The 115,343-nt window shown below is 32.5% G+C and carries 111 protein-coding genes and 1 tRNA gene (1 of these 112 running past the window's edge); 49 read left to right on the top strand and 63 right to left on the bottom strand.

Annotated elements, in window-relative coordinates; genetic code table 11:
* The 4 genes from Q0828_RS22930 to Q0828_RS22915 all read right to left on the bottom strand — a co-directional run.
* On the bottom strand, positions 1 to 518 hold the 5' end (the start) of the coding sequence (locus Q0828_RS22930) for a histidine kinase (protein WP_298427256.1). The gene continues 2,338 nt to the left of window position 1, outside the view; 518 of the gene's 2,856 nt are visible here — the first part of the coding sequence; the start codon lies at positions 516 to 518; its stop codon lies off the left edge, out of view.
* Positions 519 to 583: 65 nt separating this feature from the next.
* Positions 584 to 1,267, bottom strand: a complete 684-nt coding sequence (locus Q0828_RS22925) for a MopE-related protein (RefSeq protein WP_298427253.1) — start codon at positions 1,265 to 1,267, stop codon at positions 584 to 586.
* Positions 1,268 to 1,271: 4 nt separating this feature from the next.
* On the bottom strand, positions 1,272 to 2,057 hold the full coding sequence (locus tag Q0828_RS22920; protein ID WP_298427250.1) for a prolipoprotein diacylglyceryl transferase: 786 nt from the start codon (positions 2,055 to 2,057) through the stop codon (positions 1,272 to 1,274).
* Positions 2,058 to 2,063: 6 nt separating this feature from the next.
* Entirely contained in the window at positions 2,064 to 3,959 is a 1,896-nt protein-coding gene (locus Q0828_RS22915) for a T9SS type A sorting domain-containing protein (RefSeq protein WP_298427245.1), read from the bottom strand.
* Between the two features lie 271 nt (positions 3,960 to 4,230).
* On the opposite strand from Q0828_RS22915, the gene Q0828_RS22910 reads away from it, so the two are divergent.
* From Q0828_RS22910 to Q0828_RS22870, 9 genes are all read left to right on the top strand, one after another.
* The gene (locus Q0828_RS22910; protein ID WP_298427242.1) at positions 4,231 to 4,557 is read left to right on the top strand and encodes a hypothetical protein; all 327 of its coding nucleotides are present in this window, start codon (positions 4,231 to 4,233) and stop codon (positions 4,555 to 4,557) included.
* A gap of 373 nt (positions 4,558 to 4,930) precedes the next feature.
* Entirely contained in the window at positions 4,931 to 5,854 is a 924-nt protein-coding gene (locus tag Q0828_RS22905; RefSeq protein ID WP_298427238.1) for an ABC transporter permease, read from the top strand.
* Entirely contained in the window at positions 5,848 to 6,528 is a 681-nt protein-coding gene (locus Q0828_RS22900; RefSeq protein WP_298427235.1) for an ATP-binding cassette domain-containing protein, read from the top strand. The genes Q0828_RS22905 and Q0828_RS22900 overlap by 7 nt, the downstream gene beginning before the upstream one ends.
* A gap of 95 nt (positions 6,529 to 6,623) precedes the next feature.
* On the top strand, positions 6,624 to 6,815 hold the full coding sequence (locus Q0828_RS22895) for a cold shock domain-containing protein (protein WP_298427232.1): 192 nt from the start codon (positions 6,624 to 6,626) through the stop codon (positions 6,813 to 6,815).
* Between the two features lie 108 nt (positions 6,816 to 6,923).
* Positions 6,924 to 7,208 carry a DUF1456 family protein gene (locus Q0828_RS22890; protein WP_298427229.1) on the top strand — a complete coding sequence of 95 codons (285 nt, stop codon included), beginning with the start codon at positions 6,924 to 6,926 and terminating at the stop codon, positions 7,206 to 7,208.
* Between the two features lie 98 nt (positions 7,209 to 7,306).
* Positions 7,307 to 7,909: a short chain dehydrogenase gene (locus tag Q0828_RS22885; RefSeq protein WP_298427226.1), complete on the top strand. Its 603-nt coding sequence runs from the start codon at positions 7,307 to 7,309 to the stop codon at positions 7,907 to 7,909.
* A gap of 15 nt (positions 7,910 to 7,924) precedes the next feature.
* A complete protein-coding gene (locus Q0828_RS22880; protein WP_298427223.1) occupies positions 7,925 to 8,800 on the top strand; it encodes a hypothetical protein in 876 nt (291 codons plus the stop codon).
* A 64-nt stretch (positions 8,801 to 8,864) separates the two neighbouring features.
* Entirely contained in the window at positions 8,865 to 9,443 is a 579-nt protein-coding gene (locus tag Q0828_RS22875; protein WP_298427220.1) for an alkylphosphonate utilization protein, read from the top strand.
* A gap of 92 nt (positions 9,444 to 9,535) precedes the next feature.
* Positions 9,536 to 10,423, top strand: coding sequence for a radical SAM protein (locus Q0828_RS22870; RefSeq protein ID WP_298427219.1), 888 nt, complete (start codon positions 9,536 to 9,538; stop codon positions 10,421 to 10,423).
* 7 nt (positions 10,424 to 10,430) lie between these two features.
* Here Q0828_RS22870 and Q0828_RS22865 read toward each other — a convergent pair whose 3' ends face one another.
* Positions 10,431 to 11,048 carry a class I SAM-dependent methyltransferase gene (locus tag Q0828_RS22865; protein ID WP_298427309.1) on the bottom strand — a complete coding sequence of 206 codons (618 nt, stop codon included), beginning with the start codon at positions 11,046 to 11,048 and terminating at the stop codon, positions 10,431 to 10,433.
* A gap of 338 nt (positions 11,049 to 11,386) precedes the next feature.
* Positions 11,387 to 11,821: an Hsp20/alpha crystallin family protein gene (locus Q0828_RS22860; protein ID WP_298427216.1), complete on the bottom strand. Its 435-nt coding sequence runs from the start codon at positions 11,819 to 11,821 to the stop codon at positions 11,387 to 11,389.
* A gap of 279 nt (positions 11,822 to 12,100) precedes the next feature.
* Between Q0828_RS22860 and Q0828_RS22855 the strand changes: the two genes are divergently transcribed.
* From Q0828_RS22855 to Q0828_RS22845, 3 genes are all read left to right on the top strand, one after another.
* The gene (locus tag Q0828_RS22855) at positions 12,101 to 12,478 is read left to right on the top strand and encodes a hypothetical protein (protein WP_298427213.1); all 378 of its coding nucleotides are present in this window, start codon (positions 12,101 to 12,103) and stop codon (positions 12,476 to 12,478) included.
* A 125-nt stretch (positions 12,479 to 12,603) separates the two neighbouring features.
* Positions 12,604 to 13,251 (top strand): hypothetical protein, encoded by a 648-nt coding sequence (locus tag Q0828_RS22850; RefSeq protein ID WP_298427210.1) that lies wholly within the window; start codon positions 12,604 to 12,606, stop codon positions 13,249 to 13,251.
* A gap of 80 nt (positions 13,252 to 13,331) precedes the next feature.
* Positions 13,332 to 14,138 carry a GH25 family lysozyme gene (locus Q0828_RS22845; RefSeq protein WP_298427206.1) on the top strand — a complete coding sequence of 269 codons (807 nt, stop codon included), beginning with the start codon at positions 13,332 to 13,334 and terminating at the stop codon, positions 14,136 to 14,138.
* Positions 14,139 to 14,230: 92 nt separating this feature from the next.
* Here the strand turns inward: Q0828_RS22845 and sucC are convergent, their stop codons facing one another.
* The 3 genes from sucC to Q0828_RS22830 all read right to left on the bottom strand — a co-directional run bounded on the left by sucC (position 14,231) and on the right by Q0828_RS22830 (position 16,476).
* On the bottom strand, positions 14,231 to 15,424 hold the full coding sequence (gene sucC / locus Q0828_RS22840) for an ADP-forming succinate--CoA ligase subunit beta (protein WP_298427204.1): 1,194 nt from the start codon (positions 15,422 to 15,424) through the stop codon (positions 14,231 to 14,233).
* A 200-nt stretch (positions 15,425 to 15,624) separates the two neighbouring features.
* Positions 15,625 to 15,882 (bottom strand): hypothetical protein, encoded by a 258-nt coding sequence (locus tag Q0828_RS22835; protein ID WP_298427201.1) that lies wholly within the window; start codon positions 15,880 to 15,882, stop codon positions 15,625 to 15,627.
* Between the two features lie 417 nt (positions 15,883 to 16,299).
* A complete protein-coding gene (locus Q0828_RS22830) occupies positions 16,300 to 16,476 on the bottom strand; it encodes a hypothetical protein (RefSeq protein WP_298427199.1) in 177 nt (58 codons plus the stop codon).
* Between the two features lie 221 nt (positions 16,477 to 16,697).
* On the opposite strand from Q0828_RS22830, the gene lysA reads away from it, so the two are divergent.
* The 4 genes from lysA (at position 16,698) to Q0828_RS22810 (ending at position 20,991) form a co-directional block, all read left to right on the top strand.
* The gene (lysA, locus tag Q0828_RS22825) at positions 16,698 to 17,942 is read left to right on the top strand and encodes a diaminopimelate decarboxylase (RefSeq protein WP_298427196.1); all 1,245 of its coding nucleotides are present in this window, start codon (positions 16,698 to 16,700) and stop codon (positions 17,940 to 17,942) included.
* Positions 17,943 to 18,206: 264 nt separating this feature from the next.
* Positions 18,207 to 19,322, top strand: a complete 1,116-nt coding sequence (locus Q0828_RS22820) for a serine hydrolase (protein WP_298427192.1) — start codon at positions 18,207 to 18,209, stop codon at positions 19,320 to 19,322.
* A gap of 4 nt (positions 19,323 to 19,326) precedes the next feature.
* Positions 19,327 to 20,157, top strand: coding sequence for a M23 family metallopeptidase (locus tag Q0828_RS22815; RefSeq protein ID WP_298427189.1), 831 nt, complete (start codon positions 19,327 to 19,329; stop codon positions 20,155 to 20,157).
* Positions 20,158 to 20,160: 3 nt separating this feature from the next.
* Positions 20,161 to 20,991, top strand: coding sequence for a M23 family metallopeptidase (locus Q0828_RS22810; protein ID WP_298427186.1), 831 nt, complete (start codon positions 20,161 to 20,163; stop codon positions 20,989 to 20,991).
* Between the two features lie 481 nt (positions 20,992 to 21,472).
* On the opposite strand, the gene Q0828_RS22805 is transcribed toward Q0828_RS22810, so the two are convergent.
* The gene (locus tag Q0828_RS22805; RefSeq protein ID WP_298427183.1) at positions 21,473 to 21,643 is read right to left on the bottom strand and encodes a hypothetical protein; all 171 of its coding nucleotides are present in this window, start codon (positions 21,641 to 21,643) and stop codon (positions 21,473 to 21,475) included.
* A 174-nt stretch (positions 21,644 to 21,817) separates the two neighbouring features.
* Positions 21,818 to 22,198, bottom strand: a complete 381-nt coding sequence (locus Q0828_RS22800) for a glyoxalase superfamily protein (RefSeq protein ID WP_298427180.1) — start codon at positions 22,196 to 22,198, stop codon at positions 21,818 to 21,820.
* Between the two features lie 170 nt (positions 22,199 to 22,368).
* On the opposite strand from Q0828_RS22800, the gene Q0828_RS22795 reads away from it, so the two are divergent.
* Positions 22,369 to 23,610 (top strand): DUF2314 domain-containing protein, encoded by a 1,242-nt coding sequence (locus Q0828_RS22795; RefSeq protein WP_298427178.1) that lies wholly within the window; start codon positions 22,369 to 22,371, stop codon positions 23,608 to 23,610.
* Between the two features lie 85 nt (positions 23,611 to 23,695).
* Here the strand turns inward: Q0828_RS22795 and Q0828_RS22790 are convergent, their stop codons facing one another.
* The 3 genes from Q0828_RS22790 to mnmA all read right to left on the bottom strand — a co-directional run bounded on the left by Q0828_RS22790 (position 23,696) and on the right by mnmA (position 27,542).
* Positions 23,696 to 24,655 carry a nitronate monooxygenase gene (locus tag Q0828_RS22790; protein WP_298427176.1) on the bottom strand — a complete coding sequence of 320 codons (960 nt, stop codon included), beginning with the start codon at positions 24,653 to 24,655 and terminating at the stop codon, positions 23,696 to 23,698.
* Between the two features lie 5 nt (positions 24,656 to 24,660).
* The gene (locus tag Q0828_RS22785) at positions 24,661 to 26,280 is read right to left on the bottom strand and encodes a S8 family serine peptidase (RefSeq protein WP_298427173.1); all 1,620 of its coding nucleotides are present in this window, start codon (positions 26,278 to 26,280) and stop codon (positions 24,661 to 24,663) included.
* Between the two features lie 74 nt (positions 26,281 to 26,354).
* Positions 26,355 to 27,542, bottom strand: coding sequence for a tRNA 2-thiouridine(34) synthase MnmA (gene mnmA / locus Q0828_RS22780; RefSeq protein ID WP_298427170.1), 1,188 nt, complete (start codon positions 27,540 to 27,542; stop codon positions 26,355 to 26,357).
* A gap of 714 nt (positions 27,543 to 28,256) precedes the next feature.
* On the opposite strand from mnmA, the gene Q0828_RS22775 reads away from it, so the two are divergent.
* The gene (locus Q0828_RS22775) at positions 28,257 to 29,357 is read left to right on the top strand and encodes a glycoside hydrolase family 3 N-terminal domain-containing protein (RefSeq protein WP_298427167.1); all 1,101 of its coding nucleotides are present in this window, start codon (positions 28,257 to 28,259) and stop codon (positions 29,355 to 29,357) included.
* Positions 29,358 to 29,733: 376 nt separating this feature from the next.
* Here Q0828_RS22775 and yidC read toward each other — a convergent pair whose 3' ends face one another.
* The 12 genes from yidC to bshC all read right to left on the bottom strand — a co-directional run bounded on the left by yidC (position 29,734) and on the right by bshC (position 42,807).
* Entirely contained in the window at positions 29,734 to 31,653 is a 1,920-nt protein-coding gene (yidC, locus tag Q0828_RS22770; RefSeq protein ID WP_298427163.1) for a membrane protein insertase YidC, read from the bottom strand.
* A gap of 101 nt (positions 31,654 to 31,754) precedes the next feature.
* Positions 31,755 to 33,389 (bottom strand): CTP synthase, encoded by a 1,635-nt coding sequence (locus tag Q0828_RS22765; protein WP_298427161.1) that lies wholly within the window; start codon positions 33,387 to 33,389, stop codon positions 31,755 to 31,757.
* A 157-nt stretch (positions 33,390 to 33,546) separates the two neighbouring features.
* The gene (locus Q0828_RS22760; RefSeq protein WP_298427159.1) at positions 33,547 to 33,903 is read right to left on the bottom strand and encodes a hypothetical protein; all 357 of its coding nucleotides are present in this window, start codon (positions 33,901 to 33,903) and stop codon (positions 33,547 to 33,549) included.
* Positions 33,904 to 33,921: 18 nt separating this feature from the next.
* Positions 33,922 to 34,386, bottom strand: coding sequence for a hypothetical protein (locus Q0828_RS22755; RefSeq protein WP_298427154.1), 465 nt, complete (start codon positions 34,384 to 34,386; stop codon positions 33,922 to 33,924).
* A 126-nt stretch (positions 34,387 to 34,512) separates the two neighbouring features.
* Positions 34,513 to 35,109: an N-acetylmuramoyl-L-alanine amidase gene (locus tag Q0828_RS22750; RefSeq protein WP_298427152.1), complete on the bottom strand. Its 597-nt coding sequence runs from the start codon at positions 35,107 to 35,109 to the stop codon at positions 34,513 to 34,515.
* Positions 35,110 to 35,378: 269 nt separating this feature from the next.
* A complete protein-coding gene (locus tag Q0828_RS22745; protein WP_298427149.1) occupies positions 35,379 to 35,534 on the bottom strand; it encodes a hypothetical protein in 156 nt (51 codons plus the stop codon).
* A gap of 96 nt (positions 35,535 to 35,630) precedes the next feature.
* Positions 35,631 to 35,885, bottom strand: a complete 255-nt coding sequence (locus Q0828_RS22740; protein WP_298427146.1) for a DUF3820 family protein — start codon at positions 35,883 to 35,885, stop codon at positions 35,631 to 35,633.
* A 2-nt stretch (positions 35,886 to 35,887) separates the two neighbouring features.
* Positions 35,888 to 36,433, bottom strand: coding sequence for a DUF922 domain-containing protein (locus Q0828_RS22735; RefSeq protein ID WP_298427142.1), 546 nt, complete (start codon positions 36,431 to 36,433; stop codon positions 35,888 to 35,890).
* Entirely contained in the window at positions 36,434 to 36,835 is a 402-nt protein-coding gene (locus Q0828_RS22730; RefSeq protein WP_298427136.1) for an OsmC family protein, read from the bottom strand.
* 21 nt (positions 36,836 to 36,856) lie between these two features.
* Entirely contained in the window at positions 36,857 to 38,773 is a 1,917-nt protein-coding gene (locus Q0828_RS22725; RefSeq protein WP_298427133.1) for a LysM peptidoglycan-binding domain-containing protein, read from the bottom strand.
* A gap of 23 nt (positions 38,774 to 38,796) precedes the next feature.
* Positions 38,797 to 40,332: a glutamine-hydrolyzing GMP synthase gene (guaA, locus tag Q0828_RS22720; protein WP_298427130.1), complete on the bottom strand. Its 1,536-nt coding sequence runs from the start codon at positions 40,330 to 40,332 to the stop codon at positions 38,797 to 38,799.
* 867 nt (positions 40,333 to 41,199) lie between these two features.
* On the bottom strand, positions 41,200 to 42,807 hold the full coding sequence (bshC, locus tag Q0828_RS22715) for a bacillithiol biosynthesis cysteine-adding enzyme BshC (RefSeq protein WP_298427127.1): 1,608 nt from the start codon (positions 42,805 to 42,807) through the stop codon (positions 41,200 to 41,202).
* Between the two features lie 134 nt (positions 42,808 to 42,941).
* Here bshC and Q0828_RS22710 point away from each other — a divergent pair, with 134 nt between their 5' ends.
* Positions 42,942 to 45,422, top strand: a complete 2,481-nt coding sequence (locus Q0828_RS22710) for a M14 metallopeptidase family protein (RefSeq protein WP_298427125.1) — start codon at positions 42,942 to 42,944, stop codon at positions 45,420 to 45,422.
* Positions 45,423 to 45,665: 243 nt separating this feature from the next.
* On the opposite strand, the gene rimO is transcribed toward Q0828_RS22710, so the two are convergent.
* A complete protein-coding gene (rimO, locus tag Q0828_RS22705; protein WP_298427122.1) occupies positions 45,666 to 46,967 on the bottom strand; it encodes a 30S ribosomal protein S12 methylthiotransferase RimO in 1,302 nt (433 codons plus the stop codon).
* Between the two features lie 81 nt (positions 46,968 to 47,048).
* Here rimO and Q0828_RS22700 point away from each other — a divergent pair, with 81 nt between their 5' ends.
* The 8 genes from Q0828_RS22700 (at position 47,049) to Q0828_RS22665 (ending at position 56,224) form a co-directional block, all read left to right on the top strand.
* Positions 47,049 to 48,146, top strand: a complete 1,098-nt coding sequence (locus Q0828_RS22700) for a serine hydrolase (RefSeq protein ID WP_298427119.1) — start codon at positions 47,049 to 47,051, stop codon at positions 48,144 to 48,146.
* Positions 48,147 to 48,313: 167 nt separating this feature from the next.
* Positions 48,314 to 50,026, top strand: coding sequence for a hypothetical protein (locus tag Q0828_RS22695; protein ID WP_298427115.1), 1,713 nt, complete (start codon positions 48,314 to 48,316; stop codon positions 50,024 to 50,026).
* Between the two features lie 7 nt (positions 50,027 to 50,033).
* Positions 50,034 to 52,724: a hypothetical protein gene (locus Q0828_RS22690; RefSeq protein ID WP_298427112.1), complete on the top strand. Its 2,691-nt coding sequence runs from the start codon at positions 50,034 to 50,036 to the stop codon at positions 52,722 to 52,724.
* Between the two features lie 6 nt (positions 52,725 to 52,730).
* On the top strand, positions 52,731 to 53,363 hold the full coding sequence (locus Q0828_RS22685; protein ID WP_298427109.1) for a hypothetical protein: 633 nt from the start codon (positions 52,731 to 52,733) through the stop codon (positions 53,361 to 53,363).
* 223 nt (positions 53,364 to 53,586) lie between these two features.
* Positions 53,587 to 55,266: a helix-turn-helix domain-containing protein gene (locus tag Q0828_RS22680; RefSeq protein ID WP_298427107.1), complete on the top strand. Its 1,680-nt coding sequence runs from the start codon at positions 53,587 to 53,589 to the stop codon at positions 55,264 to 55,266.
* Between the two features lie 96 nt (positions 55,267 to 55,362).
* The gene (locus Q0828_RS22675) at positions 55,363 to 55,665 is read left to right on the top strand and encodes a hypothetical protein (RefSeq protein ID WP_298427104.1); all 303 of its coding nucleotides are present in this window, start codon (positions 55,363 to 55,365) and stop codon (positions 55,663 to 55,665) included.
* Between the two features lie 90 nt (positions 55,666 to 55,755).
* Positions 55,756 to 55,962, top strand: coding sequence for a hypothetical protein (locus Q0828_RS22670; RefSeq protein ID WP_298427101.1), 207 nt, complete (start codon positions 55,756 to 55,758; stop codon positions 55,960 to 55,962).
* Between the two features lie 43 nt (positions 55,963 to 56,005).
* The gene (locus Q0828_RS22665; RefSeq protein ID WP_298427098.1) at positions 56,006 to 56,224 is read left to right on the top strand and encodes a hypothetical protein; all 219 of its coding nucleotides are present in this window, start codon (positions 56,006 to 56,008) and stop codon (positions 56,222 to 56,224) included.
* A 100-nt stretch (positions 56,225 to 56,324) separates the two neighbouring features.
* On the opposite strand, the gene Q0828_RS22660 is transcribed toward Q0828_RS22665, so the two are convergent.
* A complete protein-coding gene (locus tag Q0828_RS22660) occupies positions 56,325 to 57,968 on the bottom strand; it encodes an amidase family protein (protein ID WP_298427095.1) in 1,644 nt (547 codons plus the stop codon).
* Positions 57,969 to 58,098: 130 nt separating this feature from the next.
* Here Q0828_RS22660 and Q0828_RS22655 point away from each other — a divergent pair, with 130 nt between their 5' ends.
* A complete protein-coding gene (locus Q0828_RS22655; protein WP_298427092.1) occupies positions 58,099 to 59,436 on the top strand; it encodes a fibronectin type III domain-containing protein in 1,338 nt (445 codons plus the stop codon).
* 104 nt (positions 59,437 to 59,540) lie between these two features.
* Here Q0828_RS22655 and ftsY read toward each other — a convergent pair whose 3' ends face one another.
* From ftsY to Q0828_RS22610, 9 genes are all read right to left on the bottom strand, one after another.
* Positions 59,541 to 60,497 carry a signal recognition particle-docking protein FtsY gene (ftsY, locus tag Q0828_RS22650; RefSeq protein ID WP_298427089.1) on the bottom strand — a complete coding sequence of 319 codons (957 nt, stop codon included), beginning with the start codon at positions 60,495 to 60,497 and terminating at the stop codon, positions 59,541 to 59,543.
* Positions 60,498 to 60,729: 232 nt separating this feature from the next.
* Positions 60,730 to 60,879 carry a DUF4295 domain-containing protein gene (locus Q0828_RS22645; RefSeq protein ID WP_298427086.1) on the bottom strand — a complete coding sequence of 50 codons (150 nt, stop codon included), beginning with the start codon at positions 60,877 to 60,879 and terminating at the stop codon, positions 60,730 to 60,732.
* 6 nt (positions 60,880 to 60,885) lie between these two features.
* Complete coding sequence (rpmG, locus tag Q0828_RS22640; RefSeq protein WP_010134999.1) at positions 60,886 to 61,068, bottom strand: 50S ribosomal protein L33; 183 nt, start codon at positions 61,066 to 61,068, stop codon at positions 60,886 to 60,888.
* A 30-nt stretch (positions 61,069 to 61,098) separates the two neighbouring features.
* Positions 61,099 to 61,335, bottom strand: a complete 237-nt coding sequence (gene rpmB, locus Q0828_RS22635) for a 50S ribosomal protein L28 (protein WP_007094745.1) — start codon at positions 61,333 to 61,335, stop codon at positions 61,099 to 61,101.
* 70 nt (positions 61,336 to 61,405) lie between these two features.
* Entirely contained in the window at positions 61,406 to 62,662 is a 1,257-nt protein-coding gene (locus Q0828_RS22630; protein WP_298427064.1) for a competence/damage-inducible protein A, read from the bottom strand.
* Between the two features lie 7 nt (positions 62,663 to 62,669).
* Positions 62,670 to 63,008 carry an Hpt domain-containing protein gene (locus Q0828_RS22625; protein ID WP_298427061.1) on the bottom strand — a complete coding sequence of 113 codons (339 nt, stop codon included), beginning with the start codon at positions 63,006 to 63,008 and terminating at the stop codon, positions 62,670 to 62,672.
* Position 63,009: 1 nt separating this feature from the next.
* Positions 63,010 to 63,621 (bottom strand): fumarylacetoacetate hydrolase family protein, encoded by a 612-nt coding sequence (locus Q0828_RS22620; RefSeq protein ID WP_298427058.1) that lies wholly within the window; start codon positions 63,619 to 63,621, stop codon positions 63,010 to 63,012.
* A gap of 22 nt (positions 63,622 to 63,643) precedes the next feature.
* Entirely contained in the window at positions 63,644 to 64,579 is a 936-nt protein-coding gene (locus Q0828_RS22615; protein ID WP_298427056.1) for a carboxypeptidase-like regulatory domain-containing protein, read from the bottom strand.
* 15 nt (positions 64,580 to 64,594) lie between these two features.
* Positions 64,595 to 65,368, bottom strand: a complete 774-nt coding sequence (locus tag Q0828_RS22610) for a 3'-5' exonuclease (protein WP_298427053.1) — start codon at positions 65,366 to 65,368, stop codon at positions 64,595 to 64,597.
* A gap of 149 nt (positions 65,369 to 65,517) precedes the next feature.
* Here Q0828_RS22610 and Q0828_RS22605 point away from each other — a divergent pair, with 149 nt between their 5' ends.
* On the top strand, positions 65,518 to 66,102 hold the full coding sequence (locus Q0828_RS22605; RefSeq protein ID WP_298427050.1) for a hypothetical protein: 585 nt from the start codon (positions 65,518 to 65,520) through the stop codon (positions 66,100 to 66,102).
* Between the two features lie 222 nt (positions 66,103 to 66,324).
* Entirely contained in the window at positions 66,325 to 66,693 is a 369-nt protein-coding gene (locus Q0828_RS22600) for a hypothetical protein (protein ID WP_298427047.1), read from the top strand.
* 60 nt (positions 66,694 to 66,753) lie between these two features.
* On the opposite strand, the gene Q0828_RS22595 is transcribed toward Q0828_RS22600, so the two are convergent.
* The 3 genes from Q0828_RS22595 to recR form a co-directional block, all read right to left on the bottom strand.
* On the bottom strand, positions 66,754 to 68,061 hold the full coding sequence (locus Q0828_RS22595; protein ID WP_298427045.1) for a dihydrolipoamide acetyltransferase family protein: 1,308 nt from the start codon (positions 68,059 to 68,061) through the stop codon (positions 66,754 to 66,756).
* A 158-nt stretch (positions 68,062 to 68,219) separates the two neighbouring features.
* Entirely contained in the window at positions 68,220 to 69,344 is a 1,125-nt protein-coding gene (locus Q0828_RS22590) for a glycosyltransferase family 2 protein (RefSeq protein WP_298427043.1), read from the bottom strand.
* Positions 69,345 to 69,357: 13 nt separating this feature from the next.
* Positions 69,358 to 69,978 carry a recombination mediator RecR gene (gene recR / locus Q0828_RS22585; protein ID WP_298427042.1) on the bottom strand — a complete coding sequence of 207 codons (621 nt, stop codon included), beginning with the start codon at positions 69,976 to 69,978 and terminating at the stop codon, positions 69,358 to 69,360.
* A 269-nt stretch (positions 69,979 to 70,247) separates the two neighbouring features.
* On the opposite strand from recR, the gene Q0828_RS22580 reads away from it, so the two are divergent.
* A complete protein-coding gene (locus Q0828_RS22580) occupies positions 70,248 to 71,759 on the top strand; it encodes a sodium:solute symporter (protein WP_298427039.1) in 1,512 nt (503 codons plus the stop codon).
* Here Q0828_RS22580 and Q0828_RS22575 read toward each other — a convergent pair.
* Entirely contained in the window at positions 71,703 to 72,092 is a 390-nt protein-coding gene (locus Q0828_RS22575) for a CoA-binding protein (RefSeq protein WP_298427036.1), read from the bottom strand. The two genes, Q0828_RS22580 and Q0828_RS22575, sit on opposite strands and share 57 nt — an antisense overlap.
* Positions 72,093 to 72,298: 206 nt before the next feature.
* On the opposite strand from Q0828_RS22575, the gene Q0828_RS22570 reads away from it, so the two are divergent.
* Complete coding sequence (locus Q0828_RS22570) at positions 72,299 to 74,770, top strand: outer membrane beta-barrel protein (protein WP_298427033.1); 2,472 nt, start codon at positions 72,299 to 72,301, stop codon at positions 74,768 to 74,770.
* Between the two features lie 499 nt (positions 74,771 to 75,269).
* Positions 75,270 to 76,817 carry a T9SS type A sorting domain-containing protein gene (locus Q0828_RS22565; protein ID WP_298427030.1) on the top strand — a complete coding sequence of 516 codons (1,548 nt, stop codon included), beginning with the start codon at positions 75,270 to 75,272 and terminating at the stop codon, positions 76,815 to 76,817.
* 67 nt (positions 76,818 to 76,884) lie between these two features.
* On the opposite strand, the gene Q0828_RS22560 is transcribed toward Q0828_RS22565, so the two are convergent.
* Positions 76,885 to 77,901 carry a beta-ketoacyl-ACP synthase III gene (locus Q0828_RS22560; RefSeq protein WP_298427027.1) on the bottom strand — a complete coding sequence of 339 codons (1,017 nt, stop codon included), beginning with the start codon at positions 77,899 to 77,901 and terminating at the stop codon, positions 76,885 to 76,887.
* 404 nt (positions 77,902 to 78,305) lie between these two features.
* Between Q0828_RS22560 and htpG the strand changes: the two genes are divergently transcribed.
* A complete protein-coding gene (htpG, locus tag Q0828_RS22555; protein ID WP_298427025.1) occupies positions 78,306 to 80,195 on the top strand; it encodes a molecular chaperone HtpG in 1,890 nt (629 codons plus the stop codon).
* A 108-nt stretch (positions 80,196 to 80,303) separates the two neighbouring features.
* Positions 80,304 to 81,665, top strand: a complete 1,362-nt coding sequence (locus Q0828_RS22550) for a serine hydrolase domain-containing protein (protein ID WP_298427022.1) — start codon at positions 80,304 to 80,306, stop codon at positions 81,663 to 81,665.
* A 68-nt stretch (positions 81,666 to 81,733) separates the two neighbouring features.
* Here Q0828_RS22550 and Q0828_RS22545 read toward each other — a convergent pair whose 3' ends face one another.
* A complete protein-coding gene (locus tag Q0828_RS22545; RefSeq protein ID WP_298427019.1) occupies positions 81,734 to 82,153 on the bottom strand; it encodes a hypothetical protein in 420 nt (139 codons plus the stop codon).
* Between the two features lie 186 nt (positions 82,154 to 82,339).
* Here Q0828_RS22545 and Q0828_RS22540 point away from each other — a divergent pair, with 186 nt between their 5' ends.
* The gene (locus Q0828_RS22540) at positions 82,340 to 83,227 is read left to right on the top strand and encodes an RluA family pseudouridine synthase (protein WP_298427016.1); all 888 of its coding nucleotides are present in this window, start codon (positions 82,340 to 82,342) and stop codon (positions 83,225 to 83,227) included.
* A 32-nt stretch (positions 83,228 to 83,259) separates the two neighbouring features.
* On the opposite strand, the gene Q0828_RS22535 is transcribed toward Q0828_RS22540, so the two are convergent.
* The 6 genes from Q0828_RS22535 to Q0828_RS22510 form a co-directional block, all read right to left on the bottom strand.
* Positions 83,260 to 83,436: a hypothetical protein gene (locus Q0828_RS22535; protein ID WP_298427014.1), complete on the bottom strand. Its 177-nt coding sequence runs from the start codon at positions 83,434 to 83,436 to the stop codon at positions 83,260 to 83,262.
* A gap of 145 nt (positions 83,437 to 83,581) precedes the next feature.
* Positions 83,582 to 83,764, bottom strand: coding sequence for a hypothetical protein (locus Q0828_RS22530; RefSeq protein ID WP_298427011.1), 183 nt, complete (start codon positions 83,762 to 83,764; stop codon positions 83,582 to 83,584).
* Positions 83,765 to 83,814: 50 nt separating this feature from the next.
* The gene (locus Q0828_RS22525; RefSeq protein WP_298427006.1) at positions 83,815 to 83,961 is read right to left on the bottom strand and encodes a hypothetical protein; all 147 of its coding nucleotides are present in this window, start codon (positions 83,959 to 83,961) and stop codon (positions 83,815 to 83,817) included.
* Between the two features lie 611 nt (positions 83,962 to 84,572).
* A complete protein-coding gene (locus Q0828_RS22520) occupies positions 84,573 to 84,812 on the bottom strand; it encodes a hypothetical protein (RefSeq protein ID WP_298427003.1) in 240 nt (79 codons plus the stop codon).
* 128 nt (positions 84,813 to 84,940) lie between these two features.
* The gene (locus Q0828_RS22515; protein ID WP_298427001.1) at positions 84,941 to 85,138 is read right to left on the bottom strand and encodes a hypothetical protein; all 198 of its coding nucleotides are present in this window, start codon (positions 85,136 to 85,138) and stop codon (positions 84,941 to 84,943) included.
* A 134-nt stretch (positions 85,139 to 85,272) separates the two neighbouring features.
* A complete protein-coding gene (locus Q0828_RS22510) occupies positions 85,273 to 85,947 on the bottom strand; it encodes a M15 family metallopeptidase (RefSeq protein WP_298426998.1) in 675 nt (224 codons plus the stop codon).
* Between the two features lie 44 nt (positions 85,948 to 85,991).
* Here Q0828_RS22510 and Q0828_RS22505 point away from each other — a divergent pair, with 44 nt between their 5' ends.
* From Q0828_RS22505 to Q0828_RS22460, 9 genes are all read left to right on the top strand, one after another.
* On the top strand, positions 85,992 to 87,179 hold the full coding sequence (locus Q0828_RS22505) for a hypothetical protein (RefSeq protein ID WP_298426995.1): 1,188 nt from the start codon (positions 85,992 to 85,994) through the stop codon (positions 87,177 to 87,179).
* An 832-nt stretch (positions 87,180 to 88,011) separates the two neighbouring features.
* Positions 88,012 to 88,872 (top strand): SPFH domain-containing protein, encoded by an 861-nt coding sequence (locus Q0828_RS22495; protein WP_298426993.1) that lies wholly within the window; start codon positions 88,012 to 88,014, stop codon positions 88,870 to 88,872.
* A 3-nt stretch (positions 88,873 to 88,875) separates the two neighbouring features.
* Positions 88,876 to 89,061 (top strand): hypothetical protein, encoded by a 186-nt coding sequence (locus Q0828_RS22490; RefSeq protein ID WP_298426990.1) that lies wholly within the window; start codon positions 88,876 to 88,878, stop codon positions 89,059 to 89,061.
* The gene (locus Q0828_RS22485; protein ID WP_298426987.1) at positions 89,058 to 89,522 is read left to right on the top strand and encodes a hypothetical protein; all 465 of its coding nucleotides are present in this window, start codon (positions 89,058 to 89,060) and stop codon (positions 89,520 to 89,522) included. Before Q0828_RS22490 ends, Q0828_RS22485 begins: the two co-directional genes overlap by 4 nt.
* A gap of 31 nt (positions 89,523 to 89,553) precedes the next feature.
* On the top strand, positions 89,554 to 89,718 hold the full coding sequence (locus tag Q0828_RS22480) for a DUF4177 domain-containing protein (RefSeq protein ID WP_298426984.1): 165 nt from the start codon (positions 89,554 to 89,556) through the stop codon (positions 89,716 to 89,718).
* Positions 89,719 to 89,726: 8 nt separating this feature from the next.
* Positions 89,727 to 90,248, top strand: a complete 522-nt coding sequence (locus Q0828_RS22475; RefSeq protein ID WP_298426981.1) for a DUF1648 domain-containing protein — start codon at positions 89,727 to 89,729, stop codon at positions 90,246 to 90,248.
* A gap of 2 nt (positions 90,249 to 90,250) precedes the next feature.
* The gene (locus tag Q0828_RS22470) at positions 90,251 to 90,421 is read left to right on the top strand and encodes an Arc family DNA-binding protein (RefSeq protein WP_298426979.1); all 171 of its coding nucleotides are present in this window, start codon (positions 90,251 to 90,253) and stop codon (positions 90,419 to 90,421) included.
* 721 nt (positions 90,422 to 91,142) lie between these two features.
* On the top strand, positions 91,143 to 92,357 hold the full coding sequence (locus Q0828_RS22465) for a DUF819 family protein (RefSeq protein WP_298427307.1): 1,215 nt from the start codon (positions 91,143 to 91,145) through the stop codon (positions 92,355 to 92,357).
* 39 nt (positions 92,358 to 92,396) lie between these two features.
* On the top strand, positions 92,397 to 93,119 hold the full coding sequence (locus Q0828_RS22460) for a DUF4369 domain-containing protein (RefSeq protein WP_298426976.1): 723 nt from the start codon (positions 92,397 to 92,399) through the stop codon (positions 93,117 to 93,119).
* Between the two features lie 120 nt (positions 93,120 to 93,239).
* Here Q0828_RS22460 and Q0828_RS22455 read toward each other — a convergent pair whose 3' ends face one another.
* Both Q0828_RS22455 and Q0828_RS22450 read right to left on the bottom strand, forming a co-directional pair.
* Entirely contained in the window at positions 93,240 to 93,659 is a 420-nt protein-coding gene (locus Q0828_RS22455) for a hypothetical protein (RefSeq protein ID WP_298426973.1), read from the bottom strand.
* A gap of 116 nt (positions 93,660 to 93,775) precedes the next feature.
* Positions 93,776 to 94,687: a hypothetical protein gene (locus Q0828_RS22450; protein ID WP_298426970.1), complete on the bottom strand. Its 912-nt coding sequence runs from the start codon at positions 94,685 to 94,687 to the stop codon at positions 93,776 to 93,778.
* Positions 94,688 to 94,803: 116 nt separating this feature from the next.
* On the opposite strand from Q0828_RS22450, the gene Q0828_RS22445 reads away from it, so the two are divergent.
* A complete protein-coding gene (locus Q0828_RS22445; RefSeq protein WP_298426968.1) occupies positions 94,804 to 95,829 on the top strand; it encodes a hypothetical protein in 1,026 nt (341 codons plus the stop codon).
* A gap of 67 nt (positions 95,830 to 95,896) precedes the next feature.
* Here Q0828_RS22445 and Q0828_RS22440 read toward each other — a convergent pair whose 3' ends face one another.
* The 4 genes from Q0828_RS22440 to Q0828_RS22425 form a co-directional block, all read right to left on the bottom strand.
* Positions 95,897 to 96,250 (bottom strand): hypothetical protein, encoded by a 354-nt coding sequence (locus Q0828_RS22440; RefSeq protein ID WP_298426963.1) that lies wholly within the window; start codon positions 96,248 to 96,250, stop codon positions 95,897 to 95,899.
* 69 nt (positions 96,251 to 96,319) lie between these two features.
* Complete coding sequence (locus Q0828_RS22435; RefSeq protein ID WP_298426960.1) at positions 96,320 to 96,892, bottom strand: hypothetical protein; 573 nt, start codon at positions 96,890 to 96,892, stop codon at positions 96,320 to 96,322.
* Between the two features lie 11 nt (positions 96,893 to 96,903).
* Complete coding sequence (locus Q0828_RS22430; RefSeq protein ID WP_298426957.1) at positions 96,904 to 97,647, bottom strand: phosphodiester glycosidase family protein; 744 nt, start codon at positions 97,645 to 97,647, stop codon at positions 96,904 to 96,906.
* 75 nt (positions 97,648 to 97,722) lie between these two features.
* Positions 97,723 to 98,958 carry a DEAD/DEAH box helicase gene (locus tag Q0828_RS22425; RefSeq protein ID WP_298426954.1) on the bottom strand — a complete coding sequence of 412 codons (1,236 nt, stop codon included), beginning with the start codon at positions 98,956 to 98,958 and terminating at the stop codon, positions 97,723 to 97,725.
* Positions 98,959 to 99,161: 203 nt separating this feature from the next.
* Between Q0828_RS22425 and Q0828_RS22420 the strand changes: the two genes are divergently transcribed.
* Positions 99,162 to 99,533, top strand: coding sequence for a BlaI/MecI/CopY family transcriptional regulator (locus Q0828_RS22420; RefSeq protein ID WP_298426951.1), 372 nt, complete (start codon positions 99,162 to 99,164; stop codon positions 99,531 to 99,533).
* Positions 99,530 to 101,368: a M56 family metallopeptidase gene (locus tag Q0828_RS22415; RefSeq protein ID WP_366523624.1), complete on the top strand. Its 1,839-nt coding sequence runs from the start codon at positions 99,530 to 99,532 to the stop codon at positions 101,366 to 101,368. The genes Q0828_RS22420 and Q0828_RS22415 overlap by 4 nt, the downstream gene beginning before the upstream one ends.
* 413 nt (positions 101,369 to 101,781) lie before the next feature.
* Here the strand turns inward: Q0828_RS22415 and Q0828_RS22410 are convergent.
* Positions 101,782 to 101,855 (bottom strand) — tRNA-Thr (locus tag Q0828_RS22410).
* Positions 101,856 to 101,912: 57 nt separating this feature from the next.
* Positions 101,913 to 102,179: a hypothetical protein gene (locus Q0828_RS22405; protein WP_298426948.1), complete on the bottom strand. Its 267-nt coding sequence runs from the start codon at positions 102,177 to 102,179 to the stop codon at positions 101,913 to 101,915.
* 456 nt (positions 102,180 to 102,635) lie between these two features.
* Here Q0828_RS22405 and Q0828_RS22400 point away from each other — a divergent pair, with 456 nt between their 5' ends.
* Positions 102,636 to 103,010 (top strand): hypothetical protein, encoded by a 375-nt coding sequence (locus Q0828_RS22400; protein ID WP_298426945.1) that lies wholly within the window; start codon positions 102,636 to 102,638, stop codon positions 103,008 to 103,010.
* Between the two features lie 186 nt (positions 103,011 to 103,196).
* Here Q0828_RS22400 and Q0828_RS22395 read toward each other — a convergent pair whose 3' ends face one another.
* From Q0828_RS22395 to Q0828_RS22370, 6 genes are all read right to left on the bottom strand, one after another.
* Positions 103,197 to 104,171 (bottom strand): type I phosphomannose isomerase catalytic subunit, encoded by a 975-nt coding sequence (locus Q0828_RS22395; protein WP_298426942.1) that lies wholly within the window; start codon positions 104,169 to 104,171, stop codon positions 103,197 to 103,199.
* 1 nt (position 104,172) lies between these two features.
* The gene (locus Q0828_RS22390; protein WP_298426939.1) at positions 104,173 to 104,583 is read right to left on the bottom strand and encodes a 6-carboxytetrahydropterin synthase; all 411 of its coding nucleotides are present in this window, start codon (positions 104,581 to 104,583) and stop codon (positions 104,173 to 104,175) included.
* An 86-nt stretch (positions 104,584 to 104,669) separates the two neighbouring features.
* A complete protein-coding gene (gene idi, locus Q0828_RS22385; protein WP_298426936.1) occupies positions 104,670 to 105,194 on the bottom strand; it encodes an isopentenyl-diphosphate Delta-isomerase in 525 nt (174 codons plus the stop codon).
* A 651-nt stretch (positions 105,195 to 105,845) separates the two neighbouring features.
* A complete protein-coding gene (locus Q0828_RS22380) occupies positions 105,846 to 107,789 on the bottom strand; it encodes an OmpA family protein (protein ID WP_298426934.1) in 1,944 nt (647 codons plus the stop codon).
* A 12-nt stretch (positions 107,790 to 107,801) separates the two neighbouring features.
* The gene (locus Q0828_RS22375) at positions 107,802 to 108,737 is read right to left on the bottom strand and encodes a type IX secretion system membrane protein PorP/SprF (protein WP_298426932.1); all 936 of its coding nucleotides are present in this window, start codon (positions 108,735 to 108,737) and stop codon (positions 107,802 to 107,804) included.
* Positions 108,738 to 108,809: 72 nt separating this feature from the next.
* On the bottom strand, positions 108,810 to 115,343 hold a 6,534-nt coding region (locus tag Q0828_RS22370), incomplete at its 5' end, for a Calx-beta domain-containing protein (RefSeq protein ID WP_298426929.1).

Below are 115,343 nucleotides of genomic sequence, written 5' to 3'. Positions count from 1 at the left end.
AATGAGCTTACATTTTCATGGAATACTTTAGTGAAATCATATTCGTGTATTTCTTTTTTAACATTATGTATATTCTTCCATTCATTATCTTTTAATTGATACTTTTTATTAGGTCCGGAAGGATATACTTCATTGCCAATTTGAGATGGAAATATTGGGTTTATAATCTCCGTTTTATTCTCATTAGGAAAAGATATGATACTATCATTTTTTATGTATCCAAGTGAAGAAGCTTTAGAAAAGTACCACACTTTTCCATCTGGCGTTGTAAAAGCATCCCAAACATCATTATTTGGCAACCCTTCCTTGGTTGTAAATACAGTAAAGTCTTTTCCATTATACTTTACCATTCCTTTATCTGTCAAGAACCACATAAAGCCTTTTACATCCTGTAAAATGGTATATACATGATTACTAGGCAACCCATCTTTGGTTGTGTAATTTGTGTATTGCTGCGCAAAGGAAAAACTCCATAACAGTATAAATAATATAGTGATATGGAGTTTTTTGTGTTTCAACGTTTTTTAGTTTTAAGTATATTGTAAAGGTAATCGTTTAGACTAAATCAAAACGACAACAGCTATTAATTTTCATCTACCATTCCATCACAATCATCATCAATACTATTATTCGGAATTTCATCTGCATACGGATGTACTTCTCCATCAGTATCATCACAATCTAAATTATTGAACACACCATCTGCAGCAGCCTGATTCTGAGAACCATACCCATCACCGTCAGCATCTATATATCTAACATCATCAATATCTGTTTCTCCATTACAATTGTCATCAATATCATTTCCTACAATTTCATCCGCTAAAGGATTTATAGTTGGATTGGCATCATCACAATCACCATCATTTCTTGAAAACCCATTAGGAGTTTCTCCTATATTTTCTATTTCAATAATGTCTTCTACATTTGGATCTCCAAAACCATCGTCATCGCCATCTTTGTAAAAAGTATAAGCAAATAAGTTATTACAGTCTTCATCTATAGCATTGTTTGGTATTTCTGTTGCATCAGGATTAATAGTTGCATCAGTGTCATCACAATCTGAAGTGTCTCTAACATATCCAATTGGAGCTTCATCTAATGTTGCAGATATACTATTGGCTGAACTACCAAAACCATCTTGGTCAACATCTGGATACCAATTATAATATGCCTGACTAGGATCTGAACAACTAGAACCTATTATGAATACTGCTACTACTAATAATAGTATTGGAAATATAGATTTAAAAAAAGATATTTTCATCGTATTAAATATTAAGTGTTAATTTATTTTGTGTGTGAAATTTATGATAGAAATATGAAGCAACTATAATCAAGCAAAGTCCTATAAACTGTGAATGTGACAATATGTTTTCAATAATAAAACCGCGTTCGTCTCCTCTATACAATTCTAGAATCCCTCTTCCAAACGCGTATAGCATTAAGTAGATTAAGAACAGTTGTCCATTGAATCGTTTGTGTTTTTTCAGAAATACCAAAACCAAAAGAATTCCTAGAAGTATTGTTATTTCATATAGTTGCGTTGGATGTACTTTTATAGGTGATGTTGTTGGAAAAATAACGCCTATTGCATTTTCAGTTGGTGCTCCAAAGCAACAACCTGCCATAAAACATCCGAAGCGCCCAATTGCATGTACTATAATTGTAGTTATTGCAAAAATATCTAGCATTGCCAATACATCTATTTTTCGCTTTTTCAAGTACCAAATGATGAAAGGAATAATTGTTACAAACGATCCATAAAATACAAATCCACCTGAAAAATTATGAAGCATTAAAGATGGATTTTCTATATATAACACAGGATCTTGCATATAATAGAAAAACTTTCCTCCAATGAACCCAGCTATAAATATGAGATAGAAAAAAGTATTTGATAAATTTGTTATTCCTACATCTCTTTTTGCGCTCCATCTTGTGTAAATAGCAGCAATCAATGTCCCTACTACTATACATACAGCATAACTATATATGGTAACTTCTTGTTGTCCTAAGAAATCTGGTAGTTGAAAATTAAATAGTTCTGGATACATTTAAAACTATTGTTTAATTATTTTCTTAGTTGAAAAACTATTCGCTGAAACAACTTTTAAAAAGTAAATTCCATTTGAAATACTCTCTAGATTGAGTGTGTTTTTTCCTTGATACAAAACTCCTTTCTGAAGTTGTTGCCCACGACTATTCAACAGAACATAAGTAGCTTCTTTCTGTATCACAACTTCTAATTGATTTTTCACAGGATTTGGATACATCGTAAAAGAAGCTTCACTATTTACAACATTACCTAAAGAAAGTGTTGGATTTATTTGTGTTGTCGCTGTGTTTGTAATAATTGGTAAATTGTAATCAAAATAGATGTCTGCCTTGCATGAAACAATATCACCAACAGCAAATCCTACGTTTGGCTTTGCTTTAAAAACTATATAACCATGACTATTTGGTTCATCACTTGTACTATCTGCTAAATTGATATTATCAAACTTAAAGTTTACTTCACCGTTATTTACAGTAGTAGTATATGCATGCGAAGCATATAGTGGTGTGAATGTTGTCCAATCTAAATCGACATCTAAAATTGTATTTACATTTATATTAATAGCTGAAGCTGTTCCTGTATTTTGAAAACGAATTCTAAAGTGTAAATCTTCCGAAGCTTGCGCTGCTGTAATTAACGAACCTTGTAAAACGATAGCGTCATTAGGATCGTACGAACCTATCGTTATTTGTTGCAAATCAAATGTGTTATTTATTGTTACTGTTTCTGCTATCGGACTTATGCTTGCTTGAAAAGACAGAACATCTCCATTATTCACAATTGGTGGTGTATTGATATTAAAAAACACATTTATCACTCTTGTTTCAAAAGGTTGCAGATTTGAATAATTCCAGCTCAGCGAATTTGCTGTTGCACTGTTTTCTGTTGGAGAAGAAGATAAATGATTAACTAGTGTAGTATCGTATGTAAAATCAATAGTTCCAGTTGCTGTTGTTCCTCCATTGTTGGTATATACAATACTATAACCACTATCAAAACCTGGTCGCGCATCCGTAGTTGGAATTATTACAACTGATACATCCGTGCCAACTATAGTTGAAGTAATGCAAAAGTCTTGATTACTTATGGTTTGTGCCGTTGTAAATGTATTTGAGTAATTTATAGGGTTTGAAGTAATTACACCATTTGGTATTTCTGTGATTACTGTTCCCGTCTCTTCAAATGAAAAACCATAATTCCCCAAAGAATTAGTGTTTGAATAATATACATTTCCTGATGTAGCAGCTGTACTTTTTATTTGAATGTTAGTTGGTGTATATGTTGATGTTACACAGTTATCGGCATTTTCATCATATGTTACTTTTCCTTGTATAACATGCGGCGAATTGTCTTTGTACAGGTTAATTGTACTAAAAATATAATTAGCTTCTGTATAACTGTTTGGATCAGTATGCCCAATAGTTCCTGTCAGTTCTAAATAATAACTATCTGTAGTATCTATAAGAAAAGGAGAAGAATCGCAGAAATCTAGTCCATTTCCAAAAACTGTACAATTTAGATTGAATGTTTGCACAACAGTTCCTGAAGAGTTTTTTAAAACTACATTACTTAATTGTCCAAATTGATTTACTCCAAACATAGGGTCAAACAAATAATACCCATATTCTGTAAAGAATACATAGTTATCATTTGCAAACAAAGGGAAAGAAGAAGATGTTAGCACGAAAGTCTCTTCATTAAAAGTTGGATTTACAATATATAATACACCTCCTGTGTAATCAACACCTGAATCTGTTAATGTGATATTATTTCCTGTTACTGACCAACCATTCAAATTTGTTGCAAAGTCATAATTTGGTATGTTAATATTTTGCGCGTTTACTACATTAAAAAATAGTATACATAAAAGCGTATGTATGCAATACAGTTTTACTTTCATTGAGAGAAGATTTATAAAAATTAATAAATGTAATTCAAATGTAAAACCTAATGTTCGTGAAGAAGTTTACCATTAAAGGAAGCTCTTGTTTCATTTATTAAAACACCTCTTTCATAGTATTAAAAGTTAAAGACCAAAACATCAAAGACCCCAAAAAGAGTTTACTCATTAGAAGCAATCGTTCACTACTAAAAATATTACAGCACACGCATTCTTCATTTTATGATTTATAAGATTACCTTAGATTTATAAAAAATTAAAACCATTACCCATGAAAAAAACACTACCCATACTTCTGTTTGTATTTTTTTGTATCACATTCACTTCTTGTGGATCTCAAAAAAAAGCAGTTTCGCAAACGACCACAACTGCTGATTCTGGCAAAAAAGATGGAAGTTCAGTTGAAAATGCAATCAAAGTAAAAAGCGTTCCTGAAGAATATGCATATGTAAAAAAAGCATGTCAAGGTTGCCAATTATTAGGGCAAGCACTCATTTTTGAGGATAAAAAGCCATATGATGTTTTAAAACTAAAAAAGCCAGATGGAACAGAAGTTTCATACTATTTTGACATTTCTTCTTTTTACGGGAAGTTCTAATCAAATCATTATAAAACAAATAGAAAGCGCGAAAAAAATGGTAGGGCAAATATCCTGCTTTTTCTGCGCTTTCTCTCTCAATTATATATACTAAACAAAATTGTAAGCTAAAAACAAAATACCTTTTACAATAAATTTAGAGTCGTTAAACAATAATCTTATTTGCTTTTATCCTACAGAATAAATGTAAGAAAACAACACTTTTTATAACCCCGTATATTTTCTAGGACTAAAAAACAGGTAGAAATACCTAGTTATTTGCTGTGATATTTTTAACAGAGTACGTTAAGAATTCGCTAAAGTTTGCTTCTAAACGGCTAAAATCATTTTTATCAGTATCTTGAATTTTTATTAATAAAATCAACCAAAACCCTTGAAATTCTATTTTATATTACAATACAAACGTATCTATCGCCATATTGATGAATTTGGTGTTATTCCATTTATTGGTTTTGCAATACTTATTGTGATTTTTATTGGTATTTCAAAAACTATATTTAGCAATTTACCGTCTGCAAATTATTTTTATATTCTAATTGGACTGAGCTTAAGCGTAAAATTAGGAACTGTACAAAGAACTGTTTTCTTAAAAAAGTGTTTTCCTAAACAAACTTTTTGGAAAGTAAGAATGCTTGAAAATACATTTTTCATACTTCCCTTTAGTATATTTTTGATATACAAACAATTATATCTAGAAGCAATAGCCATTCATGTATTAGCAATCGGGACATCATTTTTAAACAATATCGGAATACAAAGCAAAACCATTCCAACACCATTTGGGAAGAAACCATTTGAATTTATTATAGGATTCCGAAATAGTTTTTGGGTTTTCATTTTAGCGTATGCGCTTACCTACATTTCAATTGCAGTAGGTAATTATAACCTTGGCGTTTTTGGTTTAATTGTGGTTTTTGTAACCTGTATGTCTCATTATTCCAAACCTGAACCTTTATATTATATTTGGATACACTCACTCACTCCAAAAGCATTTTTATATGATAAAATAAAAACAGCAATCATCTTTACTGGATTACTAGTATTGCCTATTATTATTGCTTTATCAATCTATTTCCCTTTATTAGAATTACAGTTTACCTTACTTTTTACAGTTATTGGTTTTTGTTTTATAATGCTTACCATTTTAGGAAAATACCATAATTACCCTTCAAATATTCCATTATTTCAAACATTTGCAATGCTTGTAAGTTTAGTATTTCCGCCTTTATTATTCTTGTTCATTCCTATATTCTATAAAAAATCTATCAAAAATCTAAATTCAATTTTGACATGTTAAGCATTCATCAACTTTCAAAATCATTTGCAAAAAAACAAATTCTGGATGGTATTGAATTACAATGCAAACCAGGAGAAGTAAACGGTATTGTAGGTGAAAACGGAGCTGGAAAAACAACACTATTCAGATGTATTGCGGGTTTAGAGTCGTATACAGGAAAGGTTAAATACCAGACAAACAATATCAAAAACACTATTGGCTTTTTAGAAACTAATCCTGAATTTCTATCCAAGATCACAGGAAAAGAATACTTGCAATTAATCAGTAATGCACGAAAAATTAAATCGGTTGATTTTGCCGCTCAAAATATTTTTGAGTTGCCATTACAGCAATATGCAGAAACCTATTCTACAGGAATGAAGAAAAAATTAGCCTTAACATCAGTTTTACTTCAAAGTAATGACATTTTTATCTTAGATGAACCATTTAATGGAGTCGATATTCAAAGTAATTTAATCATTAAAGAACTCCTAAAAAAGCTAAAAGAAAAAGGCAAAATAGTATTGTTATCTTCTCACATATTCTCCACATTACAAGACACTTGCGATCATTTACATTATTTAAAAGCAGGAAAAATTCAAAAAACTGTAGAAAAGAAAAATTTTGAAATTATTGAGAACCTTATGAAAGACGCGGCCTTAGAAGAAAAAATAAAGAATTTCAATATTAAATAATTGTAACTAACTAAAAAAAAGAGGGTAAAAAGTCGAGCGCATCGTATTTGGTATTATCTTTGCAACTATTAAAACAATTATTTAAATTTATTACAATGAACAAAGGAACAGTAAAATTCTTCAATGACACTAAAGGTTTTGGTTTTATCGTAGAAGAAGGTTCAAACAAAGAACATTTTGTACACATCTCTGGATTAATTGATGAAATCCGCGAAGGAGATGAAGTTGAGTTCGAGCTTAAAGAAGGGCGTAAAGGACTTAACGCAGTAGACGTGAGAGTAATTTAATATCTATATATATATTACTTAATGAAGTAAAGCCTATCAAATTTGATAGGCTTTTTTTATGTTCATGATTTAAATTTTTTCTGATTTAAAAAAAACTATCTTTGTCACATGGCATTAACAAATAACGACGTTTTCAAAAAACTCCGCGTAGCATTGAAGCTCCGTGATGATGAAATTGTAAAAATATTAGAATTGGTAGATTTTAGAATCTCCAAAAGTGAGTTAGGTGCATTTTTTAGAAATGAAGATCATCCCAAATATAAAAATTGTGGAGATCAAATTTTACGAAACTTCTTAAATGGTTTGGTAATTCATTTGCGTGGTCCAATGCCCAAAAAAGAACAAAAGCCAAAATCTACACAGCCAACTTCCAAACGAAAAGAGCGAAAATAACCGTATTCTTCCGCATATCACTACGTTTATACTTTTGACTGATTAATCCGTTGACAAATAAATATATCCGCTATCTTTGAAAGTATAAGATTATATTTATGAAAATACTTATCGTTGGTGGAAATGGTACTATAGGAAATAAAGTATCAAGTTATTTTGCTAAAAATCATGAAGTACTCATTGCTGGAAGAAATTCGGGCGATGTTACTGTTGACATAAGTACTAGTGAAAGTATCAAAGCTATGTTTGAACAAACTGGAACAATAGACGCTATTATTTGTATAGCTGGTGAAGCCAAATGGAAAGCATTTAATGAACTCTCTGAAGAAGACTATTATATCGGTTTCAAAAGTAAATTGATGGGACAAGTCAATTTGGTACGAATTGGACAACATTACTTATCCAAAAACGGTTCGATTACTTTAACTACTGGAATTTTAGCAGACGATCCAGTTCCAATGACAGCCAGCGCTGCAATGGTAAATGGTGCAATTCATAGTTTTGTAAAAGCTGTTATTTTAGATTTAGAAGGAAAAATTCGTGTCAACGTAGTTTCATCTGGGTTGGTAGAAGATGCCGTTGATAAATATGATGCATATTTCCCAGGGCACAATCCAATTCCTATGCAAAAAGTAATCAACGGATATCGCAAAAGTGTTGAAGGAAAAGGAACTGGCGAAATTATAAGAATCTACGAATAAATTAACCTCATCAATATGAAATTTAAATACACCTATCTCCTACTCGCAAGCTGTCTTTTTATTTCTTGTGGAAAAGATACTACTCAAAACAAAAACTATCTTTCAGATATTTCGATTGATAATAATAAACTTAGTTGTGATGGTATCATCATGGAAAATCATACGGGAATCATTAATAAATCTGAGTTTACTTATGGTGAAAAAATCAATCTTTTTTATGATAATATGACTGGTTTTTCCTTACAAGACAGTTTAGCATATCCAGACATGGATATCTTTGTAATGAATAAAAAAGGAGATACAATATTCTCTCAAAAAGATTTACTAAAGAATACAACAGAAGGGTTTACGGAAGAAAAATTAAACCTAACAAGTAATCTAACATTTGCATTACCAATGCTTCCGAAAAAATCGTATCTAATGAATTTTCATATTACCGATAAACATGGTGATGGCTATTTCAATTTGAAGAAAAACTTCTCAATTATAGAGAATCCATTACTAAAAACGGAAACAAATGGTTTTACATATGACATTTTATATCTGTATTCACAATCACGAAATATTGCAGTAGTTGATAATAAAATAAAACCCGAGGAAAATATTTATATATTACTAGAAAACTTAGAAGGATACGAAATTGACGAAAACGGAAAAGTTGATTTAAACGCTTCCATAAGCCTTGTTTCTAGTAATGGGACAGTTATCAATAAGCAGGAAAATTTATTTCCAACACCCGTAAGTGCTAAAGATTTAAAAGATCAGCTATACGCTACACTTTCTATTTCAAAAGGATATGTAAAAAATCCTGTTACGTGTATTTTTGAAGTAATGGATAACAAATCAAAACATAGCATTAAAACTACTTTTGATCTTATTGTAGAAGAATAATATAAAAACTACTTTCATATATCAATTAAACCTATAATTTTGCTCAGATTTAAAGATTTTCCAAATGAGTATTGAAAGAGAAATACAGAAGCGTAGTCATAATACATGTGAATTATGTGGCGCAACAGAAAAATTATCCATTTACAATGTTCCACCAAATCATGATAACAAGTTAGAGAAATCTATTTATGTATGTGATACGTGTAATTCTCAGATAGCAGATCCTGAAACGATGGATGTAAATCATTGGCGTTGTTTAAATGACAGTATGTGGAGTGAAGTGAAAGCTGTTCAAATTGTCGCTTGGCGAATGCTACACAGATTGAAAAAAGAAGGTTGGCCACAAGATTTACTAGACATGATGTATCTAGATGAAGACGATATAATCTGGGCAGCAGCTACTGGAGAAGCGGAAGACAAAGAAAACGCTATCAAACATGTAGATGTAAATGGTGTACAATTACAAGCTGGTGACAGCGTTGTATTGATTAAAGATTTAAATGTCAAAGGAGCTGGTTTTGTTGCCAAACGTGGATCAGCAGTTAGAAACATTACACTTACACACGACAATGCAGAGCATATTGAAGGTCGCTTAAATGGGCAACACATTGTAATCATTACAAAATATGTAAAAAAGACCTAATATTCATCTCTCATAAAAACTACAAAACGACTTATTCACTAACTGAATAAGTCGTTTTTTGTATCTTCATTTTTTAATTGCAATTATATGTAATGATAAAAGAGATAAAAGTCAAATCTGTATTAAACAAAACTAAGAAAAGAGATACGTGGTTTTTGGACGATTACACTTTCAACCCATATCAAAGTTGTTCGTATAATTGTTTGTATTGCTATATTCGTGGAAGTAAATATGGAACAAATCTCGCAACAAGTTTATCTGTAAAAACGAATGCGATTGAGTTATTAGAAAAACAATTAAAAAAACATGCTGAAAAAGGTGAATATGGCTTTATAGTATTGTCTTCAGTCACAGATCCGTATATAAATATCGAAAAGGAATATCAGCTTACGCGAAAAGCCTTAGAAGTAATCCTAAAATATCGTTTCCCAGTACATATTATTACGAAATCTACTTTAGTTGAACGTGATTTTGATCTATTAAAAGAAATTCATCAACAAGCCATATTACCAGAAGATTTACAACCAAAACTTTCTGGAGGAACATTACTTACGTTCTCTTTCTCTACTATTGATGATCAAATTGGTAATATATTTGAAACTGGTGCCCCAAAACCTTCTTTACGAATTGAAACGTTGCAAAAAGCTATTCAATCCGGGTTTCATGCTGGCGTAAGTATGATGCCTTTACTACCATTCATTACAGACACTACCGAACATTTAGAAAAACTTTTTAGTACTTTCAAAAAGTGCAAAGTTAACTATCTAATGCCAGCTACATTAACAGTATTTGGAAACGGAAAAGCTGATAGTAAAACTTTGATGCTTAATGCAATTAAAAAACATTTCCCAGAATTAGAAGCTCGTTATCTTCGTTACTTTTCAAACAATCATCAATTACCCAAATTTTATAGAAATGCTTTTCACTTAAAAATGAAAGAGCTTACCAAAACATACAATTTAAAAGATCGAATTATATAATTGAAACTTAAGAAATTGTATACAGTGTCGTTACAATCACACCTTTATTATTATCTAAAATAGTAGTCAGCAATTGCTTTTCATCCTTTACTTTCAAATTAAATGGAGGAACTAATAAATCAATACCACTTTTCTTTTTTAATCGAATTCCTTGTCCAGATATGATATCTAGATTTGGTGTAAAATTTCCTTTTGGCAAATGTTCTGTAAGAATAACATATTTAAAATTTACTAGCTTTTTGACAATGTTTTGTATTTCATTATTTGAAAGATGTTGCAGCACTTGTCGTACCAATGCACAATCGCCTTTAGGTAAATCGTCTACTGAAATATCTAAACAATGAAATTCTAAATTTTCAGCTTTAAATACTTCTTTATTATGTATAATAAGATCTGAAACAATATCTACAGCAATATACTTTTTAGAGTATTCCATCAATTGCTTTCCCACATTAAAATCACCACAACCTAAATCGCAAACGACTAGTGGAGTTTGAAAAGAAGTCAAAAATGACGTCACAATTTCTATATATGGCTTTACAATTTCTGCAGTATGCGAACCTTCTCCAGAATAAAAATTGGTATCATTCGTTCCCCAAAGATGTAAGGCATACACTTGTTCCATTACGGCTTTTGTAGGCCAAGGTTTCTTTGCTTTTTTAAGTTTGATTTCTTTCTTATTCACTAATACATAAAAATTAATTCACTATAAAACTACAACAATATACTATTTCATCTCTGTCCTGATTTTGAAAAAATTTGTAATCACCTAGAAATGACTACATCGTTTAAAAAGCACTTCTCCATAGTTCAAATATAAATTCATTTCATAAAATTCACTCGAAATGACCATAGGAAAATTAACAACTAAAGCGAAGCAATCAAAACTAACATACTAAAAAAGGCTCACCAATTTCTTGACGAACCCTTTTTCCCATTAACTAACCAATTCTAAATAATGTACTATGAAATTTCTATTGTTCTTTTAGGTTTTACTTTATCTTCTTCTCGCTTTGGTAATGAAACATGTAAAATTCCATTCACGTAGCTCGCATTAATCTCCTCTTTATTAATTGTTTGTGGTAATTTAAAAGATCTCTTAAAAGATGAGAAACTAAATTCTTTTCGTGTGTAACTGTCTTCGTTTGTTACTTCTTCTTTCTTATCTTCTGTACTAATCGTTAATAAATCATGATCTAACGAAAGTTTAAAATCTTCTTTTTCTCTTCCAGGTGCAGCAACTTCTAGTGTAAAATCTTCTGCCGTTTCCTTAATATTTACGGCTGGTGTATTCGTTGTATTTGCAACTTGATTTGCAATTCCACCAAACCAATCCGCTGGAAATAATTCATCAAAAATTGAAGGAAGATCTACGTTTTTACTTTTTACTATATTCATCTTGTTTGTTTTTTAGTGATTTAATTTTGTATGTTTTGTTTATTCAAATACGAGATGTATATGGCAAAAAGGATTCCATATGAAAATACACGTCATTTTGACATATTTACATACTAAAACAATGACAAAATGACATTTTAATCAAAAGCAGATGCGACATCGTGACGGAATTACTTAATCTAGCATAAAACAGTTTGGACTATAATCATTTTCGAAAAAGGGTTTTCACAATAAATAAAATATAATTCTGTTTTAGTTTCAAACACACCAATGAATCATATGAAACTTATTATTCTATGCATGCTTACTGGATTTTTGTCCAAAGCGCAAAACACTGATATTCGTGGAAACCAATACTTCCTAAAAGGGAAAATTATTAAAAAAAGTGATGCTATAATTCAAGCTTGCGGATCTGATGCTTGGGCACTTGTTGTTGAATTAGAAATTATAAACTTCACAAACGATTCTTATAAAGGGAAAAATATTCCCGTTATCTTTACATGTCCGACATCATACAGAAAACAATATTTTAATGTTGGAAAAGTGCACACTCTAAAAGTAGCAGATCAAAAACAAACAAATTTTGCTTGGATAATTTCCAATTATGAAGCTTTAGAGAAGTATAATTTAAAAACTAAATTTTGGGTTATTAATTAAGAACGTTCTAACTATAAACCTATTTATAAGAATACATAAAATTTTGAGTTTAGCACAACAGCCTTTAATTAATCAAAGACAAAACAATCATTTACTAATATACATTCTTTTTAATTACTGCAAATATGGAGCAAAAAATTATAACTGACTTTTATCAAACTATCGTTACCATCCGACCAGAAACCAAAGCATGCTTAGATGATTACAAAAACGGAAACTGTGTCACGATTGCTCTCATCAAAGCTGCTTTAGCACAATTTCATAACGTTGCAGGTATATTTAATCATTATGAAGAAGATTTTGAGCAAATTCAAGCAACCTTTAAAGATGAGTATAAAGTTTTTATAAATGTTGAGGAGCTTGAAATTGTACGCCGTATTTCTGGTATTAAAAAAAATGAAGGTTCTCATTACTACGAAGCAGCCATCAAACTTTATACAATTATTGCCAAACGAGTTTATTTGCAAAAGGAAAATTACTCCGAAAAGTGTATTCTTAGTTTTAAGCACGCTGTAGAATATTTAAACTCAGGTTATCCTACAGAAATAGCACACGAACTTCTAGCACTAGGCAAAAGAAAAATTAAAATTAGGAAGATCAAAAATTACAAAAGTGTTATCATACGTTCTGGTGCACATGCTTCGTATTGTAGTTATGGAGTACAAGACATTATGGGTAAAGCTGTGAACATAAAAAAAATAGGCTTCTTTTGGTGGATGAAAAACCCCATAGGAGTTGGCGGAATCATAAAGGAAGCTTATATCTTACAGTAGATTCAACTATCAAATATTTTGATTTAAATTGAATTTACTTTAATTTGAAAAACAAACCAACCTCTCAAATTAGCAATTATATGAAGCAACTTTATTTCAAACTATTGATGTTAATCTGTATGATATTTTTCTATGCTTGTGCAGATTCATCAAAACAAAAAGAAGCTACTCCTACAACCAATGAAAAGACTGAAAAAATAGAAAAATCCACAAAAGAAACACAACCAAAGGAAAAAGTAGTCGAAAACACAAAACCAGCTTTCGGTATAGATATTTCGTTTTATCAAGGCAATGAAATAGATGATATAGAAAAAAGCAGAGACAGCATCGATTTTATTATTTGTAAAGCGACACAAGGAGTTAGCATGATTGATCCAATGTTTCAAAAAAATTGGGCTACTATCAAAGAAAAAGGATTCATAAGAGGCGCGTATCATTTTTATGTAAGTACTGATAATCCTTTAGAACAAGCTGAATTTTTTATCGAGAGAATTCAAGACATTCAACCTAACGACCTTCCTCCTATTGTAGATATAGAACAAGGCGGAATTGTCGGAAATTCACAAACTCCTACCGAAATCCAACAAAGTGTTCTCAAAGTTCTGAAAGCAATTGAAGAACGATTACATATAAAACCTATCATATACACAAATACAAACTTTGCTAATATGTATTTAAACAATTATGAATTAGCTAATTACCCACTTTGGATTGCGGATTATGAATCAAAAAAAGAACCTGTACTACCAATAACTTGGCAAGAAAAAGGATATGTGCTTTGGCAAAAATCAGATACTTATAAAATTCTAAATTACACCAATGACGAAGATTACTTTAATGGCAATTTAGAAGATTTAAAAGTATTCATTGAAAACAGTCGTGAATAAACATTCATAAAAGCATTACATAAAAAAGCCTTTCCAAATTGGAAAGGCTTTTTTATGTAAATTGAATATATACTATATAACTAAATATGTACTTATGCTAAAACTGCTTGTACTTTATCAGCAGCTTCTTGGAATTCAACAGCAGATTCAACCGCTAATCCAGAATTGTCAATTAATTCTTTTGCGATGTCTGCGTTTGTTCCTTGTAAACGAACAATGATTGGCACTTTAATAGCGTCTCCCATATTCTTGTATGCATCAACAACTCCTTGAGCAACACGGTCACAACGAACGATTCCACCAAAGATATTGATTAAGATTGCTTTTACATTATCGTCTTTTAAGATAATTCTGAATGCTTCTTCAACACGTTTTGCATCAGCTGTTCCACCAACATCAAGGAAGTTAGCAGGTTCTCCACCAGCCATTTTAATTAAATCCATTGTTGCCATTGCTAAACCAGCACCATTTACCATACAACCAACGTTTCCGTCAAGATCAACATAGTTAAGTCCTACTTCTTTCGCTTCAACTTCAATTGGATTTTCCTCACGCAAATCGCGCATTGCTGCATAATCTTTGTGACGGAATAATGCATTTTCGTCTAAAGTTACTTTTGCATCAACTGCCATGATTTTATCATCAGATGTTTTCAACACAGGGTTGATTTCAAATAATGAAGAGTCAGAAGCAACATATGCTTTATATAATGAAGAAACGAATTTTGTCATTTCTTTAAATGCTAATCCACTTAATCCTAAGTTAAAAGCAATTCTTCTCGCTTGAAAACCTAATAACCCTAATGTAGGATCAATTTCTTCTGTAAAAATTAAATGTGGCGTTTCTTCAGCAACAGTTTCAATATCCATTCCACCTTCTGTAGAATACATAATCATGTTACGTCCTGTAGCTCTATTTAATAATACAGACATGTAAAATTCATTTGTTTCGCTATCACCAGGATAATATACATCTTCAGTAACTAATACTTGGTGTACACGCTTACCTTCTGCTGAAGTTTGTGGTGTTACCAAATCCATTCCGATGATTTGTCCTGCAATGTCTTCAACTTCTTGAAGATTCTTGGCAAGCTTTACTCCGCCACCTTTTCCACGTCCACCAGCATGAACCTGTGCTTTAATCACATGCCATCCTGTTCCTGTTTCTTCTGTCAATTGCTTTGCAGCTTCAACAGCTTCTGCAGGTGTAGAAGCTACTTTTCCTCTTTGAACGCGTACGCCAAAACTTGCTAATATTTCTTTTCCTTGGTATTCGTGTAAGTTCATTTTACGAAATTTTTTATAGAGCACAAATGTAAAAAATCGAATGCATTAAACCCAATTAATTTTTGTTTTTGATGGATTAAAAAAAGAAAAAGAGTCATTCTTCCGAATGACTCTTTTAAAATACTTTGATAAAATGAAGCTAGGAATATGTTTTTCTTAAAAAAACAAACCTGAGTTCGCTTTATAAACTATAATTTTAATTAAGGTATTTCAAATCCTGTTGTAGGTGGCGGACACGTAATAAAAGTACAGTCTATGGTACAATCTTCTGTTGGTCGTGGTGGACAAATAAATCTACTTTGACCCGTTGGACAAAAGCCTGGCATACACGTTATACAACTACACGTGCTTGCCGTAATTTGATCCGTAGTAAATACCTGTGCTCCTCCAACACCTTCTTGTAATTGACTAATCTTTTTTTTGTTTAATGCTAAAGATCTGATATTCTTTTTTTTCATGATAATTAATATTTTGATTACATTTAAAGTTAAGCATATTAAAAATCAAACTGTTACGGTTTTTCCATAGATTTATTCCATAAAAAAAGAGAACATTACCGCTCACTTTTTTTCATATTTTTTTTAGATGTTGCTCAGTACACGCTTATGTGGAAGCTATTTGTGTGTTGCAATTGTCAGTACAACTATTACAAGCACGTCCACTCATAGTTTGTTCGTCTGTATCCTAATGATTAAATCCACCTTGTAGCTGGCTGATACTATTTTTTGTTTAATGCTATAACTTGATACTTCTTTTTTCCATCACTGTTTTGGTTCAAGTTATTCTTGAAGATACTCTAACATTTCCGACAGAATTTATTCCAAACAAAAATAGCAAGCCGAAGCTTGCCATTTGTTCTATTTTAAATCCATTTTTTAACGATCACACCCTTTGGTTACTGGTTCTATAGTACTTCCGCCACATGTTGGAACACAACTACAAGTTTGATTTGTAACTTCTGTATTGATTGCTCCGAAACCTCCATTAATTACTTGTAATTCGCTAACTTTATTCTTGTTTAACGCTAGTGTTTTTAGACTTCTTTTTTTCATAATTTAATTTTGTTAATGTTAATTTGATAGTAAGATAAAGTAACATATACGCTAAAAAAACTATTTAAACTCGTCTTTTATAAATCTCGATAACTTCGCTAAAATTCACAACTTACAAATTGTTATAAATAAAACATTTTGTGTTATTTTTATATTTTTTAATTAGTTTTCTTTATTGTAATTTCATTTTATTATAGTTTTGAACCATTAAAAAAATAATAATGAATCAAACTGATTTACTCAATATCGCACAAACGTTTGGAAGCCCAACGTACGTTTATGATGCTACAAAAATAACTTCTCAATATGAACGCCTAACGAAAGCGTTTAAAAATGTACCAAAGTTAAAATTACATTATGCAGTAAAGGCATTGTCCAATTTGAGCATTTTAAGATTGATGAAATCCCTAGGCGCAGGATTGGATACCGTTTCTATTCAAGAAGTACAATTAGGATTGGCTGCAGGGTTTAGCGCAGAAGATATTATGTACACACCTAACGGTGTTTCATTACAAGAAATTGAAGAAGCAGCGCAGCTTGGAGTCAAAATTAATATTGACAATCTCTCTATTTTAGAACAATTTGGAAGTAAACATCCAACAATTCCTGTGTGTATTCGTATCAATCCACACGTAATGGCTGGTGGAAATCATAATATTTCTGTAGGACATATTGATTCAAAGTTTGGAATTTCTATTCATCAAATTCCACATGTATTACGTATTGTAGAATTAACAGGAATGAACATCAACGGAATTCACATGCACACTGGAAGTGATATTCTAGATATTGATGTGTTTTTATATGCTTCCGAGATTTTATTTAAAACAGCGACCAACTTTAAAAATCTAGATTTTATCGACTTTGGAAGTGGTTTTAAAGTTCCGTACAAAAAAGATGATATACAGACCAATATTGAAGAATTAGGTCAAAAATTGAGTGTGCGATTCAATGATTTTTGTGTTGAATACGGAAAAGAATTGTCGCTCAATTTTGAACCCGGAAAGTTCTTGGTTAGTGAAGCTGGTTGTTTTTTAGCAGAAGTAAATGTAGTAAAACAAACAACTTCAACAGTTTTTGCTGGAATTGATAGCGGTTTTAATCATTTAATTCGTCCAATGCTATACAATTCATATCACCATATTGAAAACATTTCAAATCCTGAAGGTCGTGAACGCTATTATTCTGTGGTAGGATATATTTGCGAAACAGATACTTTTGGAAATAACCGTCGTATTCCCGAAATCCGTGAAGGTGATATTTTAAAGTTTAATAATGCTGGCGCGTATTGCTTCTCTATGGCTAGTAATTACAATTCACGTTACAGACCAGCTGAAGTTCTATGGCATAACAAACAAGCACATTTGATTCGTAAGCGTGAAACTTTTGATGATATTTTAAAAAATCAGGTAGAAATTGATCTTACACCGAAGAAGAAAAAAGAAAAGGCTCCTAAGCAAGTTTAGGGAGTTTAAATGTTGGGAAAAGTGTCTGCAAATGCAGGCACTTTTATTTTTGTTCATATTTTAAGTTTAGAACTGGACAATCAGTATCAGTCATAAGCAATTATTCTTTCCAATTAGCATCAAGCATATTTTTGCTTTCACACATCCATCAATTACATATTTTTTAAAATGCATTCAAGACTGTAACAGTGTAACATTTTTTAGAATCCCAACTCTTTAGATAAAATAGTATCTTGTAAAAACATTCAATAGTATTGCAATTTAATGAAAAAACTACTGATCTTATTTTTGCTAGTAACCTTTGGCTGCACTAAACAGACAAATCTTGATGATCCTATTCAGTTTGCACTTTCTGCAAATACTGAGAAGATACAGCGAGTAATAGATAATTTGGAAGCGCACGAAATTCAAATTATGGTGACAGATTCAGAAGGAAACGATTTTAGTTTTCAAGTTGATGCTAATAATTATTTTTATCCTGCTAGTAGTGTAAAATTTCCTGTAGCTATTTTAGCTTTAGAAAAAGCTAATCAAATCCCTGAAATTGATAGTGAAACACTTTTTCAAATTGAAGGCGACTCTATACAAACTACGATTCGGAAAGAAATTCAGAAAATTTTTGCCGTAAGTGACAATGAAGCATATAATCGTTTGTTTGAATTTTTAGGGCAAGATGAAATTGACCTTAAATTAGATGCAAAAGATTTATATTCACAACGGATTTCGCATCGGTTGAGTACTGATGATCAAGCTTATTACATCTCCAAACCTATTACGTTTATTAAAAACGATAGCATTCTATATCAGCAATCACTAAAGCGGAATTTACCTATTTTCTCAATAAACCTTGAAAAAATTCATAAAGGCAAAGGGTTTTACAGAAACGATTCTTTGATTGAAAAACCAATGGATTTTTCCAAAAAAAATTACTTACCGATTACTACATTGCATGAACTCATGAAGCGCTTGCAGTTTCCAGAAAAACACAATGCTTCTGAACAATTTCTACTTTCGAATGATGACCGTAAATTTTTATTAGAAACCATGTATCAAACTCCAAAACAACAAGGATTTCAAGATGCTGAATATTATGATAGTTATGTGAAATTTTTCATGTTTGGCGATTCAAAACAACCTATTCCTGATCATATCAAAATATATAATAAAGTTGGTTACGCTTATGGCTATTTAACCGATTGCGCACATATTGTAGATACAAAACACGCTGTTTCATTTACAATTACTGCGACTATTCACGTAAATAAGAATCAAATTTTTAATGACGACACGTATGAATATGATAGTATCGGAATTCCTTTTTTAGCCGAACTGGGACGACAAATTCATCAATTTTACATCAAAAAACAACAAAATAATTAACGCCATGAGAATCTTTACTGCATTACTCCTGTTTAGTATTTCTATTTGCCAAGCACAACAAGTTTCGTTGAAAAGAGACAGTGTTTCATCTACAAAAGAATATGTTTCTTTATATGTAAAAAACAATATGCTATCTTCTATTTTTTTCAAAGTGATTCCTAAAGACAGCATTCCTAAAACAATTGTTTTTTCAGAAAATACCGTTATTAAACCTTCGGAACGTGTTAATAATTTCATTAAAATTCCTCGTAATATTTTAAAAACTGACACTTCTAAAATAAATATATACGATTACTTTAGTTTTAAGTTTGGTTATGGCGATCCAAGTACTGTAAAACACAATGATTCGTATCGTTATTTATTACCATATAAGAAACGACGCAAATTGATTCAAGGAAACTTTGGAAGTTTTTCACACGATCATATTGCTTCAAATCATGCCTTTGATTTTGGAACAAAGATTGGCGACACAATTTATGCCGCACGCGAAGGTAAAGTAGTAATGATTAAAGAAAATTCTAAAAAGTATGGAAGGACTCGAAAGTTTATCAATGACGGAAATTATGTTATTATTCAACATAACGATGGTACTACAGCTTCTTACTTTCATTTGAATTTTAATGGTGCTTTGGTTGAAAAAGGAGCTATTGTAAAACGCGGACAAGCTATTGGGATTTCAGGAATGACAGGATTTACAACAATTCCACATTTACATTTTGTTGTACACAAAGCTACGGTAGAAAACGGAAACATTTCTGTTCCAATTGAGTTTGAAGGATATGTTGGAAAAAAGTTCAAAAAAGGGAAACGATACGCGCGTAAAACGAAAAAATAAAACATGAGATTTTTACTTTATTTTTTATTGTTCAGTTTTTCAATATCTTATGCACAGGAGATTTCCTTTAAGAGAGATTCAATTTTGTCTACAAAAGATTCTGTGTTTTTTTCAGTTCAAAATAATGTACCATCACCAATTTATTTAATTACGCAGAAAAAGAAAAATACTCCAAAAACAATTGCTTATAATAGAGGAACTTTTATAGAAGCTAATAAAAAAGTGAATGGTGTTTTTAGAGTTCCTAAAAATTTCATTCCCCATCCCGAAAGCGATTTATTTAACTTAACAAAGTATTTTTCGTTTACTGCTGGCTATGGCAACCCTAATACAGTAAAGCCTAATAAAAAGTATAAATATTTGTTCCCTTTTAAAAAGTTCAAAAAATTGATTCAAGGAAATTTTGGTCGATTTACACATAGTGATCATGTCGCACACTATTATGCGTTTGATTTTGGGACTAAAATTGGTGATACTATTTATGCTGCGCGCGAAGGTAAAGTTATTAGAACCAAAGAAGATTCAAAACAATATGGAAACACAAAAGCAGCGTTAAATATGGCAAACTATATTACTATACTACATGACGATGGAACTACTGCTTCATATGTTCATCTTCATTTTAATGGAGTTTTAGTAAAAAAAGACGATATTGTAACACGTGGACAAGCTATTGGAATTTCTGGCATGACCGGTTTTACAACAATTCCGCATTTACACTTTGTAGTACACATGCCTACAAAAAAATATGGAAATGTTTCTATTCCTATTGAGTTTGAAGGATATATTGGTAAAAAACTAAAAAAAGGATATTCATATTCACGTTTAGAATAATATAAATATTATGGAAGGTTTAAATATTGTGCTGGTAATTGCTGTGTTACTTTTTGCAAGATTAGGTATGCGCTTGTATAAAAATTTCCCAAAATCAAATGATCAAGATGATCAAAATGAGATAACTTAAAGTTGATCGTATATTGAAATTTTTCAGATCTATTCGTTAAAAAATTGTACATCAAAAGAAATTTGAAACTATCTTTTATATGCTATTGGAGAGATTTTATTAGTCATGATAGGAATTTTACTCGCTGGAACGAAAATAGAAAAGCAAAAAATAACCTAAAAGACACGTTAAAAACAATTGCTACTGATTTAAAGCTTATAAGGACAATCCAAAAATTGTACTAGAACAAATTACTGCTCACTTAGAGAAAGATTGAATTTTTATTTAAATGAATTCTGAGTATAAAAAGAAAAAACGATCTGTAGATCGTTTTTTCTTTTTAACTAGTTTTGCGCATCTTAACAACAATAGCTATTCGTCACAACCTAATAATCTCGTTGCAATATCCAATGGCGTAGGACAAACTGCCCAAGAAACCTTTATATGTACCGTCCATGGCAATCCACCTTTTGTCGAGTTCTTATGTAAATCACTTATTGATTTTTTGTTAAGGTTTAAAGATTTTAAATTTCTTTTTTTCATAATAGAATCATTTTAAAAAGTTAATAATGATTCAAATGTAATGAGTGTAAAAGAGGAATAATAACGACCTATATGACAATTCCGTGAATTGATTGCTGAAGCATCTGGGAATTCGCGGAATTGTATATTTTATAGCTAATACTATATTCAAGATGATAATTTCCTAGCTTATTTCTACAAATCTTCATAAAACGTCAAACCGTTCATATCAAGATCATAAAAAGCAAATTCTTTGGTTCCCCAAGCAGTTTCTTTCAATGAAGTTTGCGCATGAAACACATCTTTGTTTTTATATTCGTCATATAAAGCGCTTGTATTTAATATTAAAAATCGCAACATTGGACGATCAATATGGTGTTCCCACTCAGAAGCATGATGCCATTGCAAATGAATTTCTACATTTCCACGTTTTATTCCTGCATAAGTTGGCGTTGTTTTATGATCCGCAAAAGTGACTTCAAAACCGAGTTTATTTACATAAAAACCCAATGCAGCCAATACATCTTTTACCGCCAATACAGGATGGACACTCAGAAATTGTTCTTTTGCTTGCATAATTCTATTTTATCTTTATAAAGATACATTTTTTAAAGAATATTTCTTTTTATATCGTAAAAAGGTATCTTTAGGTATATATTGATTATAATTTAATTCCTATGAGACATTTATATTTTTTTGTTTTTTTATTGAGTTCGATAGCTACAATAGCACAAAATGATACTAAAATGACAAGCGCACTTTCTGAGTTTGGTTTTTACACAATGGATAAAAAACTTGATGAAATTGCAATTAAAAAAGAATTAAAAGCCATGTTTCCAGATATTATGTTTATTGATGGAGCGCCACCTAAAACCATTGACAAAACTATGGTCTATTTAGAGACAATTTCAAATGTTAATGAGGATTATCCTGCACACAACATGGAATATTTGAAATATTATGCAGAAGGCTTCAGTAAGTCGCAAAAAGAAAAATTAATCGCTTCTAAAAATGCTTTTATATGTGTTTTTTATTATCAAAATAAAGATGCTTTTTCACACACAAAAAAGCTTTTCAATTGGGTTTACAATAAAATTAAAGGCACTGATTTTGTTGTGTACGATGGAGATGTTAGAAAATATTTTTCACAAAAGACATGGCAAAGAGATCGAGTTGACGCATGGGAAAATGGAATCCCAAATGCAATGCGACAACTTACCATACATTCATACAGAGATTACGAATATTGCCGTTCCATTACGCTTGGAATGCAACGTTACGGCTTGCCCGATTTTGTAATTGAAGAATCTCCGTGTTCTAATATCACAAATGCAACACAACTCCTCACAGTGATTGCGCAATTGTTATTTGAAGGAAATCAAATTAAAAACAAAAGTTTAGCTGTTGACATTAATCAAATACAAAATACAGAGTTTAAAAATATCATGGCTTCAATGATTTATAAAAATGCCAAGAAAAAAGCAATTATTAACTTTTATCCGAATGTTCCAATGGAAGAAGGTGATCCTTTCAATACTATTTTTAAAATTAATTTTGATGTAAAAGGATATGATGACACGCAAGCCTATGAAAGTGAAATCTATGATCATATTTTTGGTTCAAAAGATGAAGTGACAAATGTAAATCATAATGAAGAAATTAAAGCTGCAAGCGAACGAGCTAAAAAGCGATTGCCCGAATTAAAACAACTTTTTAATAAAGGATTGGATACTGAAACGCTATTATTAAAAGCTCCATTCACTACAGATGATGGTGGCAATGAGTGGATGTGGATTGAAGTCACACGCTGGACAAATGAAACGATTGAAGGAATTCTACAAAACGATCCTCATTATATTAAAAACCTAAAATCTGGAGCAAAAATTACTGCGCAACAAGCTGATATCTTTGATTACATTTTATATAAAGCTGACGGTACCGTAGAAGGTAATGAAACTAGAAAATTGATTGAAAAGTATGGAAATTAGCACACCTTATTAAAGTGCATCCAAAAATCGTACTAAAACAAGTTATAAACTGTAAGCACATCCAATAATTTAAAAGCAAAGCTATCTATGAACGATAGCTATCTAACATTGCAATACTTAGTTCAAATTCGGCAATCATATCAGCAACAACTGTTCCCGCTGGTTTTATTTCATGAATCAATGCAGAAACTTGTCCTATTTCTAGTTCACCTTCCACTAAATCACCTTCAAACATTCCTCGTTTTGCACGCGCTCTTCCTAATAGTGTTTTGAGTTCTTCTACAGATGGACCTGTAGTATATAGTTTTTCTAAATCTTGATAGAATTTATTTTTCAGTAAACGTACTGGCGCTAATTCTTTCAACATTAATTTTGTACTTCCTTCCTTTGCTTCTACGACTTGTTTCTTGAATTCAAGGTGTGAAGATGCTTCATTAGTTGCTACAAATCTACTTCCTACTTGTACGCCATCAGCTCCTAAAACCATAGCTGCTAACATCGCTTTTCCACTTCCAATTCCACCAGCTGCAATTAATGGAATTTCTAATTGTTCTTTTACAGTAGGAATCAAAGTTAATGTAGTTGTTTCTTCTCTTCCATTGTGTCCTCCAGCTTCAAAACCTTCAGCAACTACTGCATGTACACCTGCTGCTTGTGATTTTAAAGCAAATTTTGAACTACTGACTACATGTGTAACTGTAATTCCGTTTTCCTTTAAAAAAGGCGTCCATGTTTTTGGGTTTCCTGCTGATGTAAATACAATCTTCACACCTTCTTCCACGATGATATCCATGATTTCTTCAATGTTCGGATATAACATTGGAACATTGACACCAAAAGGTTTATCCGTTGCTTTTTTACACTTTTGAATATGTTCGCGTAATACGTCTGGATACATGGAACCAGCGCCAATCAAACCTAATCCGCCTGCATTACTTACGGCAGAAGCTAATCGCCAACCGCTTGCCCAAATCATTCCACCTTGGATAATTGGGTATTGTATATTGTATAGTTTTGTAATTCTATTTTGTGCGAATAATGTCATTCGTATTACTGTTTTATAAGTTTTTTAGTGAATTGTGCTCCGTTTGCTTCAATATGTAACAAATACATTCCGGCTGCTAATTGACTAACATTAATATTTGTATTTGTTGTAATTGTATATGTTTCAATTGTTTTCCCTACCAACGTACTTAATGTTATTGTAGCATTTTGATACTTTTTTGGTAAATTGATATAGACATTCGCTTTCGCGGGATTTGGAAAAACCTGAATTGTATTTTGAATTGTACTTTCAGGAGTTGATAACGTTTGAAATGCTAGTTCAAAATTTGGAATTCCATATCCTAATTGAATCGTTGGATTTGCATAAATTGAAGATGATTCACGTACAATTTGCATTAACTCTACATTTGTTTTATCAGGAAAGGCTTGCACTAAACACGCCATTGCTCCTGCTATGATTGGTGAAGAAAACGAAGTTCCATTTGAAGTTGTTACATTTCCTGCTGCACTTACCACATATGCAGCTGAACCTTGTGCTACAACGTCTGGTTTTACAGGAATGTTTGGCGTTCTACCGCGTGAACTAAATGGTGCATAATTTCCACTTCCATCTACAGCTCCAATAGTAAAACCATTTCCGTCTGCTGGTGCTGTAATAATTCCCCAAGTTCCATCATTTCCAGAGTTTCCTGCTGAGTTTACAACAAGCAATCCTTTTTCAACTGCAACATTAGCGCCTTTGGTTATGAATGCTGTATTTCCATTCATATCTGCTATGGTATAATCATATCTACTGTCATCAAAACGATTGTAACCTAATGACGTATTTAACACATCTACACCTAAACTATCTGCACGTTCTGCAGCTTCCACCCAGTTTGATTCTTCCAAAGGTGTTTCACTTCCTGCGTCTTCGGTTCTGAATAAGTAATAACTTGCATCTGGTGCGGTTCCTACAAATTGACCATCTACATGAGCTGCCATATCTGACAACACTGTTGTTCCGTGTGTATTTCCTGTGTATGCGTATATATCTGCTGTACGATCTACAAAATCATATCCATTTAATAAATCACCATTATCACGTAAACGCTGAAAAGCTGCTAGCGTATTTACATTTGGGAAACCACTATCCATCACAGCTACCGTAATTCCTTCACCTGTATAATCAAGTTCGTGAAGCTTGTCAATTTTAATCATTTCAGATTGATTTGCTCCATTTCCGTAATTGTACATCACCAAGGTTTCAAACTTTTCTACAGTTCTTTCCACATTTGCAGTTGTTGCAGGTCTGTTCATTGTATTTAATGATCGATCTGCATATACAATTTCATCTACAAATGATAGACTTAACAAAGCATCAATGTCTGTTTGTGTTCCTAATACATGTATGCAATTGAACCATTTTGATTTGGCTTTGACCGTAATTCCTATTTGAGTTTTTATTTGTGATATGTATGATTCGTTTACAGGAACATCACGTTCATCAATAGTAACACCATGATTTGTTTTACGATCAATTGCTTTTTGTGTTAGAATTGTTGTTGGATTTGCTAACGAATTTACAACATCTGCTTTGTCTATAAAATATACCCAAGCATGTTGTGTTTGAGCAAAACTATAGCTTGAAGCTAGAAATAACACTAGTATGATTATTTTTTTCATAGGCTAAATTTTATATTGCTGTCGATTCGTTGCTTGTTCATTTTCAAATTGACACATTTTCAACTTCAACTTCACTAAGAAATCACTCCAGAACCAATTAACTCTTCGTTAATATACCAAGCAACAAATTGTCCTTCTGTGATAGCACTTTGAGGATTTTCAAAATCTACATATGCGCCACCATCTATTTTGTATACCAACGCTTTTTGTAATGGCTGGCGGTATCGAATACGCGCCATCACTTCTATGGATTCATCTGGCTGTAAAGCCATATCTTCTCGAATCCAATGTAGCTCATCATCTTTTACAAATAGTGTACGCCTGTATAATCCTGGATGCGCTTTTCCTTGTCCTGTATATATTACGTTTTCTTTTACGTCTGTTTCAATCACAAATAACGGTTCTACTGTGCCACCAACAGCTAAACCTTTGCGTTGTCCTTTTGTGAAATAATGTGCGCCTTGATGTTTTCCTACTACTTTCCCATCTGTGAGTTCGTAAGTATGTTTTTGCGCATAGTATGCTAGTTCTTCTACTTTATTTGCAAAAGCTGGCAATTCTTTGTGGTATTGCTCTTTATCAATTGGAACTTCAACAATAACACCTTCTTTAGGCTGTAATTGTTGTTGTAAAAAGTCTGGCAATTTCACTTTTCCAATAAAGCATAATCCTTGCGAATCTTTCTTTTCTGCTGTAATGAGATCTGCTTTTGCAGCAATTTCACGAACTTCAGGTTTTGTCAATTCACCAATTGGGAATAGTGATTTTTCTAATTGTTCTTGAGAAAGTTGACACAGGAAATATGATTGATCTTTATTTCCGTCTTTTCCTGCTAAGAGTTTATGAATCGTTTTCCCGTCTTTTTCTATTGTTTCTTTTCTACAGTAATGACCAGTTGCTACATAATCAGCTCCTAAGTCTAAAGCTATTTTTAAGAATACATCAAATTTTATTTCGCGATTACATAGTACATCTGGGTTTGGTGTACGTCCATTTTCATATTCATTGAACATGTAATCTACAATACGTTCTTTGTATTGTTCACTTAAATCTACGGTTTGAAATGGAATTCCTAATTTATCTGCTACTATTAGGGCATCGTTACTATCTTCTAACCACGGACATTCGTCTGAAATCGTCACAGAATCATCGTGCCAGTTTTTCATGAATAGTCCAATAACTTCATATCCTTGTTCTTTTAAAAGATAGGCAGTTACACTTGAATCTACTCCTCCAGAAAGTCCTACTATTACTCGTTTCATTTTTATTCCTTTCGCTTATTTTTTATGTCAGACGAAGTTTGTCTGAATTCTTGACAAAGATACTACCTTTTTCGCTTTTTTACGAGTTGTTTTATGTGAAGCGAATTTTATAAGCTAGCCTTTTCATAATTAGAAATTGTTTAACGTCTTTCATTTTCTTTGCTCGTCCAACATTTCGACTATACGCAAAGTGACAAACACAAAACAAAAGAAACGGCACTTTGCAAGCGTGAGTTTTACTAAAACAGAAAGCCTGAATGCAGAACATTCAGGCTTTCCTTATCATATCAAGATAATTGTGCCATTACTTCATTTAAATGGCGTTAAAGCGAAAACAATTTAAATACTAAATATTTTGAGAAATCGATCCACCGTACTAAATCCGTCATAGTGATTTTCCGTATGAAATGATGAATAAAACACGCCTCCTTCTCTTATTTAAAATGCAAACGCTAAGTCTTTGTTTTTACAATAATTGCTTTATAATTTCCAGTAATTCATTACCAATTAACATATTACCAATCAAAATATTGAATATGTTCTTTATACTTTATAACAATTGAATTACTACTTTCCCCCTGTTATTTTTAATATTTTTATTGAGTCAACGTTTTTATTTTAAAATAAAACTTATGCCTGAAACGTTTTGAGAAGACTAACGTTCTCTTTTTTATCTTATATTTCGTTTCTTTGAAACCTAAATATAGTTTAGTTATGAAGTTTAAAATCTCCGTTATTATTGGTTGTTTTCTTTTTGTTTTTGGGAAAGGATTTTCACAAAATATACAAATAGATAGTTTGGATATTAAGATTGGTCAAATGATCATGTTAGGTATTGGAAAAGATACCATGATTCAACCTAATAATGAGATCGTAAAGGCTATTAAAGCACAACAACTCGGAGGTATTTTGTTGTATGAAAAAAATATTGCCAAGCAGCATTCTGTAAAGAAATTGAAAAAACTGATTACATTGTTACGCAAAGATGCTTCATTACCGTTGCTTGTAAGTATTGATGAAGAAGGTGGAAAAGTGAATCGTTTGAAAGAGAAATATGGCTTTCCTGAAACGGTTTCTGCTAAATATCTGGGTGATTTGGATGATGTAGCTTCTACTAAATATTTTAGTGATATTATTGCGCACAACTTATTATTATTGGGTATTAATGTGAATTATGCACCTGTTGTTGATGTTCACAATGCTGAAAACCCGCCAATAGGAAAAAATGAACGTGCTTTTTCTACAAATCCTAAAGATGTTATTAAGCATGCACGACAAGTGATTTCGAGTCATCGTTATTTTAATGTGAAGACTGTTTTGAAACATTTTCCTGGCCATGGGAATTCGAAAGAAGATTCACATTATAATGTGACAGATGTAAGCAAGTATTGGAAACAAAAAGAGGTTTTTCCATATATAAAGTTATTGTATGAAGGTAATGTAGATGCTATTATGACTGCGCACATTGTCAATGAAAAATTAGATGATTCTAAGTTACCTGCAACACTTTCTAAAAAGATAATGACTGATTATTTACGTAATGATATTGGTTTTGAAGGTGTTATATTTTCAGATGATATGCAAATGAAAGCCATTGCCAATCAGTTTGGTTTTGAGAAATCTATTGAAATGACAATTCTTGCTGGTGTTGATGTTTTGATGTTTTCGAATCATATTCCAATGAAAGGACGCAACATGATTTTACCCAAAGATATTATTGCTATTGTTAAGCAATTAGTAAAAGACGGTACAATTTCTAAAGAACGTATAGATTTGTCGTATAGACGAATTTTAAAGTTTAAGGAAGGATTGTAATTAGACCGCTTTGTTTAGACCGCACTTGCGTGCTGTTAGACTTGTTTCTTGGTAGGCGGGAATCTTTTGGATCGCTTTGCTTTTAGATATAAGACGCGCTTTCACACTGTTAGATTTTTTGATTTCTGTTTTTACAGGAATGACATATTTCTTGTATCTACATGAACTTAATATTGAGAGCTTCTCAATTTTATCTAGATAAAAAATAATTTTGTCTTGACATTTTTAAATTTTGTCTTGATAAAATATTTTTTTGTCTTGATGTTTTTGGAAAGTTATCAAGGAGTTTTGAAAATTATATAATGACAAGAAATTAATAAGCATAAAAAAAGCATCTCAATTGAGATGCTTTTGTGTATAATAAAAGTTGAAAAAATTACTTTTTATTTGCATTTTTCTGTGCTTCTGCCTGCTCCATCATTTCCTGCATTTTCTTCTGGAAACGGTTTTGCTTTTTAGGCTTCTTCTTGTTCTCTTCTATCTTTGCGTGAATTTTATCGTTATCAATGATGTAGTTTTTGATCACTAGCATGATTCCAATTGTAATTAAATTCGATACGAAATAGTATAAACTTAATCCACTCGCATAGTTATTAAAGAAGAATAACATCATTAATGGAGAGAAATACATCATGTACTTCATCATTTTACTCATGTCTGGCATTCCTTCTTGCGCTGGCTGTTGTGCTGCCATTTGCTGACCTGTTGTCATACGCATATAGAAGAAGATTGCAATAGATGCCAAGATTGGGAATAAACTAATATGATCTCCATATAATGGAATACTGAATCCTTCTGGGAATTGATAGATTGTATCGTAAGATGATAAATCTTCCGCCCATAAGAAACTCTTTTGACGTAATTCAAATGCAGAAGGGAAAAACATGAATAATGCATAGAATACAGGAATTTGCATCAATGCAGGAATACAACCTGCCATTGGACTTACGCCAGCTTTCCCGTATAGTTTCATTGTTTCTTGCTGCTTCTTCATTGCGTCATCCTTGTATTTTTCGTTGATTTCAGCAATTTCTGGACGAATTACTTTCATCTTCGCTTGCGACAAGTATGATTTGTATGTTACTGGAGATAATAATAATCTAACTAAAATTGTCATTACAACAACTGCAATACCTGCTGGTAAGAACGCACTTAACAATCCGAATAATGGAATTAAGAAGTAACGGTTGATCCAACCAAAGATTCCCCATCCTAAAGGGACAATTTCATCTAAGTTTCTATCGTATTCCGTTAATGTTGCGTAATCCGTAGGACCGTTGTATAAGTCCATGTTATAGTTTAGTTCTCCTCCATTTAGTTCTAATGGAATAGTAGCACCAAATTTCTTTAAGAACTCAACATCTTTTTCCGCCATTTCGCTATCTACAATGTTATCTGTAGATAATGTTGCTGTTTTAAATGCAGTATCTGTTAATAAGATTGATGTAAAGAAGTGTTGTTTATATCCTAACCATGTAACGTCACTTACTTTTTCTTCTTCAGTCGCTTGTCCTAAGTAACTGTCCTTTCCTCCATCATATTCATAATGTAAATCCGTATAACGATTTTCGTAAGTAACACTTTTTGCATGTCTGAAAGTTTTTAATTTCCATTCCATGTTTATTGGCTGGCTAGCATTTACAACACCATTTAACCCTTGCGAACGTACAGTAAAGTCTACCATATAGTCGTCCTTCATTTCATATCTATATTCTAGATATTTATCAGCAGTTACTTTCAATTTCATCGAAAGTACTTTGTTTCCATTATTTTCTGTGTATGTAGGTTCGAATGGTAAATCGTTTGTACTTAATAAACGATTATCAGCAGTTGTTAAGTTAATTCCAAAAGAAGCGTTTCCATCTTTGACTAGATATACTGGAAGAGAATCATAGGTTTTTAATTCCGAAAATTCACCTTTTACTTTTTGTCCTTTGATGTGTGCTTCAACAATTTGTCCACCTTTGTTACTTATTTTTAAAGAGAGTACGTCATTTTCTATTGTAGTTACATCATCCAAAGATACTTTTCCAACGTTATAACTAAATACACCAACATTGTTTTTATATTTTGCGACTTGTACAGAATCTGTAAGGTCTAAAGTAGTTTCATGAATTGCTGCAGCTTTTGAATCGCCAGTTTCTTTAGCAACTTGCTCTGTTTTTGCTTTTTCAGCTTCTTCTTGTGCGGCAATTTCTTCTTCAGTAGGCTGCATAGAGCTTATCCAAAAAACTCCAATTAAGGCTAATAACCCAAATCCTATAAATTGTTTGTAATCAAACTTGTTTTCTTCCATCTAATCGTTATTTATGCTAATCTCATGTAAAAGGCATCTATTTATATGATAGACACCTTTTTTCTTTTTTTGTTACTCAAAAAAGTACCCAATTTACATTTTTATGCCAAAGTGGCATTTTGTTTTTTTTCTGAATGTACTAATGCAGCTTTTACAAAAGCAACAAATAATGGGTGCGGATTGGCTACAGTACTTTTGTATTCTGGATGGTATTGAACACCTACAAACCAAGGATGTGAAGGCAACTCAACTATTTCCACTAATCCAGTTTTTGGATTTAAACCAGTAGCAACTAATCCTGCTGTTTCTATTTTATCTTTGTAATCGTTATTAAATTCATATCTATGACGATGACGTTCTAAGATCATTGATTTTTCATAGATGTCATGCGCTTTACTTCCTTCTTTCAATTCACATTCCCAAGCTCCTAAACGCATGGTTCCTCCTTTGTCTTCTATATTTTTTTGCTCCTCCATTAAGTTAATAACTGGACTTGCTGTATTCGGATTCATTTCTGTAGAATTTGCACTTTCGAGTCCTAAGACATTTCTAGCAAATTCTATCACAGCCATTTGCATTCCTAAACAGATTCCTAAGAAAGGAACATTTTGTTCTCTGGCATATTGAACTGCTCTTATTTTCCCTTCTATTCCACGATCTCCAAAACCTGGTGCGACTAAGATTCCGTCTAAGTTTCTAAATTTTTCTGCAATTGATTTTTCAGTAATGTATTCTGAATGAATTGATTCAACTTTTACTTTGATTTCGTTTTCTGCTCCAGCATGAATAAACGATTCTAAGATTGACTTGTATGAATCTTGTAATTCTACATATTTTCCAACTAAACCAATTGTAACTTCATGTTTTGGATTTTGAAGTTTGGTTAAAAATTTATTCCAGCGTGATAAATCTGGTTTGTCTTCTTCTATTAATGCTAATTTTTTCAGCACCACTGCATCCAAGCCTTCTTGTAACATTAGGTTTGGAACATCATAAATAGTTTTAGCATCAATGGATTGAATTACTGCTTCACGCTTTACATTACAGAATAATGCGAGTTTGTGACGTAATTCTTCTGAAAGTTCATGTTCTGTTCTACACACTAATACATCTGCTTTTATTCCACTTTCCATTAGAGTTTTTACAGAGTGTTGTGTTGGCTTCGTTTTTAATTCGCCTGCGGCAGATAAATACGGAACTAATGTTAAGTGAATTACCATTCCGTTGTTCTCACCTAATTCCCAAAGTAATTGACGAACTGCTTCAATATATGGTAAAGATTCTATATCTCCGACAGTTCCACCAATTTCTGTAATCACGATATCATAGTTTCCTGATTTCCCAAGAATTTGAATTCGCTCTTTGATTTCATTGGTAATGTGCGGAACTACTTGAACCGTTTTTCCTAAAAATTCACCTCTACGTTCTTTTTCAATAACACTTTGGTAAATACGTCCTGTAGTTACATTGTTTGCTTGAGATGTAGGTACATTCAAGAAACGTTCGTAATGTCCTAAATCTAAGTCTGTTTCTGCACCATCATCCGTTACATAACATTCTCCATGTTCGTAAGGATTAAGTGTTCCAGGATCTACATTTATATAAGGATCTAGTTTTTGTATCGTCGTTCTGTAACCTCTTGATTGTAATAATTTAGCCAAAGATGCCGCAATTATTCCTTTTCCCAAAGAAGAAGTTACACCGCCAGTAACAAATATGTATTTGGTGTTCGCCATTCGTAATTGTGTGTTGTGTTGTTGTTGTATTCGGCGGCAAAAATACAAAGAAGAATTAATAAACAATAAAGGTTGAATAACTATTTTTCAAGTGTATTCAACCTTTGTTTATTTTACTGACAAAACTGATTATCAGCGAAGTATATTTTATTATTTCTTATGCATTGGCATTTCCTGACGCGTTATTATTATTTAACACAGCACCAAGCGCCGTTTTTATGACAGTATCAAGAATTGTATTCTTTAAATGTCCTAGTTTTATTTTAGATACACCAGCTGCATATAATCCTTTTAAGACTACTAAATCTTTCTGACTTTCCACTAGCCATTTGTATTCTTCGGCAGTAATACTTCCATTTGCTAAGAATAGTGTCCAACGCTCTAGTTTTTCTTTGGAAGCGTTTAAGAAATCTTGTACATCTTGTTTTGTTTCTGACTTTAAATCTTCAAACTTCCCACCTACTAAGGTTAGTAAGTTTCCTTTTATTTCTTTCAATATATCTTTAACATCCATGTTGTTTGCATTTTAGTGTTATTGTAAACCTAGTATTTGTTTGAGTTTATTTTCTGCAGCCGGATCTTTTTTCCCTTCATATTGTAGAATTAAATCTAGTGCTTCCGTGACTTGTCCTTTTGCCTGATCAATAAACACAGGACTTACTGTCCCATTTTCTTTCCACATTTTTAAAAACCCTGCAACAAATTTTTTATCTGGATTTGCAATCATTTTCCACATAGCATAGCCAATTTTATTTTCAGGTTTGTTTTTTTCGTATTCTACTATTTTTGCCATTTCGGCTTCTAAATGTTCAATAGCTGCTGTTTGCGAACTATATTGTGTACTTGCTTTATCCATTAATCGTAAAGCATCTACTTTTATTTCTGTTCCTTTTTGATACGAGTATTGATCAAAAACTGTTTTTTTTAACGAGATACAAGAGGTTGTTAATAGAAACGCAAGTGCAGTAAAATAAACTGTGTAAAAACGTGTTTTCATCTGTTTCTTTTTTTATGTTATTAGTTTGTCAGATGGAATTACTCATCAAACTGATATTTTTATATAAATGTATTCTTGAATCTATGATTTCGCCAATAATCATGGTTCATTATACAGGTTAGTGTTTTAAAACAATTGTTGTTTTACTCTTTTAATTGCTTCCACATGATAGTTAATTACACGTGCACGCCCTTCTCGTGTCATTAGCAATTGCTTACATTCTTCTTCGTTATCCATAAAGAAGTTTTCCGTTAAGATTGCTGGCATTCTAGTGTTTCGCAATACATAGTATTGTTTTTCCTTGTCTAAATCTCCATCAGAGAAATCTGCACGTAATCTCCTTTCTGGAAATTCTTTTTTGTATTCTTCTCCAAAAACTGTTGCAATTTTGTCACTTTTTGTATTTCCTACCGATGTAAATATTTCGCTTCCATGTCCACCACCTGCATTGGAGTGTACGCTTAGATAAAATGATTTTCTTCGATCTATTTTATTAGCTCTATTCATTCGGGTTTCTAAGGTTACATCTCTATATTCTGGCGCAATGTTGATGTATGGAATACCAAGTTTGGTTAATTCTTCTATAATTCCATTTACAATAGCTCTGTTGTATTCACCTTCAAATAGTTGCGAGCCATCATTCCAAATTGGAGAACGTTTTCCTGGAGTTTGATATACTCCGTTAATTAATCCTCCGTGTCCGTTGTCTAATAATACGATCATAATTATTGTTGTAGTTAGTTTTATGAATAAAAAAACCTCTTAAAACACAATTTAAACCAGCTCCTATTTTACTGACTTCCTGCATATTAAAAGGGGAATTTAAAGGTATGAATTATTTGTATTGCAAAAAAAGGGGCTTTTCCCCTTTTTGTGTAGTTGCATTATATCTAAGAAAGATTTGCGTCATATTTACACCTACAACCTTATTTTAGTTTACAAAAAAAGCGAACCGAAGTTCGCTTTTATGATTTACTAAGAATACACTTGTATTAATCGTCAGTAGGATAACAAATTCCTAATGGACATGTTAATAAATGAGAACAGTTATGAACGGTTCTTCCTCCACCTTTTAATTGTTTGTTTTGCTCAAAATTTGAGATTGATTTTTTGTTTAATACTAAACTACTAATACTCTTTTTTTTCATGATATAATGTTTTGATTACATCATAAATGTATAGTAAAATATTGTTTATAAGGTAGAGTTTATTTGACTTGATGTGCCCATTTATAAATGAAGCACTTACTTTTTTATTTTATTAAATTGTTTTTGAATATTGTAAATCAATGGTTCCAAACCATTAATTTTAATATCCAGAATTTGTTCCAATTGCTGACCAAGTTTTCCTTTTGGAAATCCTTTTTGGCGATACCAAAGTAAGTATGCTTCTGGAATATTGATAAGATATTTGCCTTTGTGTTTTCCAAATGGCATTTTTGCATGTGCCAATTCTACCAACAGTTTTTGTTGTGTTTCTTTATTGGGAAGATCAGTCATATTTATTTTACCGGCAATTCGTATTTTTTGTATTTACGAAGTTCTCTGGCAACTCGTTTTTGCCAAGCTATTTGTCCTTCATAACTTCTTGAATAATCTGAACCGTTGTCATATTCATTTTGCATTTGTTGCAAACTTATGTTGATTTCAGCATAGATTTTATTAAGCTCTTCCTTAATGTTTTTTGTGAATTTTGTTTCCTTAATTCGCTTTCTAAACTTTCGTGCGTGTAATTCTGTAATATCAAAATGCAATTGTTCGTGCCCTAAAACCGTATCATTTACACGTTCTTTGAGATACCAAGATTTTTTAGGATAGAATTGCGCAACAACAGATGTTGTGTATTCTATAATTTCCGAACTGTTTGAATAACTTTTTGAACTAAAACCATACGTAATTCCTGAAGCAGTAATTGCTACGGCATCACTATTACGTTCTGGTTCACCTTGGAAGTTTCCCCAATATAACTTTGTATTTGCATCCCAAGTAATGGTTTCTTCGTTTTGCACGAATAAAAAGAGACATAATACACCTAAGAGTTTATACATTTATTTCCAATCAAATTCAACAATCTTTTCAATATCTGGATGAAGACTGTAATGCACAGGACAGGTATTTGCTGTATTTTCTAGTATTTTTTTGGTTTTATCATCAGCTTCAAAAGGCAATGACATTTTTACTTCAATTTTAGAAATTCGCCTCGGATTTGAAGCCATTGTCTTTGTTACTTCTGCGGAAGCGCCTTCCATATTAATGTCCATTTGAGCTGCTTTAATCCCCATTACTGTCAACATACAACTTGCGAGTCCTGTCGCAACAGTATCTGTAGGAGAGAACGCTTCTCCTTTCCCATTATTGTCTGTTGGTGCATCTGTAATGAATTCATTTCCAGATTTTATGTGTTGAGAAACGGTTCTTAGATTCCCTTTGTAAGTTACTTTTGAAGTCATGTGTATAATAGGTATTGTAGGTTATTGTGCTTCTTTTATTTCTAATCCTTCGTACTTTACAATATAAATTCCTTTGTTGTAAAATCCACCAAACATTTTTTTACTGTAATCAAATTTATTTTCAACATAGTTTGTTTCCGCTCCAGCGCGTACGCTTTTTGCTAAATTTTGATTGTATGCTAAACGCAATAAGATATCAAATGTAACATCAAAACCACGTGTAGCAATTCTACTTGGTGTTATCTTGTAGATTTTTTCATATCGTTTATTGAATACATTATCATATGAAGAAGGCTTGTCTATAGATGGATAATGAAAACTAAGGTTTGCCAAATGGCTATTATAAATGTTATCTGATTCGTCGTATTTATTGTTTTTATCCGTCGTTAATAGAATTATAGGAGTTTTTTCACTAGTGTGCGAATTTAATACAGAGGTGACATTTGCTAGCAACGATAAATCTTCTGTTTCTAAAATTACCCAGTTATCTTCCCCTTCTTTTAATAATGGTTTGATGATATCTGGTTTGATGTAATTTCCTTTTTCAGGAACAATTTCAGAAGCTATTGGGAATATTGATTTTAACTTCGCCTTGATTACTGCTTTTTCTTTATCTGCAATGATAATTACATTTTTATCGGCACCATTTTCTTTAAAGAAATCAAGCATTTTTTCTTCCAAAACTTCTTTTGACGGGACCGTTTGGTATACATTTTTATACTTTACCTCTTTCTTTGTTAGTGGTGAAATTACAGGAATTCCGTCAGATTTCAATTCACTAGCGACAACCTCAATATTATTTGGTTGTAATGGACCAATTACAGCATGTACATCTGAAAAGTCATTATTTTCTACTAAACTTCTCGTTTTTGCAGTTTTCCCTTCCGTATCTAGTACTTTTACATTTACAGAGAAACCAAGTTTTTTAATAGAATCTAAAGCCATTAATGAACCAGTAAAAAATTCAGTAGTATATCCTAAAACTCTATCTTTTCGTAATTTTTCTTTTGTTTTACTTACAGAATCAATGTCAATTTCATTCAACTTGAATGGCAACATTAATACGATATTTGACACATTGTCAATATCAGCATTTTCTAAGAAACTGAATTTATCTACAATTTCTGCATCAACTACTTCTAACGATTCTGTTTTTGTGACTGGTAACTTTAAAACCATTCCTGCTTTTAATCCATCTTTCAATGCAGGGTTTAAGAGAATTAATTCATCTTCCGAAACTCCTAATTTACGTATTAATGTATATACAGTTTGTTTTGGTTTTACATTGTAAAAAGCAAATTGCTCGCTACTCGCAACTTCAGGTTTCACAGTACGTTTTGGTAATTTTATTTCCTGACCAATTTTCAATCCGTCTTTTATTTCTGGATTTAAATCTTCTAACTCTTCAATCGTTAAACCGTAGCTATGTGCAATTCCCCATTTGGTTTCTTTTGCTTTCACAATATATGTATCAGCTGTTTCTTCTTCATTTTCTTTCTCTTTGGTTTCCGTAGTTTCTGTCGTCACAACTTCTGCCATTTTTTTACTAAACTTAGGAATGGCAATACGATCGCCTTTTTTCAAACCTTCTTTGGCTACTTTTTCATTGTATTTTTTAATGTCATCAATTGTTACACCGTATTTTTTTGAAATACTATATAACGTTTCTTTTCTTCTTACTTTATGATTTGTAAAAGTGACATCTACATCTTTAGCTACTTTGATAGATTGTGAAGGAATAACCAATACATTGTTACGGCGTACGCCACGACGTGCATCAGGATTTAGTTTGATGATATCTTCTGGTGTTACTTTATACTGCTCAGCAATACTTTCAATCGTTTCTCCTCTTTCTACAGTATGACTCTTGTATTGTTGTGCTTTTGCAGCACAACTAGACAATAATATCACTAATAAAAATCCTAACAACTTATTCATTCTCTGTCTTTTTTACTTTTTAATTATTCCCATTCAATGGTAGCTGGCGGTTTTGAACTAATGTCATACACTACTCTATTAACGCCTTTTACTTTGTTTATTATATCGTTCGATACTTTTTGCAAAAATTTATAGGGTAAATCTACCCAATCTGCTGTCATTCCGTCTGTACTTTCTACAGCACGTAATGCTACAACTTTTTCATATGTACGCTCATCTCCCATTACTCCTACAGAGTTTACTGGTAATAAAATAGCGCCTGCTTGCCATACTTTATCATATAAATCCCAACTGCGTAATCCATCAATGAAAACAGCATCAACTTCTTGTAAGATACGAACTTTTTCAGCAGTAATATCTCCCAAAATTCTAATTGCTAATCCTGGTCCCGGAAATGGATGACGTCCCAATAAGTTTTTGTCCATTCCCATAGAAGCTCCAACTCTACGAACCTCATCTTTGAATAATGCTTTTAGCGGTTCTACAATTTTCAATTTCATGAAATCTGGCAAACCTCCAACATTGTGATGACTTTTTATAGTAGCACTTGGACCTCCTGTAGCACTTACACTTTCTATTACATCAGGATAAATAGTTCCTTGCGCTAACCAAGTTACGTCTTGTATTTGTGTTGCTTCATCATCAAACACTTCAATAAATACGCGTCCAATTGCTTTTCGTTTTTTCTCTGGATCACTCAATCCTGCTAGCGCATCCAAAAAGCGTGCCGAAGCATCAACTCCTTTTACATTGAGTCCCATTCCTTCATATTGTTCAAGGACACTTGTGAATTCGTTTTTACGTAATAAACCATTGTTTACAAAGATGCAATATAGGTTTTCGCCAATGGCTTTATGCAATAACATTGCCGCCACACTTGAATCAACTCCACCAGATAAACCTAAAACAACTTTATCATTTCCAAGTTTTGCTTTTAAATCTGCTACAGTTTCATCAACAAAAGCATTAGGCGTCCAATCTGGGTTTACGTTTGCAATGTTTACTAAAAAGTTTTCAAGCAATTGTTTTCCATCTGAAGAATGGTATACTTCCGGATGAAATTGAATTGCATAGGTAATTTCTCCTTCAATTTTATAAGCAGCGTTTTCCACATCGTGTGTACTTGCTAATAATTTTCCGTTTGTTGGTAATTCTTTAATGGTGTCACTATGACTCATCCATACCTGACTTCCTGAAGAGATTCCAGCCAAAAATGGTTCATTCTCTTGTACAAAACTCAAATTGGCACGTCCATATTCACGTGTATTTGATTCGGCTACTTTTCCTCCTGAAAAGTGTGCTAAATATTGTGCCCCATAACAAACACCTAATAATGGTTTTTTACCGCGAATAGCTGTTAAATCTGGATGAAAAGCATCATCAGACCTTACAGACATTGGGCTTCCCGAAAGAATTACCGCTTTATAGTCATCTACGTTTGTTGGAATTTTGTTGAATGGATGAATTTCGGAATAGATGTTCAGTTCTCGAACTCTGCGCGCAATTAGTTGTGTGTATTGCGATCCGAAGTCTACTATTAATACCTTGTCGTGTTGCATGCGCAAAAGTAGTATTTAGATTTTAAATTTCAAGGGTTAAAAAAGAGATTTTTTTAAAAATTTCCACACTCAATTGTTAATAATTTCCAAGATGCGCCTTGACCAAAAACAGAGTTTTCACCCATAAAATCAACAAGTTACAATCTTACTATTTTATTTAATGAATTTGTTTTTGTTTTAAAATCAAAAATCATGGAAAGAGTTTGTATAGAAGTTCAAGAATGAATTGATGAAGCGATCCGAATTATGAATGAAGAATGTAATATTAATTTAATTTTTACAGGAACTTGCGCTTCTGCAGTAAATGTTCATAGCAATCCTTTCACACATACCTGTAATGCAGAAGGTTTTTCCCGTGATTAGTTATTGCAAGGGTTATTTTTCTGATGCCAATTTCCATGAAAATAATTGTAATAACTATTGTTGGATGTGCAATTTTAGGAAAACTTAGTGGTCTATTTTTAGCACATGTCCGGTTGTTACGAATTATAAATCCTTGGGCTATTTACGATTGAATCAACGATATGAACATACATAAAATATAATTTCGACAATACGCTTGGTTGTACTTACAATTCATGAATGTAAAGTTTTTTCTTTTTTAGGTAATCAGTTATTTCAGTAATTCACACAAATCATAAACCTACAAAAATAAATATCATGAAAAAAAGATTTAAAAATATTGAAATTGAATAAAAATGCAATTTCTAAGATTAATAGTATTGAGGTAACTTGAGGAAATGACACCACTTATTTAACATGTAATCCAGAGCCATGTCGTCTTATAAGATATACTTGGTTTATTACATGTGAATGTGCTAGATAATAAAAGTTTGTAAAAAAGACTGGAACTAATTTTGGTCATTTTTACAACTCCAACACCAAAAACTCACCTGATAATGGTTGTAAGTGTTTCACTAAAGTCGGAATTAAATCTTCTCCATATTCTAGGTATAATTCAGAGAAATTTTGCTTTCGCTCTTGCAATGAGTTTCCTGGAAATAAAAGTTCTTGCAAGTCTGTACTTCTTGACACTTTGTCTTTTAAAACTCTTTTCTGAGCCGTTAACAAACGTTTTTCAAGATGCTTGATTCCTTTGAGTTGTTTTTTTTCTTGTGCTGCAACTGCACCTACAAATGATTTATCCGTTTGTTCGGCAAGTTTGTATAAGTCTTTGAATTGTTGCTCTAAGTGTTCTTTTTGTGATGAGAAATCAATTTTAAAAGCACTTAATTCTTTTACTTTTTTATTGATAAATGCTTCTCTTTTTAGAAAAAGATCGCGATTTGTAATGTTCAACTTTTCCATTTTCTCTGATTGTTTTACCGTTTTCACAACTGCAGAGTTTCTGAGAAGAATCATTGGAAATGTAACGTTTACAGCATCAAAATATGATTTCAATTCAAACCAATACGCTAATTCTCCGCCTCCACCAATATAACATAGGTTTGGCAGAATGATTTCTTGATATAACGGACGCAATAATGCATTTGGAGAAAAACGTTCTGGAAATTGTTTTACTTCCTGCTGAATTTCATCTTTAGTCCATCTCACGGAAGTGTCATTTACCGTAAAAACGCCATTGGTTTCAATAATACGTTCACGAATGCCTTCTACGATATAAAACAGATTGATCTCACGCGGATTCACTTGAATTTTATACGAATCATTTACTGCTGTTAGCTTGTTTGCTGTTAGCGAAACTTCCTTAAAAGCAGTCTGTTGGAATAATTCATTTTCTACAAATGGAACAAATAATTGCTTTAATGCTTTATCATTTCCATCCACAATTACCAAACCGTATTCTTTGAATAATTCGTTGGCAATATAACGTGTTGCATCCGTAAGATTATTGTGTTTTAAATACCCATTTTCAAATAATGCCAGTAATGCTTTCGCGTTGTTGCTATTTCCGAGTTTTTCAGCAAAAATTTCAAAAACTTCTTGTAATCCTTCCGTAGATAATTCACCAACAGCACCACTTGCTTGACGATTCCAATTTACTTTTTTCCCTTTGTAATTAAAGAAACTAATTTCTTCAAAATCATGATCTTCAGAAGCCATCCAATAGATAGGCACAAACTCGTAATTTGGATGTTTTTCTTCTAATTCTTTGGCAAGATTAATCGTTGAAATAATTTTATACAGAAAATATAATGGCCCTGTAAACAAGTTTAATTGATGACCTGTTGTCACTGTAAATGTAGTTAAAGAAGCTAATTTTTGAATGTTTTCAAGTGTAAAATCAGAAGCATTTACATTAGTATATTGTCCTTGTAATGCAGCAACTAAAACCGCTCTTTGTGAAGCATTCGCTAAGTTAGATTGCTGTTTTTCTTGAATTTGCGCTTCAAAATTTTCTAGTTTAGGAAAACGATTGTAAAATGATTTTAATGTTGGTTTTTCTGTTAAATAATCACACATTAACGTAGAAAAATATCCAGTTTCGCTATAAGGAATACATTCAGTTGGCATAGTTGGTCGTCAGGATTTTAAAGTTGCAAATATATAGTTATTTGACATGTGATTTTCTCAAAATTTCGTTAAGATATTCTTTTTCAAAATTATATTTAGTTAGCTTTGATGAATATCCTAATTTATCATTTATAATGAGACGTCACTTTTTTGCTTTACTTTCATTTTTTATTTTTTCAATTTCAGCTTTTGCACAAAACCTTCAATCGCCTTCAGATTTTTTAGGGTACGAATTGGGAACACGCTTCACCAATCATTACCAAGTGGTTGATTATTATCAATATTTGGCAAATGCTTCAGATATGATTCAATTAGAAGAATACGGAAAATCAAACGAACATCGTTTGCTACAGATTGCATATGTGTCTAGCCCTGAAAATTTAGGTAATTTAGAAAGTATTCGTAAAAATCATTTAGCAAATGCTGGCATAGGTACTGAATCAGGCACAGCAAGTAAAGCAATTGTTTGGCTAAGCTATAATGTACATGGAAATGAAGCCTCAAGTACAGAAGCCTCTATGCAAACTATTTATGAATTGATAACTAAGAAAAAAGCTTGGTTGCAAAATTCAGTTGTCATTATAGATCCTTGTATTAATCCTGATGGGCGCGATCGTTATGCAAACTGGTACAATCAAGTAGCTAGTTTTCCATATAATTCAAATCAGAAAGCAAAAGAACATAAAGAACCTTGGCCTGGCGGACGACCAAATCATTATTTATTTGATTTGAATAGAGATTGGGCTTGGGCAACACAAGTAGAAACACGTCAACGCTTGAAAGTTTACAATAAATGGTTGCCACATATCCATGTTGATTTTCACGAACAAGGAATTAACGAACCGTATTATTTTGCACCCGCGGCAGAACCTTTTCATGAAGTAATTACGGATTGGCAACGCGATTTTCAAACACAAATAGGAAAGAATCACGCTGGTTATTTTGACAAAGAAGGTTGGCTATATTTCACACGTGAACGTTTTGATTTATTTTATCCTAGCTATGGAGATACGTATCCAACTTTTAATGGTGCTATTGGAATGACCTATGAGCAAGCTGGACACGGAATGGCTGGTTTAGGAATTGTAAATGATGAAGGTGATTTATTAACACTAAAAGATAGAATTGCACACCATCATACAACTGGAATGTCTACGGTTGAGATTTCTTCAAAGAATGCTGACAAGCTAAATACTGAGTTTAAAAAGTTTTTTAACAAAAATGATTTCAAGTATAAAAGTTATGTTTTAGAAGGTAACATATACCGTATTAGAAAGCTAACAAGATTACTAAACAGGCATGAAATTAAATACGGCATCACCAATGAAACAGTAAAAGGACTAGATTACGAAACTGGAAAACAAACGTCTAGAAAAGTAAATAGAGCATTGGTTGTGAGTACTGATCAGCCAAAAGGAAATATGGTGAAAGTATTATTTGAACCGAATGCAAAATTAAGCGATTCTCTTACGTATGATATTACTGCTTGGAGCATTCCGTATGCATATGGTTTGAACACAATTGCTTCAAAAACGATTGTTCCTAAAGAAAAAGATAATGTAGGACTTGGTATTCCTATGGGTGTTCCAGAAAAAACAAATACTGTAGCGTATGTAGCAGATTGGAAAAACATAACAGATGCTTCGTTTTTAGGACAATTGCTACAAGCTGGAATTCGTGTTCGTTTTTCGGAAAAAGCCTTTGCTTCTAACGGAAAAACATTTAATCCTGGATCGTTGATTATTACTAGAAGTGACAATAAAACTTTAGAAAAATTTGATGATACTGTTTTTGATATTGCTCTTAACAACCTTATTTTATTATCCAGTCTTTCTTCTGGATTTTCAGACAATGGTGTTGATTTAGGTTCGCCAGACATAAAGGAAATTAAAATGCCAAAGGTTGCTGTACTATCTGGAAAAGCAACAAGTTCATTAGGTTTTGGAGAACTTTGGTATTTCTTTGAGCAAGAACTAAAGTTCCCTGTTACAAATATTAATTCTGAAGATTTTTCCACTAGCACATTAAATTCTTTTAATGTATTAATTTTACCAAACGGACGTTATAATTCTGTTTTAGATGAAGATGAATTAAAATTATTAAAAAATTGGGTTGCTCGTGGCGGAAAAGTAATTGCTATCGGAAGCGCCTTGAATACGTTTGCAGACAAAGATGGTTTCGGTTTAACTAGAAAAGAGAATAAAAATGATAATGAAGAAACTGATATAATCTCATATGCAAAAAGTGAACGTGATAATGTTTCAAGTTACATTACAGGTGCTATTTTTAAAACTAAAGTAGATACTACTCATCCGTTAGCTTTTGGTTATGGAAATAGTTATTTTACATTGAAATTAGGAACTAATGCCTATAATTATTTGGATAGTGGATATACCGTTTCATATTTAGAAAACAACAACGCTGTTTCTGGTTTTGCTGGACATAAAGCTATTAAAGATATCAAAAATACTTTAGTTTTTGGTGAGCAACGAATAAGCAACGGAAGTATGATTTATATGGTAGATAATCCTATGTTTAGAGCTTTTTGGGAAAATGGAAAACTATTTTTTGCCAACGCACTTTTCTTAGTAAATAATAATAGTTATGAATTATAACTTGCTTTCCTCACAAACTCATTCCTATAAAACAGGGATTTTACGGACTGCTTCACTGTTAGATTGAGCTGTTAGTGTTTTTCACTGACAATCAATGGTTTTTGGGTTTAAAAAAGCAGTATTTTAGCATAAAGACAGATTACTTCATCGCGAACTTCTCGCGCAATGACGTATTAAACAGTTTTTAAATTAAAATTCAACATTTATAATTCAAAAAACTCAAAGCTAAAATCTCAAATCTAATTAGACTGGTTCCGCGTATAAATCAAAATCAGCTGCTTCTGTGATTTTTACATCTACAAATTCACCTTGTTTTACGTAGAATTTTGCGGCATCAATTAATACCTCGTTATCTACATCTGGAGAATCAAATTCAGTACGCCCTACAAAATAGTTTCCTTCCTTTCTATCAATAATACATTTGAAGGTTTGTCCTATTTTCTGTTGATTCAATTCCCAAGAAATTTGTGATTGAATTTCCATGATTTGGTTTGCACGATCTTGCTTTACTTCTTCTGGCACATCATCTTCTAAGTTGAAAGCATGTGTGTTTTCTTCATGAGAATAAGTAAAACATCCCAAACGCTCAAAACGCATTTCACGAACCCATTCTTTTAAGGTTTCAAAATGTGCTTCTGTTTCTCCTGGATATCCAACAATTAAAGTCGTTCTGATTGTCATTTCTGGAACTGCCGCTCGGAACTGCTTTAATAGTTTTGTGGTTTTTGCTTGATTTGTTCCACGTCGCATAGATTTCAAGATATCATCTGCAATGTGTTGTAGTGGAATATCCAAGTAGTTACAAACTTTAGGCTCTTCATTCATAACATTTAACACATCCATTGGAAAACCTGCTGGAAATGCATAGTGTAAACGAATCCATTCAATTCCTTCTACTTTCACTAATTCTTTTAATAATTCTGCTAGATTACGTTTTTTGTATAAATCCAATCCGTAATACGTTAAATCTTGTGCAATCAAAATTAATTCTTTCACACCTTTTGCGGCTAATTTTTCAGTCTCAGTCACCAATTCTTCAATTGGTTTCGACTTGTGTTTTCCTCGCATTAAAGGAATCGCACAAAACGAACATGGGCGATCACAACCTTCCGCTATTTTAAGATATGCATAGTTTTTTGGCGTCGTTGTAATTCTTTCTCCTATTAATTCATGCTTGTAATCTGCACCAAGTGCTTTTAATAATTGAGGTAATTGTGTCGTACCAAAATATTGATCTACATCTGGAATTTCAGACTCTAAATCTGGTTTATAGCGTTCACTTAAACAACCTGTTACAAAAACTTTATCTACAACACCATCTTCTTTCTTTTGAACAAAATCTAAAATTGTATTGACACTTTCTTCCTTTGCATTATTGATGAATCCACATGTGTTAATTACGACAATATTTCCTTCTTCTTCATGCGCCACTTCTTTCCCGTTGGCTTTCAATTGCCCCATTAAAACTTCAGAATCATACACATTTTTAGAACATCCTAGTGTCACTACGTTGATCTTATTTTTCTTTAAAGTCTTTGTTCTCATATCAAAAAATTCAGTTGGCAAAGATACAATCTAATTTAAACCTTTAGTGTATTTAACAGTCATAATATTCAAATATCAAAAATGAACCGACTGTTTTCTTTATTTTTTATCATATTTATATTGTTTTCCGTGAATTGCACTTCAGAAGCTACTGATGAAGTTCCACAAAACGAAACTCCTTTGGAAACTCCTGTATTGCCTTCTACATACTTTCCTCCTTCAAATTCAGATATATGGGAAACCAGTTCAATTTCTGAATTGGGTTGGAACGAAACACAATTGCAAACGTTGTTAGATTATCTTGAAGAAAAAAACACAAAAAGTTTTATCGTACTTCATAAAGGGAAAATTGTGATAGAAAATTATATGAATGGCCATACAGAAACGTCACCTTGGTATTGGGCAAGTGCAGGAAAAACTTTGACTACAACTATAGCTGGAATTGCACAAGAAGAAAACCTCATCAACTTAGATGATAAAGTTTCAGATTATATTGGCACTGGCTGGACAAGCGCAACCTTAGAAAAAGAAAATTTAATTACCTGTAAAAACTTACTTTCTATGACTTCTGGTTTGGATGATGGTTTAGGCGATGGAGTTACACCAAATGACTTACAATATATAGCTGACGCTGGAACACGTTGGGCATATCATGGTGTTTATGTCAAAATGCAAGATGTAATTGCTTCCGCGAGCACTCAAACTTGGGATAATTATTTCAACACCAAATTAAAAGATAAAATTGGCATGACTGGTGCTTGGATTCAAACAGGAAATGCCAATGTATATTGGAGTACAACCCGAAGTATGGCACGTTTTGGGTTGCTTATAGCTGCAAAAGGAACTTGGAATGATACACAAATTATTTCTGAAAGTTTTCTAAATGAAGCTACTTCAACTTCTCAAAATATAAATCCATCGTACGGATATTTATGGTGGCTAAATGGAAAGTCTTCTTACCTCTTACCACAAACACAAGTGGAATTTAGCGGCGAATTAATTCCGAATGCTCCGCAAGACATGTATTGTGCTTTAGGCAAAAATGATCAAAAAATATACATTGTTCCAAGTAAAGATTTAGTCATTATTCGCATGGGGAATGCTGCCGAAGATGATAATTTTGCACTTTCTGATTTTGACAATGTGCTTTGGGAAAAGATAAATGCATTGATCAATTAATCATATAGACTTTTTCCTTTATTGTTTTTAAAATCACGTATTAATACGCTGAGTTATTTATGACTTACACTTTAAATTGCATTGAGTCATTTTAAAACAAGTTACTCTCCTGCTATCGTTAGCATACTTGTTTTACACAGAATAGTATTAATCATTTTAATAACCATATGAAAGGAAAGGAAACACTTGCCGGTTACGACATGGTATTAGCATTGTCGCAAAACACCATCAATTATCAGTTTTTACAATTATACAAACGAAACATTATTCACAAAAAATGGGGCGTTTTAGGAGGCAAAACTGCCGATGGAAAAGATTTTCACATTACAGAACAAGATGCAGGATTTAAACAAAAAATAAAAGATTGGATTGCCATTCAAAAAAAGATTGGAAAAGCTAAAGAAGACAAAAAATGGTCTGAGTTTGGCAAATTAATGACACGTAGAGATGAAGAGAATTTGAATTTTACTTTTGGCTGGGACACCACTTTAGCTGCTCCTGAAATCAGTTTCATAAAAGACAATACAAAAGAATTATTTCTAGAGATCGGTTTTAAAAAAGGAAAACTTTATTATAGAGAAGAAGAAACAAAAGAAATTACCGTATTTGACCTAAAAAATTCAGTCTATGCATTTAGAGTTCCTATAGGTCAATTAAAAGTTAACAAGGAACAGATGGTTTTAGATGCTGGAGAAAGTGCAGCAAAAATAATTCGTGAAAGTGGTTTATCTGATAACGATTTTACCATTCAGAGTCTTTTCTTAAATTTTGAAAATGCTAATATTTCAAATTTTGACAAATCAAAAAGCACCTTACCCAAAGGAAGTAGTGAAGCGTTTCAAACTGCCATTGCAAATTACTTCAACCTCACCGTTTCTGACAGTAGTAATCCATATGTTTTAGGATATGGAATTCAACGTAAAAAAATAAGAGCTTCCGAAAAAGCGATGTTTCAACCAACATCATTAGGTTTTTCTACATCATACAGTAATAAAAATAAAAAACCAGGCAAATTTAGTGCGTTTAACTTTTTAATGATGCTAAATGACACCAAACCGCCAAAGACAACAACCGCAGGAATTCTTCCAAAAAGCTTAATTGAATTTGGAAAAGATGTTAGCAGCGCTACGGATGGTGTATTTACCATACAACAGGAACATTTTAATGTTTACTTAAAATCTTTAGATGATTATGTACAATCCACATTTACAAATTTAGATGGTGTCAAACTAAAACATGGATTTAAAAATAACGTCATGGTTTTGACAAGACATCAAAAGAAAAAGGATGATACAATTGACACTACATTTACTATTACCAGAGAACCTGTTAAAAACAATAGTAATAAATCAGGAATTTCTTTACGCTATAAAATTGAGATCCATGTAAAAGTAGTTGTACATGCCTGGTCTATAAAAGTTGGTGAAAAAACACTGTCCACAAAAGGAAAATACAAAAAAGATAAAATTAAAAAGAAAGGTTCTGCAGGCTATTTAGATTTCACGATAAAAACAGGAAAAACAGGACGCTTCGATTTAGATCACAATCTTATAGAACCTAACGTAGCATTTGATCAAAACCCAAACTTATTTGGACATGGTTTCTTGAATGATTTACTCAGCATTCTTACTGTATTTATTTCATGGATAATCCTTGTTGTAGCTGCTATTGTCAATCAAATTGCTACTGATTTAGGAAAGCAAGGAGCAAGCGGTTCCAGTGCATTGATTAAGAAACTTAATGATATTGATGTTTTAAATCAAACCAATAAAGTAATTCTCCCACTTGGAAAAGTATACGCCTTTAAAAATTTACGCATGGAAACCAAACAAGATATTGTTGCCTATGATATTGCGTATGCACCTGTAATTGAAAAATAAAAGCCTTATGAAAGTAGATCCAAAATTTCAAATCACAAAAGATGACAAGGTCACTGTAGATTTCAAAAGCGAATTGATGCAAAATTATTTTCCAGAATCTGCGATTGAAGCTGGAACCACCATTCGCTCATTAATGGTTGCGCCCGAACAACCTTTTATTTTTTGTTTAACTAAAGACAAACAATTACAAGGTATTTTACGTTCAGAAGGTTCTGCTTCTGGATGGGAACAATTAATCTTTTCAAAAGGAGAAGTCACTTCCTTTGAACTCGAATATAATACAGATGAAGATTATTTTCAACTCGCAAAAGTAGAAGATAATAAAGTATGGATTTCAGATGAAATCCCACTCGATTCTACACAATTCACTACACTTGACAAAAGCATTTCTTGGTCTTCTATGGAAGCTGTTAATGAGTCTGAACTCATTAATAAAGTATCTATAGGAGCTGAAAAAGTAGTTTTTGGTACAATAACAAAAGGTGAAGATGCTAAATACTATGTTGCCGATTTGGATGAATTAACGCCAAAACCATGTACTCTTTTTGAAAATGGAATGAAAGTTATTCAATTTGAACTCGGGAATTTTCAATACAATGACGGTGTTTTTATGTTATACGATATTGGAAAAGAACGCTCGTTTGTTTTTCAATCGTTTCCGGATGAACGCTATGGAAAAACATCGAAAGCACGTTTTGATGAAGAAAGAAATATCAACTGTTTTGCCTTGGTAGAATCTGATGACGCCAATGACATTGTATATGGTGCAGGAAAAAATATTCATCAATATATTTCTGGTATTGAAGAAGATACTGTTGATGTTATAAAAATGCCTGGAACTTTTGAAGAAATTAAAAGAATACGAGCTGCCCGAAACGGAGACAATCATACTGTTTGGTCATTAAATGAAAAAGGGCTATACTATCAAACGAATCAGTTTTTCGATCAAGAATCACAACAATTTATTACAAATAAATGGACGAATCCGATTGTGATGGCTAAAGATGCTGAACAATTTTGTTGCGTAAAAGGAAAAGGAATTCGAAACCGATTATTCGCCATCAATACAAAACACGGAAGCGAACTTACACAACTTTGGCAAGATGCTACTACAACATTGTGGAACAAAAACACATTAACAATTAAAGGAATTGATAGTTTAAAAGAAGTTGAATCGTATTCTGCACATATTCAATTTCACAGCAATGCCACAAAAACTTTTCAAGGTTTACAAGTGCAACTAAGTGCTGAGAGCAACCTTTTTGTGTATGTAAATGGCGAAAGCTATCATATTGGTCCTAATCATGAAGTAAGTATTCCATTGACTGTTTCTGCAGAATTCACCGTGATCTGCCCAGTAAAAGATATTGCTTCGTGTAGAATTTTTATAAATGCTGACTTTCTTCAAAAAACAGTCGCTATCAATTTAGCACAACAAGTATTAGAAGACTTAGAAGAGAAAATTACTTCTGGAGATGCCTTGGCTAATGCGCAAAAGCAAAATGGTAAATTATTAGTTGCGAAAGGAACAGACTCTAAAATTTTAAATAGCGTAGCTGCTGGAATTCAAGACATGTTAGCTACAGCTAAAACTATGGAAAATGATGCACCACTAAAACGTACTTCATTTGCTATAGGAACTATAAACTCAACTATTCAAGCACGTGGCGCAGCTGCTTCAAGAACATTTTCTCATCAAGGTTTAACTTTAGGTGATTTTTTACATTCTGTTTGGGATAGCGCAAAAAAAGCTGTAGAATTTGTTATTGAAAAAGTAAAAGATGGCATCAAATTCGTCATTAAAATTGGCAAACAAGTTTTTAATTGGATTGTGAAAACTCTTCGTGAAATTGGAAGTTTTATTCAGAAAATATTTGACACAATTAAGGTATTCTTTAAGGATTTATTTGAATTTTTGGCATTTTTATTTGATTGGGATGCCATTGTAGAAACTAAAAATGCTTTTAAAGATTTTACTAATGAAGCGATTATTTGTTTAAAAGATGAAATAAAAAACATTCGCAAGTTTGTTGATGACACACTTGACAAACAAATCGAAAAGTTTTCACCTGAATTGGTTGATATTCCAGATTCATTGGATAAAATTGATCCTTCGCAACCATCTAAAGAAAACAATGCTGATCCGAAATCGAATTGGTTAAATTCTAAAAAGAGTTATTTACATGATAGTTCTGGAAAACCTATTAGTTCTCAAATACCAACAGACTTCACTAGTGTTTTTCAATCATTTACAAGTCAGTTAAAAGATATTTTGATAAAATCGGGAGAAGGTTTCAAGCTACAAATGGACATCATTATGGATGGCTTCAAGAAGATGATTCAAGGGAAAATGACTTTTTTAGATTTTCTAAAATTATTATTAAACAAACTCGCAGGATTGAGTCTATTCCTAGTCAAACAACTCATGGATTTAATTTTTGTATCGCTTGACACTTTAATCAGTATTGCTCAAGTTGGATTGAACAAAAAATGGGAAATTCCAATCATTACACCATTATACAAAACGGTTACAAAGAGCGACGAACTTACTTTTTTAGATGTGATGTGTTTATTTGTGGCGATCCCAACTACGATTCTTTATAAAATTGGTGAAGGAAAAGCGCCTTTTGGCGAAGGAAAAACCAAAGAAGAATTTATCAATAGAGGTAAAACTATTTTTCAACTTAACTTAAACTAAACAATCATGACACAAGAAATAGATAATACAGCAGAAAACACACTTGATGATGTTGATAGAATATTTACTATTGGTGGTTTAGCAATTTCGGGACTTGGTCTTTTGTTTTACGCTGCCGAAGAAGTAGCCGACAGTACTGAAACTGATTTAGGTTTTGTAGGGACAATTACTAAAACAATATCAATATTGGGGTTAGTTAGCACATTTTGGTCAATGGGACTATTGTATCATAAAAAAATAGAGATTCCTGCAGCGATAAAGTGGATTTTAATTCCAATAATTGTACTCCATATTTTAGTACTAGCTTTAGTTATCGCAATGTTAGCACTAAACACTACAAGTATAAAAAAGATTGGAAAACTAGCTTTAAAATATGTAAAACCAGCCGTTTGCTCACTTGGAGCTATTGGGTTGATTATTGCGATGGCTGCAATGCCAAAGAGACTTTTGAAGATGAGTTACATAGGAAAGGTTATTCACTATTTACCGGCTGGTTTAGGATATCCGCCAATTAATAAAAATATATTTTATGCTTTAGTGATTCTTGTTCGTGCTGGTGGATTGGTTACTTCTTTTGCTGGAGGAATCATCGAACTTACTTCTGAAGATACAGATGAACAGAAACTATTAGAAAACTAGTTTTTTAATAGTATTTTTATTAAACTCAATTTAAAGAAAGAAATGCGCTAACTATTAGCGCATTTCTTTTTAATTCAAAAAGTATTCTCTTAAAATAGAATCATCTTATACGTAGGCAAATAATCACTTAAATGTTTTATAATAAACAACATGAGACGTTAAGCTACGTATAACTATTATAGTAATACGCTAGATTGACAATTTTTAAAAAAGAAGTTTTATTATGAGACAATTGATATTATTATTTTATGTATTTACTTTTCTAAACTATATAAATGCTCAAAATAGTTTATCGAGTACTGAATCATTTGATGAATTGGTAGCATCTTATTCTAAATTTATCTATAAAGATGATTCCAAAGCTTTAGAATACGTAATTAAAGCAAAAGAATTGGCTCTAGTTAATGGGAATACAAAACAACTAACACAAGCTTATTATTATATTTCCAAGTGTCAATATCGATTGAATAAAAATACAGTAGCTTTAAAAAACATTGAATCTGCCATAACTGAAGGTGCAACTGTCAATGATTCGTTTTTTTTACGCAAATGCTTTTTACTGAAAGGAAATATTCTATCTGAATTAGGAGAAGATTCCAAAGCATTAATCTCTTATTTAAAAGCAAAAGAATATGGCAAAAAAACAGGGAATTATATTTATGAAGCTGGTCCTATCACAAATATCGCTTCGATCAAGAAAAAACACAAAGACTTCCAAGAAGCTATTGATCTATATAAAAATGTCTTAACAGACTTAAGCAGTTTAGATAGTACTGCAGATACAACGTATTACAAACTTCTTGCATACATGAATATTGCTGATGCTTTTTTATGGATGGAAAATCCCGATGCTGCGGAGATTTATAATAAAGCCGGATTGAACAAATGTTCTGATACAATTAGAACATGGGCATATTACCCTTTGTTAATGAACAAAGCGATTATCTTTTATCAAAGAGCTCAATATAAAGCATGTATTTCTTTGGCAAAAAAAGTTAGAGATTCCAGCAAAGGTAAAGAGCAAAACCTATACTTAACTTCTTTATTTTACTTAGGAAAAAGTTCTTACAACATAAAGAATTATAAAGAAACCATCCACTATTTAGAAAAGATGTATGATAGCATCAAATCTTCTGCTGATATGGATGCTAACGAAAAAGAGTTGCATAAATTTTTGACACTTGCTTATCATCAAGAGAAAAAACCAGAAAAAATAATGTTTCATTTTCAAAAATATTCAGCACTTGAAAAAAAGCAAAGTATTGAAGATTTAAAACTCAACAATGAAACCCATAAACTAATAGATGTTTCTCCTTTAAAAACAGAAATAGACACGTTGGAAGAGGAGTTAACAACTCAAACAAGAAATAAAAAAGGACTCGTTATTTTAGCTTTAGTTTTTCTATTCCTCTTTTTAAGTAGCATTTTCTATTATAGATTAAGAGAAAAATCTATAAAAAATAAATTTGACGAACTTCTTAAAAAAGTTTCTGAACTTGAAAATAGTCAAGAGAAAAGAACAATTTCTCGAAAAGATAAAGTCTCCGATGAAAATGTAAAAGCAATTTTAGATAAGATTGACAGTTTTGAAAAAGCAGCATATTATTTATCTACAGCATGCAGCTTAAATTTTATGGCAGAAAAATTGGATACGAATGCTACCTATTTATCAAAAGTAATTAATCGATACAAAGGAAAATCGTATTCAACTTATATTACAGAATTACGAATTAATGCTGCTTTGATAAGATTAAAAAACGAAAAAGGACTTCAATCGTATACAATAAAAGCAATCGCAGAAGAATTTGGATTCAAAAGACAAGAAACATTTTCAAGAGCTTTTAAGACACATACAGGGATACATCCTTCTCAATATTTAAAAAACCTTAAAAAAAACAACTGATCTTTTGATAAATCATGAATTCTCAATAGCATAATTTTTATTTTAAGTCAATTTTTTTTTGCTTCAATTAATATTAATCATACAACTCGAAATATTATGAAAAAAAAGAACTTTAAAAATTTACGTCTAAAAAAGTATACCATTTCAAATTTAGCCATACTTCACAAAAGAAGTGGGGGAATTATTGATAACGATACAACATTAGCACCCACAAATCCTAATACGCAAGCATCTATTTATCCTGAATGTACAATTCCGAATGGATCCAATATTTCTGATTGTATTACATCGCGTTTGGTTGATTGTGAATGTAATACCAATACTGGTGCTACAAAAGCTGAATCTCCATCAGAACATCAAAACTGTCCAACAAACAATCTATTTTACCCTAATTTATAAGATTGATAATTCATGATACATCAATACCTTCATTTTATGTTTTAAGAAAAAAAAGGTTGCTTTACCTCATCAATTTTAAACACATTTATGATGAAAAAAAAGAACCTAAAGTTATTAATCCTTAACAAGAAATCTATTTCTAATTTGGTTATTTATGGAGGCGCAGCTCCACCGAGAGCTACAGAAGATACTCTTTACATGACTATGCCTGAAGAAGAAGAAAAGGTAGAAACATTTGCAAGAATGTGTGCAACAACCGTTATCACAACATACTGCCCATCTGCACTTTGTTATTAATAATATTAAAACGAATCAAAACTTATTCATAAAAGATTAAATCATGAAGAAAAAAGTAAAAACATTAGTCCTAAAGAAAAAAACAATCAGTGATTTGCAAGAAACTGTAAAAGGTGGAGAACAAGCTTCTGGAGGTATCATTTGCAAAACATACACTCAAGCGCCACTTCCTCCAATTACCATCCCTGCAGACGCATGTAGAGATACTGTACGAAATTGGTGTGATTCACGTTTTGGTGGTTGTAGGTCCTATTATTGTTAAAACAATAGATAGTTGTTGTAAACAAAAAAACACATTCATATCCAGAATAATATCTCGAATATGGATGTGTTTTTATATTGTGTATATTTAAAAGTTGAGCTTAATTATAGTTTTTAGGCGCTTTTCGTTTTTTAGAAGCTTGTTCGTATACATACCCATATCCTAATAATTCTTTTTCTGAAAATGGTTTTCCGATAAATGTTAATCCTTTTGGTTCTCCTTCTTTGGTGTAACCCATCGGAACTGTCAACGCAGGATATTCGGCAACTGCAGCAAAAGCAGCATGATAGTTATTGATAGACAACACAGCATCTAGGTTATGTTTTTCCATAGGAATATCAAAAAATGTTTTTCCGTTTTCATGTAGTACTCTTTTCATGCTTGAGAATTCTTCCGCACTAGCCTTATCATTTATGATTCCATAAAATAACTTTTGTCCATAAGGCATTGAAGTCAACGAATCTTTTTTATTAAAATCAATTACATCTTGTACAGAAACAAAAGAAATATTGTTTCCTGCATGATTTTTAAAATATTTTGGCAAATCTTTTTGCATGTCTAAATTGAGTAAACTGATAAACTTTGGCAAATCGACTTCTTCTTCTTCAATCTCAATAATGACAGCACCTTCCTTCTTAAGCTGTTCAATAGCAACCACATACAATGTATCTTTTAGTAATCGTTTTACGGCTCCAAAACGTTTTCCTTTTACAGAAACATTTCCATTTTTAATGTCTGTATAAAAATGGTTTGAATGAAATTTAATAGCTGTACTTTTGGAATCTGTTTTATCATAACCGTATAAAGCCGCAAGTAGAATTGCATTATCAATCACGTTTTTTGTCATTGGTCCAGGTGTGTCTAACGTGCTTGAAATTGGTACAATTCCTGAACGACTTAATAAACCTATTGTTGGTTTTAATCCAACGACAGAATTTTGACTTGAAGGTGACAATATTGAACCTGCTGTTTCTGTTCCAACAGCTGCTACTGCAAAGTTTGCGGCAATAGAAACACCACTACCTGAACTTGACCCACCTGTGTCAATTACTTTTCTTCCATAAGGATTTAAGGTTTGCCCACCAACAGCACTATAACCGCTTGGGCAATCGCCACAGAAAAAATATGCCCATTCACTTAAATTCGCTTTTCCTAAAATTAAAGCGCCTTCTTGTTTTAAACGACTTGTTATAAAAGCATCACTTGCATTATTGTTTCTTAAAGCAACTGCACCAACTGTTGTTGGCATTCCAGCAGCGTTTACATTATCTTTTAATAAAATTGGCATTCCAAAAATGAGCGATTTCAATCTTTTGTTTAAAAATTCTTGATCTTTTTGTTTTGCTTCTGCAATAATGTTTGGATTAATACTTATGATAGAATTTAACGACAATTCATTATTCCGATCATATTTTTTGATTCGATATAAATAAAATTTTACTAATGTTTCATATGTAAAGATTCCCGCAGTTCTATTTTTATGTAATTCCAATATATTTTTTTCTAAAATATGTGGTTTCAATTTTTGATAATCTTTTTCTGTAAAGCTTTCCATCTCAGCATCTAAAGAAGATAAAAACAATTGACTATCAATTACTTTTGAATCTAACACTTTAAAATCCGTTAGTTCTTTTGTACTAATTTTAGAAATATCACTTGCTGGTTTTTCTTGTTTTTCTGTTTGCTCTTTTTTTCCACAAGCAATAAATAAAAATACCGTAACTAGAAATATAATTTTCTTCATTTTGATTCGTTATAATATGAATGTATAAATATACAATCTAAAAGTTTAACTACTAGAATGTTATTTTTTAGCTTCTAAATTATAAACTCTTCATTGTTTTTATATATTTGTGATACCAAAAAAAAAATTTATGAAAAAAGTAGTTTTACTTCTACTAATAGGATTTGTCTTTTCTTGCTCAGATGATGTACAAATTCCAGAAATTATACGACCATGTCAACCAGTTGTAGCATCTTTCACTTCAAATATCACTGATACAACAGCAAGACTTAATTGGTGTGGAAGCGTTAACGACGCTGGAGAATGTTTACCTGTTACTGGTGTTACTTGGATTGCATCATATGGTGCCCCAGGATTTGACCCTGATGCAGGAACTATTATAAATGCTCCAACGACAAGCACCAATATTGGTGGACTTACTCCTCAAACATCTTATGAATTCTATGTAAAGTCTGATTGTGACTTAACTAATAACGAATGGTTTGGACCTGTATTGTTTCGTACTTCATGTCCTGCTCCTACAGATTTAGCAATATCTAACTTAACAAAAACTTCTGTAACATTTAACTGGACACCAGGAGGAAGTGAAATTGCTTGGGAGATTAAATACGGACAAGTAGGATTCAATTTAGACGAAGTAGAGACAGTTGCTACAGGAAATAGCTCAGAGCATACTGTAATGAATTTACAACCAAATACAGCTTACGAATTTTATGTTCGTGCAAATTGTAATGATTCTACAGACGGAAGTCAGGCAGGAAGTTCTAGTGGATTTGCTGGACCTTACCAATTCATAACATGTTTGCCTCCGTTAAACTTAACAAGTACACCAACGCAAAATTCGGTTGTGTTAGACTGGGATTCTAATGGTGAAACAAATTGGGAAGTTCGTTATGGAGAAGCTGCAGGATTTAACGTAAATACGGCAACTGCTGTAACAACTAATAACTCAACATATACTGTTACGGATTTATGTCCTGAAACACTATACACATTTGTTGTAAGAAGTGCTTGTGGGACTACAGTAACAAGTGCTTGGATAAATTCTGGAGTTGTTGGAACACCTTCTTTAGGCTACACAGGAATGTACACATACGAAGAAATAGGAAATACAGATGAGCCAGTTTTTGGAGATCCTGCAACTGTTGAAATTGTAAGTGTTTCTGATACTGAAAGAAGTATTACTGTGAAATACTTAGCTAACCTAGATGTTACGGGAATGCAACCAACAATGACATTCAATTTCACATTAAATTGTGATGGAACTGTTAGCGTAAATAACGATCAGGACACAAACTTCAATTGTGGAGGTGATAATGTATTGTTAGGATTAGGCGCTGCTACACCAACTACTTATAATATGATAGATGATACTACTATTGATATTCGATTCATTGAAGACACAGGAAGTGCAATGTGTACGAATGCTCCAATGACCGAGGTTGTTATTAGATTGACAAAGATTTAATCAATACCGATTTACTTACATATAAAAAAAGCTGCATATTTATGATATGCAGCTTTTTTGTTTGTGTATATTTTAAGATTTCGATCTAACCTTTCTATCTATCCCTATCTTTTAAAGAACGAATCTACAAATTCATATTTGTTAAATACTTGTAAATCTTCTATTCCTTCTCCTACTCCAATATATTTTACTGGAATTTGAAATTGATCAGAGATTCCGATGACAACACCACCTTTTGCAGTTCCATCAAGTTTTGTAACCGCTAACGTAGTTACTTCTGTAGCCGCCGTAAACTGTTTTGCTTGCTCAAAAGCGTTTTGACCTGTAGAACCATCTAAAACTAATAATACATCGTGTGGAGCATCTCCAATCACTTTTTGCATTACTTTTTTAACTTTTGTCAATTCCTTCATTAAGTTAACTTTGTTGTGCAATCTTCCCGCAGTATCAATAATGATTACGTCTGCATCTTGTGCTACACCGGATTGTAATGCATCAAAAGCAACAGAAGCTGGGTCACTTCCCATACTTTGTTTTACCAAAGGCACATTAACCCTGTCAGCCCAAACTTGTAATTGATCAATAGCTGCAGCTCTAAATGTATCGGCAGCACCAAGTACAACTTTCAACCCTTGCTTATTGAATTGGTGTGCTAATTTTCCAATTGTTGTTGTTTTTCCAACTCCATTTACACCAACGACCATCAATACATATGGTTTTTTGTCTGCAGGAATTGTGTATTCAGTTTCTTCACCTGAATTTGTTTCAGAGAGTAAGCCTGCAATTTCTTCTCGAAGGATTTTATTTAGCTCTTCAGTTCCTAAGTATTTGTCTTTAGCAACTCTTTCTTCTATTCTATCAATAATTTTCAATGTAGTATCTACTCCAACATCACTGCTGACTAATACTTCTTCTAAATTATCTAAAACTTCATCATCAACTTTACTTTTTCCGGCAACAGCCTTTGTCAATTTAGAAAGAAAACTTGTTTTTGATTTTTCTAAACCTTTATCAAGTGTTTCTTTTTTTTCTGATGAAAATATTCTTTTAAAAAAACTCATAATTTACGGTACTATAGTTAAATGCTGTATACAATTAAGGTAATTGCATAAGTTGCAAAACAAGATACTTAAAAATACGATATGTTTTGCACTGCTGTTTTTACACTAATTGGTAAGTCAATTATCTTGCCTAATTGATAAACATGAAAAACTGTCATGCAAATGTTCATACACAAAAACAAAAAGCTACTCTCTTTCGAAAGTAGCTTGTATTATAGCATATAACATATACTTATTTTTTTAACCAATCGTTTACCTTTTCTGGAGACATGATTGATTCAACAAAAGTGTAAGCTCCAGTTTTTGGAGATTTTACCATTTTAATTGCTTTTGTTAATCTCTTTGATCCTGTTTGTAAGGATGCTACTGATTTCTTTGCCATGACTTATTATTTTATTTCTTTGTGAACAGTCATTTTCTTTAAGATTGGATTAAATTTCTTAATCTCTAATCTGTCCGGAGTATTCTTTTTATTTTTTGTTGTGATATAACGAGAAGTTCCTGGTTGTCCAGAAGCTTTGTGCTCTGTACACTCTAGTATCACTTGAACTCTATTTCCTTTCTTCGCCATTGCTATTGGTATTTATACTTTATGACTGAATTACTTGATAAAACCTTTCGCTCTTGCTTCTTTTAGCACAGCTGAGATTCCTTTTTTATTGATTGTTTTTAATGCTGAAGTAGAAACTTTTAATGTTACCCACTTATCTTCTTCAGGAATGTAGAAACGCTTTTTTGTAAGATTCGCATTAAATTTGCGTTTTGTCTTATTCATTGCATGGGATACATTGTTCCCTACCATAGCTTTCTTACCTGTTAATTCACAAATTCTTGACATCTGTACTAAACTTTTAAGTTATTCAAAAACGAGGTGCAAATTTACATTTTTTATTTTTCTCAGCAAATATTTAGTTACTGTTTTTTAAAATTTCTTCAAGTAACATTTCAAAAGCTTTCGTAACGGCTTTGTTTACTACCTTTTCTCTCGGTTGTCCAAAATTAAATTCTTTGGAAATAACTCCTGTAGGAGTAGCGATACCTATAAAAACGGTTCCAACGTCTGCATCTGAATTTCCTTTACTTGGTCCGGCATTTCCTGTAGTAGCAATTGCATAATCTGAATGATAGGCATTTTTTGCACCATTTGCCATCGCTTCTACAACTTCTCCACTAACGACAGAATGTGCTTCAATTAATGCTTCTGGCACGCCTAAGACATCTATTTTAGATTGTACCGCATATGTAACCGCGCTTCCATTGAAAAATGCAGAAACACCCGATTCTTGAGTTATTTGCGCAGCAACACGTCCGCCAGTACAGCTTTCGGCAGCAGCCAACTTTTGATTCTTTGCAACTAACAACTCACCTATTTGTGTTACAATACTACTTTGTCCTTCAATACCTTGAATGATATCTCCAATGATTGGATAGAGTTTTTGCGCATAACTATCAACTGCTTCTATAATTTCTTCTTTGTCTTGTCCTTTACCTGTTAGACGCAATCGAACTTTCCCAAAATTTGGCAAGTATGCAAGTTTCACATTGTGTGGAAGATTATTTTCCCAATCTTCAATTTTCATCGCAATGTTACTTTCTCCCATTCCATAAGTCAATATGGTTTTATGATATATGAATGGTCGCTCAAATTCTTCTTGTAGTTTTGGAATGATATAGTTTGTCATCAATCCGCGCATTTCATACGGAACACCTGGCATAGATATAAAAACTGTATTGTCTTTTTCTAACCACATTCCTGGCGCAGTTCCAAATTCATTCATTAATACTTGTGCTTTGGAAGGCACCAACGCTTGATCTCTGTTCAAATCAGAGATGGAAGATGTTGTTATATATTTTGCAAATAACTCTTCAACATGCGCTAATACTTTTTCGTTTCGTACAAGTGTGTCTTTAAAATATTCGCAAAGTGTATGCTTTGTAATATCGTCTTTTGTAGGTCCTAAACCGCCTGTAATTAAAACAACATCTACTTTTTGTTTTGCTTCCTCTAAAGCTTCCAAGATGTGTTGCTTATCATCTTGTATGGATGTAATTTGATGAACCGAAATTCCGATTTCATTCAATGCCTTTGATATGAATACGGAATTTGTATCTACTATTTGACCTATGAGAATTTCATCGCCAATCGTAATTATTTCTGCAATCATATATTTATTATAAGTTGAAGTCTTTTTTTAGTGCTGCAATATTATTTGTGATTTTTGAATACACCTTTGCATATGCTGTTCTGATATCAGAAATATTTGTTTGGGCTTTTGACCATGCTAAAATTTGAAGATTTAATTCATAGGATTCGTTCATTCCTAATAAATCTAAATTGGGTTTTATCTTATGACTAACTTGGTATATCCCTGTGTAGTTTTCTGTATCAACCACTTTCGTAAACTGGATAAGATCTGATGGAATTTCTTCAATAAAAGCAACAACTACCGCTTCTACAAATTCTTTATCACCATCTCCTAATTCGAGTATCTTTTCTAAATTGTATGCCATTTTATTTTACTAGTATTGAAAATAATTGTTGTTGTTCTAAATATCCTACTAAGCGATCTTCTGCATTTACTTTGCCAACACCTGCTGGCGTTCCCGTAAAGATGATATCTCCTATTTTGAGTGTAAAATATTGTGAAACATATGCAATTAGTTCATCTATTTTCCAAAGCATTTGCTTTGTGTTTCCCTGTTGAACAATTTCTTTATTTTTTTCTAATCTAAAATTAAGATCATCTAAATTTTCAAATTGATCTTTTGAAATCCATTGTCCTACAACTGCCGATCCGTCAAATGCTTTTGCTTTTTCCCACGGCAATCCTTTTTCTTTTAATTTTGACTGTAAATCGCGCGCTGTGAAATCAATCCCTACACTAATTTCATTGTAATATTTGTGCGCAAACTTCTGATCAATATATTTTCCCAATTTATTAATTTTTACTAAGATTTCCACTTCGTGATGAATTTCTTTTGAAAAATCGGGAATAAAGAACGGTTGTTTTTTTAATAATATTGAGGTATCCGATTTCATGAAAATTACAGGATCTACGGGCTTTTCATTGGCTAATTCTTCAATGTGCTTTGCGTAGTTTCTTCCGATGCAAATTATTTTCATTAATATGTATTTTGGGTTATGGTTAGTTAGTTAATTTTAGTTTGAATGCTGGTGCTACAACTTCTTCTTCTTTAAAGTCTGCACGTGGCATTTTTAGTTTTCGCACTTTTTTCCAGCCATTGACAGACATATAATAGGAATATGAATCTCCATCATTTTCAATAATTCCTTTAAAAATAGGTGCGTATCTTTTTTGTTTTATATCTTGTATTTGCAATGAATCACTTACTTGTAAATGAATGACTTCTTCAAATGCATTATCTTCAATAAATAAATGCTCTACTACAATAAAAAAACCTCCTCTTGGCACTTCTATTCCATTAGATGGCATTTTTATTTTTGTCTTGGCCTGTTTGTAACTAACTTCTACAATCATAGGATCTACCAAGTCTTCATCAGGCATTTTATCAGCTGATGCTGAAACTACACGAAATCTAAATTTGGCATTTTGCCTTCCTTTTTTAAAAAAGAAGATCGATACTTCTTTGAGATAGTTTTCATCTCCTAAAGATGTTTCATACGGATAGTATCTAGCAAACATGGACGGATAAGCGCCACCACTAAAGTTACCTAACCCAATACCTCGTTTTCTTCTAAACGAATTGACGCGAACCACATCTTGTCGTTCTTCATTGGATAAATGAACCGCTTTTAAAAATTCAACCGAAGGTTCTAAGTGTATAGCAACATTTTCTCCTTGTTTTAATACTATTTTTTTATCTACAAAGCCAACACAAGTAACTTTTAAAATTGTACCGATCCATTCATCGGGCACCGTAAATTTGAATCTTCCGTTTTTGTCAGCCGTTGTTCCTCTTTTTTGTGAAGGAATAATTAAATGTGCATACGGAATCGGTTGTTGCGTTTCTTTATTGACGATGACACCGGAGATACTTTTTTGTGCATGCGCGAAAAAGAAACTAAAAAATGTAATGAGTACTATGGTAGCTTTTCTCATATCCATTTTTTGTATTTAGAATTTTGTATTTAGTTTACGCAATTTGATTGCCGTTAATACTTTTTTTGTATATAATGGGAAATTAGCATTAAGAATCCAACCAAAATATCCTGGTTCTTCTTCTAATACTTTTTCTACTTTCTTCCCTTTATGCTTTCCAAAAGAAAAAATTTCTTCATTGTCTTTATCAAACGCAATAAAACCAGCAAAATCTGCCATTTTTTTACGCGTTGTAAACTCACTTAACTTTTTAATGTCATTTTCTAATTCGTCATACTTATCTAACTGTGACTTTAATACTTCATAGGTAGCATTGGTATCAGCTTCTGCTCCATGTGCTCCTTCTAGGATCTTTCCACAATAGAATTTATAAGCTGCTGAGAGTGTCCGTTTTTCCATTTTATGAAAAATAGTTTGTACATCTACAGAAACTTTATTTTTCATATCGAAATCAATATCTGAGCGCAATAATTCTTCGGCAAGTAATGGAATATCAAATCGATCAGAATTGTATCCTGCCAAATCACTATCCTTTATCATATTATACACTTCTCTAGAAAGTTCTTTAAATGTTGGCTCGTTTGCCACTTTCTCGTCAGTGATTCCATGAATTTCAGAAACACTTGCAGGAATTGGCATTTCAGGATTTACCAACCAAGTTTTACTTTCCTTATTCCCGTTAGGATATACTTTTAATATCGAGATTTCTACGATTCTATCTTTTGCCACATCTACTCCAGTGGTTTCTAAATCGAAGAAGCAGATAGGATTATTTAGTTTTAATTCCATTATTTTATTTAAAAGAGTAAATTTACCACTATTACAGGGCAAATAAAATTATTTTGCGGTATAATAATTGATTTTAATGTATTATTAACAATAATATGAAAACTGATATGCTAAAGTATATATGCTTTACTTTTTTAATGTGTTTTTGTTTGATAACATCTTCGAATGCGCAAACAAAAGCTGTTGAAATTGTGGAAGTTAAAGCCAAGAAAAAAATCACGTTTTATGCCATAAACAATACAGATACCGATAAAGAAGTTTTTTTTAAGGTTGATGGAAAAGGCTTTCGAAAAAGTAGTTATAGACCTGTAATTAAGAGGATTCCTGCTAATAAAAAAGTATTGATCATTACTTTAATTCCGTTGAAAAATATAACTCCTGACTACACCTATTTTTTCTCTTTTGATGATAAATTACAAGAACTCAGTTTGGAAACATCAGTAAAAAACTGGAAAGAATTAGATCATTTAATTGACAAAGGAGAAACTATCATTTTTACGAAAGATGAATGCGCTAAGTGTGAAAAGTTACTCGGTATGTTGAAAGCAAATAGAATTAGACATAAAGCATTTAATATTTCTAAAAACGAACGTTATCGAGATTTTTTTTGGAATACAATTTCAAAAATGAAACGCCAAGACGTATTAATTTCTTCTATTCCTATTGCTATTGTAAAAGGAGAACTTCATGAAGGCTTAAATTTGATTTCTTTTATTGAAATGCTTAAGAAATAGATATTAAACCACTTTGCTTGTTGTTTATTCATTTATACTTTTTCATTTATAATACAGCATTTATAATTGAATGTTTCAACTTCATTACTCGTAGTTATACAGGGTTTTAAAATTCAAAGTCAGTAGAACTACCCCATCTTGTAAACACGAATTTTTGCTATGAAAAACTTCTAAAATCCGTAGTAATATTACACTATTATTAACCTATTAAATATTTTAATTATGGCAGCTAGACCTATTAGCATTACAGTAGTGAACAATTGTGGAACAACCGTTGAATTTGATAATGTAACTCATCAACACGGAACAACTCCAAAAATTACAAGTGGAAGCGGAACTTTAATAGATGGTGCACAATGTGTAGTATATGCAGAAAACTCTGGATTGGTAGGACCACAAGGTTCTTTTTCGTTTACTTTTCAAGATGGATCAGGAAAAGCATATAATTTCTCATACAATCATCCATATGGGACTGGAGAAACATATGTGAATGTTAACGATCCAAAAGGATATACTGATAAAATGACAGAGAATCATTTGGCACATCATGATGCATACTGTACTATTGAACTACAACAATTAGCATCTTAATTTAAAAACAAAAAAAGAGCCTTCAAATGAAGGCTCTTTACTTATATAGTTCTCTTTTTCTTATATATCTCTATTGCTATCCCAAGCTTCTAAATAATCAGCAACTTGTTTTACAAATTGTCCACCAAGCGCTCCGTTTACAACTCTATGGTCATAAGAGTGCGATAAGAACATTTTGTAACGGATTCCAATAAAATCTCCTTCTGGCGTTTCAATAACCGCAGGAACTTTACGAATAGCTCCTAATGCTAGGATTCCAACTTGTGGTTGATTAATTATCGGTGTTCCCATAATACTTCCAAATGTACCAACATTGGTTACTGTATAAGTTCCGCCTTGAATATCGTCAGGTTTTAACTTGTTAGCTCTGGCTCTACTTGCTAAATCGTTTACCGCTTTTGCCATTCCAACTAAGTTCAATTGATCTGCATTTTTAATTACAGGAACAATTAAGTTTCCATCTGGTAAGGCAGCTGCCATTCCTAAGTTGATGTTTTTCTTTTTAATGATAGTATTACCATTAACAGCAATATTCATCATTGGGAAATCTTTCAACGCTTTTGCAACCGCTTCCATGAATATTGGTGTAAATGTTAGTTTTTCACCTTCGCGCTTTTCAAAAGCTGATTTCATTTTTTTACGCCAGTTCCAAATCTTTGTTACATCAACTTCAACAAAACTTTGTACGTGTGCAGATGTTTGTACAGAAGCTACCATATGATGTGCAATGAGTTTCCCCATACGTGTCATTTCTATGATTTCGTCGCTTCCATTTACAGAAACTGGTGTTGCTGGTGTTGATTTTGGAGCTGGTTTCGAAACTTCTTTAGGCGCCGCAACTGTTTGTACTTGTTGTGCTCCTCTATTTTTAATATATGCAAGAATATCGTTCTTCGTTACGCGTTCGTCTTTTCCTGTTCCTGCGATATTATCTAATTCGGCTACTGATATTCCTTCTTCTTTAGCAATATTTTTAACTAAAGGCGAATAGAATTTTTCAGAAGTTGAAAAATCGTTGCTTACTGTTTCTTTTGCTGCTGCTACCGTTTTTGTTACTTCTGCAACTGCAGTTGGCGTTTCTTCAACTTTTGCTGCTGGTGCTGGTGTTGCTTCTTCACTTCCTTCTCCTTCAGTTTCAATTATAGCAACTGTTTGTCCAACTTTCACAACATCATCTACGTTGAATAAGATTTCAACTAAAACACCGTCAACTTCACTTGGTAACTCAGAATCTACCTTGTCTGTTGCGATTTCTAATACTGCTTCATCAGCTTCAATAGTGTCGCCAACTTCTTTGAGCCATGATATAATTGTTGCTTCTGCAACACTTTCCCCCATTTGAGGAAGTTTTAGTTCAAATTTTGCCATATCCTTAATCTAAAGATGTTATTTTATTTTATTTTGCGAAAATACTAAATAATATGATTTTTTGTTGAATTATTTTCAATTTAATTCTTTTACTTCGACATGCTCAGTAACCTAACTTCGACATGCTCAGCAACCTAACTTCGACATGCTCAGTAATCTTACTTCTGCTCGCTAAGTAACCACGCTTCTCCTCTATTTTTAGACGAGTCGCTACCGAGGATAAAAGTACTGCTTTTTAGCAATATTTTATAGTATCCAAGCTGTTTTTCAAAGATTTGAATGATCTCTTTTGTTTCAATAAAATGATTATCTAGAATGATTTCTGTTTGTTTTTTGTTTTCTATTTGACGAAAAAAGTGATTTAAATTTTCAACTTGCACACATTTTTTATTCGGATATACTACTTGAATTTGCTTGAAATGTGTTTTATTATTCGTCACAATCACACATTTTTGAATATCTTTTTGAATTTGTTTTTCCGAACTTGAAACTAACGGAATTACTTTCGCGCCAAGCGTAACCGCAATATCATAGACCAAATTTCTTTTGAAATGTTTTTTATAGAATAATTGCATCGCGCCGTAAAAACGTTTCGCATAGGTTTTGTCCTTTAAGGTACTTTCTCCTTTATAATGTATCACCGAAGTTTTACCGTAATAGTAATTTTGAAATCCTGCATTTTTGATTTTATACGATAAATCAATGTCTTCACCATACATAAAGTAATCTTCATCGAAACCAGCTACAGCTTCATACACACTTTTTTTCATCAACATAAACGCACCAACTAAAATGTCTACTTTACCAATTTCGTTTTCATGTACTTCTGAATAATACCCTGAGTTTTTGTTTCCAAGAATTTTCTTCACCGAAACCATTGGTGTTGGAATGTTTCGCTTGCTTTCGGGTAAAAACTGTCCGCTTCCGTCCACTAATTTACAACCTATACTTCCTAGATTTTCTTTTGTTTCTGCAAATTTCAGGATTTGTATAAATGTATCTTCTGCAACAATTGTATCAGGATTTAAGATACACACATACTCACCTTTTGCTATTTTTACTCCTTGATTGTTTGCCTTCGCAAAACCTACATTTTCTTTGTTTGCTATCAGTTGAATCTGTGGAAATGTATTTTTCATCATTTCACAACTATCGTCAGGCGAATTGTTATCTATCACAATTATTTCTGCATTCAAATTTACAATAGCTGCTTGCACACTTCGGACACAAGCCTCTAAAAAGTAGCGTACATTATAGTTGAGAATGATAATGGAGAGTTTCATGTAGTGTTGAAAATTAAGAGCTTTTCAGAGAATTTTCAAATGGAACTCTATTGATGATACTTCGCCCAAGCGTAACCTCATCAGCATATTCTAATTCGTCTCCAACTGAAATTCCGCGCGCAATTGTAGATGTTTTTACTTCGTAATTTTCAATTTGTTTGTAAATGTAAAAATTCGTTGTGTCACCTTCCATTGTGGAACTTAACGCAAAGATGATTTCTTTTATTTTACCATCTTTTACTTTTTCTACCAAACTCTCAATTGTTAAATTATGTGGACCAACACCATCTAATGGAGATATTTTTCCACCTAATACATGATACAAACCTTTGTACTGCGCCGTACTTTCAATTGCCATGACATCTCGAATGTCTTCCACTACGCAAATTAAATCTTGTTGACGATTTGCATTCATGCAAATATCACAAACTTCAACATCAGAAATGTTATGACAACTTTTACAATGTTTTATTTCTGTACGTAAATCTTGTAATGCTGTTGCCAAATGTAATGTTTGACTTTCTGGTTGTTTTAATAAATGCATCACTAAACGTAACGCCGTTCGCTTTCCAATTCCTGGTAATTGCGAAACTTCGTTTACAGCATTTTCTAAGAGTCTTGAGGAGAATTCCATTTGGCAAATTTAGCACTTTTTTAATTCAGAATTCAGAATTGTTAAGTGTTAAATACTGAATTTTAGAAATGTTTAAGATTAAAATCATTTCGAGCACATAAAAAGCAATCTGTTTATTAAAATCTCTTCTATTGAGTTGTATTTATGATTCCAGATCAAGTCCAAAATGACTAAGTAACGATTAAAAAATCCTTGAATAATTAAATTTTTGAATTTTTGAATAGTGCAAAGCGTCTAAGTTTGTATTTTGCAATACAGAAAACATACATATGCAGCCAATTCACATTTTATTACTGATTGCCGGATACTTTGGCGTTTTAATTTTGATCTCTTATTTCACAGGAAAAGACGATAGCAATGAAACCTTTTTTAAAGCTTCACGAAAATCGCCTTGGTATGTGGTAGCTTTTGGAATGATTGGCGCTTCGCTTTCGGGTGTTACGTTTATTTCCGTGCCAGGTTGGGTTGAAGCTTCTCAGTTTAGTTATATGCAAGTAGTTTTTGGCTATTTGGTTGGTTATTTTATTATAGCGTATGTATTAATGCCAATTTATTATCGCTTGAATGTAACATCTATTTATCAGTACTTAGAAGATAGATTTGGCGTTACAAGTTATAAAACTGGTGCTTTCTTCTTTTTAATTTCTAGAATCCTTGGAGCTTCATTCCGTTTGTATTTGGTTGCAATTGTATTACAACGTTATGTATTTGATGCGTATGAAATTCCGTTTGCAGTAACTGTTACGTTATCTATTTTATTGATTTGGTTGTATACGTTTCGCGGTGGAATTAAAACAATTGTTTGGACAGATACGTTACAAACCTTATTCATGTTAATTGCTGTTGGCGTTGCTATTTATTTGATTTTAACAAACCTCAACATGAGTTTTGGTGAGTTTTGGAATTCTGACGCATTAGCTGAATACAATCAAATATGGTTTACTGATAACTTGATGGCAAAGAATTATTTTGTTAAATCATTCCTTGGCGGATTGTTTATTGCGGTTTGTATGACAGGACTTGATCAAGATATGATGCAAAAGAACTTAACGTGTAAAAGTTTAGGTGACGCACAAAAGAATATGGTTTCCTTTAGTGTTGTATTGGTTGTTGTAAACCTTATCTTTTTATTACTTGGAGCCTTATTATTTATGTATGCTGCTCAAAATAATATTTCCGTTCCACTTATGGATGGAAAACCAAAAACAGATTTGCTATTTCCTGAAATTGCGCTCAATGGCGGATTAGGAATTTCATTAGCTGTTGTATTTTTATTAGGATTAATTGCTGCTGCATATTCTAGTGCAGATTCCGCTTTGACTTCCTTAACAACTTCGTTTTCTATTGACTTTTTAGGAATAGAAAAGAAACCTGAAAATGAACAAAAACGTACACGAAAACTGGTTCATATTGCTATGTCAGTTGTGCTAATTATTGTGGTGATTATCTTTAACAGTTTGGCAAATAAAAGTGTTATTGATAGTTTGCTAACAATTGCTGGTTATACGTACGGACCATTGTTAGGTTTGTTTGCCTTTGGAATTTTTACCAAATATAAAATCGTTGACAAACGCGTATGGATCGTCACGCTAACTTCAATATGCTTAACATATTTGCTTGCGAATTTTGGGAGTTATTATACGTATGTTACCGAAGATGTTGTCAATCTCGCGGAAGCAACAAAACTCTCTAAAGAAACTTTTTATCAGTTTGGGTATGAATTATTACCCATTAACGGGTTCCTTACTTTTCTTGGGCTCGTATTGATTAGACGCCAATAATACTAAAGTACATGCTACTTCATGATCTATATTATTATTTCCTAATAGTTGATAAAACTCTGGGTTTTCAGTTCCTGGATTAAAAATAACGCGTTTAGGCTGTAACGAAATAATATAATCGTAAAAAGCTGATTGACGTGTTGCGTTTAAATACAACGTAATTGTATGAATGTCTGAATATTGCTCTAATTCAGTATCGATTGTTATGCCACTAATTTCTCCTTCTTTCAATCCGTATGCTACAACTTCATGTTCGTAAGCTACTAATTTCTGAACTGCTTTATGTGAAAAGCGATGTGTTTTTAGGGAAGCACCTAGCACTAGTGTTTTCAATGAATAAATATTTAATAGGTTAAGATTTTATATACGCTCTGGTAAAGCTTATACAAATCTAGTAATTTTTCATCTGTAACGCTGTTTTTTGTTAAATTATGTTAAAAGATGTTAAATAGCGTAACACAAAATACTTTCCCTCGTCAAGTATGCATACTTCCAGTAAATCTGGAAATATCATCAAAAACAAAAAACGAACTAATTACATGAGAAAACTAATCACACTCTGCGTGATAATGCTCTGCTATGCATTAAACGCTCAAAACACTGCTGCCCTCAAAATAGGAACTATTACAGGAAAAGTAATCGATGCGACTACGCAAGAAACAATCCCGTATGCAACTATTGTCATTAAATCTAAAGCTGACAATAGCGTTATCAAAGGAGCAATTACAGATGATAACGGAAAATTTAAAATTCAAAAAATCCCAACTGGATTCCTTCTTGTAGAAATTCAATTTATTGGATACGAAACTATCACTAGAGATGTAAATATTTCAAAAGATAATAAAGTTGTATCTATTGGAACTATTTCATTAACCGAAAGCGTTTCTACGTTAAATGAAGTAGAAGTTGTTGCCGAACGAACTACAATAGAACAAAAAGTAGATAGAAAAGTTATTACCGTTGGAAAAGACTTGGTAACAAGTGGACCAACAGCTTCAGATATCATGAATAATTTACCTTCTGTAAATGTAGATCAACAAACAGGAGCTATTAGCTTGCGTGGAAATCAGAATGTACGTGTAATGGTAGATGGAAAGTTATCTAATATACCTACTGCTCAATTGTTACGTCAATTGCCTTCAAACTCTATCAAGAAAATTGAATTAATTACCAATCCTTCAGCTAAGTACAATCCGGAAGGAATGAGTGGAATTATCAATATTGTATTGCGTAAAAACGTAAATATTGGATTTAACGGAAATGTAAATATTGGTTTGACACGTGAACGTGAAGCTAAGTTTAATAGTTCTATTGATATGAACTATCGTAACGGAAAATTTAATCTTTTTGGTAACTACAGCAACAATATTTCCAAAAATGCTAATAATGGAAATATCCTTAGAGTAGACGAAAACTCTGAGCAATTATTTAGCTTTTTAGATAATCGTAAAACGCACTTATTTAAAGTTGGAATTGATGTATACTTAAATGATAAGAATACGATTTCATTCTTTACAAATCAAAATATTTCGGATAGTAAAACTGATGGTAGTACAAATGTATTTTTCTATGATGACCCGCAATTTAACAATTTCCAAAATTTCTTTGCAGGAAATGACAATCTTGCTTCTCAATACAACTTTAACTATAAATATGATATTGATGATGAAGGCCATAATATTGAGTTAGAAGTAGATTATAATGTATTTGATGCAGATGACAATATCGATTTTCGTTTTGCTGGCGCGAATATATTTCCAAATTATATAGATGAAACAGAAACTGATAGAGATCGTACTACTATTAATTTAGATTATGTACGTCCGTTAAAAAATAAAGCAAAATTAGAAGCTGGTTTAGAAGCACGTTTATTTAACTCTGGTATTGACTACCAATCTTCTGGATTTTCTTTTGACGAACTTGGAAACTTACGTAGAACGCCAAGTACCGATTTTGAATACAGTAGAGATATCTATTCTGCGTATGCAACGTATGGAAAACAATATGAAAAATGGTCGTACCAAGTTGGTTTACGAGCTGAAAGTGTACAAGTAGACGCAAATGCTTTATCAAGAGAAATTGAAACTACAGACACTAATGATATTGTATTTGAAAACGATTATATCCAAGTATATCCTTCTGCATTCTTTACATACAGTCCGTCTGAGAAAAATTCATACCAAGTTAGTTATAGTAGACGTGTTGACCGTCCTGGAATTGGGCAAGTAAATCCAATTAGAGAATGGAGTACACCATTAATTTCTTCTTTTGGAAACATTAATTTACAACCACAGTTCACAAACTCTATGGAAGTAAACTATACTAGAAAAATTGGAAACAAAGGAACGATTACTGGAGGTGTTTTTTACAGAATTATTGAAGATGAAATTAACAGAGCTGTATTTGTAGATCGTACAGATATTAACCGATTAATTTTAACACACGATAACTTTGATAATACTTCAGCATATGGAGTTGAAGTCTCAAGTAATTTCAGACCAACTAGCTGGTGGAGTTTTAACACTAGTTTTGACTTCTTTTCTCAAACACAAAAAGGAATTACAGAATCATTAAACGCACCAACCGATGTCGCTACTGTAGATAATATTGTTCGTGAAACGGTAGAAGTTGATAACACTGCCTGGAACTTTAGAATGTTTAACAACTTTAAAGTTACTAAGAAATTAAACTTATCTGCTTTCGGATTCTATAGAGGAAGTGTACAAGGTTTACAATTTAAAATGGAGCCAATGTACTTCGTAAATATTGGTGCTCGTTACTCATTTGCACAAGGGAACGGAACTTTAAGTGTAAACTACAATGATATTTTCAACACTCAAGAGTTTGGTTTTGATGGAAACAGACCTTTCCGTCAAATTGGAGCTTTCAGATGGGAAAGTAATACTGTAAATGTTAGTGTTTCATACCGTTTTGGAGGTGGAAAATACAGAGCAAAATCACGTAAGAGACGTGACAATGATGAAAAATCAGGAAGTGGCGGATTTCTATAAGCCACAAACTATACAATCTTAATAACTTCAATTATTATTGATGGTTAGTGTTAATTGAACGTTATTAATCAATGAAAACCTTACTTGTGCACAAGTAAGGTTTTCTGTTTTTTCATACGACATATGTATGTTATTTATCTAAGAATTAAGACGTTTAAACCGAAATATTGTTAAAGTTCTACTAAGCCCTCAGTAAATCTCAAAAAAAACATCCAATTTTGTAATCAGAAAGTTATTCAGTATTGATTACAGGTTAATTATTCGAATTTAGCACTCTAACAAATACCCTAAAAATATTGCGTAACATATATTAGATAGGATATATCTAGCAAAAAATCCCAAGCTCGTCAGAACTTGGGACTTTTTTTTACCCTAATTATCATTTTTCTTCATTTTTAACTACGCTTATTAACTTTTTGCTACGCTTATAAATTCGCCTATGTTTTTCGTATTTATTATCGATAGTTTTGATGTAAACATTAACATAAAACAGATATAAATGATGAAAAAAATTACACTTATTTTACTATTAATCTCTTCAAGTTTTTTGAGCGCGCAAGTCGGTTCATTAGATGTAGACTTTGGAGATAATGGAAAAGTGATTACTTCCATTAATGGAAATGAAAAAGGCTATGGAATAGCTATGCAAAGTGATGCTAAAATAGTTATCGCAGGTTACTCTAACGACCCAACGTTTGGTGAAAATTTTATATGCATCCGATACAACACAGATGGAAGTTTGGATACAAGTTTTGGTAATGGTGGAATTGTGTCTACCGATGTTCAATTGGGTAGTGATGATAGAGCTAAAAGTGTTGTCATCCAAAATGATGGGAAAATAATCTTAGCTGGTCATAGTGATAACGGTTCAGATAGAGATGCAGCAATAGTAAGGTATAATACAGATGGAAGTTTGGATACAAGTTTTGGCAATGGAGGAATTGTCTTAACTGATTTTGAAAACAATCAACAAGATTTAGTAAATCGTGTAAGAATTCACAATCTAACAGGAAACATTATTATTGGTGGAGAAACTGTAATTAATTCTACAACTTCAAAACCAGTATTAGCAAGGTATACTTCCAATGGATCACTTGACACATCATTTAATAGCACTGGAATTCGTTTATTATGGATTACAAGCTTAGATTATCAATATAAATTTTCATTAGAAGATTTTCAAGTAAAAACCAATGGAAAAATTACAGCTATTGGCTGGAGAGATTTTATAAATTTATCTTGGAGTTCTGATTATTGGGCATGTCAAGTAAATACTAATGGGACTATGGACACAACTTTTTCAACTGATGGTGTTAATACTTATAATGGTAGTTTTAATGGACATGACAGAGCTTTTTCTATGTTATTTAGAAACAATGGAAATATTCTTCTTTCTGGAGCTGGATATGTTGATGATTTACAATACGATGTTACTGCTTTTGAATTAACTTCTTCCGGTGGTGTGGCTACACCTTACACTCGTATAGAGTATAACACGCAAATCATTCCACAAGATTTTTGTTACGGAATGGCAGAGGATAGTAACAATGAATACATTTTAGTGGGAAGTTCTGGAAACACATCAAACAAGTCTATTACTTTAAGTCGTCTAAATTCTGATTTATCATTGGATACAGATTTTGGTACTAGTGGAAAAGTTATAAATAATTTCGATTCTAATAGTTTAAATGAAGCTTTTGATGTTACAATCCAAGCGGATGGTAAAATTGTATTAGTAGGCTACACAGGAAATAATATCGTCGTTGCTAGGTATGAAACTGAAGATAGTTTATCTGTAGAAGAGTTTGCAAACACATCCGTTTCGGTATATCCTAACCCAACTAGAGATTTTCTAAATATCTCTTTGAATAATTATTCATACAACAAAGGTACAATCGTATTGTACTCAACTGTAGGAAGTAAAATTCTTGAACAAAAAATAGATTCTCAAAAAGTATCTTTGGAAGAACTAAAAACAGGCATGTACGTGTATGAGTTATTTCTAGATAATAAACTTGTAAAAAGAGGAAAAGTAATCAAACAATAATCTCAGATTCAAAAAAATCCCAAGCGCAACAGAACTTGGGATTTTTTTCATTGTATATTTTCTAGGTTTACCATTTAATAATAACACTTCCCCAAGTGAATCCACTTCCGAAAGCTGCCAATACTACCGTGTCTCCTTCTTTAATTTTTCCTTCTTCCCATGCTTCTGTCAACGCAATCGGAATTGAAGCCGCTGTTGTATTTCCATAACGCATAATATTATTATATACTTGATCATTTCCTAATCCGAATTTCTTTTGAATAAACTGCGCTATTCTCAAATTCGCTTGATGTGGAATTAGCATATCAATATCCTCTTTTTGCAATCCATTTTGCATCAAACCTTCCATAATTACTTCACTAAAACGAACTACTGCATTTTTAAATACAAACTGTCCGTTCATATGTGGAAAATAAGATGTATCCTCTACATTATTCTCATAATCTGCAATAATATCATTTACCCAACGCGTTCCCATTCCTGGAGCAGTTAAAGCTAATTCTTCAGCATGTTCACCTTGCGAATGTAAATGCGAAGATAATATTCCTTTTCCTTCTGCTGAACTTCTTGATAGCACTGCTGCTCCTGCTCCATCTCCAAAAATTACAGAGACACCTCTTCCGCGAGTTGTCATGTCTAATCCGTGTGAATGCAATTCAGAACCAATAACAAGAATATTTTTATACATTCCTGTTTTTATAAATTGATCTGCAACTGAAATTGCATATACAAACCCTGAACATTGATTTCGTACATCTAAAGCACCAACAGTTTTAATATTCAATGCTTTTTGAACCATTACACCTGGACCAGGGAAATAATAATCGGGACTCAAGGTTGCAAAAATGATAAAATCAATATCGTCTTTATCTATTCCTGCACGTTCAATAGCTACTTTTGCAGCTTTCACGCCCATTCCTGAGGTTGTATCTTCGGTTCCTTTTACGGCAAATCTTCGTTCTTTAATTCCAGTTCGTTCCTGTATCCACTCGTCATTAGTATCCATTAACTTGGATAAATCATCATTTGTTACCACATTATCTGGAACATAATGTCCTAATCCTATAATTCTAGATGTATACATATATTATCAATTTTATAATTTTCAGTGTAAAACTGAATTGCAAATTTACAAATTCTTAAAATTTGAATAACAATAATAAGCATTATTAATTTCTCCACGAAGTTTAAAAAGTACTATACATCAAAAAAGCGCATCTATATCTAATAAATGCGCTTTAAAACAACCTAACCAATAAATAAACAATTGATTAAGGAAGTAGTCTCTTCTCATAGCAATCTTTTTCCTTAATCATATACAGTAAATCGAAATGATTTCAGATTCCTTACAAACTTTTTCTTTTTTTATTGATTTTTTTTTAAAACATACATCTGTCATCTTGTCACTTGAGCTAAAATGGTATTTTTTTTGAAAAGAAAATCATCAAACAATACTAATTTATAATCACAAAACTAAAAAGATAACAAATGGCAACAGGAAATATTAATGTATCTGTAGAAAATATTTTCCCCTTAATTAAGAAGTTCTTATACAGCGATCACGAAATCTTTTTAAGAGAACTTATTTCTAACGCAACGGACGCAACGCTTAAGCTAAAACATTTAACAAGTATTGGTGAAGTAAGTGTAGAATACGGAAATCCAGTTATAGAAATTAAAGTAGATAAAGAAGGAAAAAAACTGCACATTATTGATCAAGGAATTGGAATGTCGGCAGATGAAATCCAAAAATATATTAATGAAGTCGCTTTTTCTGGAGCAGAAGAGTTTTTAGAAAAATATAAAGATTCTGCCAAAGATTCAGGAATTATCGGACATTTTGGACTTGGATTCTACTCTGCCTTTATGGTTGCAGAAAAAGTAGAAATTATTTCGAAAAGTTTTAGAGAAGAAGATAAAGCTGCACATTGGACATGCGATGGCTCACCACAATTTACTTTAGAAGAGCACGACAAAACAGCAAGAGGAACTGAAATTATTCTTCATATTGCTGAAGATTCAACAGAATTCTTAGAAGATGCTAGAATCAATGAATTATTAGTGAAGTATAACAAGTTTATGCCAATCGCTATTAAATTCGGAACAAAAGAAGAAACCTTACCACTGCCGGAAGATGCAGAAGAAGGCGCTGAAGCTGAAAAAATCACAGTTGATAATATCATCAACAATCCAAATCCAGCTTGGACAAAACAACCTGCTGATTTAGAAGATGCTGATTATAAAAGTTTCTACCGTGAGTTGTATCCAATGCAATTTGAAGAACCTTTATTCAATATTCATTTAAATGTAGATTATCCATTTAACTTAACAGGTATTCTATATTTCCCGAAACTTGGGAACGATATGAATATGCAAAAGGATAAAATTCAATTATACCAAAATCAAGTATTCGTTACAGATAATGTAGAAGGAATTGTACCAGAGTTTCTAACAATGCTAAAAGGTGTTATTGATTCTCCAGATATTCCGTTAAATGTTTCACGTTCGTACTTACAAGCAGATGGAAATGTTAAGAAAATCTCTTCATACATTACACGTAAAGTAGCTGACAAATTAAATTCTTTATTCAAAAACAATAGAGAAGATTTTGAAGCAAAATGGAATGATATTAAAGTCGTGATTGAATATGGAATGCTTTCAGAAGAAAAATTCTTTGACAAAGCTGACAAATTCACATTATATCCTTCAGTAGATGAAACATACTATACTTATGAAGAATTAAACGAAAAAATCAAAGATACGCAGACAGATAAAGATGGTAAAACTATTATCTTATATGCTTCTAATAAAGATCAGCAACACAGTTATATTGAAGCTGCAAAAGCAAAAGGATATGAAGTGCTATTGTTAGATTCTCCAATTGTTCCTCACTTAATTCAAAAGTTAGAAACATCAAAAGAAAATATTTCGTTTGCACGTGTAGATGCAGATCATATTGATAATTTAATCAAGAAAGATGAAGAGCAAATTTCTAAACTTTCTGATGAAGAAAAAGAAAGCTTAAAAACGACATTAACAGAAGTTGTTCCTGCTGACAAATATACTGTTCAGTTAGAAGCAATGGATTCTGGAGCTTCACCATTTATGATTACGCAACCAGAATTTATGCGCCGTATGAAAGAGATGCAACAAACTGGCGGTGGCGGAATGTTTGGAATGGGGAATTTCCCAGAAATGTACAATCTTATCGTGAATACAAATCATGAGTTGGTTGGAGAAATTCTAAACACAAAAACAAAGAAAAAACAAGAACGCTTAATCAAGCAATCGTTAGATTTAGCACGTTTATCTCAAAACTTATTAACGGGAGAAGAGTTGACACAATTCATCAAACGTAGTTATGATATGATCAAATAAAAAATAAAATTAATACGTACTTTAAGGCCTCTTCAATTGAAGAGGCTTTTTTTTGTAACCAAATTGTATGTCAATCGTCAAATAAGCATTCAATCAAAAATAATATATATGAAAACATTCTTAAATTGGAAGCTATGGCTTCTACTGTTCTTTGTGTCAATTCCAGCTGTTCAGTTTGCACAAAACATGGAAAATACAATTGATCAAATAGTAAACGATCAATACAAAAATTTTGAAGCTGGCATCTCAGTTTTAGTCGCAAAAGATGGAAACGTTTTATATAGAAAGGCCTTTGGGAAATCAAATCTTGAATTAAATGTTGATATGGTTTCTGAAAATGTCTTTGAAATTGGTTCCATTACAAAGCAATTTACTTCCGTTGGTATTTTAATGCTGTTAGAAGAAGGAAAGCTTTCGCTAGATGATGAAATCACTAAATTCATTCCTGATTATCCAACCAAAGGAAACACCATTACTGTGCATCATCTTTTAACGCATACTTCAGGAATTAAAAGTTATACTTCTATTCCTGCTTTACGTGATTTTGCAAAAAAAGACCTCTCTCCTACTGAACTCATTGATGCTTTCAAAAACGAGCCTATGGATTTCAAACCTAGTGATGAGTACAGGTACAACAATTCTGGCTATGTAATATTAGGATACATCATTGAAAAACTAAGTGGAATGGCATATGAAGATTTTATTCAGAAAAGAATTTTTGACAAGCTAAACATGAACAATTCCTATTATGGTAGTAAATCAAAAATTATTAAAAATAGAGCTTCTGGTTATCAAGAACGAGAAAAAGGCTTTGTAAATGCAGATTACATCAGCATGAATATTCCGTATGCAGCTGGTTCCATTATGTCTACAGTAGATGATTTATATACATGGCAAAAAGCGATTCGCAATCACGTTTTAATTTCTAAAGAAAGTTTAGCCAAAGCGTTTACAAATTATACGCTTAACAATGGTTCTAAAATAAATTACGGATATGGCTGGTCGCATGATAGTATTAATGATACGCCAGTAATTGAACACGGTGGTGGAATTTTTGGCTATACAACACATGGAATTTACGTTCCTAGTAAAAATGCTTACATCATTGTTTTAACAAATAATGGTTCACGTTCTCCAAGTGAAACAGCATATAAAATTGCTGCAGTTGCTATTGGAAAACCATATCCAGATGCTTCAAAAATAGTAACACTTACTAACAAACAATTGAAAAAATGGGTTGGCGCTTACAAGTTTGAAGGCGATGTTGTCCGACATATAACACTTAAAGACAATCAATTGTACAGCAAGCGTGTTGGTAGCAATGCTGCTTTTAAAATTTTCCCGCTTTCGCAGAATCGTTTCTTCTTTGAAGACAGTTTTGCGGAATACATTTTCACAGATGGAAAACAAAGAAGCGTTGTTTTCAAAAGTAATATCAATCAATCAAAAGGTATAGAAACTGACGAGTAATACTAAAAAAACCACAAATTAAAAAAAGATAAAATTTGTGGTTTTTTATATTAAAATTTGATTGTTTTCTATTCTTGAATAATATCAGAAGTTACCGTTTTTGTACAATCGCCAGCCCATGGACATTTTGCACATTTTTTTCCATCTTTATCTGGTACACAACCATCCGTAGTGGAACAAGCTTTTGAAGTACACGAAATTCCTGCATATTTTAAAGTTGTATCTCCTTCTATTTTTAATAACGTGGTTGTGATTTTATCTCCATGGTACGAAGACAAATAGTAACTATCTTCTATTTTCTTTAACTTTACAGAACTGATAACCACAGGAGCACTTTTACCAACGGACAAGTTTGTAGAAACTAGTTTTACAATTGCGTATTGTTCAGCTTTGCTAAGTGTCATTTCTTCAATGGTTAAGTCATCCGAAGAACAAGAAATGGTTAGTAAAGCACATGTCAATACTAGTGCAAATATTCTTTTTTTCATGATTGGTCATTTAATTCTAAGCAAACATATGTAAAAAGAAAACAGTATCCTTATGGGAACCCATAAAACACGTAAGTTTTGTAAGATTTTAACTATTTTTAATGTAAAGTAATGATTTAATGTAGATGTATTGGCAAACTACTGTTATTTAATAAGATCTTTTTATTTTTACCAAAACTAAACTCTTTGAAACTCCTCGAAACACATATTGTCCCTAAACTAGATTCTCCTGTTCGAATTCAAGAATATGAAGTTCCTATTTTTAAAAGCATTTTAAGTAAGAGTGCGCTTAAAAAAGTACTCAAAAAGAAGTTAATCTATGTAAATGGAAGAATTGCCACAACGGCAACATACCTCAACACAAACGATATTATTGAAGTTTTTGAAGAAAAAACAGTTGTGAAAAAAATATTTAAACTAGAAATTCCTGTCATTTTTGAAGATGACGATATTGCTATTATCAACAAACCTGCTGGATTTCCTACCAATGGAAATTATTTCAAAACCATTGAAAATGCATTACCGCATAATCTGAAACGTTCTGAAGCAAATGATGCGTTACAGTTTCCCAAACCTCTACATCGATTGGACAATCCAACTTCGGGAATTTTAATTATTGCCAAAACAAAAAGTGCTCAAATTCATTTGTACAAACAATTTGAACAACAACAAATTTCTAAGGAATATCAGGCAATTGTATTAGGCAAAACTGAATTAAAAGGTGAAATTCATTCGGCTGTAGCCGAAAAAGACGCGTTCACCATATATGAAACGATACAAACAGTTCCTTCGTTACAAAATGAATTTCTTTCACATGTAAAGTTAGTTCCAAAAACAGGAAGAACACACCAATTACGAATTCATTTGGCAAGTATCAATCATCCAATTGCAGGTGACCAACTTCATGGAAATCCTGAAGAAAATTATAAAAAAGGATTATTTTTATGTGCAACCGCTATTCAGTTTACGCATCCAAAAACGATGGAGAAAGTTTCGTTTTCTAGTACGCTACCCAACAAATATAAAAGTATTTTAGAACGTGAAGAAAGGCGTTTTCTAAAGTTTAATCAATAAAAAAACGAACTGAAGTCCGTCTTTTATTTATATTAACAAGCGATATTCCACGAAGGACAACCCCTAGTATGATTATTTGCACAATTACAATTATCGTCCTTTCGTTTTGGAGGAGAACTGTCATCTTCATCATCATCGGTAATTCCTCCATAAAGTCTTCCCACAATTGCCTTACTTAAGACTATTTTACTAAGGTTTCTTTTTTTCATTTTACTATGTTTTAAAAATTAATAATATTGCAAATGACAATATTTATCTATGAGAAAAAAGAAAAGTTTTTGATACTTTATAAAACATCACATATTCTTAAAATCAAAAAAGACGAGTCAAAAACTCGTCTTTCTCATTATTTTCTTAATGATTTGAATCTAGCGGACTACAAATGGGCAAATTGTGAATATTACAATAAAAAGGTCCCGAAAAACATCCGGTGTTGTGTTGTACTGGGCATCCTGGACTAAGTCCTCCATGAATATTTTTTTGATTTGCTTTCTTTAATAAGCGAACGCCTTCTAATACTGAAATGTTTTTTAACATACTATATTGGTTTTAGGTTAATATATAATTAGTTATAGTTTGCACATAAATTACAAACACACACAATTAGAAAAATTACAACGTGTTATTGGTCCGCTTTTCCCTGGTGCTGCTGTTCCTCCTTTTATTTCTTTACTACTGAAGGTTGAAATAACTTTTTTGTTAATCGTTAACAATTGAAAATTCTTTTTTTTCATGATTCTGGTTTTTGATTCTATACTAATGTAAAAAATGTTACTTTCAATCATTTACGGGAAGACCGTACTTAACTTTATGAAGAAATATATTGTATAATGGCATTCATTGCTTTGTCTGTCATTTTTGCTATATTGACAGTCACTTTTGCTGTAATTTCATGAATCTTAATTTACACATCTTGTTCTTCTCCTAAAATTTGCTTCGCTGTTTTAATTTAAAATCTTTTTAATGAATTGATCATATTTTTTTTTATGGTTAATAACCAATAAGATAAAAAAAAGGGCAAACTAATGTTTGCCCTTTTATCAATATTTAAAAACTAAAATCCCCCTTATTGTAGTCCTCAATATTGATACTTTTCACTTTATTGAAATCATGAGATTATTCTAAATTGCGTAACATATATGATATTTTTTTGATCGACTTAAAGAAAAGGTTACATTAAATTTTACTCAAACACTAACTCTTGTTTCATTCTTTATTTCATACATATCTTACAATTATATCTACTTGGGTAGATTTCAAAAATTCATTACCCATTCTTTTTAAAAAAGATTCAAATTTTATTTTTTACACATAAAAAAACGAACCGAAGTCCGTTTTTAATCTATTAGCAAAATCTTGCCAGTGTTTCACAATCAACCAATGTGACCGTACAATCTATGAGCGGACTGGTAACACAAGCTCTCACATCTCTTGTATCAGCAGGACAAACGGCATGTCCTGGAGGTCCTTGACATGTTTTATCTAATGTTGGCGGTGGTGGCGGAACCATTCCTCCAGATGTACTGTGGAGATTGGAAATTGATTTTTTGTTTAAGCGTAAACTTTTTAAACTCTTTTTTTTCATGATTATAAGATTTTAGTTAAACTGAATTTGAAGTTATATAGCTTTCGCACGAAAAAAAAAGTTCTTTTCTTTGTATTTATGAAATGTAAGTATTAAAAAAGCGAGCTTTGACTCGCTTCCATCATTTTCTAGATAAGATCACCATCACACAAATATCCTGTGCTTCCATGTGATCCAATTGCCTGACACCAACCTGCTGTATTACAACAATTTCCTGCTCCACAATATCCATTAAACCCGCATCTTCTTTTTCCTCCATGAATACTATTTTGTTCTTTTTTGTTCAATACTTCTACATCTTTGATGCTTGAAATTTTCTTTAACATACGTATTATATTTAAGATTAATAATAGCATGAAATTATAGTGTAAAAACCTGTTAAACAAAGCTTACAACCTTCAGTTTATAAATTAGAGGTTGTTATAATCTTGATTATTTTAATAGAATTATAAAATGTAAATTATTGAATTGGAAAATCGAAATACTGATTTTTAAATGGTTCTCCACGAAGTGTAAAATGCCACCATTCTTGAGGATAGTTTCGAAAACCATGTTTTAGCATCATACGTTGTAATAATTGACGATTTTCGAGTTGTTTTGCAGTAAGTCCTTTATAATTTACCCATGAAATTTTCCCAAAGAAATCATAGGAACTTCCCATATCAAGTTCTTCTTTTGTGGTAAGATCAATGATAGTAATATCAACTGTACTTCCACTACTATGACGTGATTTGGTTGCTATGTACTCTAATTTGAATAAATCTTTTTTGGCTACATCAGGATAAAACTGTTGCTTGTTTAGGGTATCTTTTAAGTTTCGTGCCCATCTACGAAAGTGATCTACTGCACGTTGTGGTCTGTATGCATCATATATTTTAATACCTAGTCCTTTTGTACGTAATTCTTCTTGAACTTTACGCAAAGCATTTGTTGCTGCTATTGATAAAATACATTTTTCAGCTTCATAGCCATCAACTTTTGCGCCGACAAAGTTATTAGTTCCAAAATAGCGCATTTCCAGTTCTATACTAGGAATTTCATCTGCCACATATACAAAACCTTGGGGAAGTTTCGAGGCACAATTAATTGTTAGTGAGCTTACAAGAATTAGTAGTATATTTATGATCTTTGGCATAACAAAATGTACATCTTTCTACAAACTTACACATTTATTACAATATGAATTCTGAAAATGAAATCAGTAAAAAAAGTTTTCTACAGTATATAAGCGTAATAGCCGGAATCGGTATTGTTCTATTTAGTTGTATTTATTTTCGAAAAGCCTATAAAAAACAGCAAGAAATTGAAGAAAACACAGTGTTTTATAATCAGTTTTCAAATAACGACTATCTAGAATTTGCCAAAAAATTAGAAACTTCTATCATTGATTATAATCCTGATTTTTTTGATAATAAAGTAAATACAAAATCATTTTTAAGCTTTTCAGATAAAGAATTGCGCGAAAGTTTTTACAAACGAAAAGTCTCAGAAATGTTAAGTCCCATGATGAAGTTTGGTAGCATTATCGTTGAGCAAATTCGTCCGATTGGTGATTTTAGATTTACGCGTTTTTATAAGAAAGAAGGAATTCCTCACTTTGTATATAGAATATATGATGGTTATATGATTTATTTTATAGATTTTACTGTAGGCATCAAAGACGATGAACCTGTACTGAATGATTCTTATTATTATTTCTCTGGTGTAACCATGTCGAAAAATATTGCTAATATATACTATAAAACTGTTGATTTGGATCAACAATACCTATCTAATATTGAAACGTATAATAAAATTAGGTATTACAATGAAAATGGAGATCATGAACGCTCGTATGAAGTATTAACTGCAATTCCTGCTAAATATCATGATGCTTTGTATTTTCAATATTTACTTATTGCTGCTACTCACAACAGTGACGAAAAATTACAAACTGTTATCAATAAACTTATAAATGCAACGCCAGATGATGAAAAACTACATGCTTATCTTTACTTTATAGAAAGTGTTTACTTTGGAAAATCGGAAATAATTGAAACTCGTATAAACTCATTGAAACAATACGTTGGCGAAGATCCTATTTTTGATTATTACATTGGAATTACCCATATTAGTAACGAAAACTTGGAAGAAGCGATTCCTCATTTTGATAAAACAATTAAAGAAATGCCCAATTTTTTTGATGCGTATTTTGATAAATTATACTCTTTACTACAATTAAAAGAAACCGAAAAAGCGCTTGAAGTTCTTACTAGAATGTATGAAAAGTTTTCTTTTGCAGAAGAAGATATGACTCTTGATCTTAAAGAGTTTAAAACATTTATAAATTCTTCGTCATATAGAGCCATATTTCAAGATGCCGAATAAAGTTAATATACAAGGTTTCCCTTTACATTCAACTGATGCAGACATAACGTATTATCTAAACTTTATAAATTCTGTGGAAGCATCAACGATTTTTAAAACTTTAAAATTAGAAACACCTTGGCAACAAGATCACATCAAAGTTTTCGGCAAAGGATATACATAACCGCGTTTAACTGCTATATAAGGAAGGAACCAATCAAAAAAACTATCGTTATTCTACTATTGAAATGACTCCACATCTACTAACACAAACTTTAGTCAGTTTAAAAAATCAAGTTGATAAAATTTGTAAAACAGAAATTACTACTACAACACGGCAGTTTATTAATGATGAAAGGAGCAACGCAACATACATGGTTGCATCAAATTTCTAAAAACTACAAAACAAATTCAAGGACTTATCAATATTACCTTTCGAATTAATTATTCAGTAAGTATTGAGAAACTTTAGGTTGGGAGAAAATCTATACTTATTGATTAGTTGATTCGCAAATCTTAATTCAAAATTTGACATTTACAATAAAAAGTTTTTATACATAAGAAAAAGCATCTCAAGAGTGAGATGCTTTTTTAAAACTAACCAACCAAAAATTGTAACCTGCTCTATTTAGAAAGTAACCAGCTTTCTTAAATGTCTTTGCAATGTTACACTTCAATATAAACAAATGGCGTGCCAAACTCGTTTTTCTACTTCAAACCTTTGTTAATTAATAGCATTTTTGGGCTTTCGCATTTCATTATTAAAAAAAATATATGGAAAACTATTAAAATATATAAATTTAATTTTATATATTTATGATATCATTTTAATATCAATCTAAAACAACATATTATGAAGGAAGAAAAAATTATTGTACCCGCGAATGGTTATTTGATGCTGTTTGTCTTTTTAATTCTATTTTTTGGAAGTATTGCAACCATGATTATATTAGAAAACCCATTACCTATAATTACAATTATAGCTTCCATCATTATAGCAATTGGTTTCATAATGGTAAATCCAAATAACTCTCGCGTACTTCTTTTATTTGGTAAGTATGTTGGAACCGTAAAACAAAATGGGTTTTACTGGGTAAACCCGTTTTATTCAAAAAAGAAGATTTCATTACGTGCAAGTAATTTTGACAGTGAACGCTTAAAGGTGAATGACAAATTGGGGAATCCAATTATGATTAGTACCATTCTAGTTTGGAAAGTAAGTAATACATACAAAGCTGCTTTTGATGTTGATAATTACGAACATTTTGTACGTGTACAAACAGACGCAGCAGTTCGAAAGTTAGCAAGCATGTATCCGTATGATAATTTTGCAGATGAAGGTCATGATGAAGATATTACGTTACGTTCTAGTGTAAATGAAGTAAGCGAAGCATTGGAAAAAGAATTAGAAGAACGGTTGGCTATTGCTGGAATTGAAGTGTTAGAAGCACGCATTGGATATTTAGCTTATGCACAGGAAATTGCAAGCGCTATGTTAAAAAGACAACAAGCAACTGCTATTGTTGCTGCCAGACATAAAATTGTAGAAGGTGCTGTAAGTATGGTAGAAATGGCGCTAGACGAATTGAATAAAAAAGAATTATTAGTCTTAGATGAAGAACGAAAAGCTGCTATGGTAAGTAATTTGTTAGTTATCTTATGTGGTGATAAAGAAGCTGCTCCTGTTGTAAATACAGGAACTTTAAATCAATAAACCATGAATAAAAAGCAAATTTTAGCTATTGGTATTGGTGTTGCTGGTGGTTCAAGTATTGGAACAACTATTGGCGCAATCACAGGAAATGTTCCCATAGGAACCGTAATTGGTTTATCTATCGGTATTATGATTGGTGTAATATTGAGTTTAATTGTTTTTAAAGATGAAAAGGAGGAAGATTTATGAAAACGTTTCACTTACTAGAAGGTACGGTAAAACTAACCAACACAACACTTGAAATTACACAAATAAGCAATTGGAGTCTTATCAAAAATAAATTGCTTTCAGTCGTAGCTGGAATGTACATTTTTGATCGAACATTTGGAAAAATTGAACGCGGTTTTGATTCGGTTTGGGATATCTTTTTTACATCTATTATATATATTCCTTTGAGTATATTTGTAGGGTATTGGTTGTATGTTGAATTTATTCAGAAAAACTGGACAAATAGTATGAATGTTGATACTATTACAAGTGTTACAGAAACTATTCACAAAGAAAATCCTTTAAATATAGTACTTACTCTAAAAAGTAGCTTTTCATCGTTAGAACTTACTTTTAGAAAATCAGAACGAACACATATTGCTTTTTTAGAAAGTTTACAAAAGCTAAATTCTCGGTATGTAGTGCATCAAGAAACACTTTAGAGAAATATTCATCAATCAAAAAACGAATACAATGAAAGAATATAAAGTATTAAAACCGAGTTTAGGCTGGTCTAATAGAATGGAAAAATTAGAAGAGTTTTTAAACACATATGCAAAACAAGGTTGGATACTACATTCCGTTAATAATTATGATACGTACGTACAAGTAATTATGGAGCGTAATAAAAATAGATAAAGCACACTATGAACAAAAATAGACCCAAAATACAAGTTCCTGTAGAAGGTATTGATCTTATTATCGATCTTATAGTATTAGCTATTTTATTATTTATTTGGGGATATGTAATTACCTATTATTCAGAATTACCAGATAAAATTCCCATGCATTTTAATATGAGTGGTGAAGTTGATAAATATGGTGGACGTAGTTCTATTTGGGTTTTGTTAGCAATTACAACAGTAGTTGCTGTTGGAATGTATGTGTTGACAAAATATCCGCATATTCATAACTATATGGAAGAAATTACAGAAGAAAATGCATTACGAAACTATAAAATGAGTTGTCGTTTGTTGCGTTTTGTAAATTTATTTACGATTCTAATTATGTTATATGTTGTATATTCCATTATTGAAAAATCTGCAGGAAACGATATCATTTTAGAATCGTCCTTTGTCTATATTATACTTGCATTTAGTGTGCTTATGCCACTAATATTATATGTGTATATGATAAGAAAGAAAAAAGAAGCATCGTCAAAAAAATAATTATGGCAAAAAAGAAAGCTTTTGCATTACGAATCAATGAAGAGATGTTGAAATCTATTGAAAAATGGGCTGCGGACGAATTTCGCAGTACCAATGGACAAATAGAATGGATGCTTATGCAAAGCTTGAAAAATGCAAAACGAGCTCCTAAAAAGAAAGATGATGATACCTAGTAGTTGTTAATCTGTTTATTTGTCAACTTTTAATTCAACATGTAAAATACAGCATTTATAATTCATAACTCTTTCGTATGTGTTTACTAGAAGTTTTGACGAAACAATTTTTACTATAAAACAAATTACTTCATTATCATTCGGAATCACATTGTAATATAAAGAACCTTCACGTTTTAAAAGTTTATAACTTAATTTTTGGTATTTTGCATGCACAAACCAATTTAAGATTATGAAAAAAACACTGGCTTTCCTCCTGTTTTTTATTTCTTTTTCTATGTTTTCACAACAATTGACAGTGAAACATTTGGAAGCTAAAGAAACCAACTTCAACACTAAAATTCAAATTGATTCCATTGCTTTTACAGGATTTGATCTTACAATAAAAGTAAACGATTCATTCGCCTCTATTGAAAATATTAGCAATATCAATAAAAAGTTTATTGCAACGGGCGATTTTAAATTTAATGTCAATAATTCAATTGCAACTGTTTCCTATCGTGGGACAGCATCTATGAATGTTGAGAAAGTCATGACTTTATTTGAAGTCAATACAAAACCAAAAGATGGATTTTCTAAAATAATTTATAATGTTTCAGAAGCTTCTTTTATCAACAATAGTAAAACGCTTAACCTATCTCAAAAAGATATAAAAGTTGAAAAAACAATTATCCATCCTGAGCCATTTTTCAAAACTGATAAAATTGTTTTTGGAATTTTAATGTTGATTCTTGGGTTTGTATTTTACACAGAATCTCGCAAAAATTCAGGTTGGAAAAAGTTTTATAAATATGTTCCTGCCTTATTAATTTGTTATTTGTTACCTGCAATTTTAAGTTCGTTAGGAATTATTTCTGATAAGTATTCGCAAACCTACATGATTGCAAGTCGTTATTTATTGCCAGCCGCATTAATTCTAATGACTTTAAGTATTGACCTGAAAGGTGTATTCAATTTAGGTCCGAAAGCATTAATTATGTTTTTCACAGGAACAATCGGAATTATCATTGGTGGTCCGTTAGCTATTTTATTAATATCCATATTCTCTCCTGAAACAGTTGGTGGCGTTGGTCCAGAAGCCGTTTGGCGTGGATTATCAACTTTAGCAGGAAGCTGGATTGGTGGTGGAGCAAACCAAGCTGCCATGTATGAAATTTACGAATACAGTCCTGATAAATATGGCGCTATGGTATTAGTAGATATTGTCGTGGCAAACTTATGGATGGCTATTTTATTATTAGGAATTGGAAAATCTAAAAAAATTGACAATTGGTTACAGGCTGATAATTCTGCCATTGAAACCTTAAAAGACAAAGTGTCATCCTTTGCAGACAAAATAAAACGAAATCCTTCACTAACAGAACTCATGATTATATTAGCAATTGCTTTTGGAGGTGTTTCATTAGCACATTATGGTTCAGCAAACATCACAGAGTTTTTAACAGGAAACTTTGATGCTGTAAAAGATAAAGATGGCGCATTATCGTTTTTAGGTTCTGGATTCTTTTGGATGATTACCATTGCAACCGCTTTCGGAATTACATTATCTTATACGAAAGCGAAAAACTATGAAGGTGCTGGCGCAAGTAAAATAGGAAGCATTTTTATTTATGTATTAGTTGCTTCTATTGGTATGAAAATGGATTTAGGAAAAGTACTAGAAAACCCTGGACTTATTGCTGTCGGATTGGTTTGGATGGCAATTCATGCAGGATTGTTAATCTTAGTTGCAAAGCTTATTCGTGCACCGTTTTTCTTCCTCGCTGTGGGAAGTCAGGCTAACGTTGGTGGTGCAGCTTCAGCTCCAATTGTAGCTTCTGCTTTTCATCCTTCCTTAACGTCTGTTGGTGTATTATTAGCGGTGTTTGGATATGTAGTTGGAACCTATGGTGCAATTTTGTGTACTATTTTAATGGAATTGGCTTCTAAAGTTTAATGAAATTGTAGATATTTGCCCTCGTTAAAATTCAATATGATGTTTAGAAAATTTATTGTTGTCCTTGCTGTACTAGGATTTATTGCTTGTGGAAAAGAGACAAAAGGAAACTTAACCATTTCTGGAAAAATTGATGGTTTGAAAGAAGGAACGTTGTTTTTACAAAAAGTAAAAGATACCACACTGATTACTATAGATTCTTTGATTGTTAGTGGTGATCCAAATTTTTCATTCACCACAACTATTGACGAACCTGAAGTATTGTATTTATATTTGGACAAGAAAGATTTTAATGATTTAAATGATCGTCTTGACTTTTTTGCTGAGCCAGGTGAAATGACAATTCATACAACTTTACGTAGATTCCAAAATGATGTAAAAATTACAGGATCTAAAAACCATGATGATCTAGAGAAATTTAAAGACTTCATGACAAAGTTCAATACGAAAGAATTGTCGTTATTTAAAGATGGTTTAGAAGCGCAAAAACAAGCAGATACAAAGAAGGTAGAAGAAATCAATACACAAATTGATAATTATAGTAAAAGTCGTATTCGTTATATTTTGAACTATGCTTTTACTAATAATGATAAAGAAATTACACCATATATTATCACTACAGAAACCTATGATGCAAATGTTCGTTTCTTAGATACAATTTACAAACAATTGACACCAAAAATTGCAGATTCTAAGTATGGAAAAGAATTAAAAGAATTGATTAAGAAACGTAAAGAGAAAGAAACTGCTGCTACAAAGTAGTCTTTTAACATCTTGACTGCATTCAATATGACACACTGGAATTTAAAATTAAATTATATAGAAAATCCCAACTTTAGTAAAGTTGGGATTTTTTGTTTTATACTTGATGCTTTTAAATTTTCACTCAATTAGTTCATTTGTAATTGTGATCGTAAAAGTTCTAGTGTCTAAATCTAAAATCCAAAGGCTTTCATCAACTGGATTTTGTGAGTAAAGCAACTCTCCTACTTCAATAACATTTTCGAACTGAGAAATATTTTCAAATATTTCAAATGGTTGTTCAGCTAGGTAATGATCAACAGGATTCACAATTGTTGATCCTGTAAAGTTAGCTCCTACTTGTACAAAAAGGACTTCTATAAGTTCACTTTCTCCCGCATTTATTAAAATACCTGTGTTGGCTCTATTCAAATAATACAAATCAACATTCGACTGATTGTTAATTATATATGAAGTATAATCTAATCGTCCTTCATCTACATCAGATTTAGAACAAGAAGACATTAATACTACTACTAAAACTAAAAGCGTATATCTCATTGTATATTTTTTATATAAAATAGATGCGAAAAACCTAAAAGGTTGCGTAATTAAATAAACTCATGTTTTTTTTAAATTACGTTGTTGTGATTTTTTTCACTTTCTTCATACATTTATTATTCTTCTGGCGGTTTATTATTTTCAAAAAAACTCGGATGAAATTCTACATTTTCATCTAATTCTATTATTTTTTTAGCAAAACTGTTGGGATCAAAATTATCTTCTTTATTGAATATTCTTAACATACATGCATCAACCTCAGCTGGTTTCATTTTTAATTCCATTGTATCTAATCCGGCTTTATCTAAGATTTGTATATATCCATAGTTTCCTGCCTCAATTGTCCAATCTTTCCAGAGATTCGACAATTCTTCTACTAATCCTACAAAAATATAATTGACTATTAGTTTTTTTTCATCACAATCAATTGCAATAGCTACATTGTTTTCTACTTCTGGTCGTTTCGTTATATCAATTGGAGTTCTTTTATCTAATATATCTACGATTTGTTCTCCTAAAAAGACCAATTCTTCGGTATCTAAATCATAAGAACATTTTGTGTACAATTTTCCATCTTTCTTAAACATCACAATCGTTGTTTCATATTCATCTGCAACTTCATTTATAAAATTTTCTAGTTTTCCAGCTTCAAAATCAAAGTCATGTTCTTCAGTGTAGTTCACCTTCATTTTTTCTTCAATAGCATACATTTCTCTTTCTGCAAAAGATACACTCCAACCTTTCCATTTTTTTGACAACAACTCTAAATAGCGCTGTCTTACTGACGTTTCTACCAAATCATCTACTTCCCAAAAAAGTAACTCTTTTCTATCTATATCAACATAAGCACATGATTCTATCCAAGGTTCACTCGTTAGATATGTTCGTTGCTCGGATGCTTCTGCATATTCAATAAACTTTTCAGGACCTAAGATTAAATCATTTACAATATAATTAGCACGCCAATGGGTATAATAAATGGTTGTTTTTTCATTAGATTTTATGACATAATTACCTCTTTGCCCCATAGTTTTTTTTGCAATTTGCCTAAAATTACAAAAACTAAACCACGTACTTATACGTTAAAGAATTCTTTTAAAAAACAGTATTTTTAGAAATATATAAATATAAAAACTAATTTATCATGAGTACTCAAATTCCTCCAGGATGGATTGGTGGTTTTGCACAATCAAACCCTGCATTTGCCTACCCAACTCCAGACCTTTCTTCGTTACCAATGCTAGACAATATGGATAATATTGATAAGTTGCAACGACAACAAGGTGTAGAATGGCCTGAGTTTAGTTGGCAAACGATTCCGGGAAAAGAAGCTTCAAGATGTTTTCAAATGTTTTCACCATATATTTCCAGATTGGGTTATACAGATGAAGGTCGTGTATACTCTATTATTTGTCCACAACAAGGTGCTTGTTCTCCAACGTTTGGTTGTATGAATGTAGAAGTTACGGTAACTGGGCAACGTGGTTGGGTTGATGAAACTTCAAAAACATTTTATGCAGATATGACTGTTGAAGGTACTATTTGGTTTAGTCCAAGTGCACATCAAAAAGAATGGGTAAAGAAAGCTTTTGATATTTTTAATAAACTTGGATTAGATTTCCCAACCACTAAAGCTAAAGCAATTAAAGTGACTACGCATAAGTTTCAAAATCCTAGTCAACCAATATTCCCTGTAAGTCAAGGGGAAACACCTCGTTTTAAAAGTCCACCTTTTGCCAGACATGAAGCAGAAGCCTTTAATGTTGGACATATTGATGTAGAGATTGGACCAATTAAGAAAACTGGAGATAAAATTGTTGACGAGTTTAACGCACTGGTTATGGATGCTTTTAATACAGCTTCCGGAAATATGTTAAAAAAAGGAAATACCTTAACATGGAATGTTTGGTTTGCGCAACCAAGTTTGGTTGACCAAGAAGAATGGCGTACACATGCTGAGCGTTGGAGAAAATCTATTGATGAAGATCATGGAAGTCCAACAGGTCCTGGAACTAAGCCACGTTATTTCAACGGAGATCCTTTTAACCCTTTAGATACTTTGGATGTTGAAATGAAAGGTGTTTTAAAAGAAGGCGTTCAAGATTTAGAAAAAGTAGAAGCTGCTAAGATTGAAGGTTTCTTAAAGAAACATTTCGAGAAAGAGCTTTAAAATTATAACTAATAAAAAAGAGCTGATACTTATATCAGCTCTTTTTTATTAGTTTATATCATATGGTTTAATTCACACCATCACGAAACGCTACTTTGGCTTTCGCTTCTAAATCACTATCTAAGTATAGTTCGTATCCTTTTTTTAGACTTACCATTGTTTTTTTATCGGCTTCCATTACGAAAGTTTTTACAATGTTACCTTGATATTGAACTCTAACTGTAAAATTATTTTTACTAAGATTTTCAATAATCGCAATACTATTCCTATCTGTATACGGATTGATTGCCGCATCTTGCCCAGGACCTTTTCCAGTAATGGACATACTTTGCGAAGGCTTTAATTCAAATATCGTTTTATCTTTTTGTGCATACGATTGTAATGCAAATAATATAACGAATAGTAAAATATATTTTTTCATTATTGAATATTAAATTTATTTCTATGTTTTCAGTCCGTAAGATACGGCTTATTTTTAAAATGTTGGCGCTTATTGTTTGGGCCAAAATTTCTGCCATCTTTCTAGTCGCAACTCTGAATTGACTTTACTGATAAAATCTTCATAATCTTTTTCATTTCTAACATTCAATGGAAGTATTTTATCTGATATTATTTTATAGATAACTTTTTTTATTTTTTCAACCTCATCGTCGTCATCTATCAATGAAATTAACTCTACCATAAGTGAAACAATATTTCTTTCACTAAATTCAGGATACATATTGTAGAGTCCTTCATAATTTCCTACTGGTGTTGCTTTAAAATCGAACCAAACATCTTTCGTTATTCTATTTCTACTAGACTGTTCTATAACTTCATCTGAAACATCTATGCTATCTCTCCGTCTTTCTTGTTTGGAAATAAGTTGATAAATCCTTCCTTCAATTTCTTGATCGAGCATCAATATTTGTTTCTTCTTATTCTTTCTACTACTAATTGATTCACTTAATTTAGCATAGCTAAATGTAAAAAAACCAACCATTACACTTGATAAAAGCCAGATCCCAAAACTTGTATTTACAAACCTCCAAAGTTTTTCTTTTGTGATTGTTTTTTCTCCCATGATTTCTCTAATTAGTCCTGTTTAGTGACACCAATAATTACGCCAAATTCACCATCTTGTTGTTCATAGTTTTTAGCTGGTAAATAGGTTTTTGAAACAAACCCATCTAAATATAAAGCATTTTTACACCCATTTTCTTTAAAAAAGCTAGCAAAATCATAAAAGTTGATTTTTTCTTTGCTCATCGCAAATAGTAAGTTTCCATTTGGCAATACACCTACTCCATTTCTAATATTGAGGTTTTTAGAGCCTTTAGTTAGCTTTTTATGTAGTTTTCCATCAATTACTAACATTGGTCCTGATTGTGTTGCGTATTTGATGTTTTTAGTTTGACTAAATGCTTTTGTGGTACAAATGATAGGATAATTTTCTTCTGTAATGTAAAACACGCCATTCGGCTGTAGATAGAAGTTTCCATACCCTTTTTCTTTTGTATCTAATGGAGCTAATAATTTTCCGTTTTCAATATAAATTCCTTGTGGCGATTGATCTTTTTTGTACATACCACCATTCATGGCAAACATCAATTCTTGTTCATTCGCTTTAAGCTCCGTTTTTAAATGTTCTGCATTTCCATAGATTTCTCCTTCTTCATTTTTCCAATAAAAGTGTAATTGTGCAACTTTCGGATTTACTTCATATGCAAGAATTCGAGAAGTATCATATTGTTTTATAGACTCTTGCTTTTCGCAAAAATTAAAAAATACTACGAATACAATTAGGCTACAGCCAAAGAATAGTTTTTTAAGAGTCATATGATATATTTTTCGAAAACTTTAAATCAAAAGAAACGTCTTGAATCTTGGTTCTATTTTCTTTACTCTGTTTGATTAATACCAACGTTTTTTCTTCTTTTTAGAAGCTTCGGATTTACGTCCTTTTTTGTATTTACTACCTTTCTTTTTATGAACTATTGGTTTTGCTTTGGGATCTAACGGATATGGATGTTCTTCTTCCACATGAATTACCGTATTGATTAATTGCTGAATATCTTTGATGTATCCTTTTTCATCTGCCGAACAGAATGACAATGCCATTCCTGAAGCGCCAGCACGAGCTGTCCTTCCTACTCTATGTACATATGTTTCAGAAACATTTGGAATATCAAAATTGATTACTGTATCTACATTTTTAATATCGATTCCACGCGCAGCAACATCAGTAGCTATTAAAATTTTCGCTTCTCCTTTTTTGAATTCGTTTAGCGCAACCTGTCGTAAGGGCTGTGCTTTATCTCCATGAATACTGGCTACTTTGTAGTTGTTTTTAAGTAATGTTTTTTCAAGCTTATCTACTCCATATTTGGTACGTCTGAAAATAATAACACTTCCTTTGATATTATTTCGTAGTAAATGTAAACAGAGTTCTATTTTTTTAGGTTTTGGCACATAATACAGCATTTGGTTGACACCTTTTGCCGCAGATGATGTTGGAGATACTTCTACAAATTCAGGATCTCTCAGAATGGAGTTTGCCAAATGTTCCACTTTGTATGGCATCGTTGCTGAGAACAATAGAACTTGTTTTCCATCTGGACATAATCGTTCTATTTTTTTGACATCATCAATGAATCCCATATCTAACATTAAATCAGCTTCATCTAACACTAAAGTTTCTATATAATCCAAGTTGACAACATCTTGCTTGTGTAAATCGAGGAGTCTTCCAGGTGTTGCTACTAGTATGTCTATTCCTTTTTTGAGCATGTCTTTTTGTGGTTGAATAGACGCTCCTCCAAAAATTACACCTGTACGTAAATTTGTGTATTTACCGTATGCTTCAAAATTCTCTTCAATCTGAATTGCCAATTCACGTGTTGGACATACGATTAAAGTTCGTATTTTTTTTCCTTTTTTTGGCGCATCTTGCTTGTCAAACAATAATTGTAAGATGGGTAATGCATATGCAGCCGTTTTTCCTGTTCCTGTTTGTGCAGACACAATAATGTCTTTTTTAGCTAAGATGGCAGGAATTGCACGTTCTTGAACTAATGTTGGTGCTGAGTAGTCTTTTTCAGATAACGCACGAATAATAGGTTTGTTGAGTTTTAGTTCTTTGAATTGCATTCAGTATTTTTTTGAAACGATTTCCGCAAAGATACATCAAGGTTCGTTTTATGTTGTCTTTTTTTAGAAAAACTATGATTTACAGCTATCTGATTACATTTTCCTTTTTATCCTTTATAAGGTTTTATCAAAAATTCATCCTTTCTTCAACTTAAAATTAAGTTGTATAATTGTATCGCTAATTAATTAAAACTCATAAAGTAATGATCACATTAACTAAGGCAGAAGAGAAAATAATGAAAATTCTCTGGGATATTGAAAAAGGTTTTATCAAAGATATTATTGAACAATATCCAGACCAAAAGCCACTTTACAATTCTGTATCAACAATTGTTAGGGTATTAGTCCAAAAGGAAATCATAGGTTATAAAGCTTATGGTAACTCGCACCAATACTATCCATTGATTAGTAAAGCAGCATATAGTAAAGGGCAAATGAAGCGCTTAGTAAGCGATTATTACAATAATTCACTTTCTCAAGTTGTCAATTTTTTTACAGAGAGTAAAAAACTAGATGATGAAGAATTGGATGAAGCAATGAAAATGTTAGCAGCATTAAAAGAGAAAAAGAAATGATGAAATTTATCATATATCTATTAGAGTCTAGTGCCATATTAGCGGTATTCTATGTACTTTACATTGTTGTGATGAAGAAAGAGACTTTCTTTTCACTTAATCGATTTTTCCTCATGGGAATCGTCGTTTTTTCATTGCTATTACCTTTAATGAGTTTTGATATTAGCCAAGGTAATGTAGCTGTTATAGACAATTCTGTTGAGGAATTTAGCAAATTAAGAATGTCTTACTATGAAACGATGGAAACATGGGAGTATGAGGTTTATACACCTCCAACTTCTTTGGACAATACAACGACTACAAAAGTTATTGAATCGTCGCCAGTTGATTGGATGCACATTGTATTTATGTTTATAATTAGCATATACATCATCGGAGTATTATTCTGTCTGTCTAGATTGTTTTTGACTTTTAGAAAACTTCGAGAAATGATCTTGAAACATCCTCATATACAAATAGATGGAGTCACCGTTGTGAGCGTTTCACATCCTATTGCTCCTTTTTCATTTTTAAAATACGCTTTTGTGTATGAAGGAAACATTGACAAAGTAGAACTTAATCAAATTATTGCTCATGAAAAAACACATATTGAACAGAAGCATTCTGTTGACTTAATATTTGTACAATTTTTAGCTACATTTCTATGGTTTAATCCATTGATTTGGAAGCTTATTAACTCTCTAAAAACAATACATGAATATATAGCAGATAAGAAAATAATTAAAGCAGGTTATTCCTTAGTTGATTACCAGACCTTACTTTTGAGACAATTAGTTAGCAACAACTCATATGGGTTGGTACACAATTTTAATTTATCATTTATAAAAAAAAGGATAACCATGATGAAAAGTAATAAATCAGGATTTTTTGGAAAATTAAAAGTAGCGCTTACTATAACTTGTGCTATTTTATTTAGTCTATTGTTATTTCAATGTAATTCTAAAACTGAAGCAGAAAAAGATCAAGGTTCTGCGAAATTAGAAGCTAATTTGAAACAATATGAAGAAGTTTTGAAAAAGTATAAGGGAGATAAAAATAGTGTTTATACAACTGATATGCTTCCAAGCCCAACGTTTGCCATTTCAAATGATAAGTTGTTTGTTAACGGAAAGGCTTGTGATATTAGTGAAGTTGAATCTATTCTTAAAAAAGAAGTAATAGATATCCACAATTTCTTTAAGCCAAAACTAGATAGTCTTCAGAAAATAAAAAATGAAGGGAAACCTTCAGAAACTAATAAAATTACTTCTGTACCCAAAAAAGAATCGACAGGTAGACATTATTCGGTACGACTAAAAATTGACGGTAATCAGTCTATGAAAAAGGTAAGAGAATTTCAGACAGAGCTAAGAAGGTTAGATAGAAGGAAAATAGTTTATTATGGAGAGACAGCTTCAGGAAAACAAATGATTCAACCATTTTTAGTTCCTCCTTTTCATTGGGCAAATCCTTCTCGCGACGATTCTTTACAACCAAAAGTTAATTTGACCAATGCCGCCATAAAAGGTAATGTAGCCACATTAGATGGTATTGAATATCTTCAACTTGATTTAAGTAGTACTGAAATAAATTACAAAGAAGAAGTTTATCAATTTGTAAAAAAACATGCAGATAAAAAATCAATAGCGTATTTAGTGCGTGTAACATATAACGATACAGATACTTTTGAAAATTTTTTAACAAACCTTGCTGAAGTATTTCAAGGCTTTGAAAAAGTATTTCATATACGTTCTCAAGAATTATATGGCAAAGATGATTATCATGAACTAAACGAGTCAGAATATCTTGCTATGAGAGAAGGAATAGCAAAAGCTGTTTTTATAGCAGAAAAATAAATAATGTGAATTCTATATAGTTTTTATATAGACCTCATATTAAACAATAAAAAGCGAAGGTGATTTGTGTAAAATCGTCTTTGCTTTTTTTAATTTATTTATCAGTTTTTTATTTTTTTATGAGTATCACGTCTAATTTTAGGTTATTCTTAAGTTTAAAAAACTAAATATGATACTTATCATCATATTTTCTTCGTCCAATTTTGAATTCTATTGATGTATGTTTTTTCTATGTAACGTCAACTTTGAATTAAACAACTATTTATCCTATATATGATTTTTTGATGCTTAATAGCTTCAGAGAAAGAGTTGTCATTTATTATTGACTCCTGATTATCAACACTTAACACGTTATTATAAGCTTAATTTTTAGGCATAAAAAAAGCTCCTTTTACAAGGAGCTTTTCACTTTGAGCCGATGGAGGGACTCGAACCCACGACCTGCTGATTACAAATCAGCTGCTCTAGCCAGCTGAGCTACATCGGCAAAGCGGTTGCAAATATAAAAACCTTTTTATTTTTTGCAAACCTTTTTTTTATTTTTTTACAGACTATTGATTTTTGTTACCAAATCAGTCGCTTTTGTCTCTAGTGTTTGTCTGATTCCTTTGAAGTGTGCTTTTGTGTTTTCAACACCTCTTTTATTTACTTCTGCAATCAATTCATCAAAACTTTTGATAGATTCGTCAATGATTGCTTCGCTTTTTGCAACATCTTCTCCTGGGTTCGCGATTTGCCACAATAAGGCAGCATCAATAATATCTCCAAAAACGTAGTTTAAGTCCTTTTTTAAATCTCTTTTATTTGACATGATTTATAATTTTTTGCAAATTTAAACTAAAATGGTATATAATTTGTTATAAATAGCACAAATGTTATTTAGTTTCAATTTATTTATCTAGTTTTAAACTATGAATGCTTTAGTACAGTTATATCGTCAATTTATGAATCGCAATACGAAAACCCAACGTGTTATGATTTGTATTCCTGTGTCGTATATGAAACGCTCGTACCCTAAGCATCAACGTAAGTATTAGTTAACAATTCTATATCTATATCATAAACTTATAAGGTGCTTTTTACAAAGCACCTTTTTTATTTTTAAACAATTAATTTTTTAAATCCATTTATTATGAAATGTATGTCAAGATTCCAAAAGATGATCACAAAAATGAACCTAATTACGAATCCCTATTCGAGATTTTTTAATTCGTATACACTTTCTGAACCGATACCACTTTTGTTACATCACTAAAATTTTAAAATTATGAACACTTTAGCACAAAATATTATACAAACAAACATTCAATTTTTAGTTACGAAGAAAGTAACTAATGCCAACGGATTTTTACATCCACATATACTATTTGATAAGATTCAAGTAGTAGCCACATATCCAATTAGAGAATTTTATCTTCACGATGTTCCAAATATTGTTGAATATACGTTTCAAATGAACAAAAGCGCTCGTTTAAACGATAATTTAACGATTCAGGCACAATTGATCCAACAAGACGAAAAAACGCTTAAAGTTCGAATTATGGTGACGAAAACAAAGAAGAAATCAAAGACCGAAGAAGTTATTTGTAGTGCTTTGTTTGGTTTTCCTTTGCACAAACAACCAATTCGAAAGGTTTCTTAGGTTAACCTAACTTTTTAGAGATAAGATTCCCAAGTTGTGTGTGACTTGGGATTGTTGGATTATAAAAAGAAATGCTTTTCATTTTAAGATTTAGCATTTTATATATAATTCCATAATACTTCTTTATACAAATTTGTTTCACAAATTCACTCGAAGTGACTATTGAGTTACGAAGTGATCTAAAATCTACTTTATATATACTTCTAGAAGTTCTGAAGCTTCTTCCGCAATTACAGTTGCATTTTTAATGGAAGCTGGTAATAGCAATGTTTCACCAAATGAAAGTGTTTCTTGATAATCTTCTGTTTGAAATGAAACGTTTCCTTTCACACACATGTATATGACAAATGAATCTTTGTCGTCATGATTTAACGTTATTTCTCCTTGTAATGGTAATAAGTTAGTTGTAAAGTATGGACAATCAACTATGGTAGATGTTTTGTTTACTTCTGAGGTATATTCTTCTTTGTAGTTTTTATGTAGTGTATAATCGATCGCATCAAGCGCTAATGCTGTATGTAATTCACGGGAATTTCCTTCTGCATCTACTCTATTCCAATCGAATATACGATACGTGATATCTGAAGTTTGTTGAATTTCTGCTAATACGATTCCACCACCAATGGCGTGAATTCTGCCAGTAGGCAAAAAATACACATCTCCTTTTTCTACTTTTTCAAAGTTAAGAATATTCGTAAGTGTATTGTTATCTACATGTTTTTGATAGTCTTCTTTGGTAACTTCTTGATTGAAACCAACTATGAGTTCTGCACCTTCATCTGCCTGCATTACATACCACATTTCCGTTTTTCCGAACGAATCATGACGTTTTTTTGCCAAGGCATCATTTGGATGTACTTGAATGGATAAATCGCTCTTAGCGTCAATGTATTTGATTAATAGTGGAAATTTAGTACCGAATGCATTGTATACTTTTTCTCCTAGTAATGCTGCTTGAAAAGTTTCGCTAAGTTCTTGTAGTGTTTTCCCTTGTAATTTACCTGTAGCAACTACTGAAGGATCGCCTTTTACGTCCGATATTTCCCAACTTTCACCAATTGCATCACCTTGGCTGTTTTTTTGCAACATAGTTTGCAATTTGTTTCCTCCCCAAATGCGTTCTTTGAATATTGGACTAAATTTTAACGGATGTAATTTCATATTATTCTCCTGTGTATTTTACGAAGTTCCTTGGTGTTTCATATAACACAACTTCTAGATCTAGTGCTAAAGAAATGTGTTTTCTAAGTTTATTCCAAATTACTACTACTATGTTTTCTGCAGTAGGATTTAGATTTTTGAATTCTGGAACATCTAAGTTTAAATTTTTATGATCGAAAGCATCTTCTACTTCTGATTTTATCAAATCTTTGAGCACTTTTACGTCCATTACATATCCTGTTTCTGGATCAATTTTTCCAGTGACACTTACAATCATTTCGTAATTGTGTCCATGAAAGTTAGGGTTGTTACATTTGCCAAAGACTTCATTATTTTTTACATCATCCCAATCTGGTCGATATAATCTGTGTGCAGCATTGAAATGTGCTTTTCTACTTACGGTAACTTTCATGTGTTTATAGTATTTGTTTTTTATTGGTCACATGCTGTTCGCTAATAATCATCGTCTTTAGTGATAAATCTTTTAACATGCTCATTTCATTTATCAACTTTTATGTGTTGGTAAAATTTGTCAAATATTATTTTGAACCAAGCTGTGTATTGATCTGGATTTTCTCCAATATCATCTTTTACCGCTTGCACTTCCATCCATTTCCAATCGGCTACTTCATCAGGGTTGATTTCGGGAGCTTCATTGTAGGTTCCTATCATTACATGATCGTATTCATGTTCGGTAAGACCGTTATCAAATGGAGCTTTGTATATGAACGATACTGCTTCCGCAAGATCGGTAACAAAACCCATTTCTTCTTGCAACCTTCGTTTACCTGCACTTATGTTACTTTCGCCATCACGTTGGTGACTACAACATGTATTTGTCCATAAACCAGGGGAATGATATTTGTGTAAGGCGCGCTGTTGCAGCATGAGTTCGCCTTTATTGTTAAGAATAAATACTGAAAATGCTCTGTGTAAGAGTGCTTTTTCATGCGCTTCGATTTTTTCCATTAAACCGATTTGCTCATCATTTTCATTTACTAAGATTACGTTTTCTTTTGCCATATTTTTTGTCGAAAAGCAAATTTACGAAATAGCTTTCGGTGCTGATAATTATTATTTGCTATTTTAAGGTAAAATTAACATAAGTTATTAGAATACTCGTATGAACTAATAGTTGATTTGTTTTTTAATTAAAAAACGGAAGTATTTTTCATATTAGTAAGCCTAAAGCATTACTTTTTTGAAGCAAAAAAAAATTTTAGCTTTTCTAAATTTATGCTTCATTTTTCCATTCTGTTATACATTGCCAACAATTAATTGTAGTGCGGTTTTTTTATCATTAATTGCTAGTGAACTTATGTTTAGATGTCAATTTGAGTTATTGAATAACGCGTTTTTTACAGAAATACTACATTCTGTATGATTTCAAAAATATTGTTTTGGTCTAGTTTTATCGTAATTAATTTTTAAAACTTTTATTATGAAAAAACAACATTTAAATTCATTGCAATTAAACAAAAGAGCTGTTTCAAATTTTAAGTCTAATGAAATAACAGGAGGTAAAAAAATAACTTTGACTATAGCTAAATCGTGTCTTGGTATTTGCTATAGTGATCTTTGTAATACAACTGATTGAGTTAAAGGTATGAAAACCTTCTATTTTGAAACTCATTTAAATAAAAAAACCTCCGCTAAAATCGGAGGTTTTTTGTTTTATCTTTCTGTAACAATAAATTCACTACGCCTGTTGAGTTGGTGTTCTTCTTCAGAACATTTTACACCATTACTACATTTGTTTACATGACGTGTTTCTCCGTAACCAGCTCCAATAAGTCTGCTGGCGTCAATTCCTCTTGAAATGATGTAATCTCGTGTTGATTGATTTCTACGTTGTGATAATCGCATGTTGTACGCATCTCCTCCACGACTGTCGGTATGTGAACGTACGTCGATTTTTAGTGTTGGATATTGTTTCATCACCGTTACTACTTTTTCTAATTCTGCAGCAGCGTCAGGACGAATATTCGATTTATCAAAGTCAAAGTAAATGATTGGGATGTTTAAGATTTTGGCTAAATCATCTCCAACTTCAAAAGGAATTTCTTCTTTTTCAAGCAATAGTGTTACTTCTCTTAGTCCTTTTTCTTCTTGTTTTGGTAATAAAGCTTCTGCAGAGTTGTAATCTTTTTTAGAAGCTCTTACAAAGTATACTTCATCACAGTCAAGTAGTCTTTTAAATCTGAATTTACCATCTATTTCACTATAGGTATTTTCTAATTCTTTGTTGTCTTTATCAAATAGTTTTACGTTTGCTCCTGCAATGATTTCATTTGTTTTTTCATCTTTCACGACACCTGCAATTTCTTGCTCACATGTCCATTGAATTTCTTTCATTTGAATGAATGAATAGATATCATCATCACCTTGTCCGCCATCTCTATTGGATGCAAAGTATCCTTTTTTGGTTGTACTATTGATGATGAATGTAAAATCGTCCATAGAGCTGTTTACAGGTTCTCCAACATTGAATATTTCACTATCTTCTATTTCAAGATTCATCACAAAAATATCCAATCCACCTAAACCAACATGTCCGTCAGATGCAAAATAGAATTCATTTTTCTCGCTGATGAATGGGAAGTTTTCTCGCCCTTCCGTATTAATTGTTTTACCAAGATTTTTTGGTTTCCCAAATGTTCCATCGTCATTGATATCTACAACATATAAATCAGACATTCCATAACTTCCTGGCATATCTGAAGCAAAATATAGTTTTTTCTCATCTACACTTAACGCAGGATGCGCTACAGAGTAATTGTTACTGTTAAATGGTAATTCTTCAATATTTATCCAACGATCACCATCACGTTGCGCTCTGAAGATTTTTAGTTTATTAATTCCTTTTTTGTCTTTTTTGTATTTTCCTTTGTAATAGTTGTTACGTGTAAAATACATCGTATTTCCATCTTTTGTAAAGACAGAGGTAGATTCGTGATATTTTGTATTTAGCTTTCCTGAAAATTTATCAACATTGGCTAAACTTCCATTGTCGGCAACTTCTGCTCCGTATAAGTCTAAGAATGGGCGTGCATTCCATTTATGCTTGTAACGTAAAGCAACTCCAGTATCTCTTGCAGAAGAGAATACTAAGTTATCTTCATAGAATGATGGTGCAAAGTCTGAATATGGTGAATTTACACTTAGATTTTCTATACGAAAACGCCCTGATTGTTCCGCTATTTCATCTAAATAGTTTCGTGTTTTTATAAATTTTGTTCCGCGTAAATCACTCTCAGTTAGCTTATTAAATTCTTGCATTTTTTTATCTGATTCTGCATAACGCTTTTCAGATTTTAATGCTTGCGCATAACGGAAATAGTATTCTGGTTCTATTTCTTCTCCGAGTTGAAAGAGTTCTCTATACCATTTGGAAGCGTTTACCAAATCAGCATTGAAATAGTAAGCATTCCCTAGTTTCTCAAAGAGTTCTTTTGATTTATGTCCTTCTTCTGCAACTTTCTCATAGATTTCTATTGCGTTGATGAAAGCGTATTTATTATAGTTTTCATCTGCTTTTTCAAGTTCTTTTTCTTGTGCATAACCTACAAGAACGAATAAACTTAACAGTGTGTATAGTATATATTTTTTTCGAGTCATCATTGTTGGTTTTTAGAAGAATCTTGGTGAGATTATTTTGTCGCGGTTATTGAATAGTTCGAAACGTAAGAATACTTCATACGAACCGTCATTGAATTGTGTATTTCCAAGTTCGGTTGTTTCACGATCATAGGCAAATCCAACCATAAAACTGTCTGATAGTTGCAATCCGACAAGTCCACTAAAGGCTGCACTCCAACGATAGGCTGCTCCTAAAGTTAGTTTGTCATTGATTAAAAAGTTTGCTGATAAATCTGCCTGTAAAGGCGCTCCAGACACAGCTTTGAATAGTACTGCTGGTTTGAATTTTACACTATCGCTCATATCAAATACATATCCACCGATTAGGTATAGATTGATTCGCTCTTTTGCAGTTGACAGTGACGATTCATCAAAATGTTTTGTTTCTAATAAGTTTGGTGCAGATAGTCCTACGTACCATTTTTCAGAGTTTCTATAATATATTCCGGCTCCTATGTTTGGTGAAAATTTGTTATCAATATTGCTTTGTAATAATACATCTTCAGGATTGTATTGATTTAAACAATCAAAACATACATCTAATAAGTGTCCACCAGCTTTTATACCAAAGGAAAGTTTTCCATTTTCAGAAGTGTTAACTGTATATGAGAAATCAATATCGAAGTACGTTTCATCTGTTGGACCGAGTTTGTCATTTACGATTGAGAACCCTAGTCCGACTTTCCCTTTTGTCCCAATTGGTGTATGCAAGTTTAGTGTTTGCGTTGTTGGTGCTCCTTCTAAACCCACCCATTGTGAACGATGCAATCCTGCCATACTAAATACTCCTCTTGAACCTGCATAGGCTGGATTGATACTTATGGTATTGTACATGTATTGCGTGTACTGAGCGTCCTGTTGTCCATGCATTTCTAGTGAAAGTATGATACTCAATACTCCTATGATGATGATGATTTTATTTCTCATTATAGTATGCTATGTTTTTGTTTATTATTTATAGCAAACACACTATCGAAATAGTGTGTTTGCTTATCAATTTTATCGTTGTATGTATAAGTAACCTGCTCTACTCTTATTAACTCCGTTGGCTACATAGTCAACAACGTAGTAATATGTTCCTACTGGTAATAATTTATTCTGTTGTATTGTAACTCTACCGTTAGATACTCCACGGAAGTAGTTTCCGTTTTGTCCATATCCTTTTGTTTCGTATACTAATACTCCCCATCTGTTGTAAATTCTAACTTGATTGTCTGGGAACAATTCAATGTTTCTGATTGTGAACACATCATTATCTCCATCTCCGTTAGGCGTTACTGCATTGAAGATTTCAAGATCATCTGTTGAAGGTGATACGTTGTTTGGTTCTAGATAATCTGGCGTTCCATTTGCATTTGCATCTGTAGCATCACTGTTATCTCCATCTCCATTTGGATCAGGGTTTTCGTCTTCGGTTGGAACTCCATCACCATCATCATCTGTATCACGATAATCTTGATCTTCTGTTCCATCTGTATCAGGTAAATCATCTGTTGGATCATCTACAGCGGCTCCATTTGGATCATTATATCCTGAAGTATCTCCATCATATGCATCATCGACACCGTCATTATCAATATCAATTCCACTTGGCATTACATCAGGAATTCCATCTCCATCATAGTCATGACCTTCTACAATATCTAACGCTCCATCGTTATCACTATCTGTGTCAATATAATCAGGATTATCTGTTCCATCTGTATTTACAGGATCAATTCCTTCTCCTGAACCTGGTGTTACTTCATAGGCATCATCTAATCCATTTCCATCAACATCCATTCCACTTGGAGGAACATATCCATCAGTTGTTTGTGCTTCAACGTTATCTAAGATACCATCATCATCACTGTCTTGATCTAGATAATCTGGAATCATATCTCCGTCAGTATCAACAGGTGTTTCTGGGTTTGGTCCGGCTTCGACCGTATCAATAATACCATCATTATCACTATCAATATCTAATAGATCTGGAATTCCGTCACCATCCGTATCTTGATCTCCTTCTACTCCGTTTGGTATTCCATCACCATCACAATCTCCATCAGGATCTGCGCCTGGATTCGGATCACATGGATCACTTGGGTCACTCGGTCCTGTAGGTACAGTTGGTGTACTCGGATCATCGATTCCTGTTATTTCTTCACAATCTGTTAATCCGTCTCCATCACTATCGACTGTGTTAATTCCTGCTGGATCACATGGATCATTCGGATCACTTGGACTTCCTGGTACCACACCAAAGTCACTTGGAATTAATGGTGTACTTGGATCGTCAACTCCAGTTGTCTCTTCACAATCCGTTAATCCGTCTCCGTCACTATCAACTGTGTTGATTCCTGCTGGATCACATGGATCATTTGGATCACTTGGACTTCCCGGTACCACACCAAAGTCACTTGGAATTAATGGTGTACTTGGATCGTCAATTCCTGTTGTTTCTTCACAATCTGTTAAGCCATCTCCATCAGTATCAGTTGTATTAATTCCGATTGGATCACACGGATCATTTGGATTACTTGGTCCAGTTGGTACAGTTGGTGTGTTTGGATTGTCCATTCCTGTTATCTCCTCACAATCTGTTAAGCCATCTCCGTCACTATCTACTAATGAACTTGTCGAGATTGGATCACATGGATCGTTTGGATCACTCGTCGGTCCATCATCATCGTTTGGTGGTGATAATGGTGTACTTGGATCATCAATTCCTGTTGTTTCTTCACAATCTGTAAGTCCATCTCCATCAGTATCAGTTGTATTGATTCCGATTGGATCACACGGATCATTTGGATTACTTGGTCCAGTTGGTACAGTTGGTGTGTTTGGATTGTCCATTCCTGTTATCTCCTCACAATCTGTTAAGCCATCTCCGTCACTATCTACTAATGAACTTGTCGAGATTGGATCACATGGATCGTTTGGATCACTCGTCGGTCCATCATCATCGTTTGGTGGTGATAATGGTGTACTTGGATCATCAATTCCTGTTGTTTCTTCACAATCTGTAAGTCCATCTCCATCAGTATCAGTTGTATTGATTCCGATTGGATCACACGGATCATTTGGATTACTTGGTCCAGTTGGTACAGTTGGTGTGTTTGGATTGTCCATTCCTGTTATCTCCTCACAATCTGTTAATCCGTCTCCGTCACTATCTACTAATGAACTTGTGGAGATTGGGTCACATGGATCATTTGGATTACTCGTCGGTCCATCATCATCGTTTGGTGGTGATAATGGTGTATTCGGATTGTCCATTCCTGTGATTTCCTCACAATCTGTTAAGCCATCTCCGTCACTATCAACTAATGAACTTGTTGAGATTGGATCACATGGATCGTTTGGATTACTCGTTGGTCCATCATCATCATTTGGTGGTGATAATGGTGTGTTTGGATTGTCCATACCAGTCGTCTCCTCACAATCTGTTAAGCCATCTCCGTCACTATCTACTAATGAACTTGTTGAGATTGGATCACATGGATCATTTGGATTACTCGTTGGTCCATCATCATCATTTGGTGGTGATAATGGTGTGTTTGGATCATCAATTCCTGTTGTTTCTTCACAATCTGTAAGCCCATCTCCATCAGTATCAGTTGTATTGATTCCGATTGGATCACACGGATCATTTGGATTACTTGGTCCAGTTGGTACAGTTGGTGTGTTTGGATTGTCCATACCTGTCGTTTCCTCACAATCTGTTAAGCCATCTCCATCACTATCGACTAATGAACTCGTTGAAATTGGATCACATGGATCGTTTGGATTACTTGTTGGTCCATCATCATCATTTGGTGGCGATAATGGTGTGTTTGGATTGTCCATTCCTGTCGTCTCCTCACAATCAGTTAAGCCATCTCCGTCACTATCTACTAATGAACTCGTTGAAATTGGATCACATGGATCGTTTGGATTACTCGTCGGTCCATCATCATCATTTGGTGGTGATAATGGTGTGTTTGGATTGTCCATTCCTGTCGTCTCCTCACAATCTGTTAAGCCATCTCCATCACTATCAACTAATGAACTTGTTGAGATTGGATCACATGGATCATTTGGATTACTCGTTGGTCCATCATCATCATTTGGTGGTGATAATGGTGTGTTTGGATTGTCCATTCCTGTTGTTTCCTCACAATCTGTTAAGCCATCTCCATCACTATCAACTAATGAACTTGTTGAGATTGGATCACATGGATCGTTTGGATTACTCGTCGGTCCATCATCATCGTTTGGTGGTGATAATGGTGTATTCGGATTGTCCATTCCTGTTATCTCCTCACAATCTGTTAATCCGTCTCCGTCACTATCTACTAATGAACTTGTGGAGATTGGGTCACATGGATCATTTGGATTACTCGTTGGTCCATCATCATCATTTGGTGGTGATAATGGTGTGTTTGGATTGTCCATTCCTGTCGTCTCCTCACAATCTGTTAAGCCATCTCCGTCACTATCTACTAATGAACTCGTTGAGATTGGATCACATGGATCGTTTGGATTACTCGTTGGGCCATCATCATCGTTTGGTGGTGATAATGGTGTGTTTGGATTGTCCATTCCTGTCGTTTCCTCACAATCTGTTAAGCCATCTCCATCACTATCTACTAATGAACTTGTCGAGATTGGATCACATGGATCGTTTGGATTACTTGTTGGTCCATCATCATCATTTGGTGGTGATAATGGTGTGTTTGGATTGTCCATTCCTGTTGTTTCCTCACAATCTGTTAAGCCATCTCCGTCACTATCTACTAATGAACTCGTTGAGATTGGATCACATGGATCGTTTGGATTACTCGTTGGGCCATCATCATCGTTTGGTGGTGATAATGGTGTATTCGGATTGTCCATTCCTGTTATCTCCTCACAATCTGTTAAGCCATCTCCGTCACTATCCACTAATGAACTTGTCGAGATTGGATCACATGGATCGTTTGGATTACTCGTTGGGCCATCATCATCATTTGGTGGCGATAATGGTGTGTTTGGATTGTCCATACCTGTCGTCTCCTCACAATCAGTTAAGCCATCTCCGTCACTATCTACTAATGAACTCGTTGAAATTGGATCACATGGATCGTTTGGATTACTTGTTGGTCCATCATCATCGCTTGGTGGTGATAATGGTGTATTCGGATTGTCCATTCCTGTTATCTCCTCACAATCTGTTAAGCCATCTCCGTCACTATCCACTAATGAACTTGTCGAGATTGGATCACATGGATCGTTTGGATTACTCGTTGGGCCATCATCATCATTTGGTGGCGATAATGGTGTGTTTGGATTGTCCATTCCTGTCGTCTCCTCACAATCTGTTAAGCCATCTCCGTCACTATCTACTAATGAACTCGTTGAAATTGGATCACATGGATCGTTTGGATTACTTGTTGGTCCATCATCATCGCTTGGTGGTGATAATGGTGTATTCGGATTGTCCATTCCTGTTATCTCCTCACAATCTGTTAATCCGTCTCCGTCACTATCTACTAATGAACTTGTGGAGATTGGGTCACATGGATAATTTGGATTACTCGTCGGTCCATCATCATCGTTTGGTGGTGATAATGGTGTATTCGGATTGTCCATTCCTGTGATTTCCTCACAATCTGTTAAGCCATCTCCGTCACTATCTACTAATGAACTCGTTGAAATTGGATCACATGGATCGTTTGGATTACTTGTTGGTCCATCATCATCGTTTGGTGGTGATAATGGTGTGTTTGGATTGTCCATTCCTGTTGTTTCCTCACAATCTGTTAAGCCATCTCCGTCACTATCTACTAATGAACTTGTTGAGATTGGATCACATGGATCGTTTGGATTACTCGTTGGTCCATCATCATCGTTTGGTGGTGATAATGGTGTCATTGGGTTATCTAATCCTGTAATTTCTTCACAATCAGTTAAGCCATCTCCATCACTATCAACCATATCGTAACAATCATTATCTGTGATCGTTACCGTTCCACTATCACTAGTGTTTGAAGTGTTTCCATTAATAACTGTTCCATTAACTACAAAGTCTTCAGTAGGTTCTCCAATAGTATCATCCGTAATTGGAATTGATACATTCACAGTCGTTTGTCCTGCTGGAATTGTTACCGTAGTTGTTGTTGTTGTATAATCGTTTGGATCTGTCGCACTATTATCTACAGTAGTGATATTTACAACCGTATCAACACTACTTGGCGTATCTAACGTTACTGGTACACTTGCACTTCCATCAGCTTCATCTACTGTTACATCTCCAACTGTTAGCATTGGTAGACCATCGTTGTCTGTAATTGTTACCGTACCACTTGGGTCAGTGTTTGATGTATTACCACTTGTAACCGTTCCGTTGACTGTAAAGTCTTCCGATGGCTCATCTATTCCATCTTCTAAGATTGGAATACCAATACTCACCGTTGTCTGTCCTGCTGGAATCGTTGCAGTTTCTGTAGTTTCTGTATAATCAGCTGTTCCAGCTGTTCCTGTAGTAGTTGTGATACTTACTACTGTATCTACATTACTTGGATTACTTATACTTACTGGTACACTTGCAGTCCCAACTCCTTCATCTACCGTTACATCTCCTATTACAATTGACGGTATATCATTATCGTTGATCGTTACTGTTCCACTATCTGAATTGTTACTTGTGTTGCCACTTGTAACTGTTCCTGTTACCGTAAAGTCCTCCGTTGGTTCACCTGTTGTATCATCCGTAATTGGAATTGATACATTCACAGTCGTTTGTCCTGCTGGAATTGTTACAGTGACCGTAGTGCTTGTATAATCATTTGGATCTGTCGCAGTATTATCTACAGTAGTGATATTTACAACCGTATCAACACTACTTGGCGTATCAATACTTACTGGCACACTTGCGCTTCCATCTGTCTCATCTACGGTTACATCTCCGATTGTTATTGCTGGAGCAGTATTGGTATCTGTAATTGTTACCGTTCCAGTATCTGATGCATTAGAAGTGTTCCCACTTGCCACCGTTCCAGTCACGGTAAAGTCTTCTGTTGGTTCACCTGTTGTATCATCCGTAATTGGAATATTAACATTTACCACTGTCTGTCCTGCTGGAATCGTAGCAGTAACCGTTGTACTTGTATAATCAGCTGGATCTGTCGCACTGTTGTCTACCGTAGTAATTGATACCACTGTAGCTACACTACTTGGATTGTCAATACTTACTGGTACACTTGCTGTTCCATCTGACTCAGTTACTGTTACATCTCCGATTACTATTGATGGTAAATCATTATCTGTGATTGTTACCGTTCCAGTATCTGATGCGTTAGAAGTGTTCCCACTTGCCACCGTTCCAGTCACGGTAAAGTCTTCTGTAGGTTCACCTGTTGTATCATCCGTAATTGGAATATTAACATTTACCACTGTCTGTCCTGCTGGAATCGTAGCGGTAACCGTTGTGCTTGTATAATCAGCTGGATCTGTCGCACTGTTGTCTACCGTAGTAATTGATACCACTGTAGCTACACTACTTGGATTGTCAATGCTTACTGGTACACTTGC

This window comes from uncultured Kordia sp. (genome assembly GCF_947496985.1).
GTDB lineage: Bacteria > Bacteroidota > Bacteroidia > Flavobacteriales > Flavobacteriaceae > Kordia.
Note: the sequence above shows the minus strand (reverse complement) of the source record. Positions and strands in the feature narration are given on the sequence as shown.

What these genes read in the sequence shown, in the direction of transcription:
- Q0828_RS22925 (WP_298427253.1), bottom strand. Translation starts at nt 1,267, where the DNA reads ATGAAAATATCTTTTTTTAAATCTATATTTCCAATACTATTATTAGTA.
- Q0828_RS22920 (WP_298427250.1), bottom strand. Translation starts at nt 2,057, where the DNA reads ATGTATCCAGAACTATTTAATTTTCAACTACCAGATTTCTTAGGACAA.
- Q0828_RS22915 (WP_298427245.1), bottom strand. Translation starts at nt 3,959, where the DNA reads ATGAAAGTAAAACTGTATTGCATACATACGCTTTTATGTATACTATTT.
- Q0828_RS22910 (WP_298427242.1), top strand. Translation starts at nt 4,231, where the DNA reads ATGAAAAAAACACTACCCATACTTCTGTTTGTATTTTTTTGTATCACA.
- Q0828_RS22900 (WP_298427235.1), top strand. Translation starts at nt 5,848, where the DNA reads ATGTTAAGCATTCATCAACTTTCAAAATCATTTGCAAAAAAACAAATT.
- Q0828_RS22895 (WP_298427232.1), top strand. Translation starts at nt 6,624, where the DNA reads ATGAACAAAGGAACAGTAAAATTCTTCAATGACACTAAAGGTTTTGGT.
- Q0828_RS22890 (WP_298427229.1), top strand. Translation starts at nt 6,924, where the DNA reads ATGGCATTAACAAATAACGACGTTTTCAAAAAACTCCGCGTAGCATTG.
- Q0828_RS22885 (WP_298427226.1), top strand. Translation starts at nt 7,307, where the DNA reads ATGAAAATACTTATCGTTGGTGGAAATGGTACTATAGGAAATAAAGTA.
- Q0828_RS22880 (WP_298427223.1), top strand. Translation starts at nt 7,925, where the DNA reads ATGAAATTTAAATACACCTATCTCCTACTCGCAAGCTGTCTTTTTATT.
- Q0828_RS22875 (WP_298427220.1), top strand. Translation starts at nt 8,865, where the DNA reads ATGAGTATTGAAAGAGAAATACAGAAGCGTAGTCATAATACATGTGAA.
- Q0828_RS22870 (WP_298427219.1), top strand. Translation starts at nt 9,536, where the DNA reads ATGATAAAAGAGATAAAAGTCAAATCTGTATTAAACAAAACTAAGAAA.
- Q0828_RS22865 (WP_298427309.1), bottom strand. Translation starts at nt 11,048, where the DNA reads ATGGAACAAGTGTATGCCTTACATCTTTGGGGAACGAATGATACCAAT.
- Q0828_RS22860 (WP_298427216.1), bottom strand. Translation starts at nt 11,821, where the DNA reads ATGAATATAGTAAAAAGTAAAAACGTAGATCTTCCTTCAATTTTTGAT.
- Q0828_RS22855 (WP_298427213.1), top strand. Translation starts at nt 12,101, where the DNA reads ATGAAACTTATTATTCTATGCATGCTTACTGGATTTTTGTCCAAAGCG.
- Q0828_RS22850 (WP_298427210.1), top strand. Translation starts at nt 12,604, where the DNA reads ATGGAGCAAAAAATTATAACTGACTTTTATCAAACTATCGTTACCATC.
- Q0828_RS22845 (WP_298427206.1), top strand. Translation starts at nt 13,332, where the DNA reads ATGAAGCAACTTTATTTCAAACTATTGATGTTAATCTGTATGATATTT.
- sucC (WP_298427204.1), bottom strand. Translation starts at nt 15,424, where the DNA reads ATGAACTTACACGAATACCAAGGAAAAGAAATATTAGCAAGTTTTGGC.
- Q0828_RS22835 (WP_298427201.1), bottom strand. Translation starts at nt 15,882, where the DNA reads ATGAAAAAAAAGAATATCAGATCTTTAGCATTAAACAAAAAAAAGATT.
- Q0828_RS22830 (WP_298427199.1), bottom strand. Translation starts at nt 16,476, where the DNA reads ATGAAAAAAAGAAGTCTAAAAACACTAGCGTTAAACAAGAATAAAGTT.
- lysA (WP_298427196.1), top strand. Translation starts at nt 16,698, where the DNA reads ATGAATCAAACTGATTTACTCAATATCGCACAAACGTTTGGAAGCCCA.
- Q0828_RS22820 (WP_298427192.1), top strand. Translation starts at nt 18,207, where the DNA reads ATGAAAAAACTACTGATCTTATTTTTGCTAGTAACCTTTGGCTGCACT.
- Q0828_RS22815 (WP_298427189.1), top strand. Translation starts at nt 19,327, where the DNA reads ATGAGAATCTTTACTGCATTACTCCTGTTTAGTATTTCTATTTGCCAA.
- Q0828_RS22810 (WP_298427186.1), top strand. Translation starts at nt 20,161, where the DNA reads ATGAGATTTTTACTTTATTTTTTATTGTTCAGTTTTTCAATATCTTAT.
- Q0828_RS22805 (WP_298427183.1), bottom strand. Translation starts at nt 21,643, where the DNA reads ATGAAAAAAAGAAATTTAAAATCTTTAAACCTTAACAAAAAATCAATA.
- Q0828_RS22800 (WP_298427180.1), bottom strand. Translation starts at nt 22,198, where the DNA reads ATGCAAGCAAAAGAACAATTTCTGAGTGTCCATCCTGTATTGGCGGTA.
- Q0828_RS22795 (WP_298427178.1), top strand. Translation starts at nt 22,369, where the DNA reads ATGACAAGCGCACTTTCTGAGTTTGGTTTTTACACAATGGATAAAAAA.
- Q0828_RS22790 (WP_298427176.1), bottom strand. Translation starts at nt 24,655, where the DNA reads ATGACATTATTCGCACAAAATAGAATTACAAAACTATACAATATACAA.
- Q0828_RS22785 (WP_298427173.1), bottom strand. Translation starts at nt 26,280, where the DNA reads ATGAAAAAAATAATCATACTAGTGTTATTTCTAGCTTCAAGCTATAGT.
- mnmA (WP_298427170.1), bottom strand. Translation starts at nt 27,542, where the DNA reads ATGAAACGAGTAATAGTAGGACTTTCTGGAGGAGTAGATTCAAGTGTA.
- Q0828_RS22775 (WP_298427167.1), top strand. Translation starts at nt 28,257, where the DNA reads ATGAAGTTTAAAATCTCCGTTATTATTGGTTGTTTTCTTTTTGTTTTT.
- yidC (WP_298427163.1), bottom strand. Translation starts at nt 31,653, where the DNA reads ATGGAAGAAAACAAGTTTGATTACAAACAATTTATAGGATTTGGGTTA.
- Q0828_RS22765 (WP_298427161.1), bottom strand. Translation starts at nt 33,389, where the DNA reads ATGGCGAACACCAAATACATATTTGTTACTGGCGGTGTAACTTCTTCT.
- Q0828_RS22760 (WP_298427159.1), bottom strand. Translation starts at nt 33,903, where the DNA reads ATGGATGTTAAAGATATATTGAAAGAAATAAAAGGAAACTTACTAACC.
- Q0828_RS22755 (WP_298427154.1), bottom strand. Translation starts at nt 34,386, where the DNA reads ATGAAAACACGTTTTTACACAGTTTATTTTACTGCACTTGCGTTTCTA.
- Q0828_RS22750 (WP_298427152.1), bottom strand. Translation starts at nt 35,109, where the DNA reads ATGATCGTATTATTAGACAACGGACACGGAGGATTAATTAACGGAGTA.
- Q0828_RS22745 (WP_298427149.1), bottom strand. Translation starts at nt 35,534, where the DNA reads ATGAAAAAAAAGAGTATTAGTAGTTTAGTATTAAACAAAAAATCAATC.
- Q0828_RS22740 (WP_298427146.1), bottom strand. Translation starts at nt 35,885, where the DNA reads ATGACTGATCTTCCCAATAAAGAAACACAACAAAAACTGTTGGTAGAA.
- Q0828_RS22735 (WP_298427142.1), bottom strand. Translation starts at nt 36,433, where the DNA reads ATGTATAAACTCTTAGGTGTATTATGTCTCTTTTTATTCGTGCAAAAC.
- Q0828_RS22730 (WP_298427136.1), bottom strand. Translation starts at nt 36,835, where the DNA reads ATGACTTCAAAAGTAACTTACAAAGGGAATCTAAGAACCGTTTCTCAA.
- Q0828_RS22725 (WP_298427133.1), bottom strand. Translation starts at nt 38,773, where the DNA reads ATGAATAAGTTGTTAGGATTTTTATTAGTGATATTATTGTCTAGTTGT.
- guaA (WP_298427130.1), bottom strand. Translation starts at nt 40,332, where the DNA reads ATGCAACACGACAAGGTATTAATAGTAGACTTCGGATCGCAATACACA.
- bshC (WP_298427127.1), bottom strand. Translation starts at nt 42,807, where the DNA reads ATGCCAACTGAATGTATTCCTTATAGCGAAACTGGATATTTTTCTACG.
- Q0828_RS22710 (WP_298427125.1), top strand. Translation starts at nt 42,942, where the DNA reads ATGAGACGTCACTTTTTTGCTTTACTTTCATTTTTTATTTTTTCAATT.
- rimO (WP_298427122.1), bottom strand. Translation starts at nt 46,967, where the DNA reads ATGAGAACAAAGACTTTAAAGAAAAATAAGATCAACGTAGTGACACTA.
- Q0828_RS22700 (WP_298427119.1), top strand. Translation starts at nt 47,049, where the DNA reads ATGAACCGACTGTTTTCTTTATTTTTTATCATATTTATATTGTTTTCC.
- Q0828_RS22695 (WP_298427115.1), top strand. Translation starts at nt 48,314, where the DNA reads ATGAAAGGAAAGGAAACACTTGCCGGTTACGACATGGTATTAGCATTG.
- Q0828_RS22690 (WP_298427112.1), top strand. Translation starts at nt 50,034, where the DNA reads ATGAAAGTAGATCCAAAATTTCAAATCACAAAAGATGACAAGGTCACT.
- Q0828_RS22685 (WP_298427109.1), top strand. Translation starts at nt 52,731, where the DNA reads ATGACACAAGAAATAGATAATACAGCAGAAAACACACTTGATGATGTT.
- Q0828_RS22680 (WP_298427107.1), top strand. Translation starts at nt 53,587, where the DNA reads ATGAGACAATTGATATTATTATTTTATGTATTTACTTTTCTAAACTAT.
- Q0828_RS22675 (WP_298427104.1), top strand. Translation starts at nt 55,363, where the DNA reads ATGAAAAAAAAGAACTTTAAAAATTTACGTCTAAAAAAGTATACCATT.
- Q0828_RS22670 (WP_298427101.1), top strand. Translation starts at nt 55,756, where the DNA reads ATGAAAAAAAAGAACCTAAAGTTATTAATCCTTAACAAGAAATCTATT.
- Q0828_RS22665 (WP_298427098.1), top strand. Translation starts at nt 56,006, where the DNA reads ATGAAGAAAAAAGTAAAAACATTAGTCCTAAAGAAAAAAACAATCAGT.
- Q0828_RS22660 (WP_298427095.1), bottom strand. Translation starts at nt 57,968, where the DNA reads ATGAAGAAAATTATATTTCTAGTTACGGTATTTTTATTTATTGCTTGT.
- Q0828_RS22655 (WP_298427092.1), top strand. Translation starts at nt 58,099, where the DNA reads ATGAAAAAAGTAGTTTTACTTCTACTAATAGGATTTGTCTTTTCTTGC.
- ftsY (WP_298427089.1), bottom strand. Translation starts at nt 60,497, where the DNA reads ATGAGTTTTTTTAAAAGAATATTTTCATCAGAAAAAAAAGAAACACTT.
- Q0828_RS22645 (WP_298427086.1), bottom strand. Translation starts at nt 60,879, where the DNA reads ATGGCAAAGAAATCAGTAGCATCCTTACAAACAGGATCAAAGAGATTA.
- rpmG (WP_010134999.1), bottom strand. Translation starts at nt 61,068, where the DNA reads ATGGCGAAGAAAGGAAATAGAGTTCAAGTGATACTAGAGTGTACAGAG.
- rpmB (WP_007094745.1), bottom strand. Translation starts at nt 61,335, where the DNA reads ATGTCAAGAATTTGTGAATTAACAGGTAAGAAAGCTATGGTAGGGAAC.
- Q0828_RS22630 (WP_298427064.1), bottom strand. Translation starts at nt 62,662, where the DNA reads ATGATTGCAGAAATAATTACGATTGGCGATGAAATTCTCATAGGTCAA.
- Q0828_RS22625 (WP_298427061.1), bottom strand. Translation starts at nt 63,008, where the DNA reads ATGGCATACAATTTAGAAAAGATACTCGAATTAGGAGATGGTGATAAA.
- Q0828_RS22620 (WP_298427058.1), bottom strand. Translation starts at nt 63,621, where the DNA reads ATGAAAATAATTTGCATCGGAAGAAACTACGCAAAGCACATTGAAGAA.
- Q0828_RS22615 (WP_298427056.1), bottom strand. Translation starts at nt 64,579, where the DNA reads ATGAGAAAAGCTACCATAGTACTCATTACATTTTTTAGTTTCTTTTTC.
- Q0828_RS22610 (WP_298427053.1), bottom strand. Translation starts at nt 65,368, where the DNA reads ATGGAATTAAAACTAAATAATCCTATCTGCTTCTTCGATTTAGAAACC.
- Q0828_RS22600 (WP_298427047.1), top strand. Translation starts at nt 66,325, where the DNA reads ATGGCAGCTAGACCTATTAGCATTACAGTAGTGAACAATTGTGGAACA.
- Q0828_RS22595 (WP_298427045.1), bottom strand. Translation starts at nt 68,061, where the DNA reads ATGGCAAAATTTGAACTAAAACTTCCTCAAATGGGGGAAAGTGTTGCA.
- Q0828_RS22590 (WP_298427043.1), bottom strand. Translation starts at nt 69,344, where the DNA reads ATGAAACTCTCCATTATCATTCTCAACTATAATGTACGCTACTTTTTA.
- recR (WP_298427042.1), bottom strand. Translation starts at nt 69,978, where the DNA reads ATGGAATTCTCCTCAAGACTCTTAGAAAATGCTGTAAACGAAGTTTCG.
- Q0828_RS22580 (WP_298427039.1), top strand. Translation starts at nt 70,248, where the DNA reads ATGCAGCCAATTCACATTTTATTACTGATTGCCGGATACTTTGGCGTT.
- Q0828_RS22570 (WP_298427033.1), top strand. Translation starts at nt 72,299, where the DNA reads ATGAGAAAACTAATCACACTCTGCGTGATAATGCTCTGCTATGCATTA.
- Q0828_RS22565 (WP_298427030.1), top strand. Translation starts at nt 75,270, where the DNA reads ATGATGAAAAAAATTACACTTATTTTACTATTAATCTCTTCAAGTTTT.
- Q0828_RS22560 (WP_298427027.1), bottom strand. Translation starts at nt 77,901, where the DNA reads ATGTATACATCTAGAATTATAGGATTAGGACATTATGTTCCAGATAAT.
- htpG (WP_298427025.1), top strand. Translation starts at nt 78,306, where the DNA reads ATGGCAACAGGAAATATTAATGTATCTGTAGAAAATATTTTCCCCTTA.
- Q0828_RS22550 (WP_298427022.1), top strand. Translation starts at nt 80,304, where the DNA reads ATGAAAACATTCTTAAATTGGAAGCTATGGCTTCTACTGTTCTTTGTG.
- Q0828_RS22545 (WP_298427019.1), bottom strand. Translation starts at nt 82,153, where the DNA reads ATGAAAAAAAGAATATTTGCACTAGTATTGACATGTGCTTTACTAACC.
- Q0828_RS22535 (WP_298427014.1), bottom strand. Translation starts at nt 83,436, where the DNA reads ATGAAAAAAAGAAACCTTAGTAAAATAGTCTTAAGTAAGGCAATTGTG.
- Q0828_RS22530 (WP_298427011.1), bottom strand. Translation starts at nt 83,764, where the DNA reads ATGTTAAAAAACATTTCAGTATTAGAAGGCGTTCGCTTATTAAAGAAA.
- Q0828_RS22525 (WP_298427006.1), bottom strand. Translation starts at nt 83,961, where the DNA reads ATGAAAAAAAAGAATTTTCAATTGTTAACGATTAACAAAAAAGTTATT.
- Q0828_RS22520 (WP_298427003.1), bottom strand. Translation starts at nt 84,812, where the DNA reads ATGAAAAAAAAGAGTTTAAAAAGTTTACGCTTAAACAAAAAATCAATT.
- Q0828_RS22515 (WP_298427001.1), bottom strand. Translation starts at nt 85,138, where the DNA reads ATGTTAAAGAAAATTTCAAGCATCAAAGATGTAGAAGTATTGAACAAA.
- Q0828_RS22510 (WP_298426998.1), bottom strand. Translation starts at nt 85,947, where the DNA reads ATGCCAAAGATCATAAATATACTACTAATTCTTGTAAGCTCACTAACA.
- Q0828_RS22505 (WP_298426995.1), top strand. Translation starts at nt 85,992, where the DNA reads ATGAATTCTGAAAATGAAATCAGTAAAAAAAGTTTTCTACAGTATATA.
- Q0828_RS22495 (WP_298426993.1), top strand. Translation starts at nt 88,012, where the DNA reads ATGAAGGAAGAAAAAATTATTGTACCCGCGAATGGTTATTTGATGCTG.
- Q0828_RS22490 (WP_298426990.1), top strand. Translation starts at nt 88,876, where the DNA reads ATGAATAAAAAGCAAATTTTAGCTATTGGTATTGGTGTTGCTGGTGGT.
- Q0828_RS22485 (WP_298426987.1), top strand. Translation starts at nt 89,058, where the DNA reads ATGAAAACGTTTCACTTACTAGAAGGTACGGTAAAACTAACCAACACA.
- Q0828_RS22480 (WP_298426984.1), top strand. Translation starts at nt 89,554, where the DNA reads ATGAAAGAATATAAAGTATTAAAACCGAGTTTAGGCTGGTCTAATAGA.
- Q0828_RS22475 (WP_298426981.1), top strand. Translation starts at nt 89,727, where the DNA reads ATGAACAAAAATAGACCCAAAATACAAGTTCCTGTAGAAGGTATTGAT.
- Q0828_RS22470 (WP_298426979.1), top strand. Translation starts at nt 90,251, where the DNA reads ATGGCAAAAAAGAAAGCTTTTGCATTACGAATCAATGAAGAGATGTTG.
- Q0828_RS22465 (WP_298427307.1), top strand. Translation starts at nt 91,143, where the DNA reads ATGTTGATTCTTGGGTTTGTATTTTACACAGAATCTCGCAAAAATTCA.
- Q0828_RS22460 (WP_298426976.1), top strand. Translation starts at nt 92,397, where the DNA reads ATGTTTAGAAAATTTATTGTTGTCCTTGCTGTACTAGGATTTATTGCT.
- Q0828_RS22455 (WP_298426973.1), bottom strand. Translation starts at nt 93,659, where the DNA reads ATGAGATATACGCTTTTAGTTTTAGTAGTAGTATTAATGTCTTCTTGT.
- Q0828_RS22450 (WP_298426970.1), bottom strand. Translation starts at nt 94,687, where the DNA reads ATGGGGCAAAGAGGTAATTATGTCATAAAATCTAATGAAAAAACAACC.
- Q0828_RS22445 (WP_298426968.1), top strand. Translation starts at nt 94,804, where the DNA reads ATGAGTACTCAAATTCCTCCAGGATGGATTGGTGGTTTTGCACAATCA.
- Q0828_RS22440 (WP_298426963.1), bottom strand. Translation starts at nt 96,250, where the DNA reads ATGAAAAAATATATTTTACTATTCGTTATATTATTTGCATTACAATCG.
- Q0828_RS22435 (WP_298426960.1), bottom strand. Translation starts at nt 96,892, where the DNA reads ATGGGAGAAAAAACAATCACAAAAGAAAAACTTTGGAGGTTTGTAAAT.
- Q0828_RS22430 (WP_298426957.1), bottom strand. Translation starts at nt 97,647, where the DNA reads ATGACTCTTAAAAAACTATTCTTTGGCTGTAGCCTAATTGTATTCGTA.
- Q0828_RS22425 (WP_298426954.1), bottom strand. Translation starts at nt 98,958, where the DNA reads ATGCAATTCAAAGAACTAAAACTCAACAAACCTATTATTCGTGCGTTA.
- Q0828_RS22420 (WP_298426951.1), top strand. Translation starts at nt 99,162, where the DNA reads ATGATCACATTAACTAAGGCAGAAGAGAAAATAATGAAAATTCTCTGG.
- Q0828_RS22415 (WP_366523624.1), top strand. Translation starts at nt 99,530, where the DNA reads ATGATGAAATTTATCATATATCTATTAGAGTCTAGTGCCATATTAGCG.
- Q0828_RS22405 (WP_298426948.1), bottom strand. Translation starts at nt 102,179, where the DNA reads ATGTCAAATAAAAGAGATTTAAAAAAGGACTTAAACTACGTTTTTGGA.
- Q0828_RS22400 (WP_298426945.1), top strand. Translation starts at nt 102,636, where the DNA reads ATGAACACTTTAGCACAAAATATTATACAAACAAACATTCAATTTTTA.
- Q0828_RS22395 (WP_298426942.1), bottom strand. Translation starts at nt 104,171, where the DNA reads ATGAAATTACATCCGTTAAAATTTAGTCCAATATTCAAAGAACGCATT.
- Q0828_RS22390 (WP_298426939.1), bottom strand. Translation starts at nt 104,583, where the DNA reads ATGAAAGTTACCGTAAGTAGAAAAGCACATTTCAATGCTGCACACAGA.
- idi (WP_298426936.1), bottom strand. Translation starts at nt 105,194, where the DNA reads ATGGCAAAAGAAAACGTAATCTTAGTAAATGAAAATGATGAGCAAATC.
- Q0828_RS22380 (WP_298426934.1), bottom strand. Translation starts at nt 107,789, where the DNA reads ATGACTCGAAAAAAATATATACTATACACACTGTTAAGTTTATTCGTT.
- Q0828_RS22375 (WP_298426932.1), bottom strand. Translation starts at nt 108,737, where the DNA reads ATGAGAAATAAAATCATCATCATCATAGGAGTATTGAGTATCATACTT.